The sequence below is a fragment of the Halobacillus sp. ABD4_316 genome, from assembly GCF_056161385.1.
In genome coordinates this window covers 1-113,217 of sequence record NZ_JBSWZA010000006.1, presented here as the reverse complement: position 1 = coordinate 113,217, position 113,217 = coordinate 1, and the positions used below count along the sequence as shown (strand labels likewise).

121 protein-coding genes, 1 tRNA gene, 1 rRNA gene, 1 pseudogene and 2 riboswitches (1 of these 126 only partly in view) are annotated in these 113,217 nt (G+C 48.4%); of the genes and pseudogenes, 46 read left to right on the top strand and 78 right to left on the bottom strand.

Annotated features, from left to right (window positions below):
• Both ACXAJH_RS18415 and ACXAJH_RS18410 read right to left on the bottom strand, forming a co-directional pair.
• A tRNA-Asn gene (locus tag ACXAJH_RS18415) sits at positions 1–49 on the bottom strand (it extends 26 nt beyond the left edge of the window).
• Positions 50–223: 174 nt separating this feature from the next.
• On the bottom strand, positions 224–676 hold the full coding sequence (locus tag ACXAJH_RS18410) for a SprT family protein (RefSeq protein ID WP_474972228.1): 453 nt from the start codon (positions 674–676) through the stop codon (positions 224–226).
• A gap of 74 nt (positions 677–750) precedes the next feature.
• Here ACXAJH_RS18410 and cmpA point away from each other — a divergent pair, with 74 nt between their 5' ends.
• Positions 751–861: a cortex morphogenetic protein CmpA gene (gene cmpA / locus ACXAJH_RS18405; protein WP_474967199.1), complete on the top strand. Its 111-nt coding sequence runs from the start codon at positions 751–753 to the stop codon at positions 859–861.
• A gap of 34 nt (positions 862–895) precedes the next feature.
• Here the strand turns inward: cmpA and ACXAJH_RS18400 are convergent, their stop codons facing one another.
• From ACXAJH_RS18400 to acpS, 15 genes are all read right to left on the bottom strand, one after another.
• Entirely contained in the window at positions 896–3,067 is a 2,172-nt protein-coding gene (locus tag ACXAJH_RS18400; protein ID WP_474994894.1) for a Tex family protein, read from the bottom strand.
• A gap of 129 nt (positions 3,068–3,196) precedes the next feature.
• Complete coding sequence (locus ACXAJH_RS18395) at positions 3,197–3,793, bottom strand: SpoIIE family protein phosphatase (RefSeq protein WP_474972229.1); 597 nt, start codon at positions 3,791–3,793, stop codon at positions 3,197–3,199.
• Positions 3,793–4,572: an RNA polymerase sigma factor SigB gene (sigB, locus tag ACXAJH_RS18390; RefSeq protein WP_027956778.1), complete on the bottom strand. Its 780-nt coding sequence runs from the start codon at positions 4,570–4,572 to the stop codon at positions 3,793–3,795. The genes ACXAJH_RS18395 and sigB overlap by 1 nt, the downstream gene beginning before the upstream one ends.
• Positions 4,544–5,020 (bottom strand): anti-sigma B factor RsbW, encoded by a 477-nt coding sequence (gene rsbW, locus ACXAJH_RS18385; protein ID WP_474970330.1) that lies wholly within the window; start codon positions 5,018–5,020, stop codon positions 4,544–4,546. The genes sigB and rsbW overlap by 29 nt, the downstream gene beginning before the upstream one ends.
• 2 nt (positions 5,021–5,022) lie before the next feature.
• Positions 5,023–5,349, bottom strand: a complete 327-nt coding sequence (locus tag ACXAJH_RS18380; RefSeq protein WP_474972230.1) for an STAS domain-containing protein — start codon at positions 5,347–5,349, stop codon at positions 5,023–5,025.
• Between the two features lie 62 nt (positions 5,350–5,411).
• Complete coding sequence (locus tag ACXAJH_RS18375) at positions 5,412–6,422, bottom strand: SpoIIE family protein phosphatase (RefSeq protein ID WP_474967195.1); 1,011 nt, start codon at positions 6,420–6,422, stop codon at positions 5,412–5,414.
• 14 nt (positions 6,423–6,436) lie between these two features.
• Positions 6,437–6,838, bottom strand: a complete 402-nt coding sequence (locus ACXAJH_RS18370; RefSeq protein WP_474967194.1) for an anti-sigma regulatory factor — start codon at positions 6,836–6,838, stop codon at positions 6,437–6,439.
• Between the two features lie 2 nt (positions 6,839–6,840).
• Entirely contained in the window at positions 6,841–7,197 is a 357-nt protein-coding gene (locus ACXAJH_RS18365; protein ID WP_027956783.1) for an STAS domain-containing protein, read from the bottom strand.
• A 5-nt stretch (positions 7,198–7,202) separates the two neighbouring features.
• Positions 7,203–8,072, bottom strand: coding sequence for an RsbT co-antagonist protein RsbRA (locus ACXAJH_RS18360; protein WP_027956784.1), 870 nt, complete (start codon positions 8,070–8,072; stop codon positions 7,203–7,205).
• A gap of 227 nt (positions 8,073–8,299) precedes the next feature.
• Positions 8,300–8,650: a type II toxin-antitoxin system PemK/MazF family toxin gene (locus tag ACXAJH_RS18355; RefSeq protein WP_027956785.1), complete on the bottom strand. Its 351-nt coding sequence runs from the start codon at positions 8,648–8,650 to the stop codon at positions 8,300–8,302.
• 5 nt (positions 8,651–8,655) lie between these two features.
• Positions 8,656–8,937 (bottom strand): CopG family ribbon-helix-helix protein, encoded by a 282-nt coding sequence (locus ACXAJH_RS18350; protein WP_027956786.1) that lies wholly within the window; start codon positions 8,935–8,937, stop codon positions 8,656–8,658.
• Between the two features lie 160 nt (positions 8,938–9,097).
• Positions 9,098–10,255, bottom strand: coding sequence for an alanine racemase (gene alr, locus ACXAJH_RS18345; protein WP_474994892.1), 1,158 nt, complete (start codon positions 10,253–10,255; stop codon positions 9,098–9,100).
• Positions 10,256–10,417: 162 nt separating this feature from the next.
• Positions 10,418–11,446, bottom strand: coding sequence for a LolA family protein (locus tag ACXAJH_RS18340; RefSeq protein ID WP_474967192.1), 1,029 nt, complete (start codon positions 11,444–11,446; stop codon positions 10,418–10,420).
• Between the two features lie 42 nt (positions 11,447–11,488).
• Positions 11,489–12,982, bottom strand: coding sequence for an NAD(P)H-hydrate dehydratase (locus ACXAJH_RS18335; protein ID WP_474994891.1), 1,494 nt, complete (start codon positions 12,980–12,982; stop codon positions 11,489–11,491).
• A 62-nt stretch (positions 12,983–13,044) separates the two neighbouring features.
• Positions 13,045–13,410: a holo-ACP synthase gene (gene acpS / locus ACXAJH_RS18330; protein ID WP_474967190.1), complete on the bottom strand. Its 366-nt coding sequence runs from the start codon at positions 13,408–13,410 to the stop codon at positions 13,045–13,047.
• A 130-nt stretch (positions 13,411–13,540) separates the two neighbouring features.
• On the opposite strand from acpS, the gene ACXAJH_RS18325 reads away from it, so the two are divergent.
• Positions 13,541–14,311 (top strand): rhomboid family intramembrane serine protease, encoded by a 771-nt coding sequence (locus ACXAJH_RS18325; RefSeq protein WP_474972234.1) that lies wholly within the window; start codon positions 13,541–13,543, stop codon positions 14,309–14,311.
• A gap of 77 nt (positions 14,312–14,388) precedes the next feature.
• Here the strand turns inward: ACXAJH_RS18325 and cshA are convergent, their stop codons facing one another.
• Positions 14,389–15,861, bottom strand: coding sequence for a degradosome RNA helicase CshA (gene cshA / locus ACXAJH_RS18320; RefSeq protein WP_474967188.1), 1,473 nt, complete (start codon positions 15,859–15,861; stop codon positions 14,389–14,391).
• A gap of 217 nt (positions 15,862–16,078) precedes the next feature.
• Between cshA and ACXAJH_RS18315 the strand changes: the two genes are divergently transcribed.
• Both ACXAJH_RS18315 and ACXAJH_RS18310 read left to right on the top strand, forming a co-directional pair.
• Positions 16,079–16,996: a DMT family transporter gene (locus ACXAJH_RS18315; RefSeq protein ID WP_474967187.1), complete on the top strand. Its 918-nt coding sequence runs from the start codon at positions 16,079–16,081 to the stop codon at positions 16,994–16,996.
• Positions 16,997–17,045: 49 nt separating this feature from the next.
• On the top strand, positions 17,046–17,900 hold the full coding sequence (locus ACXAJH_RS18310) for a DegV family protein (protein ID WP_474967186.1): 855 nt from the start codon (positions 17,046–17,048) through the stop codon (positions 17,898–17,900).
• Positions 17,901–18,059: 159 nt separating this feature from the next.
• Here ACXAJH_RS18310 and ACXAJH_RS18305 read toward each other — a convergent pair whose 3' ends face one another.
• The 5 genes from ACXAJH_RS18305 to ACXAJH_RS18285 form a co-directional block, all read right to left on the bottom strand.
• A complete protein-coding gene (locus ACXAJH_RS18305; RefSeq protein WP_474967185.1) occupies positions 18,060–18,245 on the bottom strand; it encodes a hypothetical protein in 186 nt (61 codons plus the stop codon).
• A 188-nt stretch (positions 18,246–18,433) separates the two neighbouring features.
• Positions 18,434–19,699 carry an MFS transporter gene (locus tag ACXAJH_RS18300; RefSeq protein WP_474967184.1) on the bottom strand — a complete coding sequence of 422 codons (1,266 nt, stop codon included), beginning with the start codon at positions 19,697–19,699 and terminating at the stop codon, positions 18,434–18,436.
• A complete protein-coding gene (locus ACXAJH_RS18295; RefSeq protein ID WP_474967183.1) occupies positions 19,696–20,406 on the bottom strand; it encodes an alpha/beta hydrolase in 711 nt (236 codons plus the stop codon). Before ACXAJH_RS18295 ends, ACXAJH_RS18300 begins: the two co-directional genes overlap by 4 nt.
• A 71-nt stretch (positions 20,407–20,477) precedes the next feature.
• Entirely contained in the window at positions 20,478–20,861 is a 384-nt protein-coding gene (locus ACXAJH_RS18290; protein ID WP_474967182.1) for a YppG family protein, read from the bottom strand.
• 123 nt (positions 20,862–20,984) lie between these two features.
• Entirely contained in the window at positions 20,985–21,263 is a 279-nt protein-coding gene (locus tag ACXAJH_RS18285; RefSeq protein WP_027956800.1) for a glutaredoxin family protein, read from the bottom strand.
• Between the two features lie 191 nt (positions 21,264–21,454).
• Between ACXAJH_RS18285 and ACXAJH_RS18280 the strand changes: the two genes are divergently transcribed.
• Positions 21,455–22,549: an SDR family oxidoreductase gene (locus tag ACXAJH_RS18280; protein WP_474994889.1), complete on the top strand. Its 1,095-nt coding sequence runs from the start codon at positions 21,455–21,457 to the stop codon at positions 22,547–22,549.
• 63 nt (positions 22,550–22,612) lie between these two features.
• Here ACXAJH_RS18280 and abc-f read toward each other — a convergent pair whose 3' ends face one another.
• From abc-f to ACXAJH_RS18265, 3 genes are all read right to left on the bottom strand, one after another.
• Positions 22,613–24,448, bottom strand: coding sequence for a ribosomal protection-like ABC-F family protein (abc-f, locus tag ACXAJH_RS18275; RefSeq protein WP_474967180.1), 1,836 nt, complete (start codon positions 24,446–24,448; stop codon positions 22,613–22,615).
• 276 nt (positions 24,449–24,724) lie between these two features.
• On the bottom strand, positions 24,725–25,189 hold the full coding sequence (locus tag ACXAJH_RS18270) for a MarR family winged helix-turn-helix transcriptional regulator (protein ID WP_474967179.1): 465 nt from the start codon (positions 25,187–25,189) through the stop codon (positions 24,725–24,727).
• A 93-nt stretch (positions 25,190–25,282) separates the two neighbouring features.
• Positions 25,283–26,206: a YegS/Rv2252/BmrU family lipid kinase gene (locus ACXAJH_RS18265; RefSeq protein WP_474967178.1), complete on the bottom strand. Its 924-nt coding sequence runs from the start codon at positions 26,204–26,206 to the stop codon at positions 25,283–25,285.
• Positions 26,207–26,599: 393 nt separating this feature from the next.
• Here ACXAJH_RS18265 and ACXAJH_RS18260 point away from each other — a divergent pair, with 393 nt between their 5' ends.
• The 7 genes from ACXAJH_RS18260 to ACXAJH_RS18230 all read left to right on the top strand — a co-directional run bounded on the left by ACXAJH_RS18260 (position 26,600) and on the right by ACXAJH_RS18230 (position 34,599).
• Complete coding sequence (locus ACXAJH_RS18260) at positions 26,600–27,052, top strand: MarR family winged helix-turn-helix transcriptional regulator (RefSeq protein ID WP_474967177.1); 453 nt, start codon at positions 26,600–26,602, stop codon at positions 27,050–27,052.
• The gene (locus tag ACXAJH_RS18255) at positions 27,049–28,425 is read left to right on the top strand and encodes an MATE family efflux transporter (RefSeq protein ID WP_474994887.1); all 1,377 of its coding nucleotides are present in this window, start codon (positions 27,049–27,051) and stop codon (positions 28,423–28,425) included. Before ACXAJH_RS18260 ends, ACXAJH_RS18255 begins: the two co-directional genes overlap by 4 nt.
• A gap of 176 nt (positions 28,426–28,601) precedes the next feature.
• Positions 28,602–29,273 (top strand): hypothetical protein, encoded by a 672-nt coding sequence (locus tag ACXAJH_RS18250; RefSeq protein WP_474990889.1) that lies wholly within the window; start codon positions 28,602–28,604, stop codon positions 29,271–29,273.
• Positions 29,274–29,295: 22 nt separating this feature from the next.
• On the top strand, positions 29,296–30,567 hold the full coding sequence (locus ACXAJH_RS18245) for an efflux RND transporter periplasmic adaptor subunit (protein ID WP_474994886.1): 1,272 nt from the start codon (positions 29,296–29,298) through the stop codon (positions 30,565–30,567).
• 200 nt (positions 30,568–30,767) lie between these two features.
• Positions 30,768–31,778, top strand: coding sequence for an LLM class flavin-dependent oxidoreductase (locus tag ACXAJH_RS18240; protein WP_474967174.1), 1,011 nt, complete (start codon positions 30,768–30,770; stop codon positions 31,776–31,778).
• A 140-nt stretch (positions 31,779–31,918) separates the two neighbouring features.
• The gene (locus ACXAJH_RS18235; protein WP_474994884.1) at positions 31,919–32,866 is read left to right on the top strand and encodes a BMP family lipoprotein; all 948 of its coding nucleotides are present in this window, start codon (positions 31,919–31,921) and stop codon (positions 32,864–32,866) included.
• A gap of 17 nt (positions 32,867–32,883) precedes the next feature.
• On the top strand, positions 32,884–34,599 hold the full coding sequence (locus ACXAJH_RS18230) for a methyl-accepting chemotaxis protein (RefSeq protein ID WP_474994882.1): 1,716 nt from the start codon (positions 32,884–32,886) through the stop codon (positions 34,597–34,599).
• Between the two features lie 12 nt (positions 34,600–34,611).
• On the opposite strand, the gene ACXAJH_RS18225 is transcribed toward ACXAJH_RS18230, so the two are convergent.
• Positions 34,612–34,869 (bottom strand): DUF2164 domain-containing protein, encoded by a 258-nt coding sequence (locus tag ACXAJH_RS18225; RefSeq protein WP_206935767.1) that lies wholly within the window; start codon positions 34,867–34,869, stop codon positions 34,612–34,614.
• 22 nt (positions 34,870–34,891) lie between these two features.
• On the bottom strand, positions 34,892–35,479 hold the full coding sequence (locus ACXAJH_RS18220; RefSeq protein ID WP_474990881.1) for a class I SAM-dependent methyltransferase: 588 nt from the start codon (positions 35,477–35,479) through the stop codon (positions 34,892–34,894).
• Between the two features lie 161 nt (positions 35,480–35,640).
• On the opposite strand from ACXAJH_RS18220, the gene ACXAJH_RS18215 reads away from it, so the two are divergent.
• The 5 genes from ACXAJH_RS18215 to ACXAJH_RS18195 are packed head-to-tail and all read left to right on the top strand — an operon-like array spanning position 35,641 to position 40,110.
• Positions 35,641–36,867 carry an ABC transporter substrate-binding protein gene (locus tag ACXAJH_RS18215; RefSeq protein WP_474967169.1) on the top strand — a complete coding sequence of 409 codons (1,227 nt, stop codon included), beginning with the start codon at positions 35,641–35,643 and terminating at the stop codon, positions 36,865–36,867.
• Positions 36,848–37,708, top strand: a complete 861-nt coding sequence (locus ACXAJH_RS18210) for an ABC transporter permease (RefSeq protein WP_474990879.1) — start codon at positions 36,848–36,850, stop codon at positions 37,706–37,708. Before ACXAJH_RS18215 ends, ACXAJH_RS18210 begins: the two co-directional genes overlap by 20 nt.
• Positions 37,705–38,505: an ABC transporter permease gene (locus ACXAJH_RS18205; protein ID WP_474967167.1), complete on the top strand. Its 801-nt coding sequence runs from the start codon at positions 37,705–37,707 to the stop codon at positions 38,503–38,505. The genes ACXAJH_RS18210 and ACXAJH_RS18205 overlap by 4 nt, the downstream gene beginning before the upstream one ends.
• The gene (locus ACXAJH_RS18200) at positions 38,502–39,473 is read left to right on the top strand and encodes an ABC transporter ATP-binding protein (RefSeq protein WP_474967166.1); all 972 of its coding nucleotides are present in this window, start codon (positions 38,502–38,504) and stop codon (positions 39,471–39,473) included. The genes ACXAJH_RS18205 and ACXAJH_RS18200 overlap by 4 nt, the downstream gene beginning before the upstream one ends.
• Positions 39,466–40,110 (top strand): TVP38/TMEM64 family protein, encoded by a 645-nt coding sequence (locus tag ACXAJH_RS18195; RefSeq protein WP_474967165.1) that lies wholly within the window; start codon positions 39,466–39,468, stop codon positions 40,108–40,110. The genes ACXAJH_RS18200 and ACXAJH_RS18195 overlap by 8 nt, the downstream gene beginning before the upstream one ends.
• A gap of 54 nt (positions 40,111–40,164) precedes the next feature.
• On the opposite strand, the gene ACXAJH_RS18190 is transcribed toward ACXAJH_RS18195, so the two are convergent.
• From ACXAJH_RS18190 to ACXAJH_RS18175, 4 genes are all read right to left on the bottom strand, one after another.
• The gene (locus ACXAJH_RS18190) at positions 40,165–41,247 is read right to left on the bottom strand and encodes an FAD-dependent oxidoreductase (protein ID WP_474994880.1); all 1,083 of its coding nucleotides are present in this window, start codon (positions 41,245–41,247) and stop codon (positions 40,165–40,167) included.
• A gap of 58 nt (positions 41,248–41,305) precedes the next feature.
• Entirely contained in the window at positions 41,306–41,623 is a 318-nt protein-coding gene (locus ACXAJH_RS18185; RefSeq protein ID WP_474967163.1) for a thioredoxin family protein, read from the bottom strand.
• 81 nt (positions 41,624–41,704) lie between these two features.
• Positions 41,705–42,523 carry a DUF368 domain-containing protein gene (locus tag ACXAJH_RS18180; RefSeq protein WP_474967162.1) on the bottom strand — a complete coding sequence of 273 codons (819 nt, stop codon included), beginning with the start codon at positions 42,521–42,523 and terminating at the stop codon, positions 41,705–41,707.
• A gap of 123 nt (positions 42,524–42,646) precedes the next feature.
• Complete coding sequence (locus ACXAJH_RS18175; RefSeq protein ID WP_474994879.1) at positions 42,647–44,164, bottom strand: glycine betaine uptake BCCT transporter; 1,518 nt, start codon at positions 44,162–44,164, stop codon at positions 42,647–42,649.
• A 344-nt stretch (positions 44,165–44,508) separates the two neighbouring features.
• Between ACXAJH_RS18175 and ACXAJH_RS18170 the strand changes: the two genes are divergently transcribed.
• Complete coding sequence (locus tag ACXAJH_RS18170; RefSeq protein ID WP_474967160.1) at positions 44,509–45,060, top strand: GNAT family N-acetyltransferase; 552 nt, start codon at positions 44,509–44,511, stop codon at positions 45,058–45,060.
• 103 nt (positions 45,061–45,163) lie between these two features.
• Positions 45,164–46,696: a BCCT family transporter gene (locus tag ACXAJH_RS18165; protein ID WP_474967159.1), complete on the top strand. Its 1,533-nt coding sequence runs from the start codon at positions 45,164–45,166 to the stop codon at positions 46,694–46,696.
• Positions 46,697–46,740: 44 nt separating this feature from the next.
• Here the strand turns inward: ACXAJH_RS18165 and ACXAJH_RS18160 are convergent, their stop codons facing one another.
• From ACXAJH_RS18160 to ACXAJH_RS18135, 6 genes are all read right to left on the bottom strand, one after another.
• Positions 46,741–46,890, bottom strand: coding sequence for a hypothetical protein (locus ACXAJH_RS18160; RefSeq protein WP_474994877.1), 150 nt, complete (start codon positions 46,888–46,890; stop codon positions 46,741–46,743).
• 12 nt (positions 46,891–46,902) lie between these two features.
• Entirely contained in the window at positions 46,903–47,928 is a 1,026-nt protein-coding gene (locus ACXAJH_RS18155; RefSeq protein ID WP_474994876.1) for an AimR family lysis-lysogeny pheromone receptor, read from the bottom strand.
• Between the two features lie 108 nt (positions 47,929–48,036).
• Positions 48,037–48,648, bottom strand: a complete 612-nt coding sequence (locus tag ACXAJH_RS18150) for a metal-dependent hydrolase (protein WP_474967156.1) — start codon at positions 48,646–48,648, stop codon at positions 48,037–48,039.
• A gap of 69 nt (positions 48,649–48,717) precedes the next feature.
• Positions 48,718–49,002 (bottom strand): iron-sulfur cluster assembly accessory protein, encoded by a 285-nt coding sequence (locus tag ACXAJH_RS18145; protein WP_027956825.1) that lies wholly within the window; start codon positions 49,000–49,002, stop codon positions 48,718–48,720.
• Between the two features lie 118 nt (positions 49,003–49,120).
• Positions 49,121–49,537, bottom strand: coding sequence for an organic hydroperoxide resistance protein (locus tag ACXAJH_RS18140; protein ID WP_027956826.1), 417 nt, complete (start codon positions 49,535–49,537; stop codon positions 49,121–49,123).
• A 71-nt stretch (positions 49,538–49,608) separates the two neighbouring features.
• Positions 49,609–49,890 carry a YkvA family protein gene (locus tag ACXAJH_RS18135; protein ID WP_474967155.1) on the bottom strand — a complete coding sequence of 94 codons (282 nt, stop codon included), beginning with the start codon at positions 49,888–49,890 and terminating at the stop codon, positions 49,609–49,611.
• Between the two features lie 186 nt (positions 49,891–50,076).
• Here ACXAJH_RS18135 and ACXAJH_RS18130 point away from each other — a divergent pair, with 186 nt between their 5' ends.
• Positions 50,077–50,628 (top strand): NADPH-dependent FMN reductase, encoded by a 552-nt coding sequence (locus ACXAJH_RS18130; RefSeq protein WP_027956828.1) that lies wholly within the window; start codon positions 50,077–50,079, stop codon positions 50,626–50,628.
• Between the two features lie 464 nt (positions 50,629–51,092).
• Here the strand turns inward: ACXAJH_RS18130 and ACXAJH_RS18125 are convergent, their stop codons facing one another.
• Complete coding sequence (locus tag ACXAJH_RS18125; RefSeq protein WP_474967154.1) at positions 51,093–51,734, bottom strand: lytic transglycosylase domain-containing protein; 642 nt, start codon at positions 51,732–51,734, stop codon at positions 51,093–51,095.
• A 525-nt stretch (positions 51,735–52,259) separates the two neighbouring features.
• Here ACXAJH_RS18125 and ACXAJH_RS18120 point away from each other — a divergent pair.
• The gene (locus tag ACXAJH_RS18120) at positions 52,260–52,451 is read left to right on the top strand and encodes a hypothetical protein (protein WP_027956831.1); all 192 of its coding nucleotides are present in this window, start codon (positions 52,260–52,262) and stop codon (positions 52,449–52,451) included.
• A 30-nt stretch (positions 52,452–52,481) separates the two neighbouring features.
• Here ACXAJH_RS18120 and ACXAJH_RS18115 read toward each other — a convergent pair whose 3' ends face one another.
• The 7 genes from ACXAJH_RS18115 to ACXAJH_RS18085 form a co-directional block, all read right to left on the bottom strand.
• Positions 52,482–52,910 (bottom strand): YueI family protein, encoded by a 429-nt coding sequence (locus ACXAJH_RS18115; protein WP_474990867.1) that lies wholly within the window; start codon positions 52,908–52,910, stop codon positions 52,482–52,484.
• 94 nt (positions 52,911–53,004) lie between these two features.
• Positions 53,005–53,892 (bottom strand): diacylglycerol/lipid kinase family protein, encoded by an 888-nt coding sequence (locus ACXAJH_RS18110; protein WP_474967152.1) that lies wholly within the window; start codon positions 53,890–53,892, stop codon positions 53,005–53,007.
• 26 nt (positions 53,893–53,918) lie between these two features.
• A complete protein-coding gene (locus ACXAJH_RS18105; RefSeq protein ID WP_474992351.1) occupies positions 53,919–54,401 on the bottom strand; it encodes a GNAT family N-acetyltransferase in 483 nt (160 codons plus the stop codon).
• A gap of 20 nt (positions 54,402–54,421) precedes the next feature.
• Complete coding sequence (locus ACXAJH_RS18100; RefSeq protein WP_474967151.1) at positions 54,422–54,697, bottom strand: GNAT family N-acetyltransferase; 276 nt, start codon at positions 54,695–54,697, stop codon at positions 54,422–54,424.
• 98 nt (positions 54,698–54,795) lie between these two features.
• Positions 54,796–56,238, bottom strand: a complete 1,443-nt coding sequence (locus tag ACXAJH_RS18095) for a carbon starvation CstA family protein (RefSeq protein WP_474967150.1) — start codon at positions 56,236–56,238, stop codon at positions 54,796–54,798.
• Positions 56,239–56,376: 138 nt separating this feature from the next.
• Complete coding sequence (locus tag ACXAJH_RS18090; protein WP_474994875.1) at positions 56,377–57,105, bottom strand: LytR/AlgR family response regulator transcription factor; 729 nt, start codon at positions 57,103–57,105, stop codon at positions 56,377–56,379.
• Positions 57,102–58,847, bottom strand: coding sequence for a LytS/YhcK type 5TM receptor domain-containing protein (locus tag ACXAJH_RS18085; RefSeq protein ID WP_474990866.1), 1,746 nt, complete (start codon positions 58,845–58,847; stop codon positions 57,102–57,104). Before ACXAJH_RS18085 ends, ACXAJH_RS18090 begins: the two co-directional genes overlap by 4 nt.
• 114 nt (positions 58,848–58,961) lie before the next feature.
• On the opposite strand from ACXAJH_RS18085, the gene ACXAJH_RS18080 reads away from it, so the two are divergent.
• The gene (locus tag ACXAJH_RS18080) at positions 58,962–59,744 is read left to right on the top strand and encodes a carbon-nitrogen family hydrolase (protein ID WP_474994874.1); all 783 of its coding nucleotides are present in this window, start codon (positions 58,962–58,964) and stop codon (positions 59,742–59,744) included.
• Positions 59,745–59,867: 123 nt separating this feature from the next.
• Here ACXAJH_RS18080 and ACXAJH_RS18075 read toward each other — a convergent pair whose 3' ends face one another.
• Both ACXAJH_RS18075 and ACXAJH_RS18070 read right to left on the bottom strand, forming a co-directional pair.
• Positions 59,868–60,944: a nitric oxide synthase oxygenase gene (locus tag ACXAJH_RS18075; RefSeq protein WP_474967146.1), complete on the bottom strand. Its 1,077-nt coding sequence runs from the start codon at positions 60,942–60,944 to the stop codon at positions 59,868–59,870.
• Between the two features lie 67 nt (positions 60,945–61,011).
• Entirely contained in the window at positions 61,012–62,343 is a 1,332-nt protein-coding gene (locus ACXAJH_RS18070) for an FAD-dependent oxidoreductase (protein ID WP_474967145.1), read from the bottom strand.
• A 149-nt stretch (positions 62,344–62,492) separates the two neighbouring features.
• Here ACXAJH_RS18070 and ACXAJH_RS18065 point away from each other — a divergent pair, with 149 nt between their 5' ends.
• The gene (locus ACXAJH_RS18065) at positions 62,493–63,665 is read left to right on the top strand and encodes an aminotransferase class I/II-fold pyridoxal phosphate-dependent enzyme (protein ID WP_474994873.1); all 1,173 of its coding nucleotides are present in this window, start codon (positions 62,493–62,495) and stop codon (positions 63,663–63,665) included.
• Positions 63,666–63,823: 158 nt separating this feature from the next.
• Positions 63,824–63,991, top strand: a complete 168-nt coding sequence (locus ACXAJH_RS18060; RefSeq protein ID WP_474967143.1) for a hypothetical protein — start codon at positions 63,824–63,826, stop codon at positions 63,989–63,991.
• A 135-nt stretch (positions 63,992–64,126) separates the two neighbouring features.
• Here ACXAJH_RS18060 and ACXAJH_RS18055 read toward each other — a convergent pair whose 3' ends face one another.
• Together ACXAJH_RS18055 and ACXAJH_RS18050 are read right to left on the bottom strand one after the other, a co-directional pair.
• The gene (locus ACXAJH_RS18055) at positions 64,127–65,581 is read right to left on the bottom strand and encodes an aldehyde dehydrogenase family protein (protein WP_474967142.1); all 1,455 of its coding nucleotides are present in this window, start codon (positions 65,579–65,581) and stop codon (positions 64,127–64,129) included.
• A 75-nt stretch (positions 65,582–65,656) separates the two neighbouring features.
• Complete coding sequence (locus ACXAJH_RS18050) at positions 65,657–66,106, bottom strand: GNAT family N-acetyltransferase (RefSeq protein WP_474990862.1); 450 nt, start codon at positions 66,104–66,106, stop codon at positions 65,657–65,659.
• A gap of 118 nt (positions 66,107–66,224) precedes the next feature.
• On the opposite strand from ACXAJH_RS18050, the gene ACXAJH_RS18045 reads away from it, so the two are divergent.
• The gene (locus ACXAJH_RS18045) at positions 66,225–67,601 is read left to right on the top strand and encodes a DUF2254 domain-containing protein (protein ID WP_474972251.1); all 1,377 of its coding nucleotides are present in this window, start codon (positions 66,225–66,227) and stop codon (positions 67,599–67,601) included.
• 125 nt (positions 67,602–67,726) lie between these two features.
• Positions 67,727–68,611: a cation diffusion facilitator family transporter gene (locus tag ACXAJH_RS18040; protein ID WP_474994871.1), complete on the top strand. Its 885-nt coding sequence runs from the start codon at positions 67,727–67,729 to the stop codon at positions 68,609–68,611.
• A gap of 35 nt (positions 68,612–68,646) precedes the next feature.
• Here the strand turns inward: ACXAJH_RS18040 and ACXAJH_RS18035 are convergent, their stop codons facing one another.
• Positions 68,647–69,072 carry a pyridoxamine 5'-phosphate oxidase family protein gene (locus tag ACXAJH_RS18035; RefSeq protein WP_474970328.1) on the bottom strand — a complete coding sequence of 142 codons (426 nt, stop codon included), beginning with the start codon at positions 69,070–69,072 and terminating at the stop codon, positions 68,647–68,649.
• Between the two features lie 209 nt (positions 69,073–69,281).
• Here ACXAJH_RS18035 and ACXAJH_RS18030 point away from each other — a divergent pair, with 209 nt between their 5' ends.
• On the top strand, positions 69,282–70,172 hold the full coding sequence (locus tag ACXAJH_RS18030; protein WP_474967138.1) for an alpha/beta hydrolase: 891 nt from the start codon (positions 69,282–69,284) through the stop codon (positions 70,170–70,172).
• Between the two features lie 34 nt (positions 70,173–70,206).
• Here the strand turns inward: ACXAJH_RS18030 and ACXAJH_RS18025 are convergent, their stop codons facing one another.
• Positions 70,207–70,890 carry a class I SAM-dependent methyltransferase gene (locus tag ACXAJH_RS18025; RefSeq protein WP_474994869.1) on the bottom strand — a complete coding sequence of 228 codons (684 nt, stop codon included), beginning with the start codon at positions 70,888–70,890 and terminating at the stop codon, positions 70,207–70,209.
• Positions 70,891–71,082: 192 nt separating this feature from the next.
• Positions 71,083–71,256: riboswitch (cobalamin riboswitch) on the top strand.
• 133 nt (positions 71,257–71,389) lie between these two features.
• Between ACXAJH_RS18025 and ACXAJH_RS18020 the strand changes: the two genes are divergently transcribed.
• The 7 genes from ACXAJH_RS18020 (at position 71,390) to ACXAJH_RS17990 (ending at position 78,443) form a co-directional block, all read left to right on the top strand.
• Positions 71,390–73,621: a ribonucleoside-diphosphate reductase subunit alpha gene (locus tag ACXAJH_RS18020; RefSeq protein WP_474994867.1), complete on the top strand. Its 2,232-nt coding sequence runs from the start codon at positions 71,390–71,392 to the stop codon at positions 73,619–73,621.
• A 17-nt stretch (positions 73,622–73,638) separates the two neighbouring features.
• On the top strand, positions 73,639–74,676 hold the full coding sequence (locus tag ACXAJH_RS18015; protein ID WP_474967135.1) for a ribonucleotide-diphosphate reductase subunit beta: 1,038 nt from the start codon (positions 73,639–73,641) through the stop codon (positions 74,674–74,676).
• 187 nt (positions 74,677–74,863) lie between these two features.
• On the top strand, positions 74,864–75,205 hold the full coding sequence (locus tag ACXAJH_RS18010) for a P-II family nitrogen regulator (protein WP_474967134.1): 342 nt from the start codon (positions 74,864–74,866) through the stop codon (positions 75,203–75,205).
• Between the two features lie 24 nt (positions 75,206–75,229).
• Positions 75,230–76,627, top strand: coding sequence for an ammonium transporter (locus tag ACXAJH_RS18005; RefSeq protein WP_474972256.1), 1,398 nt, complete (start codon positions 75,230–75,232; stop codon positions 76,625–76,627).
• A gap of 191 nt (positions 76,628–76,818) precedes the next feature.
• Positions 76,819–76,914 (top strand): putative holin-like toxin, encoded by a 96-nt coding sequence (locus ACXAJH_RS18000; RefSeq protein WP_156896547.1) that lies wholly within the window; start codon positions 76,819–76,821, stop codon positions 76,912–76,914.
• A 340-nt stretch (positions 76,915–77,254) separates the two neighbouring features.
• Entirely contained in the window at positions 77,255–77,821 is a 567-nt protein-coding gene (locus ACXAJH_RS17995; protein WP_474972257.1) for a sigma-70 family RNA polymerase sigma factor, read from the top strand.
• Entirely contained in the window at positions 77,814–78,443 is a 630-nt protein-coding gene (locus ACXAJH_RS17990) for a hypothetical protein (protein ID WP_474994866.1), read from the top strand. The genes ACXAJH_RS17995 and ACXAJH_RS17990 overlap by 8 nt, the downstream gene beginning before the upstream one ends.
• Positions 78,444–78,504: 61 nt before the next feature.
• On the opposite strand, the gene ACXAJH_RS17985 is transcribed toward ACXAJH_RS17990, so the two are convergent.
• On the bottom strand, positions 78,505–79,149 hold the full coding sequence (locus ACXAJH_RS17985; protein ID WP_474994864.1) for a uracil-DNA glycosylase: 645 nt from the start codon (positions 79,147–79,149) through the stop codon (positions 78,505–78,507).
• Between the two features lie 133 nt (positions 79,150–79,282).
• Here ACXAJH_RS17985 and ACXAJH_RS17980 point away from each other — a divergent pair, with 133 nt between their 5' ends.
• Both ACXAJH_RS17980 and ACXAJH_RS17975 read left to right on the top strand, forming a co-directional pair.
• Positions 79,283–79,504 carry a hypothetical protein gene (locus ACXAJH_RS17980; RefSeq protein ID WP_474990851.1) on the top strand — a complete coding sequence of 74 codons (222 nt, stop codon included), beginning with the start codon at positions 79,283–79,285 and terminating at the stop codon, positions 79,502–79,504.
• Positions 79,505–79,522: 18 nt separating this feature from the next.
• Positions 79,523–80,527 carry a DUF3231 family protein gene (locus ACXAJH_RS17975; RefSeq protein ID WP_474994862.1) on the top strand — a complete coding sequence of 335 codons (1,005 nt, stop codon included), beginning with the start codon at positions 79,523–79,525 and terminating at the stop codon, positions 80,525–80,527.
• Between the two features lie 32 nt (positions 80,528–80,559).
• Here ACXAJH_RS17975 and ACXAJH_RS17970 read toward each other — a convergent pair whose 3' ends face one another.
• The 3 genes from ACXAJH_RS17970 to ACXAJH_RS17960 form a co-directional block, all read right to left on the bottom strand.
• Positions 80,560–81,546, bottom strand: a complete 987-nt coding sequence (locus ACXAJH_RS17970; protein ID WP_474967127.1) for a sodium:calcium antiporter — start codon at positions 81,544–81,546, stop codon at positions 80,560–80,562.
• 110 nt (positions 81,547–81,656) lie between these two features.
• Positions 81,657–83,171, bottom strand: coding sequence for a phytoene desaturase family protein (locus tag ACXAJH_RS17965; protein WP_474967126.1), 1,515 nt, complete (start codon positions 83,169–83,171; stop codon positions 81,657–81,659).
• A 12-nt stretch (positions 83,172–83,183) separates the two neighbouring features.
• A complete protein-coding gene (locus tag ACXAJH_RS17960; protein WP_474972262.1) occupies positions 83,184–83,738 on the bottom strand; it encodes a methyltransferase family protein in 555 nt (184 codons plus the stop codon).
• Positions 83,739–83,866: 128 nt separating this feature from the next.
• Here ACXAJH_RS17960 and ACXAJH_RS17955 point away from each other — a divergent pair, with 128 nt between their 5' ends.
• Positions 83,867–84,025, top strand: coding sequence for a hypothetical protein (locus tag ACXAJH_RS17955; protein WP_474972263.1), 159 nt, complete (start codon positions 83,867–83,869; stop codon positions 84,023–84,025).
• Here the strand turns inward: ACXAJH_RS17955 and ACXAJH_RS17950 are convergent.
• The 9 genes from ACXAJH_RS17950 to ACXAJH_RS17910 form a co-directional block, all read right to left on the bottom strand.
• Positions 84,022–84,249, bottom strand: a complete 228-nt coding sequence (locus ACXAJH_RS17950) for a hypothetical protein (protein ID WP_474967123.1) — start codon at positions 84,247–84,249, stop codon at positions 84,022–84,024. The genes ACXAJH_RS17955 and ACXAJH_RS17950 overlap by 4 nt on opposite strands.
• 192 nt (positions 84,250–84,441) lie before the next feature.
• A complete protein-coding gene (locus ACXAJH_RS17945; RefSeq protein WP_474972264.1) occupies positions 84,442–85,683 on the bottom strand; it encodes a dicarboxylate/amino acid:cation symporter in 1,242 nt (413 codons plus the stop codon).
• A 462-nt stretch (positions 85,684–86,145) separates the two neighbouring features.
• Positions 86,146–87,816 (bottom strand): acetate--CoA ligase, encoded by a 1,671-nt coding sequence (gene acsA / locus ACXAJH_RS17940; protein WP_474994860.1) that lies wholly within the window; start codon positions 87,814–87,816, stop codon positions 86,146–86,148.
• 12 nt (positions 87,817–87,828) lie between these two features.
• Entirely contained in the window at positions 87,829–88,542 is a 714-nt protein-coding gene (locus ACXAJH_RS17935) for an ABC transporter ATP-binding protein (protein WP_474967120.1), read from the bottom strand.
• Positions 88,543–88,560: 18 nt separating this feature from the next.
• Entirely contained in the window at positions 88,561–89,397 is an 837-nt protein-coding gene (locus tag ACXAJH_RS17930) for an ABC transporter permease (protein ID WP_474967119.1), read from the bottom strand.
• 12 nt (positions 89,398–89,409) lie between these two features.
• The gene (locus tag ACXAJH_RS17925) at positions 89,410–90,393 is read right to left on the bottom strand and encodes an aliphatic sulfonate ABC transporter substrate-binding protein (RefSeq protein ID WP_474990843.1); all 984 of its coding nucleotides are present in this window, start codon (positions 90,391–90,393) and stop codon (positions 89,410–89,412) included.
• Positions 90,394–90,413: 20 nt separating this feature from the next.
• Complete coding sequence (locus tag ACXAJH_RS17920; RefSeq protein WP_474972267.1) at positions 90,414–92,192, bottom strand: PLP-dependent aspartate aminotransferase family protein; 1,779 nt, start codon at positions 92,190–92,192, stop codon at positions 90,414–90,416.
• A 133-nt stretch (positions 92,193–92,325) separates the two neighbouring features.
• Positions 92,326–92,434: riboswitch (SAM riboswitch) on the bottom strand.
• 76 nt (positions 92,435–92,510) lie between these two features.
• On the bottom strand, positions 92,511–93,656 hold the full coding sequence (locus ACXAJH_RS17915; RefSeq protein ID WP_474972268.1) for a trans-sulfuration enzyme family protein: 1,146 nt from the start codon (positions 93,654–93,656) through the stop codon (positions 92,511–92,513).
• Between the two features lie 58 nt (positions 93,657–93,714).
• Positions 93,715–94,314 carry an NUDIX hydrolase gene (locus tag ACXAJH_RS17910; protein ID WP_474972269.1) on the bottom strand — a complete coding sequence of 200 codons (600 nt, stop codon included), beginning with the start codon at positions 94,312–94,314 and terminating at the stop codon, positions 93,715–93,717.
• A gap of 110 nt (positions 94,315–94,424) precedes the next feature.
• Between ACXAJH_RS17910 and ACXAJH_RS17905 the strand changes: the two genes are divergently transcribed.
• Together ACXAJH_RS17905 and ACXAJH_RS17900 are read left to right on the top strand one after the other, a co-directional pair.
• Positions 94,425–94,607, top strand: a complete 183-nt coding sequence (locus ACXAJH_RS17905; protein WP_474972270.1) for a hypothetical protein — start codon at positions 94,425–94,427, stop codon at positions 94,605–94,607.
• A gap of 103 nt (positions 94,608–94,710) precedes the next feature.
• Positions 94,711–96,156, top strand: a complete 1,446-nt coding sequence (locus tag ACXAJH_RS17900; protein ID WP_474967113.1) for a hypothetical protein — start codon at positions 94,711–94,713, stop codon at positions 96,154–96,156.
• Positions 96,157–96,405: 249 nt separating this feature from the next.
• Here ACXAJH_RS17900 and ACXAJH_RS17895 read toward each other — a convergent pair whose 3' ends face one another.
• Positions 96,406–97,170: an alpha/beta fold hydrolase gene (locus tag ACXAJH_RS17895; protein ID WP_474967112.1), complete on the bottom strand. Its 765-nt coding sequence runs from the start codon at positions 97,168–97,170 to the stop codon at positions 96,406–96,408.
• Positions 97,171–97,340: 170 nt separating this feature from the next.
• On the opposite strand from ACXAJH_RS17895, the gene ACXAJH_RS17890 reads away from it, so the two are divergent.
• On the top strand, positions 97,341–97,922 hold the full coding sequence (locus tag ACXAJH_RS17890) for an SCO family protein (protein ID WP_474967111.1): 582 nt from the start codon (positions 97,341–97,343) through the stop codon (positions 97,920–97,922).
• Between the two features lie 214 nt (positions 97,923–98,136).
• Here the strand turns inward: ACXAJH_RS17890 and ACXAJH_RS17885 are convergent.
• Positions 98,137–98,301, bottom strand: a pseudogene (locus ACXAJH_RS17885) (IS5/IS1182 family transposase); the annotation flags it as partial.
• Between the two features lie 348 nt (positions 98,302–98,649).
• Complete coding sequence (locus ACXAJH_RS17880) at positions 98,650–99,552, bottom strand: DUF1002 domain-containing protein (RefSeq protein WP_474967110.1); 903 nt, start codon at positions 99,550–99,552, stop codon at positions 98,650–98,652.
• A 159-nt stretch (positions 99,553–99,711) separates the two neighbouring features.
• Between ACXAJH_RS17880 and ACXAJH_RS17875 the strand changes: the two genes are divergently transcribed.
• Entirely contained in the window at positions 99,712–100,119 is a 408-nt protein-coding gene (locus ACXAJH_RS17875) for a DoxX family protein (protein ID WP_035532877.1), read from the top strand.
• Between the two features lie 17 nt (positions 100,120–100,136).
• Positions 100,137–100,661 (top strand): type 1 glutamine amidotransferase domain-containing protein, encoded by a 525-nt coding sequence (locus ACXAJH_RS17870; protein WP_474967109.1) that lies wholly within the window; start codon positions 100,137–100,139, stop codon positions 100,659–100,661.
• Between the two features lie 38 nt (positions 100,662–100,699).
• Here the strand turns inward: ACXAJH_RS17870 and ACXAJH_RS17865 are convergent, their stop codons facing one another.
• The 5 genes from ACXAJH_RS17865 to ACXAJH_RS17845 form a co-directional block, all read right to left on the bottom strand.
• Positions 100,700–101,866, bottom strand: coding sequence for an acyl-CoA dehydrogenase family protein (locus tag ACXAJH_RS17865; RefSeq protein WP_474994858.1), 1,167 nt, complete (start codon positions 101,864–101,866; stop codon positions 100,700–100,702).
• Between the two features lie 173 nt (positions 101,867–102,039).
• Entirely contained in the window at positions 102,040–102,339 is a 300-nt protein-coding gene (locus ACXAJH_RS17860) for a putative quinol monooxygenase (RefSeq protein ID WP_474967106.1), read from the bottom strand.
• A gap of 215 nt (positions 102,340–102,554) precedes the next feature.
• Positions 102,555–103,358: a YtvA family blue-light photoreceptor gene (gene ytvA / locus ACXAJH_RS17855; protein WP_474972273.1), complete on the bottom strand. Its 804-nt coding sequence runs from the start codon at positions 103,356–103,358 to the stop codon at positions 102,555–102,557.
• A gap of 88 nt (positions 103,359–103,446) precedes the next feature.
• A complete protein-coding gene (locus ACXAJH_RS17850; protein WP_474967104.1) occupies positions 103,447–104,019 on the bottom strand; it encodes a nucleotidyltransferase family protein in 573 nt (190 codons plus the stop codon).
• Positions 103,949–104,866 carry a LysR family transcriptional regulator gene (locus ACXAJH_RS17845; RefSeq protein ID WP_474970327.1) on the bottom strand — a complete coding sequence of 306 codons (918 nt, stop codon included), beginning with the start codon at positions 104,864–104,866 and terminating at the stop codon, positions 103,949–103,951. The genes ACXAJH_RS17850 and ACXAJH_RS17845 overlap by 71 nt, the downstream gene beginning before the upstream one ends.
• Positions 104,867–104,976: 110 nt before the next feature.
• Between ACXAJH_RS17845 and ACXAJH_RS17840 the strand changes: the two genes are divergently transcribed.
• The gene (locus ACXAJH_RS17840; protein WP_474967103.1) at positions 104,977–106,185 is read left to right on the top strand and encodes an MFS transporter; all 1,209 of its coding nucleotides are present in this window, start codon (positions 104,977–104,979) and stop codon (positions 106,183–106,185) included.
• 278 nt (positions 106,186–106,463) lie between these two features.
• Here ACXAJH_RS17840 and ACXAJH_RS17835 read toward each other — a convergent pair whose 3' ends face one another.
• Positions 106,464–106,931, bottom strand: a complete 468-nt coding sequence (locus ACXAJH_RS17835) for a GNAT family N-acetyltransferase (RefSeq protein WP_474994856.1) — start codon at positions 106,929–106,931, stop codon at positions 106,464–106,466.
• 54 nt (positions 106,932–106,985) lie between these two features.
• Positions 106,986–107,876: a LysR substrate-binding domain-containing protein gene (locus ACXAJH_RS17830; protein ID WP_474967101.1), complete on the bottom strand. Its 891-nt coding sequence runs from the start codon at positions 107,874–107,876 to the stop codon at positions 106,986–106,988.
• Positions 107,877–107,984: 108 nt separating this feature from the next.
• On the opposite strand from ACXAJH_RS17830, the gene ACXAJH_RS17825 reads away from it, so the two are divergent.
• From ACXAJH_RS17825 to ACXAJH_RS17815, 3 genes are all read left to right on the top strand, one after another.
• Positions 107,985–108,989 (top strand): YeiH family protein, encoded by a 1,005-nt coding sequence (locus tag ACXAJH_RS17825; RefSeq protein WP_474994854.1) that lies wholly within the window; start codon positions 107,985–107,987, stop codon positions 108,987–108,989.
• A gap of 166 nt (positions 108,990–109,155) precedes the next feature.
• On the top strand, positions 109,156–110,046 hold the full coding sequence (locus ACXAJH_RS17820; RefSeq protein ID WP_474994853.1) for a DMT family transporter: 891 nt from the start codon (positions 109,156–109,158) through the stop codon (positions 110,044–110,046).
• Between the two features lie 14 nt (positions 110,047–110,060).
• Positions 110,061–110,618 (top strand): cysteine dioxygenase, encoded by a 558-nt coding sequence (locus tag ACXAJH_RS17815; RefSeq protein ID WP_474967098.1) that lies wholly within the window; start codon positions 110,061–110,063, stop codon positions 110,616–110,618.
• Positions 110,619–110,700: 82 nt separating this feature from the next.
• On the opposite strand, the gene ACXAJH_RS17810 is transcribed toward ACXAJH_RS17815, so the two are convergent.
• The 3 genes from ACXAJH_RS17810 to rrf form a co-directional block, all read right to left on the bottom strand.
• The gene (locus ACXAJH_RS17810) at positions 110,701–111,852 is read right to left on the bottom strand and encodes an AI-2E family transporter (protein WP_474967097.1); all 1,152 of its coding nucleotides are present in this window, start codon (positions 111,850–111,852) and stop codon (positions 110,701–110,703) included.
• 63 nt (positions 111,853–111,915) lie between these two features.
• Complete coding sequence (locus tag ACXAJH_RS17805) at positions 111,916–112,824, bottom strand: DMT family transporter (RefSeq protein WP_474994851.1); 909 nt, start codon at positions 112,822–112,824, stop codon at positions 111,916–111,918.
• 148 nt (positions 112,825–112,972) lie between these two features.
• Positions 112,973–113,086 (bottom strand): 5S ribosomal RNA (gene rrf / locus ACXAJH_RS17800).
• Positions 113,087–113,217: the final 131 nt, after the last annotated feature.

The window sequence follows — 113,217 nt, the reverse complement described above, 5'->3', positions numbered from 1 at the left end:
ACGACCGATCGGTTAACAGCCGATTGCTCTACCACTGAGCTACGTTGGAATAATGTATCATTTCGTGCCGCTCGTTTATCGGCGACGTTTAATATCTTATAACATCCTGCCTGCAATGTCAAACCCTTTTTCGTGAAAAATTGTAGTTTCTTACGTTTTTTTGGGTTGTTTTGTTAAGGCTTATTTAATTTAACATGTGAGAAGTCGTTCGTCAACACAATTTTTACTTCTTTTTTAAACGGCCTTTACATTTTCCGCAGTGATACTTTTTCGTATCCACCTTCCTCTTCCGCTGATAAGTCTGACCGCACTGGACACACTCATAATGGTGGAACCCTTTCTTCTTTTCAGAAGGCAGCTGCGCGCAGAATCTCGGAGAGTCTGTTTTATGTAAAAGATCTTTGAATTCAGGATCACCATGTCCAAAGCCTTTCCCTTCTATATGAAGGTGATAGTGGCAGAGTTCATGTTTGATAATCCCTTCTAATTCAGCACCATCCAATTCTACAACATACTTCGGATTGATTTCAATGGTTCTTTTTGAAGGAATGTACCGCCCGCCTGTCGTTCGAAGACGAGAATTGAAGTATACATCATCCACAAATGGTTTGTCAAAATGTTTTTTGGATAATTGGTCCGTCCATGCTTCCAGCTGTTGTTGTGTCAAAGACTGCACAAGCACACCTCCCCTGTTCTGTGCATACTGTATCATACGTATTTAAAAAGAGGAACAGAAAGGAGCTGTCCGTCATGCCTTCCTGGCTGCAAGTACAGATGGAGCGTGCTTTCTTCAATAAAGATAAGTATCAGATCAAGCTGCTTAATCAGTGCTGGTACTATTATCAGCACCTCTATAAATAGAAATACCCGGAAGCCGCAGCTCCCAGGTATCCCTTTACGATTGAGGAATCATGGTCAAAGCAATCCTCTGCTTCTGGACATCCACCTTGTCCACCCATACTGTTACAACATCTCCAACAGAGACCATGTCCATCGGATGTTTGACGAATTTGTCAGCCAGTTTGGATATATGGACAAGCCCGTCCTGTTTTACTCCGATATCGACGAACGCACCGAAATCAACCACGTTACGAACGGTTCCTTCCAGTTCCATTCCCTCTTCCAAATCCTCCATGGAAAGGACGTTCGTCTTGAGCAGTGGCTTAGGAAGATCGTCACGTGGGTCACGGCCCGGCTGGATCAATGCCTTTTGAATATCTGTCAGCGTCAGCGTACCAATGCCGAATTCTTCCGAAGCGGCATTCAAGTCCATCTGCTTCAGCTTTTCACCCAATTGTCTATCCCCGAGGTCCTTACTTGTAAATCCAAGATTCTGAAGCAGCTTCCTTGTCGCCTGATAACTTTCCGGGTGGATCGACGTACGGTCGAGCGGTTCTTCTCCGTCCAGTACCCGGAGAAATCCGATACTCTGTTCGAACGTTTTCGCTCCGAGCCTTGGAATGTCCTTCAATTCTCTGCGTTTCGTAAACTTCCCGAGTTCCTCCCGCTTCTTCACGATGTTATTAGCCACCGTTTTACTCAAGCCGGATACATATTGAAGCAGGGAAGCAGAGGCTGTATTCACGTTTACTCCGACTTGGTTGACGGCCGTTTCTACAACAAACGTCAGGGACTCGTTCAATTTCTTCTGGGTAACATCATGCTGATACTGCCCGACGCCGATAGATTTAGGATCTATTTTCACCAGTTCCGCGAGTGGATCCTGGATTCGGCGGGCAATCGATACCGCGCTTCTTTCTTCGACTTGAAAATCCGGGAACTCTTCCCTGGCCAGCTTGGATGCTGAATACACACTGGCTCCCGCTTCGTTCACAATCATATAGGAAGCTTTCCAACTGTGCTTCTGGATCATATCACTAATGAACTGCTCTGTTTCTCGAGAGGCGGTTCCATTTCCAATGGCGATGAGCTCCATGTTGTACTGTTCCATCAATGACAGGAGTTTCTTTTCTGCGCCTTTGGTATCTTTTTTAGGTGCGGTTGGATAAATGACTCCGATATCGAGCACTTTTCCTGTTTCATCGATAACCGCAAGCTTACAGCCCGTACGGTATGCCGGATCAACTCCAAGTACAACCTTGCCTTTAAGCGGAGGCTGTAGCAGGAGGCTTCGCAGGTTGCTCGAAAACACATCAATCGCCTGCTCCTCAGCCACTTCGGAAAGAGAATTGCGGATCTCTCTTTCCACAGAAGGTTGAATGAGTCGTTTGTAGCTGTCCTGGATCGCGTCTGTCAGGATTCCTCTGAGTTCTCCGCCTGTTCCCCGCTTCACGACTTCTTTTTCCAGATACTGCGTAATACTGTCCTCAGGCGGTTGGACAGAAACCTTGATGATCCCTTCCTTCTCCCCACGGTTCATGGCCAGCACACGGTGGGAGGCGATGGAACGGACGGGCTCCTGGTAGTCGTAGTACATCTCAAAGACACCTTTTTCATCCTTGGCCTTGTCCTTCTCTGAAGAAGCGATGGTGCCTTTCTCATGCGTCTGCTTACGAATTCTTTCCCTGAATGCTGCGTCCTCTGATATCCATTCCGCCAGAATGTCATTCACACCTGCACGCACGTCTTCAACAGCCGGCAGCTCCTGTTCTTCGGAAATGTACGTCTGCGCCTCTGCTTCAAAGCCGAAAGATTCCTGCGCCCATACTTTAAGGGCCAGAGGTTCAAGCCCCTTTTCTTTCGCCACTGTGGCACGCGTCCTCCTTTTCTGCTTGTAAGGACGGTAAAGATCCTCCACCTTTTGGAGTTTTTCTGCTTTTTCTATGTCGGCTTTCAATTCATCCGTTAGTTTCCCCTGCTCATCGATCAAGCGAACGACTTCCTCTTTACGCTCAGCAAGGTTGACGGCATAATTCCACTGATCTTCAATGGTTTTAATTTGGACTTCATCAAGACCACCGGTCATCTCCTTACGATAACGGGCGATGAACGGGACGGTGTTCCCTTCGTTCAGCAGTTGAATCACCTGCTGGATAATTCCTTCTTTCAGCTTCATCTGTCCGGCTACTGACTGAATCAGCTCCGGACTGTTTTTCCAATCACTCAAAAAAAGACCTCCTTCAATGACGTCCCTCTTATTGTAACAAAACAACGAAGCGTTTACCTCGTTGTTCCAGGATGGTTCAACGAAATAAAAAATCCTTATTCCCGGATTCACACCGAAGAATAAGGATTTTTAATGGTAAACTATCGCAATCAGCGTTGTATCATCATCGCGGTTCTGTCCGTACAGATTTTTGTACAAGGACGTAATCTCTTCCGCGTTTCGTACATGTGTGAGCTTTGAAGACAGGCGGCGGTCGTTCACTCCATCAGAGAACATCAAAAAAATCATCCCTTTCTGGATATTTCCGTGAGTAACCCGCAGTGACTTCGAATACCCGGATAAATAACCCGCCAGCGGGATATTCCGGTGGCGTGTACCGTCAGGGTCTACAGTAATGACTCCAATATTCCCGATGGAGGAATACGAATAAGTCATCGCATGGTAATCGATTTTCAAAATACCGAGCACCACCCCGCGTTTGCCGACCAGTACTTCATTGCATTTTTTTACAAGCGCCTCTACAGAAAGAGAAGGATGATCTTCTATGATTTCCATCACAGCTTTCGAAGACTCCCTGGCCATCTCTCCACTGCCGAGGCCATCAGCCAGTGCACAAAGGAACGCATCATCTGTTTCACGGTAAAAATAACTGTCGCCACAGTAATAATTTCCTTTTTTAGCTTTCTGGAAGACAGATAACTCCACCTGTTCGTTCCCCTTTTCCACTAGAACACCTCAACCGATTCCGACTGGAGAGCTTCCCTCAATTTACGCAGCGCCCGCCTTTGCAGCCGGGATACGTGCATCTGGGAAATGCCCAGCCGCTCACCTGTATCTTTCTGACTCATGTTTTCAAAATACGTGCATTGAAGAATCTCCTGTTCCCGTTCACTCAAGATCGGCAGCACCTTTTCGAGCAGCATCCGCTGATCGATATTGGAGTATCCTTCATCCTGATTCCCGATAAGATCGAGAATGGTTACAGTACTTCCATCTGAATCCGCTTCGATTTTACGGTCCACGGACAGGGCTTTGTAGCTTTTACCCATTTCCATCGTTTCCAGTACATCCTCTTCAGAGACTTCCAGGTATTCAGCAATCTCGAGGACAGACGGGGAACGCTGCTGGATATTCGTCAGCTCTTCAGCCGCTTTCTTTATCTTCGGCCCAAGTTCCTTAATCCGGCGTGGTACGTGCACACTCCATGTCTTATCCCGGATGAAGCGTTTAATCTCACCGATGATGGTCGGGATCGCGAACGATTCGAATGATTTTCCGAAATCCTTATCATACCTGCGGATCGCTGCCAGCAGGCCGAGCATTCCGACCTGAACGAGATCTTCATGGATCGTACTGTTCTTCGAATATTTACGGGCGATGGACTCTACAAGGTCCTTATAAACAAGGACCACTTTCTCCTGTACAGCCTCATCTTTTGGATTCTCCTGTAAGTAGGCAATCCATTCGTAAATTTCCTCATTGTGGTGTTGTGATCTGGTCGCCATTATGACCCACCCCGGTTTCATGGAGGTATTTCGTCATTAATACAATCACTCCATATTTACTGTTGATTTCGACTTTATCCATTAAGGCATCAATCAAAAACAGGCCAAATCCGCCTTCGCGGAGCTCTTCAATATCACCGTCCTGCTTATAAGGTCCGATGTCTTCTTTCACTTCACCAAGATTGAAGCTTCCGCCGTGATCGGCCACCATCACCTCGAGTCTGTCCTGATACACGCCGAAACCGATGGTGATTTCTCCTTCACCCGTTTCTTTGTAGGCATGTTTGACGGCGTTGGTGATCGCTTCTGAAATCGCCACTTTCAAATCTTCAATATCTTCATAGGAAAAGCCCATGCGGTTGGCAATCCCGGACGTGCTCAAACGCACGACTCCGATATATTCCGCTTTTGCAGGCACCTTCACTTCAACAAAATCAAATGGTTCCATCATTACATTCCACCTTGCACTGTAGAATCGATGTTCATAATTTCAGTCAGGCCGGTAATCTTGAACAGACGGTAGACACGGTCCTGCATATGAACGAGACGGAGCGTGCTGTCATGTTCTTTCGTCGCTTTCAAGGCACTGATAAAGACACCCAGTCCTGTGGAATCCATATAATTCACGTCTTGAAGGTTCACTTCAACGACATCCTGTTCCTTCGTCAATGGAAGAAGCGTCTCTTTAAGCTGAGGTGCCGTGAATGCATCGACTTCACCGCCGAGCATCACGTTCGCCACGCCGTCATTCTTTGTTACATCTATCGATAAATTCATAAATATCCCTCCCGTGTTGCTGAAAAGTAACCTAAATAGCCAATACCCGGATCGATAAAACGTTAAACATTCCTTCTGAGAATGATCAACGTGAAATCATCACGCAGGTGGAAGTCCTGCAGGCGTTCAAAGTGCTTGTACACCTGGTCGACGATGCCCTGTGCCGGCAGATGAGAATACTGCTTGATAACGTGCAGCACTTCTTCCTGCTCGATAAAACGGTCCCCCGTCCGGCATTCTGTCACACCATCGGTCAAAAGGACGATCATATCGCCTTTTTCCACCTGTTTCTCATACTGGGTGTAGGTGATTTCAGGAGATACACCGAGAACAAGGCCCGGAGCATCGATTTCTTCAAATTCGTCCTTATCCTTATGATAATAAAAGCCCGGCTCATGACCGGCAGAAGCATAAGTAAACGTATGATTGTTGTTATTATACAAGCCATAGAACATCGTAATGAACATGCTTGCATCCACATTGCGTTCCACAACCCGGTTCAAGCTGCCCAGAATGACACTTGGATCAGTCTGCATCTCAGAGAAGCTGTCCATGGAATATTTGATCATGGACATGCATAAAGCGGCCGGCACGCCTTTTCCGATGACGTCAGCCACCGCAATACCCAGGCCGCCTTTGTTGTCGTGGACAAAGTGGTGATAGTCACCGTTCATCTGTTTCGCCGGTACACTGAGCGCCCCGACGTCCAGCTCATCAATGTCCGGCTTCACCGTAGACAACAGTGTTTTCTGCATATTGGCCGCAACCGAAATTTCGGATTTCAGCTCCAGCTGCTTTTCACGCAGCGTTTGATACTCCTGATAGGCGAGACCATAGGAAATCATGGTTTCCAAAAGGAAATTCATCGATGTCTGTATATATTCCGGCATATCCGGGTATATTTCCTGTAATGATTGAATATGCACGTTAATAATTTCTTCTGGTGATATATTCTGCTGCATCGAGTATTTACTGAACTGCTCTGCCTGATACAGAGCCTGCTCATCTTTCGTAGTAATATACTCCTGCAGCAGCTCTTTGTAATTCTCCAAGTCGAGTTTCAATGTACTCATCGTTTATACCTCCTCTAACGGAGCCATTTCACAACCTTGATTTCCGTACCTTCCCCTACGTGGGAGATAATATCGAACTCGTCCATCAGCCGCTTTACACCTGGAAGTCCTGCACCAAGTCCCCCGGAAGTCGTAAAGCCGTCCTCCATGACCTGACTGATGTCCTGAATCCCAGGTCCTTCGTCCATGGCAACGATCCGGATGCCTTTTTTGTTCATATCCTCAACCGTTTCAAAACAGACTTTTCCGGTCCCTGCATATAAATAAATGTTTCTCGCTAATTCCGAGATGGCAGTGGCGATTCTTGCCTGGTCAACGGTGCCGAAGCCGATTTTTCTAGAGATGTCACGGCCCAGCTGCCTTGCTCCGACAATGTCCCACTCCTTTTGTATGTTTACACAGGATTGAAAATCCATACTCACTCCTCCAATTCCTGGCGAAGTTTAATCAATCCTTGTTCTAGATCTAATGCTGTAGGAACATCCTGCATATGAATGCCCAAATCAATCAGCGTCATGGCTACCGCAGGCTGAATTCCCGTCAGCACTACTTTTGCCCCCATCAAATCTGACATCGTCACGACATCGCCGAGTACTTTAGCAATAAACGAATCAATAATGTCGACAGAGGTCAGGTCAATGACGACACCTGTAGCTCCACTTTCATGGATTTTTTTCAACAGGTCTTCCTGGAACTGGATAGCCGTTTGATCATCAAGATCGATCTGGATGGAAATAAGCAGGTAATTATGAAGCTTTAATATAGGTATCCTCATTTGTTTCACTCCCCATCTAGCGAATCAATCAGTTTTTCAATATCCTGGTCATTGGAACGCGTGTCCTCAATCCGGCGGTTTGTCAGCTCAAGAGCTGATTGGAAGCCTTTACGAAGGGAACTCTTCGTCGGGAACTTTCCAAGGTCGATACCGAGGTTGACGATCGTCTGCGCAATTTCGGGACGGATACCGACAAGGATACAGCGTGAACCGATTAGACGAACCGCTTCTGCCGCCTGGATGATGTGATGCGCGACCATTGTATCGACAACCGGCACACCCGTGATATCGATCAGCACGACCTCTGCATTGTGTTTAATCACTCCATCAAGCAGGTTTTCCATGATCAGCTTGGCTCTTTCCGTATCAATCGTACCGATCAGAGGCATGATCGTAATGTTATCCATCACCGGTATCAGCGGTGCTGACAATTCCTGCAGAGCGACCCGCTGCAGGGATACGATGTGCTCCCAGCTGCCCGAGTACTCATTGACGAGGCGGTTGATGATCGGATCCACCCATCCATCCACCTCCCGCAGAATTTCAGAGAAATGGTCAGAATTGACCTTTTCCGACTGCTTGAGTATAAAATCGGTTACAACGCGGCGGAATACCTGCATGCCGTCCGTCAGGTAGCTCAAAGGCCAGCCTAGATTAATGAGGCGTTCAGAGAAATCATCCAGATCCGAGGACAATCCCTGTTTTTCAATGCTTGAGAAAATGACATTCACAAACTCCCGGTTCGTATTCTCAAACATTTCCTCAGAAATCGTTGATGTATAATCATTCTTTTTATGAGCGTCAACTTCCTTCAACCACATATTGACAATATCGTCACTGTGTTCCAGCACTACGTTTTTTAATCGTTCATCCATTATCGAACCCTCCGCCATTGATACCATTTCATATTTTCCAACTGCTGTTTTTGCTATCTGGGTATAATGTTAACAAAAAAGGCCGGGTAATTACACCAATCCGTTTGTAAAAAAAACATGCCAACAACAATACCCTTTGTATTTCTATTATAAACTACATTCGACAAAAAAAATAAAGCCGCCTGCATACGAGGCAACTTTATTTTAACAAAAAGAAAAAAGATAAGTTAGAAGTCGATCAAACCGAGGCTGACCTGCAGGGATTTATTCACCTGCTGCATCATCGGTTCGTCCAATTGGGTGATCTTGTCGGTCAAACGCTGCTTGTCAATCGTTCTGATTTGCTCCAATAGGATCACAGAATTTCGCTCGAACCCATATTTTTCTGCATTGATTTCAACGTGAGTAGGAAGTTTGGCTTTTTGTATTTGCGCTGTAATCGCAGCAATAATTACGGTCGGGCTGAAGCGATTACCAATGTCATTCTGAAGGATGAGTACAGGACGAACGCCGCCTTGTTCGGATCCCACAACCGGGGACAAATCAGCGAAATAAACGTCACCTCGTTTGACTATCACAGGCTTCACACCCCGCTCACTAATTGCTCCAGGGTGTGTTCGGCCTCCTCTTCAGCTTGAAACGCTTCTGAAGCGATGTTTAAATTAATTTTCGCCATTTCCATATAACCTCTTCGCATCGATTCCCGAATATGACGTTGTTTTTTCTCACGCAAATACATTTTAGTAGCTTGACACATGAAATCGCTCCGATCACTGTTATCGAGTTGAATGAAGCCATCCACTTCATTGAGTAGGTTATCCGGAATCCGGATGACAATCTCCTGCATGCTGTCGGACAAAACCATACACCTCCACCATCTTCTCTCAAAAGAAACCAGTCAAATAGTCCACTCTAATCTTATCAAACGGGAGTGTCCATTGCAAAGGCGTGTTGGAATTTTTTTGTGTTTTGTGCAGCTTTCTATCCTTACATCGGGAGATTTGTCTTGCACCTGTTCCTTCCTGTCACAACGTATTTCTTACTTCGATGGTCTTCCCGTCCTTCCGGTATACACGGGGGACCCTGCGGCTGATGATGCAGGGAATTTCGTAATTGATGGTATCCAGATAGTCAGCCACTTCATCTGTCGTTACTTCGCCATTCCCCTGTTTACCAATTAAGGTAACCTTTGTCCCTATAGGATATTCCTGATCCAGCCGAATCATGAATTGATCCATGCAGATTCTTCCGACAATCGGATGACGTTTCCCGTCGACAAGGACTTCCATGCCCTGCAGCCGGCGGATCCAGCCATCGGCATAACCCAATGGAACGGTTCCGATCCATTCCTCTTTATCTGTTGTATACGTCGCTCCGTAGCTGATCGATTCCCCCGGTCCCACCTGCTTCACGTGAACCAGACAGCTGGTCAGGGAAAAGGCAGGTGTCAATTCTATCGGGCGTTCCTCTTTCACATCTGCGGATGGATATAGTCCGTACATGCTGATCCCGAAACGGACAAAGTGGTCCATCCGCTCTGGAAAACGCATGCTTGTCGCACTGTTACTCGTATGTATTTCGACATCTTCCGGCCAAACCCTCTTAAAATGGTCCATCAATCGCTGAAATTCGTCCGCCTGCCGCTGATAATAGCTCGTATCCTCATCATCTGCCGTGGCAAAATGGGTGAAGATTCCTTTCAGCCGGAACATATCTTCTGCTTTAACGGCTTCAAGGACGGCGTCCATTTCTTCCGTGTCACGGACTCCGATCCTTCCCATACCTGTATCCAGCTTCAAATGAATCGACAGCGGCTTCGGGCATGCGTCCGTCTGCACGTGATGCAGCCATTCCTTCTGGAAAACCGTGACGGTAATGTCGTTCGCTGCCGCCAGCGGAGCGTCTTCCGGACGCGTCCATCCCATTACGAGAAGGGGAGCCTCAATGCCCGCGTCCCGAAGTTTGAGCGCTTCATCCATAATCGCAACCGCCAGTCCACCTGCTCCCGCACGCAGGGCCTCGGCAGCGACCTGTACGTCGCCGTGCCCGTAAGCGTCCGCTTTAACGACCGCGTAGATCCCCGTCCCAGGGTGAAGCCTCTGTCTCAACTGCTGAATGTTTGCTTCAATGGCGGATAAATCAATTTCTGCTATCGAATCTCTGTAGTATCTATCCTGCTGCACCTTGCCCGCTCCTCTCCTTTAGCTATCCTATTATTATTGAGCGGAACATTCCTCCCTGTCAAATGGACACCTCCTTTCCCATACCAAACATCCGCAGAGCGCTTTCTGCGGATGTGTAAGAAAGAAAATAAAAGCAGACGAGGACGCCTGCTCCACTTTCAACTATTTCACCATAGCCCCATGGTTGATCGAACTGGCAACGGAGACCATTTCTTCCTGGGTCAGCTCATTACTTGCAAGCTGGTAGGTCGTTCCGTTATGACTCCACTCCAGACGGTTGTGCTCTAGCGCAGCAATGACACCGTCATCCAGCTGCACCGGATCTCCGTTCACGTGGACAGAATACCCGGCACTGGCCGGCTGCACTTCTGCCTTTTCCTGAACGAGTGTGAAGTTTTTCTCTCCGGCATATGTCATGATCATGCGTTTGCCGTCATCTGTCTTTACTTCGCGTTCTTCCGCAAGCTCTGCACCGAAGGTTTCCTGTGGGTACAGCACTTCCTCAAGCTCTTCCTCCGCCCCATCCATATTCGCTACTGGAGCCTCAGCCGGAGACATCGCCATATTCTTGTCTACATCGAAATCTTCTTTTTTCAGCGAGTCATCTTTTGTGAAATTCGCAAAAGAGACCTCGACGAGCGCATTCATATCCTGATCGAAAACTTTGACCATAACCGGCTGGTAGGATTTTTTATCGAAATAAATTTCCTGATAAGGGAGTGTTTTGTTGTTTTGATAGTTGGTTTTCGTCTTGAATTTAAAATAGTTTTCGGTTGCGGTGAATTCGGCTTCCGGGTCGGCCTTGATATCATTTAAAAGAGAAGCGAATAAATAAGGCTGACTTGTATTCTGCGGCCAGTCACTCTGGAATTTGAAACTCTTATTCAAAGCCGGAGTGAGGACATAGACGCCGGTATCGTTTTTCAGAATGACCTGACTTCCCTTTTCGTCCTGATCATTCTGAAGTTTCACGCGGTAGTAATCATCTTTCTTGTGCCATACTTGAATGTGGTACTTCTGCTCTTCCTTGCCTGTGCGCATCTTCATGTTTGCTTCCGTTTTATAACCCGCCATCTCTTCTGTCTGCTTCTCAAGCTTCTTGACTACGTCCTCTTTTGACTGGGAGCCGCACGCGGTCAGAGCCCCCAGGATGAACAGGCTGAATAAAAGGATCAGAAAACGTCTTTGCATCAGACTCCACTCCTTTGTCTCTACTTATGGACAAAGGGAACGTTAAGTTATGGATGAAGAGAGTGTACGAAAGGTTCCGGGCAGGCCTTCTATTACATCGGTGGCCAGCAGATCCACTTTCGACCGTCCCTGCTGCACGAGCTGATCGGCGGTATGGCCGTGCAGGACACAGCCGCTGCTGAGTCCGTCCAACATGGATTGTGACTGCATCAGCATCGCCAGCAGGATACCGGCCAGGGCGTCCCCACTTCCACCCTTGGCAAGGCCCGCATTCCCCGTGGTATCGACACGCTGCCGGCCGTCAGGGGCGGTAATGATCGTTGCCGGCCCTTTCAAGACGAGGTAAACCCCATGCCGGCGGGCGAAAGCTTCAGCCAGGGAGAACGGAGAAAGCAGCACGTCCTTGATCGATCGCCCGGTCAGATGAGCAAACTCTCCCGGATGTGGAGTGAGGATGGTCGGTTCCTGCCTCTTTTCCACTTCCCCAAGAAAGTCTTTCAGCACATACAACCCGTCCGCATCAATCAGCAGCGGCCCTTTAGTATGAGTGACCACACGACGGATCAACGCCTGGGCCTCTGCTCCCCTGCCGATGCCCATACCGGCCGCTACACCATCATAGGTGGAGAGGTCCATTGTCTCCCTTTCCACAAAAGTGGCCTCCTGGACATAAGGGGATATGGACGGAACCGCTCCTTCCTCCGTGGCGATGGCGATCAGCCCGGCCCCACTTCTAAGGGCCGCCCGCGACGTCATCGCTGCAGACCCAGGCATCAACATAGACCCTCCGATGACCAGACCTCTGCCATGGGAACCTTTATGCGAATGATCATCACGGGAAGGGAGCGTCCGTTTCACATCCTCCACCGTCCACATGCTCCGGCGCACGGCAGGAGCAGCCTGTGGCGGAATACCGATTTCAACGACGGACCACTGCCCGTACCAGGGCTGTGTATGCTGGAGAAACGCACTCAGTTTCGGAGCTTCAATCACAGAGGTGTAATCAGCTTTGTATGCTGTGAATTCCTCTACTCCTTCATCCGCAGGAACGCCGGTTGGGAGGTCGACGGCAAGACGAAGTAGAGAAGCTTCGTTACAGTGCTGGACGATTTGTTTATAAGGGTCACGCAGATCACCCTGGACGCCGATGCCGAGCATGGCATCAATGGAAACATCCGCGCGCAGCAGGTATCCTTCCGCGTCTTCCACATCCGTCCATTTTTTCACTGTGTGACCGGAAGCTTGGAAGATCTGCTTGTGCACGGCGGCGTCTCCCTTAATTTTTTCGTCCGGAACGATTTGCACAGCCTCAGCCGTGTACCCAAGGTTCAAAAGGGTACGCGCAATCACAAATCCGTCTCCGCCATTGCTTCCCGCACCGATCCATACGATGATGCGGTCCGATTTCTGAATGTGTTTAACCAGATCATAGGCGGCCGCACGTCCGGCATTCTCCATGAGCATGGATCCTGCCAGTCCGGCTTCCGCTGCAGCCTGATCCCGTTCGTACATCTCTTGTGCGGTTACAATATCCAACTCGTTCCCTCCTACCCGCATTACATGTTATGAGACAAGCGGTTCAATTATGTCTTGCCTGTCTATTCCCGGCCGCTCTCTTCCAAAACCACCTGGGCGACCGCATGAGTCCGGCTGTGGGTGATCGATACCCAGATGTGGAAGGATTCAAAGCCCTTGACGGTCATCTGCGGGGCGCCTTTTTCCGATGGCAGGATTTCCATATCCTGAAAACCGAGAGCTCCGATGCCGGTCCCAGCCGCCTTTGAGAAGGCTTCTTTGGCAGCGAAGCGCCCGGCGGCAAACTCCGCCTGACGCTGTTCTTTAAGGTTATGACAGCGCTGATATTCATTTTCCGTTAATATTCTTTGAACAAAGCGCGGCTGACGCTTTATACTTTGTTTAATACGATCGATTTCAACCATATCGATTCCGATTCCTCTGATCACACAGCATCTCCCTTTTCCTTATTCATCTACCACCAGTATACCCGAACGTACCTTTGTTAAAAAAAGAATACGCAGACGGTGGTGGGACTACACTTTTAGATAACAAGACATCACAAAGGAGACGAATGTCATGTTTTTACGAACAGAAAGCTTCAAAGAGTTTCTGAGATTTTATCCAGTGGTTTCTGCGCTTGTCGGAATCCATTTTGCGTTATGGCTGCTTGCGGATTTCCTTCAGCTTGGTTTTGCTGTCGACTTGAAGCAGTGGGGCATCGGCGTGAACGTACTCGTATTAAATGGAGAGTACTGGAGGCTGATCACCCCCATCTTTCTGCATGCCGGCTTCATGCACGCCGTATTCAATTCCTTCTCCCTCGTCCTGTTCGGACCTGCGCTTGAACAGATGCTCGGCCGCGTCCGGTTTATCGTCATGTACCTGGCCGCCGGTATTGCCGGGAACATCGGGACATTTATCGTAAACCCCGATGCTTACTACGCGCACCTCGGTGCATCCGGAGCCATCTTCGGTATTTTCGGGGTGTATCTGTTTATGGTGCTGTTTCGGAAGCACTTCATCGATCAGGCCAATGCACAGATCATCATCGTCATCTTCGCTCTCGGGCTTTTCATGACGTTCACCCGTCCGAACATCAACGTGCTCGGCCATCTGTTCGGTTTGATCGGCGGCTTCGCCATCGCCCCTGCCATCTTAAAAAACGCCCGTCCCTTTTCCCTATGGCAGATCCGCACCCGTCATTCCCGCCGGGACAGTGATGAGATTTCCTTCGACCCCAACCGGTGGAAAAAACGACGGTTCGGCCGTGGAGGGATCGGAAAATATGTATTGTGGGGCATTATCATTTTCCTCGCCTTGTTTGCGCTTGTGAACCGATCCCTTTAATTCGTGCGCCGGACCGCTCCCTTGAAACAAAAAAAGATCCGCTTCCTGACAGATAGGAAGCGGATCTTTTTTATATATTAGCTGCGGCCTTTGTTTTGGTAGCTGCCGCGCTTACCGCCTTTACCGCTGAAGTTGCGGTTGCGGGATTTGTTTTTGTTGTTGAAGTTACGGCCGCCTCCGCCTTTGCGGTAGCCGCCTTTTTTCTTGCCTTTGTCACGCTGGGCGTTTTTCACGCTGATTGGTGCAACGTAGGACAAGTTAACAGGAACTTCACTGCGTTCTTTAGTCATCAACTTCAGAGCTGCTGCGATAAGGTCTGAAGACTCATAGCGCTCAAGCAGTTCTTCTGCTGCATTTTTGTAGTTGTTCAAGTCATTGTTGTTCACAGTTTCAGCAATCTTTTCGACAGCCACTTTCTGCTGACCGCGTGCAGCTTCTTCAGAAGAAGGCACTTTCAGACGATCCACTTTCTTCTTCGTCAGCTTTTCAATCAAGTTAAGCTGATCTTTTTCACGTGGTGTAACGAAGGAGATGGACTCTCCTTTACGTCCGGCACGACCAGTACGGCCGATACGGTGTACATAGCTTTCCGGGTCCTGTGGAATATCGAAGTTGTACACATGGGACACTTCAGAGATATCCAGTCCACGGGCAGCTACGTCTGTAGCGACAAGGATTTCGATACGGCCACGCTTGAACTTGTTCAACGTAGACATACGCTTTCCTTGAGTCAGGTCTCCGTGAATCCCTTCCGCGCTGAATCCACGGGCTTGAAGACCGTCAGCTACTTCGTCTACACGACGCTTCGTACGACCGAAGACGATCGCCAAGGCTGGATCATGAATATCAAGCAGGCGCGTCAGTGTATCGAACTTGTGTTTTTCCGGAACTTCTACGAAGAACTGCTCGATGTTTTCCACCGTCATTTCCTTCGCTTTCACTTTAACTTCTTCCGGATTGTTCATAAGAGTTGTTGCAATATCGCGGATCTCTTTCGGCATGGTCGCAGAGAACAAGAGTGTCTGACGTTCTTCTGGAAGAGCCTTCAGAATGTCGCGGATATCATCGATGAAGCCCATGTTCAGCATTTCGTCCGCTTCATCAAGGACAGCTGTGTGCACGTTCTCCAATTTGATCGTTTTACGACGAATGTGGTCAAGTAAACGTCCAGGTGTCGCTACCACGATGTGGTTGTTTTTCAACGCACGGATCTGGCGCTCCATATTGGATCCACCGTAAATTGGAAGGACGCGTGCGCCTTTCCCTTTACCAAGACGGTTCATTTCTTCAGCTACCTGAATAGCCAGTTCTCTTGTCGGGGCGATGACAAGACCTTGAACGCCTTTCACCTGTTTGTTGATTTTTTCAAGCATCGGAATACCGAATGCCGCCGTCTTACCCGTACCTGTCTGAGCCTGCCCAATCACGTCTTTCCCTTCTAGTCCTAGAGGGATGGTCTGTTCTTGAATTGGTGTGGTTTCTTCAAAGCCCATTACGTCTAATGATTTTAAAATCGGCTTTGATAATCCTAGTGATTCGAATGTTGTCACTTAATTCCTACTCCTTTATGTTTAAATCTTCTACCTATATCCATGTAAAAAAAGCCTTCTGCCACAGGAAACGGGAGAGGCTTCTCTGGTATCTGCCTGATAGATTTATTCATCATAACATATTTAACATATTATATTCTACACATTTCCGCTATGCTTTTCAAACCCAATAATGATAAAATGAGTAAAAACCGACCTATACCAGAGGAGGGCTAGATTGGAAAAGCCTCCGGTGCATCCTTATTTCATCCTGTTTATCGGAGTGGTTTCCATATCCACCTCGGCCATTTTCGTCAAGCTTGCGGGCGGCGCCCCTGCTTCGATGACCGCGTTCTACCGGCTGCTGCTTGCCGCCGGACTGATGGCCCCTTATGTATTATGGAAACATTCCGGTGAATTCAAACACATTCATAAAAAAGATTGGCTCCTTGCCACGATTTCAGGAATTTTTCTCGCCTTCCATTTTATCTTCTGGTTTCAATCCTTAAAATATACATCCGTGGCAAGCTCCGTTCTTCTCGTTTCCCTCCAGCCCGTCTTTGCCTTTACGGGCGCCTATCTGTTTTTCCGGGAACGATTTACCGTCGGAGCCATTCTCAGCCTTTTCATTACGTTGATCGGCAGTGTCATCATTGGATGGGGAGATCTTCAGCTGAGTGGAACAGCACTGGCCGGTGATATTCTTGCGCTCCTCGGAGCGGTTACCGTAACCGGGTACTTCCTGCTGGGCCAGAGTCTGCGCCAGCGGCTGTCGCTTCTCACCTATACACTGATTGCCTATGGAATGGCAGCTGTCACCCTCGGCCTCTACAACGTGGCCGCCGGGACGGCCTTCACAGGCTACTCTGGAGAGCAGTGGTTTATTTTCCTGGCCCTTGCCGTGATTCCGACGTTCTTCGGACATTCACTGTTCAACTGGACACTGCGCTGGCTGAGCGCGGCCTCCATATCGATGGCGGCCCTCCTGGAGCCGATTGGAGCCTCTCTGTTAGCTTACTGGATCCTTAAGGAATCCATCACTTGGGTGCAGTGGCTTGGCGGGTCCATCGTTTTATTCGGCTTGATGATGTTTATTTTGAGCACCACGAAAAAAGTCGAGCCGAAACTGACCCACGAATTGAAAAAAGATCACTGAAACGAGTCTGGTATACTGGAAAGACGATATTTTGAGAGCAGGTGAACGAATGACTACACAACTAATCATCGACGGCGGCGGAGATGTCGCGCCGGGAATGATGGAGAAGCATAACATCCTCTCCGTCCCGTTAAACATCCATTTCGGGGACGAACATTATAAAACGGAAGAAACCATTGATCTGGATACCTTCTATACGAAGATGAGACAGTCAGAAGAGCTCCCCGGCTCCTCTTCCCCGAGCCCGAATGATTTTTATGAAATGTACAAACGCGTGGACCCGTCTGCGAATATCCTCGTCCTTGCCATCAGTCACGGGTTGAGCAGCACCTACGAAAGTGCTGAAATCGGCAAAAACATGCTGCTTGAAGAAGAGCCCGACCGCCGGATCGCAGTTATGAACACCAAAACGGCCTCCTGTGGTATCGCTCTTCTTGTCGACGAAGCAGGAAAGAAAATGGACGAAGGCGTCTCCTTTGACGAACTTGTCGCCCATATGGAAGACCGTATCGAGAACACGATTACGCTGTTCATTTTGAAAACGCTGGAGAACGTCATTAAAGGCGGACGCCTGGATAAAGTCAAAGGCGCTCTGGCCAAGACCTTGAACATCAAGCTGCTTATGAAAGCAAGTGAAATCGGTGCCGTCGAAGTAACGGAAAAGGTGCGGGGAAACAAAAAATCGATCCGCCGCTTTGTCGATCAAATCGGGGAATACGCTCATTCCTTCGAAGACCGCGTCATTGCTCTGTCCCATTCCAATGATGAGGAACGCGGCAGTCAGGTGCTTGATATGATCAAAGACCGCTATCCATTTAAGGAAAGCCTGTTTATGGAAATGGGTCCTTTGATTGCCACCTATGCGGGGGAAGGCGGCCTCGCCATTGCCTTTTTCAAAGATTAAAAGCTGAAAACTCCGTTTCTTTACAAGCTTTTTTCTTTCTTACCGCCAGGAGCGAAAGCCCCTTCCCTTTCCGCGGACGAGCGCCCGAGCTTCCTCGCAGAACCCACGCTCGGCGATCTCGGACCACTCGTTCTTCCGCAGGAGTGGAAGGGGCGCCGCTCATTGGGAATTCTTTAACATCGACAAAGACTCTCCTTCACCCAGCTCGCCCTTGCTGGATGGAGGAGAGTCTTTTTCATATTCCGGAAGGCAGCCGTCATCGGCGCCTGTGCTTTCCCTTTTTCTTTTCCACGCAAGTGCGCACCAGCGCATCCCATGCTGTTCTTTTGAATCTGCTTCGTGCACAATTTCTCTCCTCTATATTCTAACGTCGGCATGAGGAGCGTTCGGTGGTGATGCCTGCATGCCCGCGGCATTCATCCACCGATAAGCGGAAAGTGACCCTTCCCACGACAAATGGACAACTCTCACTGGTTAACACAGGCTTTTTCTACAGCCAACAAACTCCTTAGGCCTTAGCCTAAGGAGTTTGTTTATCCATGATAGGTTTCATAATCAGGCTGCGGGGAAAGCAGTGCCAGAACTGTCGCGGTGACTGGAAACAAAACGGTAAGCACGATGATTTCCTGATAGCCCCCGAGCCAGTCATAAAAAATACCGAAAGGAAGCGGCCCGAGAGCAGATCCAACGACCATCACCGTTTGGGCAAGCCCCTTAATGCTCCCGAGGTGGGCACGCCCGAAATAATTCGGCCATACGATGTTCAATACAATCCGCTCAAATCCATTCACCACTCCCCATAAACAGCCAAAACCGACAGCGGCAGCCCAGGAATCCGTCACAAGAAGCAGCAGCAGCGTACAGATATGTCCGAAAAATGTAACAGCCAATATGTAATGCACTTGGAAGCGGTCGACAAGCCAGCCACTAATAAAAGTAACCGGAAACCCGACAACGGCCATAAGCGTCAACACCATTGCTGCTACTCCAGCGTCAAGGCTGCGCAGTTCCATAATGGAAACCATATGGAACGTGATCGCTGTGTTGACGAGAGCAGGAACCGTCACACAAAACAAAATGAACCAGAAAGCTCTCGCAGCCATTGCTTCTTTTAATGTCCAGCTTTTTTCATTCACTTCGGCATTCAGATTGTTGATCTCGTGCCCGTCTGCCGGTTTACGGCCCCCATCAGGCACTTCCCCTATATCTTCCGGACGGTTTCTCACGAGGTAAAAAGCAAGCGGCACGAATATCACCAGCAGAGCGGTTCCCCAGATTCCCCAGGTCATTCGCCAGCCGAACGCTTCAATCAGCCACGTGTTCAATGGCGGCAGTAGTGCAGAGCTTGCGAAACCCCCGATGGCCATCACACTGAGCGCCCGCCCCCTTTTCCGGATGAACCACTGCGGAACAAGGGTATTCGGGATCAATGTCATCGACCCCTGTCCAAAGAGGCGGATCAGGAAAAAACCGATGAACATCATGACAGGACCCGCTAAAAAGGCATTCCAGAACAGCGCAAGGGCGAGGCACATTCCGACGGCGACCATCATCGCCCGCTGTCCGAAACGGTCAATCAGCCGCCCCATCATAAACAATAGGAATCCGGCCGCAAGCGTAGCACCGGAATAAATGCCAGAGACAAGCGAGCGGGTATAATCAAAATCATCTATGTAATAATCAATGAAAATAGAAATGGAATACGTCTGCCCGGGCCCGGAGAAAAACACACTCAGACCGGCAATAAAAACGATCACCCATCCATAATAAAAGGGTGATCCGTCTGTTCGGTTATTCAAGTTACCCCCTCCTGCTGAGCGCTGCCGATGAACTCGAGCACTCTGTCAAACAGTTCGTCTTTATCATCTCCGTGGCAGATAAGATGCTTCGACTGCTTCAAAAAGACCACTTCTTTTTCTGTAGACGGAATTTCCTCCTCTAAATAAACCGCTGCGGCTTTGGGAACCATGCCGTCCAGCTCTCCCTGGATAATCAGGACAGGGCACGTCACTTCCCTTAAATAAGGGCGGGTAAATTGAACACATTTCATAAATTCAATGGTTGAAAATACATACGTATCGCGCATTTTTTTCTGATAGCGGCGGAACAGATCATTGTCGGCCAGCGCACCATTCCACGCATCTCCAGCCATCTCCAGAACATCCTTCGCCATCTGCGGAAGGCTCACATATTTGCCGGCGGCTGAGAGAAGCACAAGCCGGTCGATCCGGTATTTGGCCGTCAAATAAGCTGCAATCATGCCACCCATGGAGAATCCGACGATATACACTTCATCGTGACGTTTCATCAAATCCAACAGCGCCAGTTCAGCTGCTGCAATCCACTCCTGATAATAATGCCCTTCAAGATCCAGATCCTCCCCATGGCCGGGCAGGGTCGGGTTGGCGATTTCCCATTCGGTTCTCGCTTCAAGAAAATCCACGAGCGGCTGCACTTCCTCCGGGCTTCCTGTATATCCGTGAATGCACAAACATCCAATACTCATAACTTTTTCCTCCGCATCCTGCAGTTTTTCCAATATGGAAGAAAGAAAACGCGCTGACATCAGCAGCGCGTCTATTTGATCCCTTTCACAAAAGTACCGATGCCTTTGACAATCGGACTGACTTGTTGAACGGTCTTCATCACCTGACCGGTCGTATTCATCATTTTATCAAAGTCAAATTGACCTTCCTCATTTTGAAAATAGCCGATCACACTCTTCCCTGCTGCTGCGGGTTGGAAAGAGGTGGAGCCGCCTTCATTCCCGGTTTCAGTATAACCGGAGTAAGGGGTACTATTCACCTGGTAATAAGGAAAGCCGTAGGATGCACCTCCCTGATATGGGTAGAAGGCGTTCCCCTGATAATAGGTCTGCGGGTAGGTATCCTGGCTGTACACAGGAGGAGCCGGATACCGGTACCAGTTTTCGTAATAAGGGTAGGAATAATATGGGTACATGACTGTGCCACCTTTAACGTATTTACTTCAGCCTATGACAGAGGCAGGAAAAGAGTGAGACGCAATCATCCAGTACCCGACACGATAAAAAAACAAGTGACTCTCATCACTTGTTTCCTTTATTTATGAAAAGTTGAATGAGTCCGTTTGAGCATATAGGTCTTCCCTCAACCCCAGCACCTGCTGGAGCTTGCGTTTCTGAAACCCTAAAACACGGTGATCATCGACAAAGGTGGCCGGGGTCCCGTAGACACCCTTCCCCTGAAGCTCCTTAAAATAGGTGCGGTTTTCCGATACGTTCCGTTCCTCAAAATCTACATTCCACTCATCTAATAAATCCATGACCTGGTTACAAGAGGCACAATCGCGACTGGTGTACACAACAACATTCTGGTTTCCCATGACTCCCCTCCTCATGCCGGTTCAATAAACGTTCTACAGATTTTTCCCTGATCATTTTAGTTTAAACGTCTATTCCTCATCTATGTTTACCACGTATTCCCACTTATTAATCCCCCTTTTTACATAGGAAAAAAGGAATTCACCTCCACCATCCCGAATGGAGGTAAAAACAAGATGGAGGAGGCAGTTTTATGGCTTTTACGTATGTATGTACTGGCTTTCCCGGGTTTCTGGCGGCTGAGCTGCTGAAAGATCTGTTCCGCACACGGAAGGTGGATCATGTTTATCTTCTTCACCTTCCTCATATGGAAAAGGAAGCACGAATGCGGCTGCATGACTGTCTGGAGGACCCTGCTGTGGAGGGCGGCCGTATTACACTGATAACCGGAGACATTACAAAGAAAGATCTCGGGCTCGACATTTCGACAGCCGAGGAGCTGAAACAGAACCTCACCCACTTTTATCATCTGGCTGCCTTATATGATCTGGCCGTTCCGCTGGCGCCTGCCCTTCAAGTAAACGTTCAGGGAACACGCGAAGTGCTCCGTTTTCTGCAAGGCTGCCAGCGATTGAACCGCTGTCTTTATTTCAGTACGGCTTATGTATCCGGAAAAAGGCAGGGAACCGTCTACGAGCATGAGCTGAAGCATGGAGACGGCTTCAAAAACCATTACGAATATACGAAATACGAAGCAGAAAAGCTGGTACAGGAGTATCAGCATCGTCTGCCCCTCACCATTGTCCGGCCCGGCATCGTCGTCGGTCATACGCGGACAGGATCGACAGCGAAATTCGACGGCCCTTACTTTATCTTGAATCTCCTGCATGCACTGAAGTCCCTCCCTGTTGTCCCTTATTTTGGAAAAGGTCAGGCCCGGGTGAACCTCGTCCCCCACGATTATGTGGTCCAGGCAGCCAACGTTCTCACCCACCTGCCGGACGCGGAAGGTAAGACCTACCACCTGACAGATCCCCACCCCTATACAGCAAAGGACATTTATCATCATTTCGCGTATCTGTATGCCGATAAACAGCCTCATCTGACGGTGCCGCTCCCGGCTGCCCGTCCACCGTTAAAACTGAAACACATCCGCCGAAAGCTGGGCATTCAAAAAGAGGCGCTCGACTACTTTGAAACCGCCGCCGATTATGATTCAGCCCAGGCAGAAAACGACCTGGCGTCTTCCGGTCTCTACTGTCCGGACCTCTTCTACTATACACAGCCGCTCATTCATTATTATGAAGAGCATAAAAACAACCCAGCTAAGCATGTCTCCATTCTGTAAGGATGTTTCAATGGAAAATTCCACAAAAAGAAACGGGAGGGGTTATCTGCCCTCCCGTTTTTCTCATTCTCCTGCTTCGGCCAGCCAGCTCTCATACAATGCTTCCAGTCTTTCATCAAGCTCTTGTTTTTCCTGTTCCAGCCTGCGCGACTCTGAAAGCGAAGCCACCGCCCATTCTTCTTCCAAACGAGCGGCCTCTTCTTCGAGATCCGTAATCCGGTCTTCCAGGGATGCGGGTTCTTCCACAGGTTCAAGGGCCGCCTTCTTTTCCGCTTCCTCTTTTCTTTCCTCCGGCCAGTGGTGCTTCGTATCTTCATACGATCCTGAACATCGATACCCTTTTCCATTTGCCAGATACATGGTTTCCGGAAAGCACCGGTTCAGAAAATGGCGGTCATGGGACACACCGATCACCGTTCCGGAGAAGCGGTCCAGCGCTTCTTCCAAAACCTCCTGGGATTCAATATCCAAGTGGTTGGTCGGTTCATCCAGGAGCAGCACGTGCAGGTCCTGCTGCATGAAGATGGCCAGTTTCAGGCGCATTTGTTCCCCGCCGCTCAAATGGCGGATCTTCCGGAAGACATCATAGCCGTAAAAAAGAAACCCTGCCAGCTGACGCCTTGCCTCTCCTTCGGTTACACGAATAGATGCGCGGTAATAATCAATCAGCCTCTGCTCTTGATCAGCCTCCTGCAGCGGATGTTGAGGAAGATAGCCCACCTTCATCCCAGGTGCACGTTTCATCGTACCCTCATCCAGCTGTTCTTCCTCAAGAAGCAGACGAAGAAGTGTCGACTTGCCACTCCCATTCGTCCCGACGAGAGCCAGACGGTCCTGATAACGGACGTGCAAGTTGAAGCCCTGAAGAATCGTGGAATTCCCATAGGACTTCCCGCCGTTTTCCACGATGAAGACATCCTTCCCTGTCCGGTCTTCTGAATCAAGGGAAAGCTTCATCCGTTTTGGATCCATGACCGGTTTATTGATTTTCTCCATACGTTCCAGCGCCCGCTCCATGCTTTTCGCTTTTTTAAATAACTTCTCACTGGGAGGAGAGGCCTCGTTGGCCCACTGCCTCAACCGGCGGATGGCATCCCTCATTTTCTTGATCTTCTTCTGCTGTTCTTCATAATGGTGAAACTCGACCAGCAGCTTTTCTTCCTTCTTCTTTTCAAAGGTTGTGTAATTTCCTTTATAGGCTTCTATATTACCAGCATCAAGGTCATACATATCCGTAACGACCCGGTCGAGAAAAAAGCGGTCGTGAGAAATGATGCAGAGTGTGCCGGGATATTGCTGGAGAAACTCTTCCAGCCACTCGACCCCTTTGACATCCAGGTGGTTGGTCGGCTCATCCAGCAGCAGCACATCCGGCTTTTCCAACAGCAGCTTCGCCAGACCAAGCTTCGTCCTTTCCCCACCGCTCAACGTGGTAAAGGACTGATCGAGCAGGTGGTGGACCTTTAATCCGTGGGCGACCTGACGGATGGATGACTCCATTTCGTAGCCCCCTCGGTCTGCAAACCGCTCCTGCAGGAATCCGTATCGTTCTACAGCTTTCTCCATATGTTGCGGAATCCTCATCTTCTGTTCCAGCTCTTGCATCTCTGCTTCCATGTCCTGAAGCTCTTGAAAGGCCGAGCGTAGATATTCCCGGCCGGTTCCCGTCCAATGGGACGGCATCTGAGTCAAATATCCGATGGTTTTTCTTTTCTGGATAAACACATCGCCTCCATCAATCGGCTCTTCCTTCGTTAAGATCCGGAACAATGTTGACTTCCCGCTTCCGTTCCTTCCGACAAGACCAACACGCTGGTGTTCTTTGATTTCCATGTTCAAGTCTTCGAATAACACTTCGCCGCCCATAATTTTATAGATATGTTTAAGGGTTATGATCAATTTCCGTTCCTCCTAAAGACATTTTAAAAGCACAAAAAAAGCCAGAGGTCCCGTTGCCTCTGACTTTTGTTCATGCATATTCAATCAGGTATGAGACATTACAGATTCCTATTCAGATGTCATTTTTGGACATACGTGTCCCGTTGACAGGTGAAATGTGAATAATTGCACGACGCAGATAGTTCAGTTGATAATCAAGCGCATGCATCTGTAACATCTTTATACCCCCTTTGTCTTTAGTCTTACGTCTATCATAACGGATTGTCTGAAAATTGGCTACTCTTTTTGATGACCGGCATTTTTCCCGAGTTTCTTCAGCAGGTCAATCGCCGTTGTTTTCTCCTCATCTGTCAGGCCGCTCATAATAGATTCAATCTGCTGCCAGTGATCCGGAAAGATGCCGTGAAGCAGTTTCCTGCCCTCTTCCGTAATCGACGCATACGTAATCCGGCGGTCTGTCGGGCATGGGACACGCTTCAAAAACCCTTTCTTTTCAAGCTTGTCTACCACATACGTAATGCTGCCACTGGCAAGAAGGATCTTCTCGCCGATTTTCTGCAGCGGCTGATCCCCCTGATGGTATAGCAGCTCCAGTACACCGAATTCCGTCGGGTTTAATTCATAACGCTGAATATCGTCCTTCACTAAATCACCGATGGCCCGCTGCGCCTTAGATAAGACGACAAACAGCTTCAATGATGGATCTTGTTTCTTTTTCAAGTACAATTCATGTTCGTTCATCCGGTTCGCCCATCCTTTTTAAAAGATAAAGATAGTATAAGTTTAACATTTTCGCACTGTCAATCAGGCACGGACGGATAAGCTTGAAGACTTTTATAGATCAGTTGTCGTTCGAAGGGCGTTCGGGCCGCCTCCTAAAAAAGTGAAATGGGCCGGCAGCACATCGATTTGTGCAGGTGTCTCTGTTTTAATTTCGCCGTCCATATCTACTTCTTCATCCGTTTCCGTCTCAATGGTAATATGCTGTCCCTGACGATAGCTGAGGTCCTGGAACTTTTGATCGACAGAGCGTTCCCTTCCCATTGCCAGCCACTCTCTGAATACAGCCAGGCTGGAATTTTTGACAATCAGCACATCAAACTTCCCGTCCTGCAGGTCGAGCGATGACATCGGAACTTTCCGGGTACCGATGAACTGCCCGTTCATAACAAGGATCATCACCGCTTCCCCCTCCAGTTTTTCCCCATCGACGGTCAATGAAAAACGAAAAGGTTCGGATCGGTTCACTGTTTTCAATGCACTGATGAAATAACTGAGCACCCCTAAACGGTTTTTCTGGTTTTCATCGATGTTGAACGATGTCTGGGCGACGAGGCCGATGCCCCAGAAGTTGATGAAATACGTATCTTCTGTTTTGCCGGCATCCACCTGCAGTGCCTCCCCCTTCATAATGGAGGCAGCCGCCTGATCCAGCCGCTGCGGAATATCAAGGACACGGCTGAAATCATTGCACGTTCCGGCGGGAAGCACCCCGATCACCGGCCGCTTTTCCAGTTCCGCCATGCTGTTGATGCATTCATGAATTGTCCCGTCTCCCCCAAGGATTAGGAAGACATCGGTTTCTGGACCGTACGTCCTGCAGACGTCCCGAAGTTCTTCCAGCGAAGCCGTCTGAATTACACGCAGATCTTTGACCTCTTTACTGACCTCAGGAAGCACCTGGCTGAGTGCAGGTGTGATTTCATTTTCTTCTTTATTTCCGTTATATAGAAGTATCCCGGTTTCAAATCGCGGCATAGTATCCCTTCCTTCCTCCTTACATAATTGACGAAAAGCGGACCTTTGAAACGATTTCCTCTATTTTCATCCTACGACCTCCAAGCAAATCCTTTCGGCATCTAAGTAAATAGGCGGGACATTCTCTATTCGGGAAAACCACTGGGTTCCTCTTTTGGGCAAGGATCAGAAAAAATGATGAAGCTGTTTTTTCCATAGAGGAATTCAGGAAAACCTCATCGGCAACCCTGCTGTGTTACTCTTTATTCCTCCATATCTTCCATTGTACACCACTTCGTCTTGCACCTGGCGGCTTCTCTGTTAGAACAAGCCGCACCCATCCACCAAAGCAGATGGGTTTACGAATAGCCTTCTTTGTTTTATACTATATTTTGTTTAGGGGGCTAAGTAATTATGAAGAAACAATTGGATGAATCACTGGGATATCAGATTCATATGGTTTCCCATTTTCTAAGAAACGTATATAACGAACGGCTCGGGGAATATGGATTGACCCATGCCCAAGGCAAAGTCATCCACATTTTAGCCAGAGAAGGCGAGCAGCCACAGGTGGAACTCCAGAAGCGGCTGCATATCAAGCCTTCCTCTATGAACGGCGTTGTGGAGTCTCTCCTTAAATATGAACGAATATCAAAACGGCCGAGTGAAGAGGATAAGCGCACAAAACTGATCACTCTGACAGAAGCCGGCATGGAACTCCACGAAATGATCGTCACAACCATTAAGGCAATTGAAACAGAAGCTTTCGCTGACCTCTCTCAAGAGGAACAGCAGATCATGACATCCTGGTTGAAAAGAACCCAGGAACGCATAAAGTCACAAACAGCAGGGAGAGAAAACGAATGAAAGAACAAAGTCAGCGTTTAGGTACCCAGCCTATACCAAAGCTGTTGGCCAATTTGTCCATTCCGGCGATGATCGGAATGTTTGTTATGGCGCTGTACAACGTCATTGATACATTGTTCATCGCACGCGGTGTCGGAATTCTCGGAGTATCGGGTGTAAGCATCGGTTTCCCGGTTATGATGATCATTATGGCCATTGCAGCAGCCGTCGGTATTGGTGGTGCTTCCGTTATATCACGAAGGCTCGGAGCAGATAAAAAAGACGAAGCGGATCTTGTTTTCGGAAACGTCCTGATTATGATTGTCTTAATAAGCAGCGTCGGCTTCATCGGCGCTTTCACCTTTTTAGAGCCGCTCCTTACCATTTTCGGAGCTACAGATAACATCATGCCGTATGCGAAGGATTATTTATTCCCGATCATGGTCGGTTCCCTGTTCTTCTCCTTCGCCTTCGCGACAAACAACATCATCCGTTCTGAGGGGAATTCCAGGTTTGCCATGATCACGATGATCATACCTGCGGTTCTGAACATCATTCTTGACCCCATCTTCATCTTCGGACTCGACATGGGCGTACAAGGGGCTTCCATAGCGACGGTCATTTCACAGGCGACGGTATCGATTGTTGTTCTGAACTATTTCCTTAAAGGAAAATCTTCCCTGACAGTCAGGAGAGCCGCCTTGAAGCTTCAGACGAAGATCATCAAGGAAATCATCACCATCGGTATGCCGGCGTTTATCCGTCAGGTGGCTGGGAGCGCAATGATGATCGCTATCAACTTGATGCTTATCAAGTTCGGAGGCGAATTCGAAGTCGGGGTCTTCGGAATCGTCCAGAAGCTGGCCATGTTCACCATCATGCCGATGATCGGTGTCCTCCAAGGTATGCAGCCGATCATCGGCTACAACTACGGGGCCCAGAACTATGAACGTCTAAAGGAAACCGTCAAGCTCGGAATGAAAGTCGTCACCATCATTTCTGCCGGTATTTTCGTTCTCATGATGGCTTTCCCGAATGCATTGATGATGATTTTCACAGGAGATCAGGCAACGATCGAAACCGGGGCTCACGCCATCCGGATTATGTTTGCCTTTGCTGTCCTGATCGGCGCACAAGTCGTCAGCGGTGGTCTTTACCAGGCGCTCGGCATGGCCAAACCGGCGATGATCCTGTCTATGGCCCGCCAGGTGCTGTTCCTGATTCCGCTGGTACTGATCCTCCCGAATTTCTTCGGTGTCACTGGTGTATGGCTTGCCTTCCCGGCGGCCGATCTTCTGGCGTTTATTTTATCCATAATCTTTCTTTACAGAGACCGATCCCTTTTCTTCAAACCGAAACGCGGGGCATCCAATTACGAAACGGCCCCGTCTTGATCAACAGCCCGGCGGCTTGACGCCGGGTTTTTTATTTTTCTGCAGAAAAATTTGAATGAGTACTGCTTTGTTCTCCATCTTTTCCCAAAGATTCTCAGCAATGGATAGCAACCCATGACATTTTCCGTTAAAATGATACAGAGAATGCTATTTTTCACTGGTAAAGGATGAAGTGTATGACTTACTCGGTCCACTTGATCAAACTGTTTATCCGCCGTGATGATCATTTGTTCAAGCTGAATGAAGCAGAAAAATTGAAAAACGTCTGGAATCTATTATTCTTTTTACTCGCTCTCACTTTACTCACCTTTGTCTGGACGGCCTGGCTCGGCCTGGGTACCGATGCGATTTCCGCTAATATGACAGAATTGACCCGGACTGATTATGAACTGAGAAAAGCATGGTTCCTGATCGGCAGAGCTGTTTACGGGCTGCTGTTTTTTTTATTCCTTTTATTTATCTCTTCGTTTTTTTACTGGTTATTCAATCATGTATCCTACAAAAAGCTGATCATTCTACAAATGAACGTCCTGCTCGTTATGCTTCTTGAGCGTGTAACCTGGGTGCCGTTGATGGTCTATGCAGGAATCGACTGGTATGTATCACCTCTTTCCTTTGGTGTTGCAGCCTCCTACTTCACTTCCCTGGAGTGGGTCATTTATTTTTTCGGTTCCATATCCCTTTTCCAGCTGTTTATCATCTGGTACCAGGTCAAATGCCTTTCCCGGCTGTCCAGAACAAAAATCGGCTGGATCTGGACCGGCGTCATTTTCTGGCATCTATTGCTGTGGGCTGGAACCTCCGCCCTTGCCTATTACGATTTGTATCTTCTTTATTTAATAAGGTAGGAAAGCCGCAGGTGGACATATTATGAAGAAAATTAACATTAAAGGAAGAATGACCGGATTGTTGATCATCGCTTTCATTACGACGAATGCCCTGTTGATTTATTTGGACGAAGATGACAGAGTGGACCGGAAATCCTATCTCCATACATGGTCACAGGCGGTTACATATGACCTCTTTGAAAGAGTGGAAACCAAAGGCGTCTTCACATCGCAGGAATCTGTCCCGGTTTACTTTGACGGCGCAGATGGTTCCTTCCAGCAGTTCCTCGTAAGCGAGGGGGACAAGGTGCAGGAAGGCGATGACCTTTATACCTATCAGGTTGAAGACTACGCTGCAGAGGAATCCCGTCTCCAAGGAGAAGTGCAGCGCATTCAGGAAGAAATAACAGCCGTCGAGGACTATATCGATCAACTGGATGCCTATGATATCCCTGATCCCTCATCTCCAACAAACCGTTCCACTTCTTCCTTTTTCGGAGAAGACAGGGATGCCTCCGGGGAAGAAAGCTCTTCTTCCCCGGATTCCTCTATAGAAGCGGAGTATCTCAAAGAGGAGGAACTTGCCAGACAGCAGGCCGAACTTTCCAAACAGCAGGGGCTGCTTGAAATGGCGGAAGACCAGCTGGACCAGCTCCAGGAAACGGGAGAACAGATTACAGTCACCAGCCAGTTTTCAGGAACCGTCACCGATATCGATGAAGAACTCAACGCTCCTATCCTTACGATGAAGTCTGCCAATCTCGTATTGGAAGGCGAAATCCAGGAAGAAGACCGGACACAGGTGGAAGAAAACTTAACCGTTGAGATCTTTGTACCCGAGCTTGAACTGGAAACGACCGGAACGGTAACCCGGGTGGACGAATTCCCGGAACAGACAGACCTCGGCGGGAAGAGCCGGTATCCATTCATCGTGACACTGGAAGATGCGGATGAACAGCTTCTTCCCGGCTACCATGCGGAGATGCAGGTGATCACAGCGGAAGCACCGCAAGCCGTCGCTGCCCTGGACGCTGCCTTGACGACGGAAGAAAATCTGTACGCCTGGATCATGAATGAAGAGGGCATCCTGGAACGCCGGGAAGTGACAACCGGCATGAAGGAGGACGGACTTGTCCAAGTCGTATCCGGCCTCGAGGACGGGGAGTGGATGGCCGTTGCACCGAAGGACGAATTCCGTAACGCCTCTGTTTTTCTGACCTCTATGCAGGCGGAGGACCTTCCTGTCAAAGACCTGATGGAACTGGATCAGTCAACGATGCTCAATTACGGACTTCTCGGACTTTTATCGAGGTAGTCATACAAAGAAGACGGCCGCCCGCGGCCGTCTTCTGCTTGTAGAAAATCCCCGTGTTTTTTACTGCTTCAAGGAACCGGTCAAGACGCTTTGGCAGCCGGTCCATATCCCACACATTCCAAGCCATATGTATTGCATCTTTTACGTGTCCATGGGACGATAAAAGATAAATAAACCGTTGACTTTAAAGGGGGCCCACAATGAAATTAAGTGTATTGGATCAGTCCCCTGTTTTAGCTGGGACAGACCCACAGGAAGCATTAAGACAAACAACCGAATTAGCAAAATGGACCGACCAGCTCGGGTATCACAGGTTCTGGGTATCCGAACATCACAGCACCGGCAGCCTTGCGGGGTCTTCACCGGAAATCCTCGCCGCTCACCTGGCTGCTCATACAGACACCATACGAATCGGCAGCGGAGGCGTGCTTCTGCCGCATTACAGCCCGTTTAAAGTAGCTGAATCCTTCCGTGTTCTTGAGACCCTTCATCCGGACCGGATTGATCTGGGGGTCGGCCGGGCACCCGGAGGCCTGCCGAACATCAACCTTGCCTTGAATAAAGGGAACGTCCCCAATGTGGAAGGCTATCCTGCACAGGTTGAAGAACTGATCGCTTATCTGCATGGGCACGACCCGCACGGAATGGGGATACAGGCGACACCGACAGGCGAAACTGCACCACCGGTATGGATGCTCGGTTCCAGCGGGACGAGCGCGCGGGTGGCCGGAGAGCTGGGAGCTTCGTATTCCTTTGCCCACTTCATTAATGGCCGGGGCGGCACAAGAGCGATGGAGCGTTATTTCAACCATTTCACCCCTTCGCTGCAGCAGACCGAACCGGACGCCAATGTTTCTGTTTTCGTCGTATGTGCAGAAACGGATCAGCGCGCCGAGTATTTAGCATCAAGCCTGGATCTTGCCCTTCTTCAAATTGAAAAAGGCGGAAGGCGCACCCACTTCCCTACACCGGAAGAAGCTCTTTCCCACTCCTACACGGTCTTTGAAGAGGAGCGCATCGCCGATAACCGTAAAAGGATGATTGTCGGATCGATCGAGCGGGTGAAGGAAGAAATTGAGGAACTGGCTTCCCTTTACCAGGTAGATGAAATCATCGTCAATACGATTGTCACTCCATTTGAGGAGCGGCTGAAATCCTACGAACTGCTGGCCGGCGCTTTTGAACTGTCCACGTCCACCACTATGACCTGAGGTCGTAGTGGTTTTTTTTATGCTTTTCTCCAATTCCTATTGATTTCCACTCTGCATGTGCCGATGTATATAGTTGTCAGACATCTCTTTCATAACGAAGGAAATGATGTCAGCGGATTTTATACAGAGGAGTGAAATAGTTGAAGCGTTCGACCTTATTTATCGTCCTATTTCTGTTTAGTTTTCTTATATCCGGCTGCAGCAGTGGTTCTGCTGAAGGAACGGAGGAGTCTGGAATCAGTGCAGGTCTGCTTGTCACTGAAAGCGGTCTCGGAGATGATTCTTTCAGTGACTCCGCTTTTCAGGGCCTTGAGCAGGCCCGCGATGAGTTGAATATAACGTTTGATTACCGTGAACCTTTTGACCAGAATTATGAAGCTCATGCCCGCGATCTGATTGAACAGGGGCACGATGTCATTATCGGTCTCGGGTATAACTCACAGCCGGCCGTCGATCAGCTGGCCGCCGAATTCCCTGACCAGGATTTCGTTTTGATTGATGCCATTTCTGATCAGCCCAATGTATCATCCATCACTTTTAAGGAAGATGAAGGAAGCTACCTGATCGGTTTCATTGCCGGCATGAAATCCAAAAGTGGTGTCGTAGGATTCATTGGTGGAGAAAACATTCCTGTCGTAAACCGGTTTGAAGAGGGATTCACAAAAGGAGTTCTGGAAGCCGCTCCCGACGCCGAAATATTGGTCAGCTATGCGGATACCTTTGATGATGACCACAAAGGCGCTTCTCTTGCGGCGGAGATGATCGATCAGGACGCCGATTATATTTTTCCAGCTGCCGGCTTTACAGGTATTGGTGTGCTGAAGGAAGCTGAAAAACAGGACATCTACGCTTTCGGAGTGGATAGTGATCAATTTTATACGGCGGAAGAATCCGTCGTGACGTCCATGCTTAAAAACGTCAATGTCGCCTTATATGGTGTGATGGAACAGTTGTCTGAAGGAGAAAAGCTGGACGGCAGCGCCCGTACACTCGGGCTTGAGGAAAACGGTGTGGGACTTGCCCCTATCCGCCTGATCGATTTAAACGATCAGGAAGAGAAAACGCTCCAAAAAGCTATGGGGCAGTAGAACGAGGAGGAAAACAAATGAGTATCAGCCGCAGACTATTTGTCATGACTTTGCTGCCTCTGGTGTTGTGTATTATTTTAATCGGTGTGATTGTGTTTCAAATGATCGGATTGCAGCGCTCTACGAATGAAGATATTCAGGTGCTCCTTGATGGTAAGGAGCTTCACGGACAGCTCGTTCGTGTAGAACAGGCCTTGACGACATATGGCTACAACCCTTCCGAAGCTTCCAAGCAGGAAGCCTTCACCCAGGTGGAGCAGACGAGGCAGCTGTTTCAGACGGTGGAGCCGCTCATTGTCACCGATACACAGCGGCAGTGGTTTGACAAGGCCCAGGCGAAATTCAACGATTGGGAGAGCCTGGCCACGGAAGCATTGAATACCGATGACACGAATGAGATTCAGCGGCAGGCATCACGGACAGCCGGGTTAATCAATGATGTGTACATGCTTCAGCGGGAATCACAGGCATGGTATGAAAACAAAATGGAGGCACAGCAACAGACGATCGGTCAGTTGATTCTGTTCACCATCATTGCGGCCGTTATCTTAATTATCGGCACCTTGTACTCCACCTTCCGCCTGACCGCACATATCGCCCGCCCCGTCCGCCAGCTGGCCGCCCAGGCTGCTGATGTGGCCGGAGGGAACTTGACAGTGAACATCGAAGACGATCCGAAGAAAAACGATGAAATCGGACAACTGACCCAATCCTTCCGTGTCATGGTGGAGAATCTTCAGGAAACGGTTCAGTCCGTAGACGAAATCGGACAGAGCGTCAAAACGTTCAGTTCCAGGTTGAATCAGGAAATGAACGGCCTTTCGGAAATATCCAGCCAGGTGGCTCATTCAACGGATGAACTGGCTCAGGGTAGCCAGTCGATCTCCAACGACGTTCAGGATGCCGCTGTATTGATGGAGGATCTGGACGACCGCTTTGCGAAGAACCGTCATGACGGACAAGAATCCAGGGAAATCAGTACACAAGCCCTTCATTCTGTTGAGGAAGGACAGAACAGTCTGATGAATCAGCGGACCTTGATGGATCAAAATACGGCTTCTTTAGCAAAAGTCGAAACATCGGTGCACCAATTCATCCAGTACACTGATCAAATTGAATCGACCGTACACCTTGTGAACGATATCGCCAGCCAGACCAACCTGCTTGCCCTGAATGCAGCCATTGAAGCTGCACGTGCAGGAGAGCATGGAAAAGGATTTGCCGTTGTCGCAGAGGAAGTGCGCAAATTGGCCGATCAATCCACCGCTGCAACAGCAGACATCTCCGATATGGTGTCACAAATCCGGAGCGGCGTGGATACGATCCGCCGGGAAATGACAGAAACTGTCCAGGTGACAGAGCAGCAGAACACGTCTGTGTCTGCATCAAAAGCCGCCTTTGACCAGATCAGTACGTATGTCCATACGATCGACCAGCACCTCGAAGCCCTCGTACAGGGACTCGATCAGTCCCGTCACCAGAGCACAGATGTTCATGCGGCTTTTGAAAACGTAAGCAGTGTCATCCAGCAGACCGCAGCAGGAACCGAGGAAATCTCGGCTTCTACGGTGGAGCAGCAGTCCGCCTTCCAGCAGCTGCTATTGGAAAGTGAACAGTTGGAAACGATGATCGGCCAATTGAATGAACAAATCCAGCAGTTTCAATGGCAGAAGGAACCGGAAACGACTCCCCCACATGCCGATGAGGAAAACATCACCGCTTCAGCTTCCTGAAGCGGTGTTTTTTTACCGCCGCTTCGGACGGCCGGCAGGACGCTCAAGGGAGCGCAGGTCTTCATCTACATTCATGACCTTCTGTTCCACCATCCGTCGGGCATCCTCCACTCCTTTGTTATAAAAGAAAGGCCCCATTTCCTCTGCCATCTGATGAACCCATTGATCGGCCGCCAAATCGCCAATGACCTCCCCACGTTCAAGCTCAAACCACTCTTTAATACGTTCAGCCATGTATTCCTGTTGTTCTTTCTTCAACTTCACAACCATCCCCCCTTTTCCCTCTATCCTATCACACCATCCCGGTGACACAGACCGCTTTATTCGGCTTCTCAGGACGGATATGGATGCAGACGTCCCGGAACCCTGCCTGCACCAGCATCGCCTTCATCTGGCCTCCGAGGATATGTGTGGTATCATCTCCCGCCCCCTCTTCGTGAGGACGGAGCGTTAAGGCTATTCTTCCGTTTTGGTTCATGTTTGTATACAAATGGGCGAGTATCTCTTCCGGATCTTCCCAGAAGGTGACATTGTTAACGGCATAGACTTTATCCATCGCACGGTGGAAATGGACCAGGTCTTCAGCCTGCCCGTGAATGACACCCACCTGCGCAGCATTATTGAAGCTCCGCCATTTATGCAGCACCGTTTCGACCATCACCTCGGATGGATCCAAGGCGTAAAGGTGGAGTCCCTGGATTCTGGATGCCTGCTCTAACGCTTCTCCTGCTCCACATCCGATTTCAAGAACTTCCTCTCCTTTCTGCAGATCCAGAAACGATAGTGTCCACGCGTTCAGCTTTTCATTTTCTTTTTCCATAAAACGTCCGGCAAGCTTCCCCATCCAGCCGGAAGGCCTTGCGAAATGTTGATACAGCATCGGTTCCCTCTCCTTCCTTTCCCGCTTCTTGTACCCGTCTTCAAGAACAGGTATGCCTATTGGTGAAAAGGGTTTAGTTTCCTTCCCGGGCGTTTGTTTGTATGATAGATGACAGAGACCTGTACTTATTTTTTTATAAAATGATCCTAAGGGGGAAAATCATGAAAAAGTGGAGCATTCTTATGCTGCTGATCACACTAGTACTGGCTGCCTGCAGTGGCGGCGGGTCCCAGGAAGAAGCATGGAAGGATATGTCCTGGGAAACCATTGAAGAAGAGGCCGACGGCACGGAGGTGCGTCTCTATATGTGGGGCGGCGATGAAGGGATCAACCGCTACATTGATGAATGGGCGGCTCCCCGCCTGAAAGAAGCACACAACATAACTCTGGAGCGTGTTCCTATGGATGCGGCGGAAATACTCCAAAAACTTCAGACAGAGAAACAGGCCGGAAAACAAGACGGCCCGATCGATGTGATCTGGATCAATGGGGAGAACTTTAAAAATGCCAAAGAAAACGAACTGCTGGCAGGATCGTTTACAGACAAGCTGCCTGCTTTCAATGAATATTACGACACAGATGATCCAGCTTTCCAGACCGATTTCGGAACATCTGTAGAAGGCATGGAAGCCCCGTGGGGCAAAGTCCAGTTCGTCTTTCACTATGACGCCGACCGGATCAGTGAGCCTCCTTCCTCTTTTGAGGAACTGCAGAACTGGATTCATGACAATCCAGGAAAGTTCACTTATCCGCGAGCGGAGGACTTTTCCGGGAATGCTTTCTTACGCCACGTCTTATATGCCAAGGCGGAAGAGCCATCAGATATTTATGAGAATCCCTTGAATGAAGCTGATATTCAGCCGGCGGCGGATCGCACATGGGCTTATCTCAAGGATATTCAGCCGGATTTATGGCGTTCCGGTGATCACTACCCGAATGACTTAACAGAGCTGGATCGTTTATATAGTCAAGGAGAAGTCTTGATGACGATGGGCTACAATGAGTCCCGTGCGGAATCCTTGGTCGCTGATGGGGTGTTCCCGGAATCCACCCGTTCGTTCGTCCTGGAACCAGGTTCTATTGGAAATACACACTTTTTGAGCATTCCCTTCAATAGTTCCAATCCGCCCGGAGCGCTGGCTGCCATTAACTTCCTGCTTTCACCGGAAGCCCAGCTGGCCAAATTCAAGCCGGATTACTGGGGGGAAAACACCACGATCAGCATAGATCAACTACCCGAAGATATGAAACAGCAATTTGAAGCGGTGGATAGAGGAGACAGCGTTCTTTCCACAGAAAAGCTGGAGGAAAGCTTTCTTCCTGAATCAGAAGCCGCCTACGTCGAATGGATGAAAGAGCAGTGGTTTGATGAAGTCGTTCAACCTTAAACATTCTCTCCTTTTCCTGCCGGCTGTCCTGTTTATGCTCCTTCCTCTTTACGGGCTCCTGACAGCTGTCTTGAACAGCTTTGGCCGGCACAGAGGATGGACACTGGACTATTACCGGCAGATCTTTGAATCCAACCGTTTTGTCACGTCTCTTGTTTTCAGCCTGCAGACAGCCTTGATCGCCACCCTGTTGTCCATTCTTATCGGGATCGCTTTCACACGCAGTTTTTATCCCATCCTGGAAAAAATGGCACCAAGGGTGAGTGTATGGATTCCGATGCTGTTCCCGCACTTTGTCTGGGGCTACATGGTCATTCTCCTTCTTTCAGAAACCGGAGTGGCCGCTCAGCTGTTCACGGCTGCCGGATGGATTTCTGACCCGCAGCAATTTCCGATACTCACAAGGGACCCGAACGGAATCGGCATCATCTTAACCTATGTATGGAAAGAGGTTCCCCTTGTCATCTTGATGCTGCTGCCGGTCTATGCCTCGATCCGGCCGGAATACTATGCACTCATCGATACACTTGGGGGGTCGGTTTGGAACAGAATCACAGCGGTTGAACTGCCTCACCTGCTTCCGGTTCTGATGGAGACAAGCCTGATCATTTTCTCATTCACCTTATCGGCTTATGAAGTACCTGCTCTGTTGGGAACCACGTTTCCGGAGATGGTCTCCGTACTCAGCTATGACTGGTTTTACGGAAGCTCCTGGCAGAAACGTCCACTGGCGTTTGCCGCTATGGTCAGCATCAGCCTCGTCCTGCTGGTTCTGTCCTTTATCGGATACGGGTACTTAAACAAAGCCAGATGGAGAGCTATGAGAGGAAGTCGTTCATGAAGCAGAATTCACGTTTATTTTTAGTGCTTACGCTCCTGTTTTTCCTTATACCGCTCCTCATACTGGCCGCTCAGAGCTTCAGTGCGCCGTGGCGGTTTCAAACAGGCGCCGGACTGGACTGGGAGCTTCGCAGCTATGAACAGCTGCTGCAGAACCCGATGCTCTGGAAAGCTACATTCACATCGATATGGATCGGATTCATCGTCCTGCTCCTGAATGTATTGATCGGTGTGTCCACCGGCAAAGCGCTCGCCACCGTCCCATTGAAAGGAAAACCCTGGGTGGAGGCTTTACTGCTGTCACCGATTCTTATCCCGGTCCTTGCGATCGCCATGGGGCTCCACATCTTTATGATCCGTGCCGGATTGGCGGATACAGCACTTGGTGTCATCATCATCCACCTTGTACCGACCGTCCCTTACAGCATTAAAGTATTTCACAACAGTTACCAGCAGATTGGACGGGCGATGCTTGAGCAGCCTCACATCCTCGGTGCCGGATTTTTCAGGCAGCTGTTCACGGTTGAGCTGCCTCTCTTGAAACCGGCGCTTCGAAGTGTCACTTTTTTAACCATTGTCATCAGTCTGAGCCAGTACGCAATCACAGCCGTTATTGGCGGAGGACGTGTGCTGACGCTGCCTCTCGTATTCTTTCCATTCCTGGAAAATGCGGATGCTTCCGTCATGTCTGCGTTTTCCCTCTGGTTTGCTGTCATACCCGTTGGGATGTATTTCCTGGTGGAAGCTGTCATCCTTCTGCTTCCCTACTCTCGCCTGCCTTGGAGGAATAAAAGATGAGCCCGACTACATTAGAAGTGAAGCAATTGAAAAAAAGCTTTCAAGAAGACCTGATTTTGAACGGTCTTTCCTTTCAATTAAAGAAAGGGGAAATCCTCAGCGTTGTCGGTCCTTCTGGAAGCGGAAAAACAACGCTTCTTCGTGTCCTTGCCGGCCTCGAAACCCCTACACACGGGTCCCTCTGGATGAACGGTAAGGACATTACAGCTACAAAAGCCAACCGGCGGGATATCAGTCTCGTATTCCAGCAGCCGCTTCTGTTTCCCCATATGACAGTAGAAGAAAATATTGTCTATGGAGCGAAAGTATCTAAGAAATATGACAAACAGAAAGTAGAGAGACTGCTTGAAGCGATTGGAATGAGCCGGTATAGAAATTATTTCCCTTCGGAAATCTCCGGCGGTCAGCAGCAGCGGACAGCGCTTGCCCGCGCCATGGCGACTGAACCGGAAGTGATACTTTTTGATGAACCGTTCAGCAGCCTGGATCCATCGCTTAGGCAGGACCTGCGCTACTGGGTCAGAGATTTCCTCGTGGAACAGAAAACGACAGCCTTGTTCGTCACTCATGATATGGAAGAAGCTATGATCATGGGAGACCAGATTGCCGTCTTTCAGGATGGAGAGTTTCAACAGATTGGAGAAGCATCTGTCCTTCATCATCATCCTGCCAATCAAAAAGTCGCTTCCTTCATGGGCGGCCACCTGATCCTGAATGAAAACGAATTTGTCCCACTGGGGGACATACAGCTTTCCCCGGGCTATGAAGACGGAGAGACACGCACCTTCCAAGGGCGGATGGAGCACCTGACCTACCAGCACGGACGTCCAGTGGCTCATATCAACGTTCCCGCCCTGGGCTCCAGAGTGGCGTTACCCGTTCAACAGGTTACAGCGGATACAGAAGAAGTCACTCTGCACATCCCGAATTCCCGCATTCAACGATTTGAGGTGAACCATCATGAATAAAAAAACTCTGCTCCGTTCGCTTTTGTTCCTGACGATTTTCATTGCGGCGGCCTGGTTTGCCCGAAGCCGGTTTAACGTCGATCCACAAAACATCCGTGCCTACATCCTGTCGTTCGGCAGTATCGGCCCGCTCATTTTTATGGGATTGTATGCCATCGGCCCCATTGTCGTCTTTCCAACCTCCGTGCTTTCCTTGGCAGCAGCCTTTGCCTACGGCCTGTGGCCGGGTATGCTGTACATTGTCATCGGAGCGACCGGGGCAGGAATCACCGGATGGGTGATGGGGCGCTTCTTCGGGGATTCCGTGTTGAAGTTCCATCAGTCCAAGTGGGCTTCTTCCATCTATGAGCGTATGAAAGGACAAGGATTTTTATATGTATTTGTCCTCAGGCTCATCCCGCTTGTCGGATTTGATATCCTCAGTTATTTATCAGGGATGACGCGGGTGAAACTGCCATCCTTTATCCTGGCCACAGTCCTCGGCATGCTGCCCGGCACATTCGCCTACAGTCTTGTCGGTACCAGTCTTGCCAGCGGGGACAGGACATTGATTTTCGCCGCGCTGAGCGTTTTTGCCCTTATTCTAGTAACGACATACCTTTTCCGGAATAAAGTACGTTCCTGGTTGAAGATTTAACCATAAGAAAAGCCTTTGAACCATCCCTCCTCGGCATACGGTTCAAAGGCTTTTTTATTTGTATTTCGCCATAAATTCACGATCGATCTTCTGCTTCAACTGCCATGCTTTGTGATTATGTGCATGCACAAGTCCATAAATCAAAAAACCTTTCCGATCTCCAGTGGAAAGAATATACAAAGCTTTCTTTTGAGGCACGAAGGCTTCCAACGGCTCGTGATGGAAGAAATTCTTTACGTTTTCCCATAAAACCGGTCCCTGGCGCACGGCATAAACGCCGCTTTTCGGGAGGTCAGGATCGGTTTCCAGCGTGACACAATCTCCCGCCCCGAACAAATAGTCATAGTTCTTGAACTGCAGTGTTCGTGACACAAAAGCAAAACCACGATCATCCACATCCAGCCCTGCCCGCGTAAATATGGCATCCCCGACAGCTCCGCCCAGCCAGAGGACACCGGTGTGACGGATCTTGTTCCCTCTGCTCGTCTCAATGCTGGAATCCGTGACGGCTTCCACCTCTTCATTTTCCCACACCCGGACACCTTTTTTCTTCAGGATATGCTTCATCCGCGCCCGGACCCATTTAGGAGTATCCGGCAGAAGAGGTCCTGAAGTAACGAGACGTACCTGCCCCGGCCGCTGATGCATATTTTTATAAGACTGGATGGAAAGGGCCAGTTCCGTTCCGGCCGCTCCCCCTCCGACAATCAAAGGCTGAGGGGTTCCCCGTAAATCCTTCATGCGTTCAGTGAAAAGGTAGTTCGGTTTAATGGACTGGGCGGCCGTATGCTCGACGGACTCCGGCAGGCTGCGTGAGCCGATATCAAAACTGGCGGCATCAAAAGGGTACACGCTCCCATCATGGCAGATGATCTTCTTTTGTTCCGGTCTGATCATCACAGCTGTCTTCTGAATCAGCTGCACTCGAGCTCTTTTCGTGAGTGGACGAAGGTCGACTCTCGTGTCTTCTTCTGTATAGATCCCTTCGGTAAAGCCGGAAAACATACCGGAATAATATTGATAGGGGGATGGTGTGATGAGGCACACATCCACATCAGGCAGGCCGTGTTCAGCCATCTGCTTGAGCACTTCCAAATGCGCATGACCGGCGCCGACAAGCAGCAATCGTTTGGACATCCTTCCACCTCCTTATAAAAAACGCCCACATGGAACCAGCCATGTGGACGCTCACCCATTATAGGCTTGCCTGTAGGAATTCCTGCACTTCTTCCGGCGTTTTAGCATCCGCACTGTGCAGATGAGCGGTCTTTTGACCATTTTGGAAAACCAACAGACTAGGAATGCCCATAACTTCGTACTTTTCAGCCAGTTCAGGAAGCTGGTCACGGTTCACATCGTACCAGTGGTAACCATTATATTCCTCGATAATCCCTCCGATAAACATGTCCATGCGGCGGCAGTCCGGACACCAGTCCGCCTGGAATTTCACGATGACCGGCTGTTCACTGGCAATCGTTTCGTTAAATTGATCCACGCTTTGAATAGATTCCATTCCTATCAATCTCCTTTAAGCAAGCTCTACCCTCATGATAATCAAATCACGCTCATTTGTCTTACTTTCCGCTCACGGCTGCTAGTCCTTGTATTCCACACGACCGAGCAGCCAGGCAGCAAGCAGTCCTGCAAGGAAAGTGACGATACTGACGATGAGAAGTCCTGTCGATTCAGGAACCCCGGGAAAGATGACAAACACGGAACCGATCACAAGCCCGATAATGACAGCAAAGGTTCCGGACGTGTAATTTTCCAGGAAAAACTTCACGATTTTACTCATAGAAACCAAGCCAATCAGAATACCTAATCCGACCACGGCGATGATATCGATGCGGAAATCCGAAATGCCTGAAGTCACGGTTGTGTACACACCGATAATCAGAAGGATGAACGATCCACTGATGCCGGGAAGAATCATGGCACTGCTGGCAATCCATCCGGAAAAGAACAGCAGCAGGTATCCCGACAGTGTGATTTCCTCCATTGCCGTCGTTTCCGATGTCTGGAAGATGGCCATGGAAGCCACCACAGCGGCGCCCATCAACAGCAGAATATAGTGCTTCGCTTGAAATTTATTTTTCATGTCTGCTTTATGGGTCAAATAGGGAAGCACCCCGATAATCAATCCAAGAAAGAAAAACTGCGTCGGACCCGGGTAATGTTCAAACAGCCATTCAATGACGCTGGCCAGCAGCGCGATGGAAGTGACGATCCCAATACCGAGCGGCAGCAGAAACTTCAAATGTTTTTTCCATTCCTTACTGAAAAATCCGTTGATGGCCTCAATCAAACGATCATAAATCCCCAGAACTACAGCAATCGTGCCTCCACTGACGCCGGGAACAACATCGCTGGCTCCCATGAGAAGACCACGGTAAATATTTCTCCATTCCCACATGTTTCTTTACTCCTTTTTCACAGGCAGATATTTTATAGTCATTCTTTAAGCTTCCATCATACCTTGTCTTGAAGAAAAATACAAAAAGCAAAAGGCCCGGTTTCCCGGACCTTTTTTCATGCATCAGGCAGATGTTTTTTCCTTCTCTCTCTTCCCTTTTTCAAGAGCGGCCTTATCAGCACGCAGTGCCTTGTAAAGGGAAACAACCATGAGAATCATGATGAAGGAAAACGGGAAGGCGGCAGAAATCAGAGCATTCTGGAGCGCCTGCAATCCTCCGGAATACAACAGCACAGCCGCCATGGAAGACTGGACGATCCCCCATGCGAACTTCACCATTGTCGGGGGAGTGAGCGACCCGTTCGTCGTCTGCATGCCCAGCACAAAGGTTGCAGAGTCTGCAGATGTAATAAAGAACGTTCCAATCAGTGTCATAGCAATAATAGAAAGAATCAAACCTAATGGATAGTTATCAAACATTCCAAACATCGCCTGTTCGGTAGCCAGTCCGGCCAGGTCGGCATCGCCTGACTGCTGCACTTTAATCGCCGAGGAACCGAAGGTGGAAAACCAAAGGAATCCGACAACCGACGGGACCAGAAGGACACCGGACAAGAATTCCCGGATGGTACGTCCTTTGGACACACGGGCAATAAAAATTCCGACAAACGGAGACCAGGCGATCCACCAGGCCCAGTAGAAGACGGTCCAGTCGTTGATCCATGCACGGTTTTCCTCATTATTCGGAGCCAGACGGAAACTCATCGTCGGCAGATTCTGCAAGTACGCCCCGATCGTATCCGTAAACATGTTCATAATGAAGAGCGTCGGCCCGACAATCAGCATAATGACAAGAAGAGCCAGCGCAAGGAACATGTTCGTATTACTTAAGTATTTAATCCCTTTGCTCAACCCTGTATAGGCTGACATCATGAACAGAACGGTAACAATCCCGATAATGATCAGCTGCACTCCAAAGGAATCCTCAATGGAAGTCAGGTAGGTCAGGCCGCCATTAATCTGAGCGGCACCGAAACCAAGGGTTGTCGCTACACCTACAATAGTGGCGAAGACGGCAATGATGTCGACCAGCTTGCCGAGCGGCCCCTTCATTTTATCTCCAAATATCGGCTCGAGTGTGGAGCTGATCAAAGCGGGAGCTCCGCGTCTGAATTTAAAATACGCAAGGACCAAGGCGACGATCGCGTAAATGCCCCACGCATGCACGCCCCAGTGGAAATAGACAAAACGCATGGATTCATTCAACGCCGCTGCTGTACCGGTTTCCGCTGTGGGTGCATTGTTAGCGTAGAAAAATATCGGTTCCGCAGCCCCCCAGAAGACAAGACCGATCCCCATGCCTGCACTGAAAAGCATGGCAAACCAAGTAGCATAATTATAATCCGGGGTGTCGCTTTCCTTTCCGAGCTTCATTTTACCGTACGGGCTGAATATCATATAAAGACAAAAAACGACGAATCCTGTAACGATTAATAAGTAATACCATCCAAAGTGAACAGAGATGTAAGACTGGATTTCACCTGTAATGGATTCCAGACTTCCCGGGGCCCATGCCCCCCAGATGACGGAAAATAATGCGATGGCCAGTGTAACCCAGAATACCGAGGTAACTTTTTGCATAATTTGCTCCTTTCTTCCTAAATAATGGTCATAGAGGATATGAAATGCGGGGAAAAAGTTGGGTCCTGCATAATTATCGAATACCCAAACCTAGAAAAAATAAACAATTGTCGTCATTTCCTGCATAAAAAAACAGCCCTTAAGATGAATAAGGACTCCTCGGATCAAAGTGTACCAGATTTTCCCGTAAACTCAAAAAAACGTCAAAAGCCGACAAATCCATACGGTCCAGGTCAACCTTCAAAGTTGGGTTCTTGAAGAACTATGCACATGTGAGCCCTTATGACTACCCTTATTTTTCCATTAATCATCTGCTACAATGAACAAAAATAAGGAGGTGGATGATGTTAAAAGGACAGTTAGTCGAACTGCGTCCAGTCGGAAGACATGACTTGGACCATTTATACAGATGGGCGAATGACGAACAGCTGGCCGACCTGGGTCACGGCAGCTCTTCCGCCTATCAAAACAACAACCCGAAGGAAGATATCGAAGCGTTTTACGAAAAAAACCTGACCCATCAGGCGTTATGGGAAAAAGGCCGTGTCTTTATTGTGTACACCATCGGCACGAACGTTCCGATTGGAAAATGCGATTACAGAGAACTAAACCCGGTCACACGTGCAGCGGAGGTGGGGATCAGCATCGGCGAGCGTGCCTACTGGGGACAGGGCTATGGACAGGATGTCTTATCCACCCTTTTAAAGCACCTGTTCTATACGTTGAACCTCGAGCGTGTGCAGATGGATACGTGGAGCGGCAACACCCAGGCCCTGCGGCTTTATGAGAAAGCGGGCTTCGTCGAAGAAGGACGTTTGAGGAAGAATGAATTCGTCCAGGGCTCTTATTATGATACGGTCCTTCTCGGTATGCTTAGAAATGAATTTGAAGCATAAAGAGAGACAAAGGTTTCCCAAGGAAAATGTAGGGAATTATATACACAACACCTCAGACCCTGCCCCTTTTTTTCTCACGTCATTCTTATGAAAGGAGACGACGATGAAAGATCACCTGAAAAACCCTGTATTCCTCATTTCCGCTTCTGTCATTCTCGTTCTTGTCGTAATTGGAGCGGTCAACCCGGAAGGTTTTGGTGCTGTAGCCGGAACCTTATTCGAATTCACAACCATCAATTTTGGCTGGTTTTACTTAATTTCTGTATTCGGCTTCGTCATTTTCCTTGTTGGACTTGGCTTAAGCAAATACGGAAAAATTAAAATCGGTCCGCCCGATTCCAAGCCGGAATTCCCATTCTTTACTTGGATCGGCATGCTTTTTTCCGCCGGTTTTGGTGTAGGCCTCGTTTTCTGGGGCGTTGCTGAACCGATGAGCCATTTCTTTGAAACACCGTTTTCTGAAATGGAAGCTCAGACAGAGGAAGCGGCGCGTGTCGCAATGGGCTACTCCTTCTTCCACTGGGGAGTCAACCAATGGTCCGTATTCACTATCGTCGGGCTGCTGATTGCTTTCCTGCAGTTCCGTAAAGAAAAAGACGGTTTGGTATCTACAGCCCTTGAACCTGTTCTCGGGAAGTCAAAGCCTGTCAAATACACCATCGACTCCCTTGCCGTGATTGCTACAGTCATGGGCATAGCGACTTCCCTCGGACTCGGCATCCTGCAGATGAATGGAGGATTGAATGCCGTCTTCGGCGTACCTAATAACACCACGATACAGCTTGTCATCACAGGCGTGCTTTTGATCTTATACTTAACCTCCTCCAGTACAGGGCTTGATAAAGGAATCAAGTGGCTCAGTAATTTGAATCTCGGCCTCTGTCTGCTGCTGCTTTTGTTCGTTTTCATTGCCGGTCCTACGGTTTTCATTTTAAACAGCTTCACCCTTGGTCTCGGAGATTATATTACGAACTTTGTGACCTACAGCCTGCGTCTCACCCCTTATGAGGGAGGAACATGGCTGAGAGAGTGGACGATCTTCTACTGGGCTTGGGTCATTGCCTGGTCCCCCTTCGTCGGTGCCTTTGTAGCCCGTGTTTCGCGTGGGAGAACGATCCGGGAATTCATCTTCGGTGTTCTCGTTGTCCCTCCACTCATTGCCTGTTTGTGGATTGCAACCTTCGGAGGAACCGCTTTAAACAGCGATCTGAATAATGGAACACAAATTGCACAGGCCGTCAGCAATGACGTCACCGTGGCTCTTTTTGAAACCTATGAGTTTCTTCCGCTGACCGGAATCCTGTCGCTGCTGTCCATCTTCCTGATTGCTACGTTTCTAATAACATCGGCAGACTCAGCAACCTACATCCTTGCCAGCATGACGACGAACGGCAGTCTCACTCCTGCCCTTTTCATTAAGATTGTCTGGGGAGTACTGATGGCGGCCATCGCTGGTGTTCTATTGGTAGCTGGAGGTCTCGATGCGCTGCAGACAGCCTCTCTCGTATCGGCCCTGCCGTTCACGGTGATTATTATTCTCTTTATCTACGCCTTCCTGAAGATCATACGAAAGGAACCGCTCCCGCAGCGGAAGTATGATTCCAACGAAGACAACAGTCATAAAAAGAATGCATAGATCAAAAAAACAGCTGCCCTGCAAAGGACAGCTGTTTTTCTTATTCAACCGATTCCTGGATCACCAGGATCATACATCACTTCTGCGTTTCCAGCTCTGCTGTCCTGAATTTCATTCATAAGGGCGGACGAGGATGAAAAAAGAGAAAACTTGAGAACGAAACCAACCATTGACGTTTGAAATGCTTTTTTCATTTTCAAAGCCTCCTAACAGGTTTTTAAACGTTTCATATACTCCAACGGGACACGAGCGAAAAAGTGATCGCCCCTTTCCTTAATAAAGCGCGTATAGGAACGATAAAGCATGTCCATATCCTCGTTCACATAACCGAGGTAGCTTTCCTGAAAAGGCGTAGGGGATGGGAGGGATTCCAATGCCTGACGGGCCTTTTCCAAGCGGCCTTCCGCCAGATCCAGGTGAGCCTGTTCCACGACATCCGTCGTTGATACGCCGGCTGTACGATGATGAAAGGCGGAAATGAACGGGATGGTGTGAACACGGATCATATCCGCAAAAGAAGATAATTCGTACTGATCAGCAATCGCCAGTGCTTTCGTCAGTGGATCCATAGCCGAATCGTAGCCGTTGAACAGCTGACAAAGAGCAAGAATGAAATACATACGGCTTTTCCGGCGCGGCGAAAGCTCCGTATTGATCATTTTGTAGGCATGCCGGCTGGCTAGAATCGGGTTGTCTGTTTTCCAATAATGGTGAAATAAAAGCTCCTGATACCGCTGATTGAGATAGTAGTACATCAATGGCTCATCCACGCTGGCCAAAGCACGGTCACAATCGTCGATGTATTTGTCCAGGGCTGTAAAAACTTTCAGATCATAATAAGCATAAATCATGAGAAAGAGATGAAGGCAGTGCAGGGAAGGATGACTGCATTGATACTGCTGCAGCAGGGTCAACTGCTCCCTTGACACGGGGGTTTCCACGCGTTGGAGCAGAAGGTTGAAAAGCGGAAGGACTTCCTGATGTATGTAAGGAGAATGGAGCACGACAGCTAAGTCCTCGAAGAAATCATTCATATAAAAGAATTCAAGGCAGGCCAGCTGATCATCGATGTGAGTCGGAAAATCACCAAGAATAACATCTCTTGTACGAAGCAGCGCTTCTTTTTGAGAGTGGATTTTAAGATTTTCCAGGTAAATCATGTACAACGAGGATGTATGCCGCATATGCAGGCTGGCCAACGGTCTCGGCTCTATTAATTGGTGATCCTTCATCAGTCCAAGGACTCCTCTCCTATATCTATTACCATTTTATTGAAAATTCTGCCATTTGTCTATATAAAGTTGAAGCACTGTTCAATCTTTAACCATCGATGATGCAGATTAAAAAATGGTTGAGGTAAGGAACCAGACGTTCCATAGAACAAGACTGTAGACAATCATTTTCTCACTGGGCGATCCCGTACGGAATGTAAGGAGGAACTGCTGATGCTTCTTAGAAAACGGATAAAAAAGCGGAATGCCTTTTTTCGTCAAGTAGTCACCGAACAAGTGAGAAATGACGCCGACCACCAGCCCGGCAGCAAGAACACGTGGAACTTGGAAGGCCTGTTCAAGAATTGCACTGTAGACAATCAACAGACCTACAAACAACAGGGAGTGTGTCATTTTTCTGTGCCCACGGATCATAATAAGAACCGGAAGGAGCATCATGACAAAAATCTTCAATTCGTCTCGATATGTATTCAAATAGGATGGGAAAAACAAGTAACACAAAAATGCGAGCGTAAAAATCGTCAGTAAGCCGCGCCAGAATTTCTGTCCGAACGTAGAGGTCGGCGTATCAATGTCTGGAAGCAGCGAACCAATTAAAACAAAAACTAAAAATAAAACCATTTGAAACGGCCGCTCGGAAACAACTTCAAAAGCAGGAATCAACGTCAACGCGCCTACCCCGAAGGTGAAGCCGACAACCTGGTGTCCTGGTGCCATCATGGAGTATGCCGCTCCCCTTTCTTCTTTTTCAAACTAAAAAAATAAACCCACACTAAAGTGGGCTTTCGGTTAACAGTCTTTCTCAGGAAGACCGGTCATTTGAAACTTCGGCCCTTCCATCGTCTGTTTTCCTTCTATAGTCAACGGTTCAATTAAATGAGCAATTCTCTGGTCAACGGCGACCGGAATCGAATTGATATAATGCAGTTCGTCGTCGGCTTCAGGTTCGCCGAGTGTCATACCGATATCAGGCTCACCGCAGCCATATCCGGCAAAAAACAACCGGAGGCCCGGTGCCTCTTCCTCTTCTAATATCTGCTGCAGTAAGTCGCGCGCTTCATCGGTGATTTGCACAGCTCTTCACCCCTTCCATTATAAAATACCACACGCCTGATGGAAATAGAAATCATCCGCCTAAACGCCCATAAAAAAATCCCGGGGGAAAACCCCGGGATTTTTTCCTTCTTATCGATTATACCGCCTGAGCATTGATCTCTACATCAATGTTGCCGCGTGTAGCTTTGGAATAAGGGCATACTTTATGAGCTTCTTCTGCAAGCTCTTCCGCTTCTTCCTGAGATACACCTTTAATTTTTACATTAAGGACAACACCGACTTTAAAGCCATTGTCTGCTTCATCTTTCATGAGACTTACGTCAGCAGTGATTTCAGAATCGATATCCTTTTTCTGATTGCTTGCCACGAGGTTCAGGGCACCATCATAGCAGGCAGAATATCCTGCAGCAAACAGCTGTTCAGGGTTTGAACCTTTTTCTGAACCTTCACCCGGCATGGTCAGGTTCAGATCAATAAGACCGTCATCAGATTTTACGTGTCCATTACGTCCACCTTGGGCTGTTGCGTGCGCTGTAAACATAACTTTACTCATCATTATCACTCCTTGACTAGTATAGAGACTCCATCCATTACATACCTCATCTTTCCTGATGGTAAACCTTTCTATTCCTTGTACACCCGAAATTCGTCCTGCAGCGATTCTGGTGCCATCTTGACCATCCACTGGAGAATGTACGTAAAAACAGCCAGATCATCGACAATGCCAAAGAAAACGAGCACGTCCGGAATCAGGTCCCATGGAAAAACAAGATAAGCGGCCAGAAGAAGAACGGAAATCCATTTCTTTTTCATACTTACCTGCCTGGACTGAAAAAAGCGGATGATAAACGGGACAGACTTCCGCACATTAAAAAGAAACTTGATTCTTCTCCAGAAACGTATCATTCCTCATCCCTCCCCTTTTATTCATTCCCTGTTTGAGCGCTGGTACAGCCACTGCTTTCCATTGCTTTCACTGTGCGTATACTTTACCATAAAAAGGAGAACAACCCGGAATCACAGAGAGAGAATAGCCCAGACAACACCATTGGCATATACTATAAACAAAGACCAAAAGGGGAGAAGGATGTCATGAAGATCTTGCTGCTCAACGGAACAATTGTCGGAAAAAAAACACGGACCCTGCTAAATGAAATAGATAAATACATTCAACTGCTGCCAGATGATCACGAAACGAAAATCATCGACCTGGAAAATTACGAACTTCAATTCGTCGACGGACGTCCGGCCGAGGAATACAACCAGGATATGCAGCGCCTGATCCAGGAAATTGAGGAAGCCGATGCCTATGTGATCGCGACCCCTATTTTCCAGGGCTCCATTCCAGGAACATTGAAAAACGTATTTGATGCCGTATCACCACTGGCTATGCGCTATAAACCCGTCACCATCATCGCCAACGGCGGAACACTTCAGCACCACCTGGTTATCGAAAATCAACTGAAACCCATTCTGAACTACTTCCGCTGCATGGTCACACCGAACTACGTCTATACCCATACCAATCATTTCTCCACCGACGGCGAGCTCATCGACGAAGACGTCCGCAGCCGCCTCAAAGAAATGACCATCGTCTTCAACCAATACCTGCAAATGAGCCGCCATTTAGAACCCGATAAGTAAAATAGGGTGTGGAGAGGAGCGGGGAGGCCTGACACGTATAAGCCGGGCATTGCAGTGAAGGGAACTTTCTTCACGAAAATGAACGGCTTATATCGCGAAGGACTGCTCCTCGGAACCGGATTACAAAAAAAGAAATGCGGAGGCGCCCTGTTCAGCCCCGACAAGCTTAAGCAGATCTTTTTCCGGCGGGTTGTGCCGGTAAAAAGATCTGCTTAAGACCTCGAGGGGCTGGGCGCTGGAGCTGGACATGATCAGGGTGTGGAGAGGAGCGGGGAGGCCTGACACGTATAAGCCGAGCATTGCAGTGAAGGGAACTTTCTTCACGGAAATGAACGGCTTATATCGCGAAGGACTGCTCCTCGGAACCGGATTACAAAAAAAGAAATGCGGAGGCGCCCTGTTCAGCGCATGGAATATAGGCATCAATGAAAAAATCCCTGACAGTAACCTGTCAGGGATTTTTTTCATACGCGTCCGAGAACCTTGCTCACATAATTTTCTGTTTCACGGAAAGGAGGAATACCTCCGTACTTATCAACATTACCCGGCCCGGCATTATACGCGGCAAGAGCCAGGGACGGATCATCATTGTAGCGGTCAAGCATTTGTTTCAGATACTTGGTCCCTCCCATAATGTTCTGTTCCGGATCCAAAGGGTTCTCCACTCCCAGACCCCTTGCTGTCGCGGGCATCAACTGCATAAGTCCCTGGGCTCCGGCATGACTCACAACATCTGCATCAAAATTGGATTCGGTCTGAATGACAGAACGAATCAGACTTTCATCCACCCCGTATTGGGAAGATGCCTTCAATATCCAATCATCCAGGCTTCCTGATTCTTTTGTTTGTCCAGCAGGAGCCGGCTGCTGCTTCGGTGCTGTTGTCACCGGAGAAGCCAAAGGTCGATCTGCCCCGTTTAAATAAAGGGACTCTGTATTCATCGACACGGGAGAAACCCCTGCCGCAAACGCCTGACTGACTGCCGCTTGAAACAAATCCTGAAAGGACAAACCCTGCAGATCCTGTCCACCATTCCCCTGCTGAGCGCTGCCCAAAAAAGAAAAGCTCTGCATCTGCATCATCCATTGAAGCTTGTTGACATCCATTGCTTCCACCTCGTCTCATTGATATGTAAAGTGTACAGGATGCGTCAACTTCCGACAATCACTTGTTGGATCATTTTTACAAGTTTCCAGACTTAGACAAAACTTGAGAAAAAACTTTCCTGAATCACTCATTTAAGTACCGTTTCACGCTCTCTTTTTCCCAAAGCAGAACCCACCGGAGCAGTGGTACAATAAAAGAAGCAAAAGAGTTTCCTCATCACCGTAAGTGGGATGGCGTGCAGGTTGTCCACGTCTTCAGCGATTGTTACATCGTAACTGTTCTTACATAGGTACACTCTTTTGTCTCTTACGTCGAATGACCCTATTATTTTTCCCCGCCAGGAAAAATAACCTGTAGATTTCATGGTACGTCTTCCCTCATCGAAAGACGAGCACCATCTCCCTTTTGTTTTCAAAAGGGAGTTTTTTTTTTGTTTTTCATGAAGGACAAAATATTTTCCAAAAGATAAATATTGCCTGCCTGCTCCTCATATATTGAAAGTACAAAGGAGGTGGGAAACCATCATGGAATTCAACAACAATGCATTTTATTTCCTGGCTGCTCTGCTCGCTGGTTACGCCCTGTTCAGCTTAGGTGATACGGGTGGAAATTTCTTTGATCAGTTCTTGTACTATGCAGGCTACATTGCGATGATTCTGTTCTCATTTGTACTTATATTTACTGGCTTAGCACGGTTCCTCAAACAATATCAATAATAAAAAAAGGACTGCTCCCGGCAGTCCTTTTCATATTCCAAACCATCGTTTTAAGAAACTTTTACGCTCGGGAGCTTCTTCCTTTACTGCGGGGGGATGATAATGAATCTCTTCTTTTTCCACAGCATAATCGAGCGTTAACACTGCCCCGTACTCCGTTTCGGTATCCTGGTTGGAGATGGTTGTATGATGAATGTTATGCTTTTCCGCTGTATCCTTTAACGGCGATAAAAAGCGGTAGCTGATCTCCCCGTTCAATAACAGCGTCGCGTCGGGGTTGCGGCTCATTTCCTTTTCCAGCTCCCCAAAACCTTCCTCCTGCATCACTTGTCCGTTTGTCAGCGCAAGGAGAATCCGTTCCCGCAGCGTACCTAAAAATTGTCTGCGTTCACCCGGGTTGGTTTCTCTGCTTCCGTATATCCCTTCCTGCAGGTAATCCTCCAGATCCGGTTTTTTCATTTTTCCATCACCTCACCCTTCTATTATGAACGTTCAAACAACGGACATCCATTCAAAAAGCCCAGGAAAAAAGGACGGGTCCTGCGACACCGTCCTAAGGTACAGAGATTACTTCTATATGAGAAGGAAGAACATCAAGAACGACCGGAAGAGGATCTCCCTCCTCCCCATCCACATTGGTTTTCACCGTTTCCCCGGAAGAGATCTCCACCCGGCGGGATTTGAAATACTCAACCGAGGAATCTTCCTGCAATTCGCCTCTTAAAATGGATGTAACGATAGAGGCAAGGCGCATCATGTTCATACGCGGAAGAATGAAACAGTGCAGCATCCCGTCATCCACTTCTGCGTCAGGCGCAAGGCGCTCAAATCCACCTGTAGAATTTGTTAGAGCGGCCAGAAAAAGGAACGCGTCCCCTTCCCACGTTTTATGGTCATCGAACTGAATGGTCAGCGGACTTGTTCCGTCTGAAGAGAGCGTTTTGATTCCTTCCATCACATAGGCAAGCGGACCGAAACGCGTCTTCTGCTCCGGACTGACTTCATACGTCGCTTCTGCGAGAGCTCCGACAGCTGTAATATTCACAAAATACCGGTCGTTCACTTTTCCTATATCCACTTTCCGGGAATGGTCATTACGCAGCAGCTGGACCGCTTCATCTGGATGAAGCGGTATATTCAAAGCTCTGGCGAAATCATTGACGGTACCCAGTGGAATAACAGCCAGAAGAGGCCGGTGTTCCTGGTCGACCATGCCGTTAATGGTTTCATGAAGTGTTCCATCTCCTCCAAGAGAAACGACCAGATCATACGCTTCTTTACAGGCATTCCGGCAGTATTTGGTAGCATCCAATTCTTTTTCGGTCTGCACCTCTTTCACAGCATATCCCTTATCTTCAAGTATCTCCTGAATTTCAGCCACATACGTAAGGGCTTCCTCTTTACCAGAAGAAGGATTGACGATCAGCATTGCGCTTTTCATGATTCAGCCTCCCTGCAGCCGGGGCCTTATTCTTCCGAACCCCTGCCGAGTAAATGTTCAGGATATTGATACACCGTCCGCACAGGAATGAATCCGAACGATTGGAAGAACTCCTGTCCTCCATGTCCCGCTCCCTGCCATTCCACTTGGATGTCTTCGACGTCCTGCGCTTGCATCCAATCCAGTAAGGAGCGGCACAACTGTGTACCGATGCCTTCCCTGCGGTAAAATTCATCGACATACAGTTCTTCGATCCGTCCCTTTCTTTCCTCAGCGGCAATCGAATTGATCACAGCAAGTCCGTAGCCGATCAGCCGGCCTTCCACTTCGGCGGCGATCAGTTTCTGTTCCGGCGCGGTATTCGTAAACTGATCAGCAGCCCAGAATTTCCGCTCCCGGAGTACATCTCCTGAGAGTTGTCCTTCCTGTTCATCTTTCACGGCATGGAGAAAATCCACGGCATATCTTGTAAAGTGCATTAAATCCCTGTCCTCTACTTCCCTGATCACTGCCAAATCAAACGCCTCCTCTACTTCTTGCGAACCACCTGATATTCCGGGGTTTCTTCTATTACATTATGCGCAAAAGAGCACACAGGGTCGATCATTAATTTATGTTTTCTCGCATAATTCACAGCTTCATCTACGAGCTCCCTGCCAAGCCCTTGTTCACGCTCGGCCGGATCCACATGAGTGCTCAGAATGATCATTGTATCATCTTCCACATCAAAAACCAGTTCGGCGGCTGGATCCTGTTTTTCTCCCATATAAAGTCTTCCTTTTTCTTCATGAATCATTCGTTCCATGTTCAACTCCCCTTTCATATAAAAAGCATTCCCTCCTTCCGATAAGAAAAACATCCATGGAAGACCCATGGATGTTAAGAAATATAAAGGAAGATGCTTCAGGCTGTCGGCTTCAAATCTTCTTCCAGCGGGATGTTCCGCTGCAGGCCGCGCTTGGCCGCTATAAAGAAAGCTGTTACAACCCCCACTGTAATGACCGCAGCCAGCCCATAAGCTACATTCAACGGAAGGCCGAATCCGATTGGCGCATTGATGATATACGTGAATGTAGCCATCGTCATGAATGCGGCCGGAACAGCGGCGATCCAATAGTTTTTTCGGGCGAGGAACAGATACATCGCACCCACCCACAGCGCAATGACAGCCGTGGATTGGTTCGCCCAGGAGAAGTATCTCCAAAGCAGAGTGAAGTCAATGCGTGTCAAAGCAAAAGAAATGACAAACAACGGCAGCGCAATCCAGATACGGCTGGTCAGCTTTTTCTGGGAGATGTTCAAGTAGTCGGCGATAATCATCCGGGCACTACGGAAAGCTGTGTCCCCCGAAGTGATCGGCAGAATAATGACACCAAGAACAGCAAGCGTCCCGCCAAACGCTCCAAGCATAGCAATCGATACTTCACTGACGACCGCAGCAGGGCCGCCACTGGCAAGGACTTCATTCAAGCCTCCGGATCCGCCGAACAGGCTCATCGCAGCAGCTGCCCAGATCATGGCAATAATCCCTTCCGCAATCATCATGCCGTAAAAAATGCGGCGTCCCTGCTTCTCTTTCTGAGTCGTTCTTGAAATAATCGGCGTCTGGGTGGCATGAAATCCGGACAACGCCCCACAGGATATCGTTAGAAATAACAGCGGGAAGATCGGTGCGTTGTCAGGGTGCATGTTCGTCATGGACAACTCTGGAATCGGTGCGCCTGTAGCTACAAGAGATACGCCGACTCCAATGGCACTGATTAATAACAACGCTCCGAAGACCGGATAGAAACGGCCGATTATTTTATCGATTGGAAGCATCGTAGCAAGTAGATAATAAACAAATATTGCTGCCAGAATAACAGGAAGGGACAGCCAGCTGTTCGTCATATTGTGCAGAAGATCAGCTGGAGCTGTTACAAACACAGTTCCGACGAGAACGAGAAGCAGGATAGCAAAGGCGTTTACTACATGCTTCATCACTTTTCCAAGAAACCTGCCCGCCAGTTCAGGCAGATGAGCCCCACGGTTTCGAATCGATATCATTCCAGTTAAATAATCATGCACAGCACCAGCGAAGATGCAGCCAAATACGATCCACAAAAACGCGACAGGACCATAAAGTGCCCCAAGAATAGGACCAAAAATCGGTCCGACTCCGGCAATGTTCAAAAGCTGGATCAACGAGTTCCGTTTTTCCCCCATCGGCAGATAATCCACGCCGTCCCCATGTGTATATGCAGGAGTCTCACGGCCCGTTTGAACTCCGAACTGCTTTTCTACATATTTCCCATAAGTAAAGTATCCGACGATTAAAAGTGCAATACTGACTAGAAATGTAATCATCAGCTGTTCTCCCCTCTTCTTTGTAATCGGTTGCATAAAGTTTATCATGGTAACGCTTACAAAAGAGGGGGTTCTGTTTATCATGTCGTTACTCGTGTTCAACATGCAGAAAAGACGCATCGAAAAAGAATGCGTCTTTTAAAGCTCCAGCTTTTTCCGTAAATCCTTTACATAGTTCCTGCTCACCGAAAGCTTTTCTTCCGCTCCCCGGAGTTCGAGCTGCCAGGCTCCATTAAACCATGGAGTGAGCCGGTAGATATAATCAAGGTTGACGAGATAGCTCTTATGGATCCTGAAAAAGGAGAACGGCTGAAGCCGCTCCTCCACATCTTTCAATGCATCATTTGTCTCATAGACAGCTGTCCGGCCGACGATTTTCGTTGCCCTGTCCTCTCTGTACACGTACATAATATCTGAAGGGTTGAGGTATTCAATGGTGTCGTCCACCTCAACTGCAAACTTGGTTGGAACCGAACCCGGACTGTGATCTGTCTGAGGCTGCAGCTTCTTTTCAATCCGTCTGATCGTTTCAGCCAGCTGTTTCTCATCAAACGGCTTAAGCAGATAATCGAGCGCCTGATGGCGGAACGCTTCTACGGCAAAATCCGGATACGCTGTAGCGAACACGATTTCGGGCACCTTCTTCAAGTCCTTCACGGCAGAGGCTGCAGCCAGTCCATCCATTTTCGGCATCTCAACATCCAGAAACATAACGTCCGGCTGGTATTTTAAAGCTGCCACAATGGCTTCATCACCGGAAGCCGCTTCTCCAACAACCTTGATCTGTTCAAAATCTTGAAGCAGGAATTTCAATTCTTCACGGCTGAAGCGTTCATCATCGACAATCAGTACTTTCATGTCAGTCATGCCGTTTCCTCCTGTTCCACCAGAGGAAGAGTGAAGCTGATCCGCGTTCCCTTTCCGGGCCTGCTTTCGATGTGCAGTTTCGCTTCTTCCCCATGCATATATTCCAAGCGTTTATTGACATTATACAAACCAAATCCCGCCCCTTTATCTGAATCTACGACTCCGTCCCCAAGCTGTTCAAGACGGTCCGGGTCTATCCCTCTGCCGTTATCAGCAATCGATACGTGCACACGGGCCCCCTCCTTCTGTATGGCCAGAGTAATCCGTGCTTCTTCATCCTGATCCTTAACCCCATGTTTCATACTGTTCTCCACGAGAGGCTGCAGCGTAAGCGGGGCTATTTCAGCGGATAAAGCGGACTCATCGATGTCATAATCAATCTTCAATCGGTCTACAAATCGTGTTTCTTCTATTAAGAGGTAGGCACGCACATGCTTCAACTCCTCCGCCAGGCTGACCCGGGTCTTCGTTGTCGCCCCCAGATTCTGACGGAAAAATTTAGAGAGTGCGATGAGCAGGGAACGGGCTTTATCCGGCTCTGTACGTGTCAAAGAAACGATAACGTTCAACGAATTGAACAAAAAGTGGGGATTCACCTGTGCCTGCAGCGCCTTCACTTCGGCTTTTCTTGCCATCTCTTCCGCCTGGTCGGCATCTGCCAGTTCAAGCTGCTGGCTGAGGAGGGCGCTCAGCCCCTGAATCAGTTCCAGAAGGACCGTTGATATTTCTTTCTCTGTTCTTACATAAAATTTCAATGTCCCCACCACTTCCTCCCGTTTTTTCAGAGGTACGATGACAGCCGCTCCCAGCGGGCAGTCTTTGTGCTGACACTGAATGTCCTCATGTCCGGCAATCACGCGGCGGCCGGAGCGGATAACCTCCCTTGTCGCATCGGTTTGAATCGCTTCCCCGTAATGATGATGATCATCAGCCAGGCCGACATGAGCCAGTATCGTCTGCTTATCCGTCATGGATATAGCGCTTACATCAACTTTATCATAAATGATCCGGCATGCTCTTGCTGCCGATTCCTTCGTCAAGCCTTTACGCAGGTGGGCAACCGTCAATTCAGCCAGTTTCAGGGCCTTTTGCGCCTGAACAGCACCAGCCTTCTCCTCCTCATTTAACACATTACGGATAATGAGCAGAAAAAGGGCAGACCCGACACCATTGGCAGCAATCATCGGAAGACCGATTTCCTGAACCAGCTCCCACGCTCTTGTAAACGGCTGTGCCATCAGGAGGATGATTCCCATTTGGATCGTCTCTGCCAGGGCACCGACGAACAACGCCGTTTTCAGTTTCAAAGGCTTCCCTTTTTTATGAAAAAATCCGGCAATCAAACCAGCAACGACAGCGGAAACACCACAGGCCAGACCTGTAAATCCTCCGAGGAAATACCGGTGAAACCCTGCAATCAATCCTGCTCCCAGGCCGATACGCCAACCACCGAACAGACCAGCGGCCACGATACCGATAACCCTGGAGTTCGCCAGTGCTTCTGTATCCACCAGTTGATACGCCCAACGACCGAATTCCAGGGAACTTGTATCATACGTAATGCCTGTATATGTGCCGATCATTCCGAACAGGCCGAAAAATCCGATCGCAGTCATCTGCTGTTTCCCTGTTAATATCTTCTGGTCGGCCAGTTCACGGAAAAAGTGGAACCGGGTAAAGATAAAGGCAGCCGTGACGATGATTCCAAGCCGTTCCAGCATAGGAAGAAAAAGTTCAAACATCGCACATTCCTCTTTCTATCTTTTTTTCTATTGTAGCACGCTTCCTAAAAAGACACGGAATGCAGGAAAACGTCAGAATTATTTGATACACTAGGAAAAAATGAGGTGATGATAATGAAAACGAAGATCGCTATGATTCAAATGGATATTGCCTTCGGTGATCCGTCTGCCAACCGGAATACGGCGCAGGCCAAAATAAAAGAAGCGGCCGACCAGGGAAGTACTTTGATCCTGCTTCCAGAGCTTTGGACAACCGGGTATGACCTGACACGCCTTGAAGAAATCGCTGAAGACCTGGAAGGGCCGACCCACCAGCTGCTGAAGAAGCTTGCCCGCGACCACAGGGTAACCATTGCAGGTTCCATTGCTGAACGGGACAAGGAGGCCTTTTATAATACGATGGTCGCTTACAATGAAAACGGAGAACGTGTGCTGAACTATCGTAAAGTCCACTTATTCCGTCTGATGGACGAAGAAAAATATCTGGAGTCCGGAGACTCGCAGGGAAACTTCCACTTACATAACATCCCGCTGGCAGGGGCCATCTGCTACGACATCCGCTTCCCTGAATGGATGCGTACGAAAATGCTCGGCGGAGCCCGCGGCCTGTTGGTTGTCGCAGAATGGCCGAAGCCCCGCGTCGATCACTGGCGCAGTTTGTTGATCAGCCGCGCAATTGAAAACCAATGCTTCGTCATGGCCTGCAACCGCTCCGGTTCCGACCCGAATAATACATTCGGAGGTCACTCGCTCATCATTGATCCATGGGGGACGATTGCAGCCGAAGGAGGGCTGGACGAAGAAATCGTATACGGAGAAGTCGATTTTTCCGAGGTGGAGGCGATCCGGAAGCAGATTCCGATTTTCCAGGACCGACGTCCTGACCTCTATCAATGATTTCGTTGATATCTACCAAAAAAAATGGTGACCGGCATAAAATCATGGATATACGGAAAATTAAATCGATATCCACCTGATCCATTAAAAAACCGCCGGGCCTTCATAGGTCCGACGGTTTTCTTATTCATAGGCTGGCGTTTGATAGAAATAATTCGGTGAATCCATCCGGTTTTCATAGGAAGAATGGAAAATGTGCGTCGCGGCGGGCGATACAGGCGGAATCAACCATGTCCAATCACCTGTCGCCTGACGTCCACATTTATTTTCTTTCTGTTCAAACCGTTGAAACTGCTTGGCAGCTGTATGATGATCGACGATATTCACACCATCCATCTGGTAGGAATGAAGAACGGCCTGATTCAATTCGATCAAGGCCCGGTCCTTCCATAACGATGTATTGCGGCGCGTATTCAGCCCCATCGCTTCAGCGACTGCCGGGAGCAGATTATAACGGAATTCATCAGCCAGGTTACGGGCTCCGATTTCCGTTTCCATATACCACCCGTTGAACGGGGCTGCAGTATAATTCAACCCGCCGATTTCAAGACGCATATCGGAAATAATGGGGACAGCATACCATTTCAACTCCAAATCCTTAAACCAGTCAAAATCCGGATGTCTCAGCGGGACTTCTAAAATTTTCTCCTTAGGAATTTCAAACCACTGCGGCTGCCCATGATCCGCTTCAATGACTAAAGGAAGAACATCATAAGCCGTTCCTTCCCCCTGCCATCCAAGTTCCTGACAGCGTTTAGTGAATTCCACGGAAGCTGGATCCCCGGTCACCTTCCCATTTTCTTCATAGCCGGCGTACCGGATCAGCTGGTGATTCCAAAGCCGGATCTGGTGCTCTTCCGTTTCCGGTTTGAAAATGGTGATTGTTGAACGGATGCGTCCTCCATTTGTAGCGTAATCGATATGGTCATACAAGGCATCCCGCATAGCTTCGGCTGTATCAAGATGGCGGGCATCAAAGACGCGCAGCGTATCCCAGAACAGGCGGCCGATACAACGGTTGCTGTTCCGCCATGCCACCTTGGCACCGAATTCCAATTCCGTAGAGGTATGGGTATAAGTACCTTCCTCGTCGATGGACTGCCGGACTTCATCCAGTCGGTCCTCCACTCCGGAAAGTTGTTGCTCATAGTAGAACAGGCGGATGAATTCCTCCGCCTTTGTATAGAGATCTGTATTCACAGCATGACATCCTCCTGTAGGTTGCTCATCCCCCATCCTACCATATTCCCATAGAATCCCCTATCAATCAGTCTGCTTTACGTGCCGCCTGCTGGATCGGATCCCATACGCTGTTATAAGGAGGCGCATAGCTGAGATCCAGATCCTGCAGATCATCCACCTTCATTTTGTGGAACAAGGCGGTGGCAAGGACGTCGATCCGTTTATCCACCCCGTCCTTTCCAATGATTTGACCACCCAGAAGCTGGCGGGTTTCCGCATCGTAAATCACTTTTACAGTCATCGGGTTATCCTTGGAGTAGTAACCCGCTTCATGTGTGGATTGGACAGTCTTCGTCTTCACTGAAAATTGCTCCTGTTCGGCTTCCCTTACGGACAGGCCGGTGCGCCCGAGCGTCAAGTCGAAAAATTTCAAAATGGATGTGCCTGTAATTCCACGGAAAGGTGTACGGACGCCTGCCATATTCAATCCTGCGATCTGCCCCTGTTTGTTGGCATGGGTCCCCAGCGGGATGTAATCCATCTTTTCCTTGACCCGGTGATATTGAACGGCACAGTCACCCGCGGCATAAATGTCCAGAATGCTGGTTTCCATAAAAGCATTCACGGCTACAGCGTCTTTGATCCCTTTGTATATGCCTGTCCCTTCAAGAAATGATGTATTGGGTGTCACACCAGCAGCCACAAGAACGAGATCCGTTGCATACGTTCCTTTGTCCGTGACAACGGTTTCCACCTGTTCATCCCCCCTGAATCCTTCGACAGATTCATTGAGATGGAGTTCCAGACCATTTGTGCGGGCCTCCTCATGCACCAGTTCTCCCATGTCTTCATCAAAAATTTTCGCAAGCTGAGCACCACGGTCAATGATTCTCACCTGTTTTCCAAGGGCGCGGTAGCTTTCCGCCATTTCAAGACCGATATACCCTCCCCCGATAATCGTTACATGTTCTGTCTCTTCCGTCGTTCCTGCCATGATTTCCTCAATATCAGGAATGGTCTTCAACGTATAAATCCCGTCCAGATGCCGTCCATTCCACGGTGGGACGATGGGGGATGCACCGGAAGCAATCAAGAGCTTATCGTACGTGATTTCCACCTGCTCGTCACCGTCAAGGTTTCTGGCGTAGATTTTTTTCCGGTCACAATCCACCTGTTCCACTTCGTGACGGATGCGTACATCAATGCCGTATTTCTCACGGAAGGTTTCCGGTTTTCTTGCAATGAGGTCTTCCGTTGAATCCACCACACCTTTCAGTACATAGGGCAGACCACACTGGCCGTATGAAGTAATCTCCCCTTTCTCCAGTACTGTAATGGTACTGCCTTCTGTGTTACGGACGATCTGCATCGCCGCACTCATACCGGCCGCATCGCCGCCAATGATCACATAATCCATTCTTCCCACTCCTTTTCCTGTTTGCAGACGTTCCTTCTATCTTTACTTCTTTACCATTAATGTTCCCACTCAAACTTCCGTCATGTTACACTGTCTATATTATCTTTTTGTTCGACTTTTCCAAAAACATATGTCTGAGGTGACCATCCATGAAAGAATTCCAAACATCCAAAGCCATCCAGCGTCTGCCGGATCAATTTTTCGCAACGCTGATTGATAAATTAAATGCCTATGAAAATAAAGGCTGGGACACTATTAACCTCGGTCAGGGGAACCCGGATCAGCCGACTCCTGATCACATTGTTGAATCCTTGAAGGAAGCTGCCGACAACCCTGAATTTCATCAGTACCCTCCTTTCCACGGATATCCGTTCTTTAAGGAAGCGATCGCTGAGTTTTACAAGCGCGAGTATGATGTAGACCTGGACCCTGAAACAGAGATCGCCATCATGCCCGGCAGTAAAACCGGCCTGGTGGAGTTAAGCCAGTGCTTCCTTGATCCTGGAGATGTCGCGCTCGTGCCTGATCCCGGGTACCCGGATTATTGGTCAGGAATCGAAATGGTCGGAGCGGAAATGAAGCCGATGCCGCTGCTGGCTGAAAACCACTTCCTCCCGGACTATGAAGCCATTGATGCCGAAAGCTGGGAAAAAGCCAGGCTTATGTTCCTCAATTATCCGAACAATCCGACCGGGGCAACAGCGGACAAGGCTTTTTACGAAGAAACGATCAAAGAAGCCGAAAATCATGATGTCTGCGTGATTCATGATTTCGCCTATGGAGCCATCGGTTTTGACGGCGTCAAACCGCTTAGTTTCATGCAGGTGGAAGGTGCCAAAAATGTGGGTGTAGAAGTTTACACGATGTCCAAAACCTTTAACATGGCCGGTTGGCGCGTGGCCTTCGCCGTTGGGAACCCCAGCGTTATTAAAGCCATCGAAACCATCCAGGACCACTATTTCTGCAGTATTTTCGGCGGCCTCCAGAAAGCGTCTGCTACAGCCCTCCTAAGTTCCCAGACTGGTGTAGAAGAACTGGCAGCTACGTATGAGCAGCGCCGCGATCTCCTTTTATCCGGCCTGGAAGAGGCTGGATACCATGTAGAGCCGTGCAAAGGTTCATTTTTCGCCTGGCTGCGCGTGCCGGAAGGCTATACCTCCCAGTCCTTTGCGGATGCCCTGCTTGAGGAAACCGGATTGTTTGTGGCCCCCGGCATCGGGTTTGGAGCGAGTGGAGAAGGATATGTGCGTATCGGCTTGAATAATTCAGAAGAAACACTGAAGGAAGCTGTTGTACGCTTCAAAAAATTCGCGGAAAAATAAACCTCAAAAACGCCTGTTCTACAAGGAACAGGCGTTTTTTGTTGAAATTCTTCTTAATCATTTCGATTTTATCGTAAAATAAAAGTTGCACTTTCACTGTAAATCGATTTAAATATATATTATACAAAGATTACACATATCTTATAGGAGGGGTTTGAATGTACGCGCTCATACGAAAAGACAGCAGTGTAATTGAAATCCTCAGGGATCCCATCGACCGGAGAGAGCGGATATTTACTCGCAAAGAAGATGCAAAAGAATATGCCGATAAACTCAACGTGTTAATTGCCCATGGCCCTAAATGGGAAATAGAGAAGTATTTGTAACATCACTCCTCCCTTTCCACTACTATTTATCCTTTTGCAGCCTTCCTGACGGCAGAAGAGTTCTGGAGAACCCACAACGATATCATTCCAAAAAAAGCCCGGACCTTGTTAAAAAGGTCCGGGCTTTTCATTTGATTAAAATGGATATTCACGATAGCCATTCATGACTCCGATCCATTTTACGGTTGTAAATTTGTCGAGGGCCCACTCGCCACCGAAACGACCAAGGCCTGACTCTTTTTCTCCTCCGAAAGCGACATGCGCTTCATCGTTCACAGACTGGTCATTGATGTGAATCATACCCGTTTCCACACGCTTCGCTACTTCAACGCCGCGATGGACGTCACGGGTGAAAACAGACCCACTTAAACCGTAAGGAGAACCATTCGCGACTGTAATCGCTTCTTCCTCCGAAGACACTTTGATGACAGAAGCTACAGGGCCGAACACTTCATTATTGGCAATCGGCATATCGTTGGTGACACCGGTCAGCACCGTCGGCTGCAGAACATTTCCGTCTGCTTCTCCACCTGTAAGTACTTCCGCCCCTTGATCAAGGGTCTTTTGCAGATCTTCCTGTATACGCTCGACAGCATCGCGGTTGATCAATGGTCCGACCGCCGTATCTTTTTCAGAAGGGTCACCGACTTTCAGGCTTTCCACTTTTTGTTTGAACTGCTCGACGAACGCATCATGAACACTTTCATGAACGATGATTCTGTTCAGAGACATGCAGATCTGGCCCTGGTGCAGGAATTTACCGAAAGCAGCGGCCTGCACGGCTTTCTCCACATCTGCATCATCAAGGACGATCATGGCGTTGTTCCCGCCAAGTTCAAGCGCTGTGTCTTTAATGTGTTTACCGGCCAGCTCTCCAATATGGCTGCCCACTTCTGTTGAACCGGTAAAGGAAATCAGCTTAGCGGCTGGGTGAGTAACAAAAGCGTCGCCGATTTCAGATCCACGGCCGACAACAACGTTGATCACACCTTCCGGAAAGCCGGCTTCTTCAAATAAATCAGCAATGAGCAGGCCGGACGTTACCGGTGCATCAGAAGCTGGTTTAACGACGACCGTATTTCCTGTCGCAACAGCCGGCGCAATGGATCTCAAAGCAAGGTGGAATGGGAAGTTCCATGGGCCGATAATGCCGATTACCCCTTTAGGAGAACGGTAGACCCGGTTTTCCTTACCCGGCGTGTTGGACGGAAGAATTGAGCCGGACATTCTCGTCGGGAAACTGGCGGATTCACGGATGATGGACACAGCCGCCTGATATTCTACTTCAGCTTTGACGATCGTACTTCCGGATTCCTTCACAAGCCAGTCGACGATTTCTTCTTTCCGCTCCTGCACGACGTGAAGCAGCTGATCAAAATACGTCTGCTTCTCGGCAGGCAGCGTTGTCATCCAGCCTTCCTGCGCCTGGACAGCCGCGTCATATGCCTCATTCAAATCGTCTTGGTTGGCGGACGGGATCGATGCGATGGACTGCTCTGTATATGGATTGACATTCTCTACAAATTTCTCACTGGAGCCATTTTTCCATTGGCCATTGATATATTGTTTCGTAAATGTTTGTGGACTCATTTCTCAATTACCTCCATTCAGGAACTATACAGGGCTATCATTCCCGCCTGGATGCCTTTCAAACATTTGGACACTTTACAAATTCTTCTTCATATCCACGTGGGGAATGCCGTCTTCAAGATAGACGCCGGTCATTTCCTCAAATCCGAAAGAAGCGTAAAACCCTCTTAAATGTTCCTGTCCTGAAAGCCAGATGTGATCGGTATGGTAATTCGTTTCGACAGCTTGAATGGCCTTATCCATCAACTTCCGTGCCGTTCCTTTTCCACGATAATCCTTATGTACAATGACACGGCCGATGCTGTAGGAGTTATTACCCTCAACCGGGGGGACGATCCGGCAGTAAGCAGCCACTCTTCCTTCATCCTCCATCCAGATGTGCAGGCATTCGGGGTCACGTCCGTCAATTTCCGGATACGGACATTCCTGCTCTACGACGAATACCTCGACGCGTAATTTCAAGATGCTGTACAGTTCCTCCTTTGTCAGCTGCTCATACGTTTTTTCCATCCAGTTCAAGTCCATTCCTGATCACTCTCCCTCTATTTTCCTACAATTATGACGGTTTTAACAAAAGAAGGAAAGGGAATTATAAAATGGTCTCTTTCATAACGATTCCACTCAAAAAAAGGAGGGAACACCCATGCTTTTGAAGATACTCCCGATATCTTTACGTAAATATTTTGAGATGTCGAAGCGTCAGCGGAAACATGAAATCCAAATGACCATTTGGTATATGCCGCTCATTTATATTGCCGCTTCGATTCTTTTCGTCATAGCCACCCTGTATCTGGACTTGTCTTTTCAGCTGGAACAATATACACATGAGTTCTTCCGGATTAATGCCGACATCACACGAATGCTCGTCAGTACTCTGATCGGCGGAATTCTTACATTGAGTGCCTTTACATTGAACTCCCTGCTTGTTGTGCTTACAACTTTCAGCGGACAATTCTCTCCAAGGATGCTTATTAACTTTGTTTCTGATAAACGGACCCAGCATGCTCTGGGTATTTTTAATGGGAACTTTGTTTACGTGCTTCTTGTATTCCTTTTCATCGGGAATACCGAATATGAGTATTTTGTGGCCGTCCCGACCATTACGATTCTCATGGCCTTTACTTCATCTGTGACGTTTATTTACTTCATCAACCATGCGACAACATGGATGCAGGTACATAACATCACGGACTCCATGAAGCAGTCATCGGAGAAAATCATCAATCAGACACTCCGAAAAGACCTTGAAGCTCACCGCTGTGAAAACCCGGACAATCTGCTGGAGGATTATCAGGAAAAGACGTTCCCTATCAGTGCTGTTCAATCCGGATATGTCCAGCTTGTCGATTACCAGACGATGATCGAAGAAGCTCGGAAAGATAACATTATCGTTCAATTCAAAGCACAGGTCGGTGATTATATCCTGCGGGGAAATGAACTGATCAGCTACTGGGGGCCTGGAGCTGATCATATCGAAAAGGAGAAATACATCCGGATGATCAGCATCGGCTATAAGGAGACGGAGCTGCAGGACCTGCAGATGGGGATGCATAAGCTTGCCGAAATTGCGATCAAATCCATCAGCAATGATGATCCCAAAACGGCTTCCAATACCATTTACCGCATGTCAGAACTGATGCTCACCGTCGAAGATTATATTACCTTCACCCCTTACTTGATGGATAAGGACGGGCAGGTTCGTGTCATCCTGCTTTCCGAATCCTTTGAGTACTACATCTACCGGGGTTTCGGCTATATCCGGCATTATGCCCGGGACAACCATCTGATTATTACCGACCTTGTCGGTTCAATCGCATCTATTGCTGAATCCATTGATGAATCCAAACACGAAATGCTTTGGGAATTTGCCTGCAATACCATTGATCACATTGAAGAGAAAGTCATTTATGAACTCGACAAAACCTTCCTGCTTCAAGAGATGGAGAGGCTCGCCATGACGACAGGGCATAAGCTTGACTATTACCATATCTACCGACGTTTTTACCCAGTCGATGGCTGAAAGGCATGGCAGGAGAAGAGGAGTCTCCCCCCTCAGGGGGAACGATGGAAAATCGTTTGACAACCTCTTCTTCTTTGCTTATTTTTAATATATGAACATATATTCATATAAAGGGAGGTTTAAGGATGGGTCATCACCATCATCATCACGCAGACTCGACAACCGGAAAAATCAAAACCGCTTTTTTTCTGAATTTCGCTTTTACCATAATTGAAATCATCGGCGGATTGTTAACGAATAGTATGGCGATATTATCCGATGCGCTGCATGACCTCGGAGACTCGCTCTCTCTAGGCCTTGCATGGTTTTTACAGAAGTTCTCCAAAAAAAGAACATCCGAAAGCTTTTCCTTCGGCTACCGTCGCTTCTCCCTTCTGGCCGCTCTTATCAATAGTATCGTCCTGATCGTAGGATCCATTTTCATATTCGTCGAAGCCGTTCCCCGGCTTTTTGATCCCCCTGAACCCCATGCCGGGGGGATGCTGGCCGTGGCCATTCTCGGCATCGTCATTAACGGAGCTGCCGTTTTCCGTCTGCGCGGCGGGGATTCCATGAACCAGAAAGTTCTGACATGGCACCTTCTTGAGGATGTCCTCGGGTGGATCGCTGTTCTCATCGCCAGTGTTATCATGATGTTCTTTGACGTACCGATCCTGGACCCTGTGGCTTCCATTGGAATCACTCTGTTTATTTTGTATAATGTCGTCAAAAATCTTGTCCAAACGATGAAGCTGTTTCTGGAAGCTGTTCCATCTGATGTGGACCTTAAACAAATCATCAAAAAAATCGATGACCTTCCAGGGGTGTTATCCAGCCATCATACCCACCTGTGGTCTCTTGATGGGGAAAACCATGCTTTTTCCACCCACGTAGTCGTGGCAGGAAATGCGGGGAAACAGGAGATCTGTTCCATTAAGGAAGGGGTAAAAAACACACTGACATCCATCCAGCTGGAGCACATAACAATTGAAGTTGAATACGAAGACGATCCATGTGGGCTGGAAACCTAAAAACAGCAGGCTCGACAGCCTGCTGTTTGTTGTTCTTATAATTCCAGGGTTTCCGGTGTATGGGAACCTTTGTTCATGTAACGGATTGTTTCCGGGAGGATTTCAAGAACGACAAATTCAGGATCATCCTTGCCATCGAACCATCGTGTCATCTCATCATTCCAAATCCACTCTTTAATCTCCTGATCACTGCGGATTTTCGCCTGCCCTTGTACTTCCAGGTAGGTATCGCCGTAGCCTTCTCCTTCATATCCCAGAAGGATATGAACGTGTGGATTTCCCTCGATCTCCTCCGCTTTATGTGTTTCTTTGCTCGTCGGGGTGAAAAACGTGAAATTCTCGTCGTTGAAAAAAGTCATGTAACGGGTGTGCGGTTTGCTGTCCTTTACCGTAGCCAGTGTTCCAACTTTATGATTATCCATCAGTTGATGGATCTGCTGCTTCAATTCTTCCTGATTCAATGTCATGCTCCTTTCCACTTTTCATTTCTTTGATTTCACAGTCAGTTTTCCCCGAAATATTGGAAGTAAACCAAAAAGTGTGCCGGGATAAATCATTGACATGAAGTTCACACCACCGGGGTATAGTACATCTATGCGCAGCGCCCACCCGGGTCTGTGCTAAAATAAAAAGAAACGATCATCTAACAGAAGGAACAGGAGGAAGTGTGTTGAATCGGCAGCTGTTTACAAAAAAATGGAGCCTCATTTTCATAGGCTCGGTTTTTATCGGTCTTCTCATATTTTTTATAAGCGCAAAATCAAGCAGCTCTGAACCGGTGGAACGCTCTGAGCTGACACCGACATTGTTTGTACATGGATATAAAGGCGGCCCGCGCAGCTTTCAGTCGATGATAGACCGGATGGAAAACCTTCAATGGGGGAAAAAACATATGACCATTTATGTTTCTGCATCCGGTATGGTATCGATTCAAGGAAACTTCTCCAGTACACCCCGCCCATTTGTCCAGGTACTTTTCGAAAACAACCGGGCAAGCATCCAGGACCAGACGTACTGGCTTCAGCAGGTGATGAAGAAGCTGCGGACGGAACATAAGATCCAGCAGGTGAATCTAGTCGGTCATTCGATGGGCGGCCTGGCTTCTGCCGGGTACCTCATGTCAGAGTCCGACCTGCCGGCGCCTAAGGTCGAAAAACTGGCCGTCATTGCAAGTCCGTTCAATGGCATTAAAAAGGAAGGCTACTTTGCGTCCAACTACGGGGAGGCGACCACAGATCTCCAGCCCGGGTCAGAAGCTCTCCGACAGATGGAAGAAAACAAGGAAAACTTCCCGCCCGAAATTGAAGTGCTTGCCATTGCGGGCGTCATCAACGGAACGGAACCGGAAGAAGACCATTGGGATGGACTCGTCCACTCTTCCAGTGTCAGCAGACTGGAGAAGATTGTTCCCTTCGGTCAGTACAAAGAGGAGCTGATTTTCAACAATCTGGCCACACATTCCGGTCTGCATGAGCTTGCAGAAGTGGACCGGATGCTTGCCGTTTTCCTTTGGGATGAAACGGACGAAGATAACCTTAACTCTTTTGACGAGCATTTATAGTCCACACTCCCGGCACCTGTTCATAGGTGCCGGTTTATTTTTTCTCCAAAATGAACAGCCACATAAATGTCAGCGCCTGCTTCAAATCCTCATCAAGATCGGCAAGCAGGTGAGGTTCCACCCCTCTTTTATAAACGCCTTCTCCATCGATTACTTCCCAGCCATTTTCAACAGCCAGCTGCTGTAATTCCCATGGCATCATCGTATTGCAGATCACCTTTTCCCCATACAGCCTCCGGTAGCTGTTCACTCTCGGCATTGCTGTCGGGCCAAGAAGCCCTATACAGAGGCGTCCACCCGGCTTCAGCACCCGCTTCATTTCCTCCAGCCCCGCTGCAGGTACTTCTGTCCATTCCAGTGAATTAACAGCCATTCCGCCATCGAACTGTTCATCTTCAAAAGGCAGATCCGCCAAATCGCCCTGCACAAACCTCAGCTGCGCATGATCGTCCACCCGTTGATTGGCCTTGTTCACCATATCTTTGGAAAGGTCCACGCCTGTCACGTCATACCCTTCCTTGGATAACATATAGGAACCGTATCCATCTCCACAGCCAAGGTCCGCAATTGTGCCGGCCGGCAGATATTTTTTCACAAAAGGGACAATGCTCTTCCTGCTTCCCTCTTCCCACATGGTGCGGCTCTTTTCTCCCCACATATCTGAACGGCTGTCCCATTGGCGTTCTGCTTCCTTATGCCAGTTAAATGTTTCACTCATTCTGAACCCTCCTGAAAAATTTTTCTCCCACTTTCATTATAGTATATAAAACCGCGCCACTCACTGGTTTCCCTTATCGAAAAAAGGGGAATCCTACCAACCATCCAAAAGAAAAGAGTTGCATGATTCATCCACCCACGTTATGATAAAAACACTAGATAAGCTATTAAATAACAACAAAAACACTATATATAGTATGAACGAATCGAAGATGCCACAAGGCTTAATAGGGAATCCGGTGAAAAACCGGAGCTGCCCCCGCAACTGTCAGCACTCGCGAAACGGTAAAACCACTGTGCCACGCACGGGAAGGACCGGAGTAAGAACGAGTGTCAGCCAGGAGACCTGTCTTCATTCGTCGCAGTTTCAACTTCTTCGGGGATTGAGAAGATGAAGCGATGAAATGAAAGAGCCTTGTCTCTTCCTTTTTTTCGTTTCATGGTTTCATCCGCTCACCCCCAAAGAGCGGTTTTTTTTATGAAAAAAAAGGAGTGACACTATGGCTGCCACATTAACGACGACAAGCTGGACGAACAAGATTCAACAATGGAAGGACGACTTTCCTCAGCTTCCCCTGGACGATTTTTTAGAAAAGCAGTCTTCACAGATCGCAGACAAACCCTATGATGAACAGGCAGATGCCCTTATCCTCGAGTGCCTCGCCGAAATAGATGAAGCGGCACCGGACTGGACTTATGCGGCCAGCCGGATCCTGCTCACCCGTATGTACGAATCATCTGCAGGGAACCGCAGCACAACGAAGGCCTATCAAAATTTTCATGGCTTGATTGAGACGTTGATCGAGAAACAGATTTACACACACAAGCTGCTCACTTATTACAAAAAAGAAGAACTGGATGAACTGGAACAGGTTATCACGCCGGAACGGGATCACTTATTTACGTATATCGGTCTGAAAACGCTGTCGGACCGTTATTTGGCAAAAAGTAAGTCCGGGGAGATTTTCGAGCTCCCTCAAGAGCGTTTTATGATTATTGCCATGGTTTTAATGGCTCAGGAAGATGAAAACAAGCGTCTCTCTCTTGTGAAGGAAGCGTACTGGGCTCTCAGTCACCTGTACATGACCGTTGCTACCCCGACCCTTTCCAACGCCGGAAAGAGATATGGACAGTTAAGCTCCTGTTTCATTGATACCATCGATGATTCTCTCCAGTCCATCTATGACAGCAACACAGACATTGCCAATTTGAGCAAGCATGGCGGGGGCATCGGTGTGTACTTAGGTAAAATCCGCAGCCGCGGCAGCGATATCCGTGGATTCAAAGGCGTTTCCTCAGGGGTCCTTCCATGGATGAAACAGTTGAACAACACCGCGGTCAGCGTGGATCAGCTCGGCCAGCGTCAGGGAGCGGTCGCCGTGTATCTGGACGTATGGCATAAGGATATCTTCCCGTTTCTGGACAGCCGGCTGAACAACGGAGATGAACGTCAGCGCACCCACGATTTGTTTACAGGGGTATCCATCCCCGACTTATTTATGGAAGCGGTGGAAAACCGGGAGGACTGGTATTTATTCGATCCTCACGAAGTTCGTACGGTTATGGGCTTTTCTCTGGAAGACCACTTTGATGAACATAAAGGAGCCGGTTCTTTCCGGGAAAAATACCAGGCCTGTATCGAAAACCCTGATTTGTCCAGGGAAAAAGTACCCGCCATTGAAATTATGAAGCGGATCATGATCGGTCAGCTGGAAACCGGGACCCCTTACATGTTCTATCGGGATGAAGTGAACCGTATGAACCCCAACAGCCATCAGGGCATGGTTTACTGCAGTAACCTCTGTACAGAAATTGCCCAGAATCAAAAAGCGACTGTGCAGGAGGAACAGTATGTCGAGGACGGAAAAATCATTTCGGTAAAAACCCCGGGGGATTTTGTCGTCTGTAACCTGTCCAGTGTCAACTTAGGCCGTGCCGTTCCTGCGGGCGTTATGAAGCGCCTCGTAAGCATCCAGGTTCGTATGCTGGATAATGTCATTGAACAAAATACGATTCCTGTCCTTCAAGCGCAGTTAACAAACCATTCCTACCGCGGCGTCGGTCTCGGTACCTTCGGCTGGGCACACCTTCTCGCCAAGAAGCAGCTGGACTGGGAATCAGATGAGGCTCTCGGATATACATCGGAGGTATATGAAGCGCTTGCCTATCACGCCATTGAAGCAAGCAGTGAGCTGGCCGCTGAAAAAGGAAGCTATCCATATTTCGAGGGATCCGACTGGGAAACCGGAGAATTTTTTGTTAAACGGTCGTTTGACCAGGAAGGCACGTGGAACTGGAAAGCCCTGCAGAAGAAAGTCTCCCAGCAAGGCATGAGAAACGGTTATTTGATGGCTGTGGCGCCAAACTCCAGTACCTCCTTAATTGCCGGCAGTACAGCAAGTATTGATCCGGTATTCAAGAAATTCTACTCCGAAGAAAAGAAAAATTATAAAATCCCGGTGACAGCTCCCGAACTGAACCATGAAACCTACGGGTACTATCCATCCGCTTATGATGTGGATCAGCACGCAAGCATCCGCCAGAACGGCATCCGCCAGAAATATATCGATCAGTCCATTTCCTTCAACCTGTATGTCAGAAATACTATTCAGGCCAAGGAACTGCTTGCGCTGCATATGGATGCATGGAAAAACGGTCTGAAAACCACTTACTATACCCGCTCCACTTCAAGTTCCGGAGACTTTGATGCTTGTGAAAGCTGCTCATCGTAAAAAGGAGACCAAGACTTATGGAAACATTAAACAAACGAAAGTTAGTCGACCACGAAGCACCTAATGCGTCCACCGGAATCGTCAACGGACGCAGCTCCAATATATTGAACTGGGATGACACCCGCTATCCGTGGGCCTACCCGATGTATAAAACGATGCTCGCCAACTTCTGGATTCCGAGTGAAATCAACATGAGCAACGACCTGAAGCAGTGGCCGGAGCTGAGCGCCCAGGAACAGGAATCGTTCAAGAAGATTATCGGCCTGCTCGCTTTTCTGGATTCGGTCCAGACTGATTACTCAGGAAAAATCTCGGATTATCTAACCGATTCCAGTTTGTCCGCTCTCATGCAGGTGCTGGCGTTCCAGGAAGTTGTCCATAACCAGTCCTACTCTTATGTCCTGTCCTCCCTCGTAGACCAGCAGGAACAGGAAAAGATTTTTGAATACTGGAAGCACGATGACGTCCTGATGGAGCGCAATCAGTTCATTACCGACGGCTATCAGGATTTCATTGATGACCCCTCCCTGGATTCCTTTTTGAAATCCATCGTCTATGACGTCGTCCTGGAAGGACTGTTTTTCTATGCCGGGTTCGCCTTTTTCTATAACCTTGCCCGTAATCAGAAAATGGTCTCCACCAGTACGATGATCAACTACATTAATCGCGATGAACAGATTCACGTGAGCTTGTTCACGCGGATATTCAATGAGACGTTGAATGAAAACCCTCAGCTTGATGCCGATGCTTACCGTGAATTCGCGAAAGAAACGTTCAAAACTGCGACAGAGCTTGAGATCAAATGGGGACGCCACCTTATCGGAGATCAGTTTCCGGGCATACCGATGGATGATCTTGAAGATTATATCCGCTATATCGCAAACAAACGGTGCCGGATGCTTGGCACGGATAAGCCTTACCCTGAACAGGATACAAATCCATTCAAGTGGATCCGTGCCTATCAGGACGTGGATGAAGGAAAATCGGATTTCTTCGAACAGAAATCCAGGCAATATACAAAAGTATCCGATACGAACGGATTTGATGACTTATAAGCCTGCCGAAAAGCCTGCCGGGGACCCTTGCGTTCCGGCAGGCTTTTTTCTCCCCTCACGAACATGTCAACTTTCCTTACATATTTACAATAAAGGTGTTGATTTTTCAGAATATTTCTTATATAGTAAATAACAACTACTACGCATGTCATATTTCCTGACATGAATATGAGGAGGAAATGAGCTTATGAAAAAGGTCGAAGCCATCATCCGTCCCGAAGCTTTCCAAGAGCTCCGGCAGCAGCTGGACGCCCTCGGAGTCAAGGGGCTTACCGTTTCAGAAGTAGCTGGATGCGGTCAACAGAAAGGTCAGGAAGGAATCTTCCGTGGGAACCGTTTTGAAATTAAATTGTACCCGAAGGTCAAGGTTGAAATGGTCATTGAGAACCACGAGCTCGGCTCTGTCGTTGATGTCATCCTGGAAGCCTGCGCTACTGATGAAGTCGGGGATGGGAAAATATTCGTATCCACCATCGATGAGGTCTTCCGGATCCGGACAGGGGAAACTGGCAAACAGGCACTTATTTAATTTATAGGAGAGGACGATCCATTTATGAAGAAAGTTATTCCTTTATCACTGCTGGCTCTTTTCAGCTTTCCTGTCGCCGCCAGCGCTCAGACGACCGTAACCGCTGAATCTGTACTTCAATCCGTTGATATGGCCTGGGTAATGATTGCCGCCTTTTTAGTATTCTTTATGCACGCAGGCTTTGCGATGGTCGAATCCGGATTCACACGCTCGAAGAACGCCTTGAATATCCTCATGAAAAATTTCATGACGATGTCGATCGCCGCTGTTCTCTATTTCATTGTTGGTTACGGCATCATGTTCGGATCATCCGGAGGCGGCCTCATCGGTCTAGACGGCTTCCTATTATCCGGACAGGAAGATCAAATCGGATTCTTCGTCTTCCAGGCTGTCTTTGCCGCTACCTGTGCAACCATCATTTCAGGTGCTGTAGCGGAACGTATTAAACTGGGATCCTACCTTTTACTTACGATTGTCATGACTGGTTTCATATATCCTGTTGTCGGCCACTGGGTATGGGGTGGAGGCTGGCTCGCTGAACTTGGGTTCGTAGACTTTGCCGGGTCCACCGTCGTCCACCTCACGGGTGCCCTGGGTGCCGTCACGGCCGTTCTATTCCTCGGACCGCGTATCGGAAAGTACAGTGGAAAAACCGTGAATGTCATTCCTGGACATAACATTCCTCTCGGCGCTCTCGGTGTTTTCATTCTATGGTTCGGCTGGTTCGGGTTCAACGGCGGAAGCACACTGGCTGCCGACCCTTCCCTCGTCCCTTCTGTCATTGCAACTACACTGCTGTCCGCTTCTGCCGGTGTACTCGGGTCAGGTTTCTACTCGTATGCGAAGTTCAAACGTATCGACGCCTCCCTGACATTAAACGGCGCCCTTGCCGGCCTTGTCGGGATCACAGCCGGCACAGCAAACGTTTCCCTGGCCGGAGCCATTGTGATCGGGTTGATTGCCGGTGTCATTCTCGTGGAGGCCGTACAGTTCCTGGACCGCGTCGTACGTATCGATGACCCTGTAGGTGCGATCGCAGTGCACGGCATCTGTGGAATCTGGGGGACATTGGCCGTCGGATTGTTCGCTGTCGAAGGCGGTTTACTATACGGAGACGGAGCATCCCTTCTTGGCATCCAGGCCGTCGGCATACTTGCTGTCATTGCCTGGACAATGGTAACAACTGCTGCTACGGTGGCTGTCATTAAAGCAGTTGTGGGCATCCGCGTTTCCCGTCAGGAAGAAATTGCCGGACTGGACTTCGCCGAACATGGTTCTCAGGCGTATGAAAGCTCCAGAGGAATCTTCAACGAAAACCTTGATTACGGTTCTAAAGATTTCGGAGTCGGATTGCTGCACCGTTTAAATGACCTGCAGTCTGAACAGGCCCCGGAAAAACCGAAGGAAAAAACCGCACAATAAGAGAAAAAGCAGTACCCTGCCCCTGCTATAAGGGATAGATTCACTTCACCGTGAATCTATCCCTTTTTAGTTCCTTTCGTCTATTTTACGAACACACGTTCTTATTTTTCGAAAATTATGGTATCCTTGTAGATAGATACCGTTCCCTATCATAAACAGAACTTTGTACTAGAAAGGGTGTGAGGCCTGAAATGAGCACATATGAAGCCCTCATGATCATGTTTGCGTTTGGAACATTCATCATTACCCTCCTTGCGCTCATCATAAAAATGAACAATAAAAAATAGACCTTCACGAACGTGAAGGTCTATCCTGTCTTCCTGTGCGAACGGTATCGCGGCGGCAGCTGCATCTGCCGCCGATTCTCTTTTATTATAGCATAAATAGGAGAGAACATAAGAAAAAAGTTTACCGCTCACACGCCGTTATTCCTCCATCAGCTTCCTTATTTCTACACGGTCTGCACCTATCATTCTTTATCATCCGCCAGGTTTCACGTGGAACAGCTTTTATGATCCTGATAACAGACAAGGATAAAACAGTCATTACGACGAATATAAGAGTAAAAGACAACGGATGAAAACTTTTTTCCGGGGAGTGTCGTCTAAACAGATGAGGTGGGACAAATTGATACGCAGACAGCGGCCGCAGCCTGCTTATGAACCCGATGAACTGGATGAACAACGGATTGAAGAATGGATACGTCAATACGGCCATGATCTCAAGTGGCTCGCTTACTCTTATGTAAAAGATTATGCAGCAGCCGAGGACATTACACAGGAAACCTTCATCAAAGCCTACCAAAGCTACCATGCCTTCAAACAAGAATCTTCTATTAAAACATGGCTGTACAAAATTAACGTCAACTTATGTAAAGACCATTTAAAAAGCTCCTATATGAAGCGTGTCGTTAAAAAAGGAACCGAACTGTTCAGGTCGATTCCTTCCCCGAGAGAAAACCCGGAGGAATTGGTGATTCGCCGGGATGAAGACGAAGCACTTCTTGCCCACGTATTAACTCTAGAGGATAAATACCGGGAAATCATCATCTTATACTACTTTGAAGAATTTGATATCAAAAGCATGGCAGACGTCTTGAATACCAGTCCGAATACAGTTAAGACAAGGTTGAGACGGGCCCGCCAGCTTCTTCAGGAACGGATGACAACGGAAGGGAGTTCACAGAGTGAATGATTTGACGGACAGAAAATTAAAGAAAATGAACCACCGCGTCAAGTACGGCCATGTTCCATTTGATGAGCGTTATATGAAGAAAAACGTGATTCACACGATGAAGCAGAGAAAGACCCGGCACAAGTCCAGCTTCTTGATGAAAACAAGGGTGTGGGTCCCGGCTTTCGTTACAGCTGCTGCTTTTACAGTCACGTGGAATACAAACGGCCCCTCTACAGAAGAAGCTGGTTCAATGGCCTACCAATCCACTCCAATCCATGTGAAAGCACCCGCCCCCCCAGCAGGAGCCGATATTGCTCATACCTCTTCAACGATGGTTCGGGAAACATATATCATTTATGAAGATGAGGAATTTTACCAGACCAACACTCTTGTTTCCAAAGAACAGCTTGGTGAAGTCGTAGGCGTGATCGGCCACCAGTCTCCCGGCGAAGAAGCCGAACCTTTGGCCCAGGTGAACAGCTTCCAGCCGGAAGCGAAGATTTATACAATCAAAGGAGAAAAACAAACAGACAAAGTAGCCATCCAAAGCTGGCGCAGCACAGGAATCGGATCGCCCATAGTCAGCACACAAGGGTATTTTGTATTTGAAAAACTCCCTTCAAACAGTTCGGACAGCTGAATAAATGATTAGCATCAAATTCGAAACCTCTTCCTGACCTGAATCTTCCACACAAGAACAGTCACCCTTCCCCGCGGCTGTTCTTTTCTATCTCGTTCTTCAGATGATCCAAAGACTCCCAGATGGTATCTTTAATCCCCGGATTGTAAAAAACCGCAGCCGGGTGATACAACGGAATGATTGTGTATGTTTTTTGAGTCAGCTCGTAGCCAGTGTCCCCTTTTTTCTGAACAGGAACCTGAAAGGATTGCCCAATCACGTCTGTCATCTTATCTTTTCTCCCGGTCAGCCGTTGATAAGCCACACCTCCGAGGGCAATAATGATTTTCGGATCCATTTCGGCAATCTGGTAGTCCAGCAGGTGGGCGTGGGCATCGATTTCTTTTTGATTGGGCTTCCGGTTCGCCTTCCGCCTCCCTCCACTCCCTTTTTTATTTGTATCCACCCACTTGTAAGGACGGCTCCTCACAACGCTTGTAATATAAACCTCTTCCCGTGAGAGGCCCGCATAATCCAGGTGCTTGTTCAGCTCGTCTCCGGCACGGCCGATGAACGGCCGGCCTTTAACCGCTTCATTCTCCCCCGGTGCCTCTCCGACAATCATAATGTCCGCTTTCTCATCCCCGGACCCAAGAACAAATCCCTCCACATCGTAAGGTTCCATATTCTTTTCCGCCTCATTAACCAGCTCTTCGGGCCATTTCACAGCCATCTCCCCCTTTTCTTTTTTATTTATGTTCCACCAGGACCCCGCTGTTACACGCGGACCTCCGGATTTCCTTCTTCTGTCGTATAATTCAGCAGGAGGATGACACGCTATAAAAAAGGAGGCGGTATTTGTGACAGAGCAGGATATGGCTGACATTTTCAGCGATTACGGGTATAGCAGTGTCTACCATCGATTTAAAACACCCCTGTATGTAACAGGACTGCTGGATGACATGGAACCAGCGCTCTTGGAGGACTTTTTCGAGCATATGGAGCTCTCTCCTGAGTTGTTTTTTGATGAATTCCGCTTTTGGATTCAGTATTATGCAGCCTCTCAAAATAATCATTCATAAAACAGGAAGGTGTGTCATATGAGCCAGGATGGACGTATTGTTCCATTAACTTCAGGCGAAATCGGAGTGCTATGGTCCGGGTATCTAGGAGAAACAATGATCAACTGCGTGATGGACAGCTTCCTCCAAAACGTCAAAGACAGAGATGCCCATAGACTTCTGGAACTCAATGCCTCTTTAGTAAAGAAGCGGATCAAGCACTATCGGCAGATTTTCGATCAGGAAGGCATGAAAACGCCGGAGGGCTTCGGTGAACAGGATGTGTTTCTCGATGCTCCACGAATGTTTTCGGATAAGTTTTATATTTTCTATCTAAAAGAAATGAGCCGCTCATCGATTCTGAATTATTCCAACGCGATGTTCGCCTCTCACCGCCGTGATATCCGGATGTTTTTCCTTAAAAGTCTACAGGAATATGCCGACATTTTTAATGCAGCCATCGAAGCTCTCCTTGAAAAGGGGATTGTCATCCGCACACCAGCCATTCCTATACCTACCGACGTCAAAATGGTGGAGGACCGGTCGTTTCTGGGCCACATCAAAGGGTCACAGCGGGCGATTTCTGCTTTGGAAATCAAAGAATTGTACATCAACCTTGATACGAATATGCTTGGGAAGTCATTGATGATCGCCTTCAGTCAATCCGCTGACTCCGATGAATTGCGAAAGTATATGGTGAAGGGACGAAAAACCGCCCATAAGCATATCCATTTTTTCATCAATCAATTGATGGCGGAAGACCTGCCCGCTCCCCAGCTGTGGGACCCTGAAGTGACGGAATCTGATGTTCCTTTGTTTTCTGACAAACTGATGTTTTACCACGCTGGACTTGCTGCATCGAACGGAATGGCCAACTACGGAACGGCCCTGGCTCAAACAGCACGCAAAGATCTGTCTCTGGCCACCGCCCGGCTCCTTTTGGAAAGCGCCCGCTTTTCCGCAGAAGGTTTTCATATCGGAATTAAAAAAGGCTGGATCGAGCAGCCTCCGCTTGCTCCGGACCGCCCACGCCTATCTGAATAAAAAAAGCAGGAGGAAAGCTCCCCCCTGCTTTATTATTTGATCTGAAAAACGAGATACGTCGTCACAAAATAACTGATGATGATTAAAACGGAAGGAAGCATGTAGCTCCAAGGCTGCACCTTTTTCCTGGTAATGCTGTAAATAATCAGCAGGATAAATAAAATCGAAGCCGCTCCTGTAAAAAGGTTCGCAGGAGAGGACTGCTGAAGCAGATTCCCTTTGATGTAAATCAAATCGGTAATTGCCAGGATCATCAAATTGAAGGCGTTACTGCCCAGGAGCGAACTGATGCCGAGGTTGAAATTCCTCAGCTTCAAAGCCGTTCCTACACTGACGGCATCAGGAAGCGATGTACTGATCGCTACTAGGAAGGCTCCGATAAACGAAGCTCCGATACCAGTAATTACAGATATCCGTTCGGCTGTAATCGTCAGCACACTCCCTATCACCATAATCAACAAAGCATACATAATAAACCTGAACAATACCTGCTTGTACGTAAAGTCCTTATACCGCTCATTCTGCTTCTTAACTTTCCTCCCTTGATAGGACGTCCGGTTATTGATGAATTTAGACCCGATGAAATACAGCATAATGACAGCGATGGATGTATAACTGATATGGAATATATGCGTCGGCAGCGTCAGACTCAATCCAGCTATGACGATGATCGTCATATAAATAACCAGCCAGCCGTACATCTTGCTTTCCGCCGTGGCATGGGTAAGGATTTGGTACCTTCGATAAACGATGTCAAAAATAGCCAGACCCATAATATTAAACAAGTTACTCCCAATTAAATTACCAACAGCCAGATCAGGACTGTCAATGATGATTGCCGTAACACTTGATGTCAACTCCGGCAGGGATATGGCGATTCCGATGATCGCTCCCATAAATGCAGAGGACGCTTTCGTTTTTTCTTTTACCGCATCTCCATATATCGATAATCGGGAAGCCACAAAAAAGGTGCTGACTCCTGATAATATAAAGAGCGCAAAAATGATCCAGCTGCTCATATAATCACTCCAGACTCAATTCTCGCAACTCCTACCCCATACCCCCGGTAAACCGTGTATAAACGAAAAGACCAGCGCTTTTTGCTGGTCTTTTCTGGATATAGACGTATTCAGGATTGAGGTACGGCTTCATTTTCATACTCTTTAATCAAATCAGCGGTCAGCTGGCCGGAAAGTGTCACCATAGGGACACCGCCTCCCGGGTGGGTGGACCCGCCGACAAAGTACAAGCCTTCAAACACCTGACTCTTGGAAGGAATTTTAAATCCACCGTTGGATTTCTTATCCGCTGCAATGCCATAAATAGAACCGCCGTTCGGACCATAGAGAGCTTCCAAGTCTTCCGGGGTGAACCGGTATTCAAACTCGATGGAATCACGCAGTCCTTCAATTCCCATACGTTCCAGCTTATCCAGAACTACTTCCCTGTAGGCGTCCCAGTCCACAGGTTTCTGTTTTTTACCTGTCATCGGCGGCACGTGGGTCAGGACAAACAAGTTGTCCTTGCCTTCCGGCGCCTGGGTTTCGTCCGAACGAGCAGAAATACCGATGTAGATGGTCGGGTCGTCCGCAGGCTTTCCTTCTTCAAAAATCTGCTTGAATTCTTTTTCAGGATCTTCAGAGAACAGGAAGTTATGGTGCTTCAAGTGATCGAACTTGCGGTCTGTACCAAGAAGCAGAACAAGACCGGAAACCGTCGGATCGAACTTCTTCTCCAGAGATTTCGTTTCCTTCTTCACTTTGGAAGTCTTCGGTGCCAGCTTTCTGTAAGCTGGAATCGCTTCGAGGTTGGAAACGACAATATCAGCCTCGTGCAGCGTGCCATCTTCCGTTTCCACACCTGTCACGCGGTCATTTTCGACAACAAGGCGCTGCACAGGTGTATTCAGATGAACATCGACGCGGAGTTCGTCCATCAACCGGCCCATCCCCTCCGCAATCTTATACATGCCGCCTTTGACATAATGAATGCCAAGACCCAGCTGGACGTAAACGAGCTGATTCAAGATGGCAGGGGCTGAATATGGGTTGGATCCCACATACATGACGAAATAGTTGAAAAGCTGCTCTAAATAAGGATTGTTGAATTGTTTATGCGTGGACTTCGCAACCGTACTGAGCGGATCCATCTGCATCAATTCGTTCAGCTTATGATGTTTCTTCAAGTCTTTCAAGTCCTGGATGCTGTACTTATAAAAGCTCTTCATGCACAATTCATACATATCCTGGCTGTAGGAAAGGAAATCCGTCAGCTTTCGGTTCGGACGGTTCGTCACTTTGGACATTTCCTCCAACATATTCGGAAGGTCACTCGTTACATCCACCTGTGTACCGTCTTCAAAGAAGGTGCGCCACTGCGGCTCCACCCGCTCCACTGTAATATAGTCTTCCAGACGTCGGTGAACACTGGCGAAGAGCTGCTCCAGCACCCACGGCATCGTCAATATGGATGGTCCTGTATCAAACGTAAAGCCTTTTCCCTCGCGGCGGTTCAACTTTCCGCCGATGTTGCTGTTCTTTTCAATGACCTTTACATTATATCCATCTGCGGACAACCGGATTGCAGCGGACATCCCGCCCAGTCCTGCACCTACAACAATCGCTGTTTTCTTATTCAAACCCATCCACCTCCAAAATTAATAAACAAAAGGAATGAAGCGGTACCTTTTTCCACACCATTCCCTGTACATCTCGCCGTGTTCTTTCGTCAACATCGCTTCTTCGAGCCGGATTCTATGTAGTAAAGCGATCGTTATCAGTATGCCAAATAGAACAGCGGGATAGACATTGCCGGTTCCGAGACAAAAGCCGACAACAATGAAAAACAACCCTGTATACAAAGGATGACGCAGCAGCCGATAAGGTCCTGAACTCACGAGTCTGTCCCCTTTCCGTACCGCCACATTCCTTGTAAACTGCTCCTTCAAATGGAGAATCCCCCAATACCGGAGAGCCGTCCCTGAAGCATACAAGATCAGTCCTGTCCACCATACCCATTGGGCAGTGGTGATTCCCACCGCGCCTTCTCTTAATCCAAGAGAAGAACCGACGGTCAGGACAACAATGATAAAAATCAGCGGAAAGGAGCGGCGTTCCTGGTCACCACCGTCAGATCTGTCGTTTCGGAAAATAAAAAACTCCGCAATCCAGAAAACGGTCACCACCATAAAAAGCAGTTCAAAGACAGACAAAGCAGCCCCTCCTTTCCACATGCATAGCTGCTACTAAACTCCTTTTTCCCCTGTTCCTTCATCCGTAAACAGGTCTTGCCCATCCCAAAGAAGGGCTTTAGTATATAAAGAAAGAAAGGAGCATCAAGATGGAAGCATTTTATTGGATCTTCATCCTCTCCGCTGTAACCGCTACTTTTTTCGTGATTTTCAAAAAGTTATCAAGAGGAACCTACTGGACAGTCGCAATTCTCGCTCTCATCTATCTGGTCGTCCTTTCCTACAGCCTGCTTAACGGCCCTCGTTAACGCCGGTCTTCTCTGCGCTGTTTATTGATAGCCTCCCTGATGTGATAGAGCTCTGCATACATAGCCGTTACATAAACGAGCAGAATACTCAGAAACATGGAAAGGATAAAGGATGTTCCACCGAGATCGAACCCGAGAACAGCGGAAAAACCGACAACTGCCCCGATAATCACCCCGATGGCGGTTAAGTAGATAATTTTTTGAAATGTTACAGAATAAAACATGGGAACACTCACCTCTTCCTACTTTTATATCTATCTTCTACTATACCCCTGCAGGACTTTCCTTACACGTCGAGACGTGGATGATCCCCAGCGCTCCCTCCTTCCATTTGAAACAGAATGAAGCCCGGCACAGCAGACTTTTAGAAAATAAAAAAAGCGCAACCAAAAGGTTGCACTTTTTCAGTGTTCCGTTTATGCTTGCATACGTTGTGTTTCCTCATCCAATCCACCGTGCTTTTTCTCGGATTCAGCGACAACAACTGCACACGCAGCATCTCCAGTAATGTTAAGAGCTGTTCTTGTCATATCAAGAAGACGGTCAATACCGATAATCAACGCAATACCTTCGACCGGCAGGGATACCTGATTCAGTACCATGGCAAGCATGATCAGACCGACACCCGGCACTCCGGCCGTACCGATACTCGCAAGTACGGCAGTTAACACGACCATAATTAATGAAGTGAAAGATAAATCAGATCCATAAACCTGGGCGATGAAAATCGTCGCCACACCCTGCATAATTGCTGTCCCGTCCATGTTGATGGTGGCCCCGAGAGGCTGAACGAAACTACTGACAGGTTTAGGGACATTTAAGTTTTCCTGTGCCGTTTTCATAGAGATCGGCAGCGTGGAACTTGAACTGGATGTACTGAATCCAACCGTCATAGCAGGGAAAAACCCTTTGAAGAACGTAATCGGATTCATCTTACCCAGGAAGGATACAGCAGAACCGTACGTGACAATGGCATGGATGAACAGCCCGAGAAGGACGACAAACATATACATACCCATCGCACGCATACCGTCAATGCCCATTGTTCCGATAGCGGAAGCAAGAAGACCAAAAGCACCATACGGCGCAAAACGCATAATCAGATTAACGAGGAACATCATAATTTCGTTCCCCTGCTCCACCAGTTTATAGATCCCTTCTGTTTTCTTGCCGAGCATAGCAAGAGCAAAACCGATAAAGATCGCAAAGGCAATGATTTGCAGCATATTTCCATCCGTCATAGACTGGATCGGGTTGGTCGGAATAATGTTCGTAAAGGTTTCTACAACACCAGGTGCCTCCTGGGCTTCATACTCCGCATTAGCCGTACTGATATTAATGTCGCCCGGCTGGAAGAGGTAGGCAAGCCCGATCGCAATGGAAATGGCGATCGTTGTTGTAGCTAGAAAGAAGCCGATGGTTTTCCCGCCGATTCTCCCCAGTTTCTTCGGATCACCCAGGGAAGCCGTTCCCAAAGTGATGGAGAAGAAGACAATCGGGACGACGAGCATCTTAATAAGATTTAAGAAGACGGTCCCCAATGGACTGAAAATATAGGCATCCAAAGTTGTAAATAGATCGGGTGCAGCTAAATGGAGACCCAGACCTACCGCAGCACCAAGGATTAAACCAATAAAAATCTTGGTTGTTAACTTCATGACGTAACCTCCTGAAAACAGATATGATAGCGCTTTCTTATTATTTCCTTCAAGCTTGATTTCTTAAAAAAAGTGAAAAAAACAGTCTTGAACCATTAAAAAAAGACGTACGCAATGGGGCGTTTGTACCTCTTTGGGTGTGAGTGTGTAGGCGTAGTTTCGGACATTAACTATTGGCTGCAACCATGTGGATGGATCGTGCTTTATAGATTATAGCACAGAATGACTAAATTTTGAATAGAATTTGCTGGCAGTTTTTTATGCATCCGCATACTGGAGAGATTGCTGCGATTCACCGGCCGGAAGAACCGCTGTAGGACAGTCTTTACAGGATTATGAGAAATTTTAGAATATATTACAATTTTATAAAAATATAAAAGGCGTTGTATATTATATACAATCCATGCATAAAAAAACAGCCGCCTCTCAAGCGGCCGTTCTTATTAAAGAACCCCTTCACTTTTACCACTTCTTAAGTTCCCTCCGCAGAACCTTACCACTAATCTGTGTTTTAGGAAGCTCTTCTATAAATGCTATTTCCCTTGGCGCAGCGTGTGCCGCGAGCCCACTCTTCACGAAGATCCGGATTTCTTGCGCTAACTCTTCCGTTCCTTCATACTTCTCATTTAAAACGATATAGGCTTTGACGATTTCTCCGCGTACATCATCCGGTTTTCCGATGACTCCGGACTCTTTTACAGCAGGATGCTCCATCAGCTTGCTTTCAATTTCAAAAGGTCCGATCCTCTCTCCAGAAGAGTTGATCATATCATCACTCCGGCCCTGGAAGAAAATATAGCCGTCTTCATCCATATACGCAAGGTCACCAGCGAGATACCAGTCTCCTCCGAACGGGAAATACGTCTGATACTTTTCGGGATTTTTCCAAACTTCCTTCATCATGGACGGCCAGGATGCCTGTATGGCAAGATGGCCTGTTTTATTGGAGGGAAGCTCATTTCCATCATCATCCAGCACCGCTGCCTTTATTCCCGGTATCGGCCGGCCCATGGATCCAGGTTTGATGGTTCTCGTCGGCAGATTGGCTACAAGCTGGGCGCCTGTTTCCGTCATCCACCAAGTATCGTGGATTCTCAGGCTCCACGTTTCGTAAGCCCAGTGAATAACTTCCGGGTTCAACGGCTCTCCGACACTCAGGACATGTCGTAGTTTAGATAAGTCATAGTCTTTATGCAGACGTTCCGGCTGGGATTTCAGCATACGGAAAGCGGTCGGTGCGCTGTACCAGACGGTTACACCCGCGCGTTCCAGCACCTCATACCACGCTTCAGCAGAAAAGCGCCCTCCGTGAATGACTGTGGTCACCCCGTTCAACAGAGGAGCAAACACGCCGTATACCGTACCTGTCACCCAGCCAGGGTGGGCGGTACACCAATATATATCCGATTCATGGAGGTCCAGTACCCAGCGTCCTGTCTGGTACTGCTGGATCATATTACGGTGGGCATGGATGATGCCTTTCGGCTTCCCGGTAGAGCCGCTTGTGTAATGAATGTTTAAACCGTCTTCCAGATCGACCCATACCGTTTCGAGCTCCGGATCTTCCTTTTCCGCTTCTTTTATAATGGAAATGTAGTCCCCGCCCTGCCTGTCGGTAACAAAAATACTTTTCAGGCTTGGGATGTCCTCCCGAAGGACACGATCCAGAAAAGAGTGGTCGGTTATTAAATATTCCCCTTCACAGTCGTTGATCCTATCCTTTACGGCTTCTTCCATAAAGGCTTCAAACAATGGCCCGACGACAGCTCCCAGCTTGATGGCGGCCAGCATGGCAATATGACAGGAAGGATGCTTTGGGAGGAAAACAAAAACAAAATCCCCCTTCTTCACCCCATGCCTCTGAAGCACACGCGCCCATCGGTTCACTTCACGCTGAAGCTCGGCATACGTATAGGTGATTTCTTCTTCATCCGACAAATAATGCAGCGCGGTTTTGTTCCCTCTGCCTTCCGCCACGTGCCGGTCGACACACTCATAGGCCATATTCACCTTTCCGGTCTCGTGCCAGGTAAAGTTGGAATGAATATCCTTCCAATGAAATGGAGCGCCTTCCCTCCATTCGCGTCCGACTTGGTAGTCTCCCTTCTCCGGAGGGATTGTCGCGTTTGTCATAGATGTACCTCCTTATCGTTTCGTAAAGTCCAGTTCCTTGAGGATCTGCTCTTTCAATTCACCTAGAACGGCATCGCCACGCTTTCTCGGCTTCGGCCTCTGGATGAACAGTTCCGACTCGATCTGTCCCGGCTGCCCTCTCATGATGACAATGCGGTCACACAGATATAGAGCTTCATCAATATCGTGAGTCACAAGGAGTGTTGTCGTATGGTGTTTCTCCCATATAGAAAGCAGAAGGTCCTGCAGCTGCATTTTCGTAAAAGCATCCAGGGCACTGAAGGGTTCATCAAGGAGAAGGATGTCAGGCTGGCTGAGCAGCGACCTTGCGATAGCAGCCCGCTGTGCCATACCACCGGATAAGTCCTTTGGATAATGATGCTCAAACCCCTTTAATCCTACAGTTTCTATCAGTTCCAAGGCGGGCTCCTTTTTGGACGGCCTGGAAAAACCGAACGTGACGTTGTCAAGGACATCCAGCCACGGCATCAGACGCGGTTCTTGAAACATCATCCCAAAGGCACTCTCACGGTTTTCAGACTTTGTCTGGATGCTCCCTTCGTACTCCTGATCCAGACCGGAAAGAACACGAAGAAGCGTACTCTTCCCACATCCACTCGTGCCGAGCACTCCGACAACTTCTCCTCTTTTTACCTGTAAATCTATATTTTCAAATCCTGTCGTTCCGGATTGGAACGTTCGTGACACTTGATTGACTGCCAGCACATGGATCGTTCCTTTCTGTCAGGCATTTTCTAAATTATCCTGCCACTTCAATGCTCTCGTCTGTATTCTCTTCAATATTTCATCCGTAACCTTGCCGAAAACAGCAAAGAGCAGGATGCTTCCTATAACAAGGGCAGGGGCAGACGTATTCTGACCGTACACCATCAAATAACCAAGTCCCTGGCTGGCACCCAGCAGCTCAGCGGCCACTACGAACATCCAGCCGAGGCTGAGACCGCTCCTGAGACCAACGATGAAAGATGGAAGCGCGGCAGGAAGAATGATTTTTTTAATCTGCTGCAGACTCGTAAAGTGATAGATACGCCCGACTTCGATCAGTTTACGATCGACTCCCTGAATGCCTGACGTTAAATTTAAATACACAGGGAAAAATACCCCTACAGCAACAAGCGTAATTTTCGACGCTTCACCGATGCCGATCCAAAGGACGAACAAAGGCACCCAGGCAAGCGATGGGATCGCTCTAAGGGCCTGGAGCATCGGATCAAGCAGCTGACGGGCGATCCGGCTGTACCCTGTAGCCGCTCCCAGTACAACAGCCGCGGCCAGACCAGCAAGAAATCCTGCAAAAACACGGTAGAGGGTGATGCTGATGTGCCCCCACAATTCCCCTTCCTGTGCCATGCCGGTCATTTCTTCAACGACAGCTGTTGGAGAAGGAAGCAGGTAAGGAGCCACCCATCCCGCCCGGGAAGCTGTTTCCCACAGAATAAGGATGAGCACCGGGAGGACCAGCCCTAACAACGCCCCTCCCCACTTCCTTTTAGGAGCCGGTTTGATTTTCGTTCGCTGCACAGCTGGTGATGAAACAGCAGCTTCTGTACGACTGGACATCGTTGGACCTCCTTATTCAATCACTTCTTCTGCAAATTCCGGCCGGACAAGATCTTCCGTCAACTGATCAATATCCACATCCGGTTTGATCACTTCTTCTTCCTGAAGGACCGTGCCGGCTCCTTGAATCGTTTCTTTTAAAGCAGCTCCCGGAACAGGATCCGACAGGTCGTTGCGATCCAGGCTTTTCTTCGCTACCTCAAGATCGAGATTGGCTTCCTCGGCCAGAATTTCAGCGGCTTCATCCGGGTGTTCTATCGTCCACTCCCGCGCTTTTTCGTAGGCTTTAATCACATCTTTGACGACGTCAGGATGGTCATCCGCAAACGCAGAGCGGACGTTCAACGTTCCGTACGTATTGAATTCAGGCTTACGGTAAAACAACTCTGCCCCTGCTTCCAGTTCATTACGTGCCATGTGGGGATCAAGCCCTGCCCATGCATCGACATTGCCGGAGTTCAAGGCAGAAGCCCCTTCGGGATGCTGCAGATTGACAAGCTCAATATCATCCACACTCAGTCCGTGGTCCTTTAAAGCACGAACAAGAAAAATATAAGGGTCGGTTCCAAGCGTGGCGGCGACTTTCTTCCCTTTTAAATCCTCTACAGTAGATATGCCAGAATCCGGATTCGTGACTAAAGCCGTCCATTCCGGCTTGGAATAGAGATAGACGGATTCTACAGGAGCATTATTCGCTTTAGCCATCAACGCGGCTGCTCCGGCTGTAGAACCAAAATCAACGCTGCTTGAATTCAAAAACTCAAGCGCCTTGTTGCTTCCCTGGCTGAGCACCCATTCCACTTCGATGCCCTGTTCTTCAAACGCTTCCTCGGCCCATCCCTTTTCTTTCAAGACCAGACTGGTTGGAGAGTAGTAGGCATAATCAAGGGTTACCTTATCCGGCTGATCCTCCTGACCTTCGGCATTACTTGAACAACCGGCAAGCCCGATGGCGGCCGCTGCACTGAGGACAGCTATGGCTTTTTTCCAATTCATCTTTTTACCCCTTCCCCTATTTAAATTTCGCATGCGTACGTATCTATGCTTCCGCGCAGCCGCTGTGCTTCTTTGTAGGTACAACGGTTATGGACAACTTCCAGACCTGCTTCACTGGCAATTTCCGCTGCTTTTGGAGAAATGACACCTTCCTGGAGCCAGAACACACCAGGCTGGATGTCCGCTGCTTCCCGGGCAATCTCAATGGCGGCCTCAGGGCTGCGGAACACCTGGACGACGTCGATGCTGAATGGGATCGATCTCAAATCCGGGTAAGCTTTCTCGCCAAGCACCTCCTCCTCCCGAGGGTTCACCGGGACGATCTGATACCCGAGCCGCTGCATTTTTCTTGCGAGTCGGTGACTCGGACGGGAAGGCTTTCCACTGAGACCGACGACAGCCAGGCGTTTCGGACGTGTTTCTCCTCCTTCTGTAATCTTCGCAGAGCTGAGCGCCCACTTGATGACACCTTCATCATTCTCTGTGATTGCCCGCTTTCCGGAATCATTGCCTGTTGCCTTGGCAATGGCCCGATCCAGGTCATTGATTAAATCCTTGCTGGATTCGAGTCCGATGGAAAGACGAATCAGCTCTTCCGTCACTCCGGTCGCCGCAAGCTCTTCAACAGAAAGCTGCTGGTGGGTCGTAGACGCCGGGTGGATGATCAGAGATTTCGCATCGCCGACATTGGCGACATGGGACCACAACGAGATGTTGTTGATCACCTGACTCCCAGCTTCTCTGCCTCCTTTGATTCCAAATACGACAATGGAACCGTAGCCGCCCTCTAAATATTGATTGGCCAGTTCATGGGCCGGATGGTTTTTCAAGCCGGGGTAGGAAACCCACTCCACATCGGGGTGTTCCGCCAAGTATTCAGCCACTTCCCGGGCATTATCTGAATGACGTTCCACCCGCAAATGTAGCGTTTCAAGTCCCTGGAGCAGAAGGAAAGCGTTCTGCGGACTGAGGCAGGAGCCAAAGTCACGAAGCAGCTGAACCCTGAGTTTTGTAATGTAGGCGAGCGTGCCGAAATCGGCTGTATAAACGATCCCGTTGTAGCTCGGATCCGGCTCTGTGAAAACAGGGAACTTTCCATTGCCCCAGTCAAACTGCCCGCCGTCGACAACGACGCCGCCGATAGCTGTTCCATGGCCACCAATCCATTTCGTGGCCGAATGGACGACAATGTCAGCTCCGTGTTCAATCGGACGGCACGTGTAAGGTGTGGCAAACGTGTTATCGACGATCAATGGAACCTGATGTTCATGGGCAATGGCGGACACCTTCTCAAAATCAAGCACGTGAAGACTCGGGTTGCCGATGGTCTCAGCGAAGACGGCCTTCGTATTCTCATTGATGGCCTGTCTGAAATTGTCCGGATCGACCGGGTCAACAAAATGAACATTAATGCCATACCGCGGTAAAGTGTTGGCGAATAAATTATAAGTTCCGCCGTATAAATTGGATGCTGCCACGACTTCATCTCCTGCACCAGCTACATTCAAAATGGCCAGTGCAATGGCGGACATGCCTGAAGCCGTCGCTACCGAGGCTACTCCGCCTTCCAGAAGAGCCATGCGTTTTTCGAATACGTCCACCGTCGGATTTCCGAGCCGGGAGTAAATATTCCCCGGTTCATCGAGGGCAAAAAGGCTCTGGGCGTGATCGGTATCATGAAACACATAGGATGTGGTCTGGTAAATCGGAACGGCCCTTGAACCGGTCGTAGGATCTGGTGACTGTCCACCGTGCAGAGAAATGGTATCAATATCGTAGCCTTCAAAAGAGTTGGTCATTGTATGGCCTCCTAAAGTTTATTATTCTCATCATTTTAATCAGTTTTAAAAAGAAACTGGTCCTTACAGCGTCTTTATCCATGCAAAAAGCCCTCTTCCATATAAGAAGAGGGCTGAACGTGCTGATATCCTCCTCTTATCTACCAGATCCATGATCTGTAGGACTTGGCACCTTTTCAAACCGATGTTTGAAGGTTGCCGGGCTTCACAGGGCCTATTCCCTCAGCCGCTCTTAATAAGAGTACTAGTTATTTAATTTTGATTATGTTGTGAATTATAGCTGACCATCTGCATCAATGTCAATAACATTCTGAATTTTTATTTTATTGAAGCGTCAATGGTTCTTTTCAGCTGATGAATGATATCTTCATCGCTCTCAATTCCTATGGATAAGCGGATGACGTAATCGTTCACTCCGATTTTTTCACGTTCAGTTTCTGACAGAGCCCTGTGCGACGTACGGACAGGGTAGGACACAGTTGTCTGGACACCAGCGAGTGTCGGTGCAATTTTGATCCATCCAAGAGATTTGAAAAAGGCTTCCACATCCACGCTCTCATTGAGCTCGATGGTAACAATCGCTCCATGACCACGTTCAGATACGTATTCAGGATAAAACACCTTTTTAACCCCAATATGCTCCCGAAGTGCCTCTGCAACACTTTTTGCATTCGCAGACTGTTGTTTCATCCGGAGTGCAAGGGTTTTGGCTCCTCTCTGGGTCAACCAAGCTTCAAACGGACTTAAATTTGCTCCAAGAGTCACGATTTTCTGGGCTGCTTTGGAAATCAATGCTTCCGAACCGGCAAGGACGCCGCACGTGACATCACTATGACCGCCTATGTATTTCGTTGCACTGTGCACAACAAGGTCCACTCCATACTGATAGGGCTGGACAAGATAGGGGGTGGCGAATGTATTATCCACCATCGTCTTTATGCCGTGTTTTTGAGCGAGACTGCTCAGACCTTTCAAGTCTTCCACGCGTAGGAACGGGTTGGAAATCGATTCCGTATAAAGCAGATGGGTATGAGGCTGGATGGATTTCTCCACCTCGTCCAAATTGTTAAAGGATACCATGGTGACGTCGATTCCGAAGGATGGCAGTTCTTTAGTCAGGAGTTTGTGCGTACCTCCATACACATCTTCTGCGGCTACAATATGGCCTCCGGGTTCAACAGCCGCCAGAATGCCTGCAAGGATGGCTGACATTCCTGAGGAGGAAGCGACTCCAGATGGAGCACCTTCGAGCTCAGCAACCGTTCCCGCAAGTTCATCGGTATTCGGATTTTTTTCTCTTGTATATAAGTATGGACTTTCCCCTTCATAGTAACTTTCCAGATGGTCCAGGTCCTTGAAGGTAAAGGCGGATGTCTGATAAATCGGTGTCGTCTTGCTGTTATGCACCTGTGATTGATCCTGTTTATGGTGGACAATTTTTGTTTCAAAGCTTGGGTGTGTCATTCGTCGACTCCTTTCTGATCACTTAATCAAAAATTATATCGATGGAGAGGTGTTATTGTCAAAGTTTTTCGACATATTCAGACAAAGCCTTCAGCAACTGGCTTTGATAGGCAGGGGTATGAGGAACAAATGATTCCGCCTTCATAGTTTCTGATTCCCCGGTGCAAATCGAAACACCTGCAGCCACTTCCCTCTCTCCCGTCATTAAGAAGGATAACTGATCCAGAGGGATGGCAAGAACGTCAGCCACTTCAACTCCCACCGGCATATCCCCGCCAGGCCAATGATAGAAAAACAACCGGCAGATTTCCCGGTCCACCTTGTCTTTCCCAATCAATTCCTCCTTCACATATCCTGCCGGTGTTAAAGCAGAACGTTCCAGTGACAGCCCCAATTCTTCCTGAATTTCGCGCAGTCCCCCTTTCATCAATCCCTCTCCTGCTTCGATGTGTCCGGCGGCCGTTATATCATATAAGCCGGGATAATCTTCTTTATCAAAGGCCCTTTTCTGCATCAGCACATGCCACTTTGTATCGATTTTATTTACAAACCAGCAGTGAAACGTTTCGTGCCAGTCTCCATCTCTGTGAACCTCCCCGCGTGCCTTAACACCCGTTTTTTCTTCCTTTTCATTAAAAATATCCAGCATTTCCTCCATCTCTTAAGCCCCTCTCCCTATATACGGATCTTTCTGTGATTACGATCTATGATATCCAGAAGTTTAATTTAACAGCAAGGAGGAAACCTTAAACAAAAGGAGGTGGAACGATGAGCGAAAAGAAAACACGCCGCGGCCGTGTCGAACGATCGAATGAGGCGGCAGAAGCTTTTAACCGGTCAGCAAAATTCAATCAGGCTTTCTCCCACGAGCCCCCGCAAGCCTTACAGGAAGATCATAACCATTCGGAAGGAGACTCCCTGCTCCATCATTACTCCGATGACGAAAAATGACCTGCGTTTATCCGCGGGTTATTTTTATGACCTCTCAAAAATATAGAAAATTCTGTTAGTATAGAAGGGAGCGTGACAAGCATGATGAAAGGGTGAATTCACCATGGGGGAAAACATAGGAAAATGGAAGTGGCTCATCATTGGCGCTGTCCTGACCCTTTTTGCAGGAGGTACATACATTTATACAGGTTCTCAAGACTCCTCCAAATTGGTTCACGAAGAAGACGGTTCCTTACATAGAAAAGCCAAGCCTGTCGATATGGAAGACGTTCCTGGCAGCTGGAAGGAAATCGAGTCAGAGGAGCGTCTTCACGAGTTTTTTGAAGAGCGCATTCCGGGCCTGGCCCTTGCACGGGAAGAAGGGCTGACCACAACAACCGAAGCTTCGGCTTCGCTGCCGGGACGCGACGGCAGGGCTCAGATTTACGAAGTGTGGCATGGGGAACAATTCATCCACTTCTTGTACCGTATTGATTTATCTGCCCTCGTTTCTGAGACGGAGGAAACGGAGGGGATCGGGAATATGCCGTCGCTGCATTCCATCCATATGAAAGCGACAGAGGATAACGGTGCCCAGACATTGGACCTCAGGCAGGATGGGGTTGGTAACCAGGAAGCTGTGATCTACGAAAACCGCCTGTATGGAGCAGTCTCCACCCCTCCGGTCAATGACCCTTGGGAACTAAATGATTTTGAGACGAAGGTTGAAGAGGTTAACCGGACGGTTCCCACATCCCTGACCTTTCAAATGGACGGCGAGACCTATGAAACAGAAGCCGCACCTGTTTCTTATGTATACAATGAGGAAGCGAATATCTTGAAAACATTCACCACCACCGGGACCTACGAAAAAGATGGTCTTGTCATTGAACCCGAAGAAGTCCAAGTCCGAGCATCCTATGGAAAAGTGAGAATGGCCATTGAAGATGAAGATGATGTGTTCAATCATACGATGAATTCCTACTTTAAGATGGACACAGGCGAGAAGATCCCGGTATTTCTCGGTTATGATCAGGAAGAGAACGCCGGCACTTATGAAGGGCGGTTTCAACCATTAGGAGAGATTCCTGAAGAGCTTACGCTTGTTGTAGAAGATATCCACCTTAAGGAAGATGCCTCTTATTCGTTTACTGTAGATATAGACCATATGGACTTGAACGCGTCTACTTCTAAACGGATCAGCGAAAAAATCGGAGAAGCGCGCCAAACGGATATTTACCTGGACAGCGTGGAAACAACAAGTGACCAGCACATGAGCTTGGAATTGAGCTACAGCCCGCACGACTACCACCAAAACGAAAAGCTGGTCGGAGAATCCTTTCATCCCCTTCCTGCATCAGAACAAGGACAAGAAGAACCTTCTTCTTTCGTTTCTGTTCTGGGAGATAACGGCCAGGAAGTCCAGGCCGATTATGCAGGTACCGATGGGATGGCCACGATATCTTTCCCGACCAACAACTTTCAGGAAGCCTCGACGCTCACTATTACCGTCAACCAGATGGTGTATGGAAAAGAAGTCGACACGACATTTGATTTGAAACCCCAATAAGAAAGCAGAGGCACAGCTTTACAGGAACTCTGAACCTTCTCTTTGCGCACTAACGTCCATAAGAAGAAAGTACTTTGTTCCCATGATTGAGATGATGAAAGAGGTGACGTAGAGCTTATCGGTGGTGACGCCTGCGGCAGGCACCCACCGATAAGCGGAACGTGACCACCTACACGCTGTAGGAGCATGACCCCGGGATGAAAAAAGTATCTTTCCAGCAAGCTGAAAGCAGAGGCACAGCCTCTGCTTTTATAATGCGTCTATGAATTGAGATGCGGCTTCATTGAAACGGTCATAGTGAGTCGCAGGTGTCTGATGATAGGCGTCCTCGATGACGACCATCTTCGCCTGCGGACACGCCTGATAAAAATGACTGTGTTCACTGATCCAGAACTCCTTGCTCCCATAAACCAGAAGCAGCGGCTGCCTTAAGTTCTCCAGCCGGTGGCTGCAGTCATAATGAAGTGCCCGGTCATAAAAGGCATGCCATGCTTCCGGATCCGACTTCGCCATATGTTCATTCAGCTCCCGCTTCAGTTTTTCATCCCTGAAATGAGAATGACTTAACAGCTTAGCGAGGGTTTCAGGGCTCTTCTCCACCCAGTACATCCCCCCGTGGAACTCAAAACGGAGCCCGCCGGTTTCAACTTTTGGAAATCCTCCTGCAAGAATGACTGCTCTGGCTCGTTCAGGGTAGGTCAAAGCCGTCTCCTGAGCCACCATCCCTCCGCATGAATAGCCGGCGATGACAGCAGATTCCAGCTGGAGATGATCCAGCAGACTGATCACTTCCCTTGCATACCAGGTAATGTCAGGGGAGTGTGTTACCACATCAGAATCTCCGTTCCCACTCAAATCCGGTAGAAGGATGCGGTACTTTGCTGCCAGCTCGTGCTGCATTTTAAACACCATCCGTCCCATTCCCGGCGGATGGATGAAAACGACCGGCTGCCCTTCCCCTGAATCCTCATAAAACAATGCTTTTCCGGAATGGCTGTCCGTATAATAAGGCATACCCTGTCACTCCCTGATCGAATATCATGGACCCTTAGGATTCCCTGGACTGAAAGGGTTATACAAGCAGGTATATTTGTCCAATTTAAGAACAGTCCCTCAGCCGATTGACACGTTGTTTAAGGCGGTCGTAAACTAGAAGAGACTTTATAACCTGGAAGGAGAAACCTATGAAGCGCTTGTTACTCTTAGGCGGATTGCTCAGCCTCGCCCTTATACTAGCGGCCTGTGGATCCAGCGAACTGGAAGATACATTGGACTGGGAGATCCAATCATTCGAAGGGACCACCCAGAATGGGGAATCTTTTTCCACTGATGAACTGGAAGGCGAAGTATGGCTGGCGGACTTCATTTTCACCAACTGCAACACGGTCTGCCCGCCTATGACAAGAAACATGGTGAAAGTGAAAGAAATGTTGAAAGAAGAAGGCGTGGATGTACATAGTGTCTCATTCAGTGTAGACCCGACCGTCGACACACCAGACAAGCTGAAGGAGTTCGGAAGCAAATACGGCATGGATGAATCCAACTGGACATTTTTGACGGAATATACACAGGAAGAGATTCAAGACTTTGCACGGGAAAGCTTCAAAGCCTCTGTTTTAAAAACGGAGGGCAATGACCAGGTCACCCACGGCACATCCTTTTACTTAGTAGGAGAAGACGGGAAAGTCCTGAAAAAATATAGAGGGGACACCGACGTTCCTTTCGAACAGATTGTCGAAGATACGAAAACCGCCGTGGATTCATAAACAAGAAGCCGCTCTCCTCATAGAGAGCGGCTTCAGCTTGTAGAGAAACCTCTGTTTCTTTACAAGCTTTTTTTGTTTCTTACCGCCAGGAGCGAAAGCCCCTTCCCCTTTCCGCGGACGAGCGCCCGAGCTTCCTCGCAAAACCCACGCTCGGTGATCTCGGACCACTCGTTCTTCCGCAGGAGTGGAAGGGGCACCGCTCCTTGGAAGTTCTTTAAAATTGAAAAAGACTCTCCTCCACCCCGCTCACCCTTGCTGGATGGAGGACAATCTTTTTCATATTCCGGCAGGCAGCCGTCATCAGCGCCTGTTCTTTCCCTTTTTCTTTTCCACGCAAGCGGCCATAGCGCAGCTCGTGCCGTTCTTTTGAATCCGCGAACCTGCTTCGTGCACAATCTCTCTCCTCTATATTCTACCGTCGATGAGGAGCGTTCGGTGGTGATGCCTGCGGGAACAGCACAGGCCGAAGATCCACTTGGGCAGGCGGCCTTCCTGACCAAGTTAGCTGAGGGCGTGCCCGCGGCATTCATCCACCAATAAGCGGAATGTGACCCTTTACACGACTAATGGACAACTCTAACTGGTTAACACAGTCTTTTTCTACAGCCAAAAGCCGCTCTCCTTATAGGGAGAGCGGCTTTTCTTTCGGCAGGCGTCCTTCCTGACCAAGTCAGTTGAATACCTGCCCACGGCAGACATCCACCGATATAAAAGCCGGAGAACCGGCTTAATTGAACAAGGAGCTTATGAAGTTTTTCAAAGACTGGAAGAAGCTTTGAACGGCATTACGGAAGCTGTTCCAGAACCCATCATCATTGATGATATCCTGGATGCTGCCTGTCAGATCATCCAGTTGGTTTTTCACTTGATCGAAATTGATATTCAAATTTCTCATTTGATCAAACAAATCCGTCAATCGCTGGCGGTCTTCTTCACTGAGTTCGATGTTCAGCGTCTGCAGCTGCTCCTGAACAATCTGCTCGACCTCTTCCTTCGTTGCTGGATCCTGCTCAGCGATGGCTTTCTTGATTTCCGTCAGCAGTTCGCTGACTTTATCCTGGTCGATCCCTTCTTCTTCTGCAATATCTGTCGCAATATCCAGTTCATCGCTCGCGACTTTCATACGGCTCTCATCCAGTTTCACCCCTTTGGCATCATACGCTTTGTAGATCCCGGTAAGAGCGGAATGTCCACTCACTTTCACAGAGGAAGCCACCAGCACTTCAGCGTTTTCGACGCCGGCAGTAAGGAGAGCATTCGTATACATTTCTTTAGTCACCTGTGTTATGTTATCTGGTGTAACGATTTCAATGGACAGTCCTTCTCCGTTGTCTTTATGAAGAATTTTCACAGAAGAATACATATTCGAATTTGGATTACCACCGATGTACTCATTCAGATCCTGTCCGTTGACCGAAAACTCGTCGACCTGTTCATGCTGGTCCACCTTGAGTAAGTCCGCCACCTCAGATTTCTGCGCTTCTGAAAGGGCTTCACCGTAGACAACAATCGGCAGTCCCAGCTTTTCATTGATGCCCTGGTCTCCTGTAGAGGCGTAACTTTCCAGAGGCACCGCCCAAACAGAAAAGAGAAGCAGAGCCATCATCCAGATACTTGTCAGTTTTTTCATAACGTCGACCCCTTAATCGTGGTTGATTCCTTCTCATACAACGAGGCGGAATCACCTTACTAGTATACCCGCATTCTCAAACGGGTCTTTTACATAGACGTCCGGGAGGGAAAAAAGGTTTCAAAAGCACTGATATTTTTAAAGGAGCGTGACCATGACATGATACGAAAAATCGGCCTTTATATTTTTGCTGCCGCTTTGTTCTACGCAGGAATCACTCATTTCATCTACGACCACGGATTTGCCAGGATGCTTCCGCAATGGGTGCCGCTGAAGCTTGAAATTGTTTACATGTCCGGCATCACCGAATGGCTGCTGTCGCTGCTCTTGGTTTTCCCGCAGACGAGAAAAGCCGCCGGCCTCGCTACAGCCGTCTTCTTGATTGCTGTGCTCCCTGCCAATATCTACGCAGCCATCTATTCTATACCGGCTCCATGGTCGGAGGAAGCAAGTCCGGCTGCTCTCTGGATCCGCCCGCTTTTCCAGCCTGTGCTCATCTGGTGGGTACTGGCCTGTTCGCAGGATTCGAAACCAGCGCAGCGGTTTGATAAAATGAAGAGGAATTAAATCGGAGGAGGTAGTCTATGCGTTTAGCAGATAAGAAAATCATCGCTCTTGTGAGCAAGGATTTTGAAGACTTGGAATTATGGTACCCGCTTCTCCGTCTGCAGGAGGAAGGAGCTGAGGTTCATCTTGTCGGTGAAAAAGCCGGCGAGGAGTACCCAGGGAAATACGGTGTTCCTGCCGTATCTGATTTCGCTTTTGATGAAATCGATCCTTCTGACTATGACGGAATTCTCGTCCCCGGCGGCTGGTCTCCAGACAAGCTCCGCAGATATGACAAAGTTCTCGATATGGTCCGGCATATGAATGAACATGAAAAGCCGATCGGTCAGATCTGCCACGCCGGCTGGGTACTGATTTCTGCAGGTATTCTGGAAGGACGAACGGTAACCAGTACACCAGGTATTAAAGATGACATGACAAATGCAGGAGCCACCTGGGTGGACGAAGCGGTCGTCCAGGACGCCCACATCGTGTCCGCAAGACGTCCGCCGGATCTTCCCCCTTATGCGAAAGCTTTCGCCGACCTGCTCGCTGAACAATAAGAGAAAAATCCCAAAGCGGCGAACCGCTTTGGGATTTTTTATTGATCATCGGAAATGGCGTGCTTGGCAAGCATGGACACAACCGCATCATCCATCGGCGGATTATGCAGCCCGGCACGTACATCACGGTAGTATTTCTCAAACGGATAAGTCTTTGACAGTCCGCGGCCGCCTGCAATCCGCATGGCAAGATCCACCACTTCATTCGCTGTGTTGGTAACCGCAAGCTTCACAGCGCCCAAGTCAGGACCCATATGTTTCCTCTTTTCCGGTTCTTCATCCCATTTACGTGCCACACTGTAAAGGTAGGCATGCGCCTGCATCAGCTTCCATTCCATTTCCCCGATTTTATCCTGGATGTGAGGGACTTCTGCGATCGGTTGATCGAGACTGTTCGGCTGAAATTCCTTCGCAAAAGCCACGGCATCATTGCGTGCAGCGACAGCAATGCCTAAGTAACACGCAGGGATATGAAGCAGCCATCCTTTTGGAGACGGCTTTCCCTCCTGCTTTAATTCGACGAGGTCCTCTTCGTCAAACTCCACATCGTTCATAACCAAATCATGACTGGCCGTCCCTCTCATTCCGAGGGTATCCCACGTCTGTTCCACCGAAAGTCCGGGCTGGTGGCGGTCGATCATAAACCATCCGACACTGTCTTTATCTTCCACATAGGCGGATACAATATAATAATCCAGATGCTCAGCCATTGACGTGAAAGACTTTCGTCCGCTGAGGACATAGCGGTCGTCCCTTTTCACTGCGGTCGTCTCAGGGATTCCTCCGCGGGTCGGGCTCCCGGTTGCCGGTTCTGTAGCTGCACGGTTGACGACTTTCTGGCTGGAGACGACTTCCTGGACGAGTCTGTTGTAGGAAGCGGGTTCCCATAACTTCTCCTGCGATAGTTCCATCATTGTGCCCATATGCCAACCGATGGACAAAGCGACGGAACCATCACCTTCTGCAATTTTTTCCTGAAGCAGCAGCAGCTCATACAGGGAAAGGCCTTCTCCGCCGTCTTGAGGGGGGAGAGCGAGGGATGGGTACCCCACTTCCTTCATGACCTGCAGCGTTTGCGGAGAAAAGGCTGCGTGCTGATCGGTTTCCTGGATGTGTTTTTTTGCTTCATCCGCAATCGCTCCGGCTTTTTGAAAAAGACGTTCCTGACGTTCGTTTTTAATCCACGTTTCAATCATACCTGTCATTCCTATCCACTCCCGGTTCGTAATCTATAATTAAATCATACCTGACAACTCGGAATGAAGCCAACGCGGTGCTTCTTTTGATTCTCTTTTCAACATACCCTGCCTCTTCATAAATCATTCCCGTCTCCTCTTTGTATGTAAAAAACCCGGCTGCCTTCAGCCGGGTTCCTGTTTTATCCTTGTTTTACTTCTTCACCTTCGTATATCTTAATAGAAAGAGGAGCAGCTAGAAATTCAGAAGCTTTTCCGACAAACGCCTGGAAATGCTCACTTTGATTATGCTTCTCTACGGCTTCCCCGTTCTGCCACACTTCCACCATTTTGTAGGTGTATGCTTTGTCCATATCCTTGACCAGATCATAAGAGACATTTCCCTCTTCCTCTCTGGATGCCTGGATCAGTGGACGGATTTCCTCCAGAAAGCCATGTTCCTTATCAGGAGCCACTTCAAATACAGCATGAATAATATACATACCATCTTCCCTCTCTTCGTATCGCATTTGTGAATTCGTACTCCAATAGAGTCACCCGGAATCGTGCTCTTTATCAGCAGACATCCAGGTACCTCGAGCCGGATTCTCCTCTACATCGTAATGGATAAACCGCCGGGCAGGAAGTGATTCGCTCACCAAGCGCTCTTCCTCCACCTAAAAAAGCACCGTCTGAATGCATCAGATCGGTGCTTTGATCATTTCCTTCTGGGAATTTGTTTCAACGCCTGTTTTACAGAGGCATACGTCTGCAGCGAAAGTTCACTGAAGTCCGCGTATGGAGCACTTTGAATCGCAAAGGTCGGCTTAATGCCCGTAATGACCAGCGTCGTCCCCATCAAGTCCAACAGCTGATTCATTTGATAAATCCCCATATGTACCGCTTCATTGTAGGAATGAACCGCTGACATATCCATGATAAGATAATCTTCCTTTGTTTCTTTAACGTGATGACTGACCGCTTCCAACATCTGCTGCAGCCGTTCATCATCCACTGTTCCAACAAGTGGCAGTACAGAAATGTTGTCTTCCACAGGTACAATCGGCGTGGAAAGCCGCTTCACTTCAGAAAGGTAATGGCCAATCAATTCCTCCTGCTCCCTGCGCTGGGTCACGTCTTTCTGAACCCCTACAAAATAAGTCTGATCCATCTGCGAGATATAGACCGGGAAGATTTGCAGCTCATTCCAGAACGGTGTCCCGTCCTTCCGGTAGTTCTTAATCTCCAGCAGAACCGGCTCTTTGCTCTTCAATCCTTCTCTGATGCGTTCAACCTGACTTTCGCTCGTGTCTTCCCCTTGAAGAAAACGGCAGTTGCGTCCGAGAATTTCCTCAGCTTTATAACCAGTCAGTTCCTCAAATCCTTTATTACAGTAAATCATCGGATTATCTTCCTGCTCCGGATCTGAAATTACGACACCTGCACCCACGCGGTCGATCGCAGCTTTTATGAATTCATTTTGTTGAATTTCTTCTAATCTAGCAAACGAAAGTTCATTCACGGTCATCCAGCTCCCTTTAAAATGGAATGAATACTATTATAATAAAATGAATGACAAACCCCTTGCAAGTTAATCCATCCACTTCCATCTATTCCCAAGGTAAAATAGTAAGTTTCGGCCAGCGTTTTTTCCATTTCGCTGCCTTTTTCAAATAGACTTCCTCCGGAATCAGCCGCTTGTTCGGCCGGACAATTAAGCTGAATAAATCCTCCAGACCGAAAGGGGCATACATATCGAAGGTGCCTGGTGCTCTTCTTTGGACAGCGAGTGAGGAGGCTGTCGTCGGCCATGTATCCACGGCTGCTTCGAGGGACGGATAGGGATCAAGCGGAATGTCGAAATTTTCTTCATACCATAAGTGAACGAGCGCCTCGTTCGTTACATCCACTTCAAAAGGGTGGCGGGAAAGCTGCTTTCTCATGTCCCTTTCCAACTGCCGCTCCTCTTCCAATGTTCCTTCTGGATCAAAATAGATCAAATCCGCATCTCCTATCCCATACGCGGGGTCAAACCCATGCTTCTCATTCCATACACTCTGCACAAGTGCCCCCGCTCCTATGTAATAACTCGAAAAATAATGATCGGCTTGGTCAAAGATCGGAAGGAGGTGAGGGGTTTTCTCCTGGATGATTTCGATCAGCTCGCTTTCCAGAGCATTCATGATTTCCACTCCTTTTTTTCAGGTGTTGAAGAAAGGCCTCTACCTGTGGAAGGGAACGGACATCCGGCTTCACGCATGCCCATGTCTCCCTGGTTACAGCATTCCCCTCTTGATCTACAAGAGGCAGGCAGGCATACTCTTCCTTTTCCTCGTACGCAATACTTCCTGGAAGGACCGTCATTCCGAGTCCGTGTTTCATCATTTGTTTAGCGGTCTCGAAATGATCGACCTTCATCGTCGGCCTGTAAGTGAGTTCCTTCTGATTTTCCCGCCACTCCTCAAGAAGACGTGTAAAGTCCGGATCTGTTCTGAATTCGATGAACGGCCTCTCCGTTACAGGGGGGAGAGGTAACAAATCGAATAAATAAAGCGGGTCATTCAATAAATGGGTCGAGTTGAATCCGGAAATCGGCTCCCCTCTCACGATGGATAGATGATTATCGAGCGCTGATGAGCGGACTTCACTGCTGATACCTGTGATAAGATCAACCGTTACCTCAGGATACATCTTTGTAAATGACTGGAGTATTTCCGGAAGAAAATACTGGCTGTACAGCGACGACGCTCCTATGGAAAGGGTGCCCGACACCCTCCCTCCTGCCATCGCCAGTTTATCTTTGAGCTCTTTTTCCTTTTGCAGGATTTCCCTGGCTGAAGCAAGCGTCAGCTCACCGAAAGGAGTGATCCAAAGCTTTTTCGAGGTGCGGACGAAAATGGCTCCTCCCAGTTCTTCTTCTATGTATTTCAATCTCTGAGTGATCGCCGGCTGGGAAAGAAGAATTTTTTTTGCTGTCGAACGGATGGTACCACATTCATGAAGCTGGATTAACAGATCATAATCTTCCATTCTCACCGAACGTTCCCCCTATCCATTTTTCTTATCACCCTTTATTATAATTAAATATTATTCAAATCTCTATCCTTCCAGTAAGATAAAAGGGAAAAAGGAGGGATCACATGCTTCATTTGAAAACCGGACGTCTGCTCGGAAGTTACTTTCTATACGAATGCGGGCGGGCCATGTATTTTGTGCTGACCACCTGGATCTTGTTCCAATGGACGAACGACCCTTTGTATACAGGGTTATTTGTCAGCTTCGGCTTTCTGCCCGGGATGGTCTCCAACCTGTTCTTCGGAGTACTTGTAGACCGGTACAGCCGGAAGAAACTCGCTGTAGCTGCCGGAGCATCCAGTGTGCTCATCCTCTTATTTTTATGGACGACATCTGCCGTGGATACAGAAGCCCCCTGGCTGATTATTCTCGTCCATATGCTCCTTCAGACAGCCGGCTCCTTATTCCGTCCTGCCCTGCAGGCTCTGACAGCGGCGATCATTCCGAAAGACGAGCTTCCGAAAATCTTCTCCTGGTCCAATTCCTCGACGATCACAGGCAGCCTGATCGGTGCAGGCACAGGCGGGGTTCTGGCAGGGACCCTTCCTGCGGAAATCCCCTTAGCAGTCGTTCTTCTCCTGTTTACAGCAGCTACCCTGTCCGTGATGCAGCTGAATGAAGCTCCCTTTAGAAAAGAAAAGCGGAAACGCCTTTCATTTTTTCTGGATATGAAGGAAGGCTTCCGTTATGTCCATCACCACCCGCTGTTTTACGGTTTGTTCTTTCTCTTGATGATCGGGCAGCTGACCTTTCATACTTCTCTCGGCTTTTTAAGCGTTTATACCAGTGCCCACCTGCTGCAGGGGGCTTTCCTCTACGGACTGCTCGATGCGGTGTTTTCGATTGGAGGCATGGCAGCCGGGCTGCTGGGGACGTGGTGGTGGAAACTATTCAAAAACAGCCTGGCGGTATGGGCCTTTGCCGTTACTTCATGTGGTCTGCTCCTCGTCAGCCTGACTACCAACGTATGGCCCGCTTTTATAGGTTTTTTCTTTATCGGTTTCGGCACATCATCCATTCGCGCTTTACTTCAATCGGTTCAGCAGATGGCGTCGGATCCGGCTTTCCACGGAAGACTCTCCAGTCTGCGTATGCTCGCCAATCAGTCTTCTGTCGTCATCAGTGGGCCGGTATTTGGAGCCATTGCTTCTACTTCCGGTGTCTCCTTTGTCTTCCTATGGCTGCTTCTTCCAGCTGGTGCCGGTATTTTGTGGGCACATATCCAGTCCCGCCATCCAGATTTTCAAGCGGTAACAAACCGGAGAACCGCCTGATCATAAAAAAAGGCATGCTTTTCAAAAGCATACCTTTGGTCATGTATAAGTTAAGTACGGTTATCTTGTCTCTTCCTTCGGTGTACGGTACACTTTTTCAACCTCGATCCCCAGTGTCTTCAAGTAATCGACGATCTGGTCCAGTCTCTGCATGTTTTCACCTCAGTATGAAATAGAATTGGCAGGAAATCTGACGACAATCTACTTATTACTCTATATACGTCTCCCATCGCAAAACGTTTCACTTGACTTACAATGAACCATACCCTTGTCTTAAATCAGTTATGCACCTTTTTACACATTCGAACATTTTTTATAACCGTTCCGTTCAGTGTCTTCTCTTGATGACGGATCTTCTCATACCCGTGCTTCATGAAGAAAGGGACAGCAGCAAAACTGGCTTCCGTATGGAGGCGCACCGCTCCCATGGATTCAGCCTTTCTTTCCAACTGTTCCAAAAGGATGGATGCTGTTCCTGTCCGCTGGTAATCCGAGCTTACATATAGGAAATCGATACATTCCTCATCGGTTAAGGAGGCCATTCCAATAACCTGATCCTGTTCCAAGGCAAGCAGGGTGAACCCGTTCAGCAGCCTTCCAGACAAGCTTTCATTCAATGAAACAGCCCCGGCCCATGCTTTTTTCTGTTCATCCGTATACACGTCCAGCGGAATGTCCATAATCGCACCAACCATCAAGCGGATGACTTCATCTGTATCGTTGTTCCCCATCTTTCTTATCTGCACCAAATCTCTCTCCCTTCCATCATAACAAAATGGTCATGCTGTGACGTTAAGGTTTTATGACAATTGAAATAACTCCTTCACCTTTCCGATAAATGCCTGCACCTGTTCTGTGATTTCCTCTTCACTCATCGGGGTGACGACTGAAAAATAACGGGTGGTCGGCTGAATATAAGGAAGGGGCATAATCAGGTGTTCGGCAGCTGTGTGGGTCACCACCGTTTCTGAAATAAAGGATAGCCCCAGCCCTTCTTTTACACCTTGGACGACTCCATGATTGCTCCCGATCGTAATCGTCTTTCGCGGTCGTATATTGTACGACTCCAGCATCGATTCCATCATCGCCCTTGTACCGGAGCCTTCCTCCCTGATCATCCACGTGTGATCCTGCAGATCCTCGAACGTCAGCGTTTCACATGTGCGGATCGGGTGGTCATCCGGCACGATGACCACCATCTTATCCTTCATAAAAGGGAAGGAAGACAACCCCTGATCAGCCACACGGCCTTCAACAAGCCCTATGTCCAGGGAATGAAGCTGAACCTCTCTGTTGATTCTCTCAGAATTGGCAATGGTCACCTGAAGATCCACTTCAGGAAACTCCTGGTCATACGCCCGGAGAAGGGAAGGAAGAATGTATTCCCCTACTGTATAACTCGCTCCTATTTTCACCGTCCCTTTCATCTGGTCATGGTACTGCAGCACTTCTTTTCTGGCTTTATCCATAACGCCGAGAACCTGTCTGGCTCTCTTATACACCATCTCGCCTGTCGGTGTGACATCAAAGCGTTTCGGTGATCGGTTAATCAGCACGGTATTGAATTCTTCTTCCAGGTGCCGGATATGGGAGCTTACTGTGGGCTGTGAAAGCCGGAGCAGGTGAGAAGCTTTTGTAAAGCTTTTCTCATCAATCACCGTAATGAGCGTTTTCAATGATTCAAAATCCATGATGACCCTCCTATTATTATTAAATCCTATTATAACTATTATAAAGTTTTATTTTACTAATAATCAATGGGCGCTTATGATAAGGAAGGAATAGAAAGGAGAACCATCATGAACATCATTACATCAACGATATATAAACAGCCTCTTCTTTCTGGTATTGCATTTACATCCTTACTATCAGCGGTCGGTTTTCTGGCTGCCCAGCTTCCTGGAGTCAGTCAGATCGGACCTCTTGCTGCCGCCATTCTGCTGGCTGTCCTCTACCGCCATTATTTTGGTTATCCCGAACAAATGAAAAGCGGAATCCAATTCGCAGCGAAAAAACTGCTTCGGCTGGCCATCATCTTATTCGGCCTCCGTCTGAATATGAACATGATCGTCAATGAAGGACTTCCCCTCTTGTGGAAGAGTGTCCTCGTCATCATTTTTGCTGTCGGACTCATGGTCCTTGCAGCTAAGATGTTTAAAGCCGACCTCTCACTTATGACCCTGCTCGGAATCGGCACCGGTATCTGTGGGGCCTCAGCAATCGCCGCCGTGTCGCCGATCATTCATGCTAAGGAAGAGGACACAGCCGTAAGTGCCGGAATTATATCGATTGTCGGTACGCTCTTTGCGATCGGCTTCACCATTATCCGGCCGATCCTTCCTCTGGATGCAGACGCCTATGGCATGTGGGCCGGCCTCAGCCTGCATGAAATCGCCAATGTTGCCCTGGCCGGTGAGCCTGCAGGAGCTGATGGGCTGGGCATGGCCTTTCTCGCAAAGCTCGCACGCGTGTTTCTCCTTGTCCCTGTTAGTCTTCTGCTTCTCTGGGTCATGAAGATCCGGAGCAAAGGAGAAAACCAGGGATCCATCACGTTCCCCTGGTTTCTGCTGGGCTTTATCGTTATGAGTCTGTTCGGAAGCTATGTCGAAGGGACATATATCACCATTCCCGACCCTGTCATGAACAACCTGCTCACCCTTACATCCTTCCTGCTGACGATGTCGATGGTCGGCTTAGGGCTGAGTGTCAGTCTCAGAGATGTTCGGGACAGAGCATTAAAACCGACGGTGATATTGATTTTCGTCTCCATCCTGCTGGCTTTTTTCACCTACTGGATCTTTTAACTCCTCGCTCACGAGGAGTTTTTTTGTCTTTTTCCTGCACTCTTTGTCGAAGGACTTAAGCTCCCAGAGTCTTTTGGTAAAATAAAGGAGGATCAGGGTGTCTGACATGCCTGTCCTTTCTATGCATATAGTAAAAGCAGCGGACTTATAGAAAGGATTCAGGTATATGAATGCTCCAGTTAAAATGAGTGCATCCCTGTATGCCCTGTTGTCCATCACTTTCTGGGGAATATCTTTTGTTTCGACCAAGGCGGTGCTCGAAAAAATAGACCCGTATTCCCTGCTTGTTCTACGCTTTGGAATCGGGGCTCTATTTTTATTTTGTATGATTATCGTTTTCCGCTATCCCTTAAAAGTACGCATAACCCATCTGCCCCACCTCCTCGTTCTCGGCATTCTAGGGGTTTACATCCACCAGGTGATCCAGGCGACCGCCCTTTTATCCATCCAGGCCTCCGATGCCGGATGGCTCATTTCTTTTTCACCCATTTTCACCATTGCTTTATCATTCATCTTTCTACACGAACCTCTAAGTCTGAAAAAAACAGCCGGCATCATTACAGCTGTGCTCGGTGTGCTTCTCATCACCTCCGGAGGGGAAGGATCTTTTATTAAGCTTTCTTTAAGCATGGGCTATCTGCTTATGATTTTAAGCACTCTGAACTGGGCGGTCTATTCGGTACTTTTGAAGAAGCTGGCTGTCCCTCTCCCTTCCATCGTCCTAACCTTTTATATGAGCATCATCGGCTGTCTGCTGACCCTGCCTTTTTTCATTAGAAATCAAGGGCTCACTCAGCTGGCTGCACTGGAATTGAGTCATTGGGCCCACCTGTTGTTTTTAGGTATTTTCGTTTCCGCTGTGGCTTACTGGTACTGGGCGAAAGCACATGAAATTCTGCCCGCCTCCCAAGTGTCCGTGTTTATGTACTTGGAACCCTTGGCCACATTGTCCGCCGCCATGCTTCTCCTTCATGAAAAACTGGCAGCCACATCAGTTATTGGCGACCTATTCATTCTAATGGGGGTTCTGCTTGCTCAGCATCAAAAAAGAAAATAAAGGAGGAAACCGTGATGCGCATGGAAGAACGGGTGCAAAACGCTTTTCGTACGCTGACAGATCACTCTCCGGCATCCTTAAAAAAAAGACTGCTTGAATGTGACATTACACTTGAGGAGTTGGATCCCTACCTGAAGGATCCTGAGGGTAAACCGTACTACCGCCAGATGATATATGAGGATGAACATGTGGAGATGATTGTGATGAATTGGGCAGACATCGAATGTGCCCCTCACGATCATGGAGAATCATCCGGCTGGATACTCATTATGAACGGGGAAACGAAACAAACCGTCTATAAAGGAGGAAGTGAAAAGCTCCCTGAACCCCTTTTTACAGAATACAAGGAAAAAGGGCGGACAATGTTCGCTCCCAAAAAGGGGATTCATAAAATGGGACGCAGCGGAGAAAATGCTCTTGTCACCCTTCATTTATACTCCCCGCCGATTCGGGGGATGAAAGTCTATGACCTGGACACCTGCGCTGCTTGTGTCGTTTCCGCAGACTGTGGTGCCTGGTGGCCGGAAGAACAGCGGCAGCGGCTTAAGGAAATACAATTGAAGAAGAGTTGAGCCGGTACCGGGAACTCCTGCAGGCACCGGAAGACCACGGACGATCAGCAAAAAAAGAGGAAGCGGTGCACCGCTTCCTCTTTTAATCCATTTCGTATTGATCTTTTTCTTCAACAAAACGGTTGTACCGGCGCTGAAACCAGTGGAAAAAGTGAGAAACAAACACCTTTAAAATGGCATAGCCTGGGATGGCCAGGATGATTCCAATGATTCCAAAAAGGTGACCGGCCGTAAGCAGGACGAAGATAATCGTGACTGGATGGATGTGCAGGCTTTTCCCCATGATCTGGGGAGAAATGAATTTTCCTTCCAACAGCTGCACAACCGTCCAGACGAAGACAAGCTTCAGCACCATGAACGGGGAAGTCACAATAGATATGATCAGCGCCGGCGTGATGGCGATCACCGGCCCTAAATAAGGGACGACACTCGTGACACTGGCGATTGCTGCCAACAGCAGGGCGTAATCCAGTCCGATGATCAAAAACCCGATATACATCATGACACCGATACAGAAACTTACAATGATCTGTCCTTGAATATAGGCGCTTAACTGGTGATCAATGCCTTTGAAAACACTCGATACCTCCGGGCGCGCTTTAGGAGGAAACAGACGGATTATGACCCCGGGCAGCTTATGACCGTCTTTTAATAAGTAAAACAAGATGAAGGGAAGAGTGACAATGGCTACAACGACACTGGTGACAGTAGAAATGATACTCGTGATCCCTTCCACTGTCTGTGTGGCATAGGACGATATGTAATCCGGTACTTGATTGATCATCCCATCTACATCCTGAAACATATTAGTGTAGTAAGCGGAGAAATAAGAATTCTTCAGCCACTCATCCATCGATAATATTAAGTCGACGACATAGCGTGGCAGTTCTTCCGAAAGACTGATCAACTGCTTTTCCAGGAAAGGTATGATCAAAACGATCACCATCGTAATTAACCCGATGAGCACGAGCAGCGTTAAGACAATGCCCCAAATGCGTTTGATTTTCCACTTCTCCAGTAAGTTAATCACCGGCCGCAGCAGATAATAGACCACAACAGATAAGATAAGCGGGAGCGCTACGGTTTTCACAAATACGGCAACAGGTTCGAATATAAACCATACATTTGAAAAGACCAGGATATTCAATCCGGTCATTAGTAGAATACCTAGTAGAAATAATGTTTTACGGCCTCCAAAAAAACGGATGACCGGTGTGGAGTCCCAGCGATTCATAAACATTTCTCCTCAGCACAGCATGATTGATTTTATTCTATCACACAGAAAGCTCTTTCCACCTTATCCAGCTTTTACAGATGGAAGCTGATGGCTGTGACTTTTTCTTTTCGTAGACAGGTAGACGCCTGCAAAGATTGTCAACAGACCGTATATAAGGTTGGGCGTAACAGCTTCTCCCAAAAGTACACGACCCCAAATCAAGGCGGTGACAGGGACAAGATAGGTGACCATACTCGCAAACTCGGCCCCAGCCTGATCAATCATATAATAATAGAGAAGGTGAGCTGCCCCTGATCCGAGACATCCAAGACCGATGACAGCCAATATGGATTGAAGGTCCAGATTGACGACATTTCCCCAGCTGCCCGGCTCGAGCCAGAACAACCCGAGCGCACCGGAAGCGGCTCCGACCAACAGACCGGCTAAAGCCAGCAGGACGACGTCTGTCCCTTGAAGATATCTTTTGGTGAAATGGGATACAAACCCGTAACAGGAAGCCGCTAAAAGCATCGTACCGACTCCGATGAAACCCTCCCCTGTCATTTCCCCGGGGCGGAATCCGGTTAACAGGATGATACCTGCAAAGCCGATCACTATGCCTCCCCACTGTCTCCAGTGCAGACGCACAGAAAACAACAGAAATCCTGCCACTCCTGTCAGAATGGGTGTAGAGGCATTCAATACAGCAGCCATATTGCTTGTCAGTGATGTCTGACTTAAAGCAATCAGTCCCCACGGAAGCCCCGCATTGAACAAACCGACAACGATAAGACGCTTCCACGGAAGAACAGCCGGCCGCTTCCCTTTCCACCAGCGATAAAGAAACAGCGGAAGAAGGACAGCGGCGCCTGCCATACATCTCAGAAACACAGTCCCCCATACTCCTGCAGCAGGTATAAGGACCTCAATAAAGACAAAGGATAACCCCCATATCAGGCTGAGTGCCATTAATGCCCCGTACAGCTTCACGCCCTTCCTCCTCCTTCCTCTCATCGACTTGGAAATAACAACCAATATTTTTATACTCTATCAAATCTAAACGTTCCAATCAATAGAAATGAAACATACATTTTTCTATACGAAAAAACCTCCAGGACAATCCTGAAGGTTTTGTGTGACGTGGCAGCGTCCTACTCTCACGGGGGTAAACCCGACTACCATCGGCGCTGAAGAGCTTAACTGCTGTGTTCGGCATGGGAACAGGTGTGACCTCTTCGCCTTCACCACCACATCAATATAAAGTTTGAGGTGAACCCTCAAAACTGGATAAGGAAACAACTATTGATGAAACATCATTCACGAAGTATATATAGATAAGTCATCGATCCATTAGTATCCGTCAGCTCCACGTGTCACCACGCT

Bases quoted from the DNA above. Each gene is read 5' to 3' on its own strand.
- cmpA (WP_474967199.1), top strand. From the start codon at position 751: ATGCCTTCCTGGCTGCAAGTACAGATGGAGCGTGCTTTCTTCAATAAA.
- sigB (WP_027956778.1), bottom strand. From the start codon at position 4,572: ATGGCGACCAGATCACAACACCACAATGAGGAAATTTACGAATGGATT.
- rsbW (WP_474970330.1), bottom strand. From the start codon at position 5,020: ATGGAACCATTTGATTTTGTTGAAGTGAAGGTGCCTGCAAAAGCGGAA.
- ACXAJH_RS18380 (WP_474972230.1), bottom strand. From the start codon at position 5,349: ATGAATTTATCGATAGATGTAACAAAGAATGACGGCGTGGCGAACGTG.
- ACXAJH_RS18375 (WP_474967195.1), bottom strand. From the start codon at position 6,422: ATGAGTACATTGAAACTCGACTTGGAGAATTACAAAGAGCTGCTGCAG.
- ACXAJH_RS18370 (WP_474967194.1), bottom strand. From the start codon at position 6,838: ATGGATTTTCAATCCTGTGTAAACATACAAAAGGAGTGGGACATTGTC.
- ACXAJH_RS18365 (WP_027956783.1), bottom strand. From the start codon at position 7,197: ATGAGGATACCTATATTAAAGCTTCATAATTACCTGCTTATTTCCATC.
- ACXAJH_RS18360 (WP_027956784.1), bottom strand. From the start codon at position 8,072: ATGGATGAACGATTAAAAAACGTAGTGCTGGAACACAGTGACGATATT.
- ACXAJH_RS18350 (WP_027956786.1), bottom strand. From the start codon at position 8,937: ATGGTTTTGTCCGACAGCATGCAGGAGATTGTCATCCGGATTCCGGAT.
- ACXAJH_RS18340 (WP_474967192.1), bottom strand. From the start codon at position 11,446: ATGCAAAGACGTTTTCTGATCCTTTTATTCAGCCTGTTCATCCTGGGG.
- ACXAJH_RS18325 (WP_474972234.1), top strand. From the start codon at position 13,541: ATGTTTTTACGAACAGAAAGCTTCAAAGAGTTTCTGAGATTTTATCCA.
- ACXAJH_RS18310 (WP_474967186.1), top strand. From the start codon at position 17,046: ATGACTACACAACTAATCATCGACGGCGGCGGAGATGTCGCGCCGGGA.
- ACXAJH_RS18295 (WP_474967183.1), bottom strand. From the start codon at position 20,406: ATGAGTATTGGATGTTTGTGCATTCACGGATATACAGGAAGCCCGGAG.
- ACXAJH_RS18290 (WP_474967182.1), bottom strand. From the start codon at position 20,861: ATGTACCCATATTATTCCTACCCTTATTACGAAAACTGGTACCGGTAT.
- ACXAJH_RS18285 (WP_027956800.1), bottom strand. From the start codon at position 21,263: ATGGGAAACCAGAATGTTGTTGTGTACACCAGTCGCGATTGTGCCTCT.
- ACXAJH_RS18280 (WP_474994889.1), top strand. From the start codon at position 21,455: ATGGCTTTTACGTATGTATGTACTGGCTTTCCCGGGTTTCTGGCGGCT.
- ACXAJH_RS18270 (WP_474967179.1), bottom strand. From the start codon at position 25,189: ATGAACGAACATGAATTGTACTTGAAAAAGAAACAAGATCCATCATTG.
- ACXAJH_RS18265 (WP_474967178.1), bottom strand. From the start codon at position 26,206: ATGCCGCGATTTGAAACCGGGATACTTCTATATAACGGAAATAAAGAA.
- ACXAJH_RS18260 (WP_474967177.1), top strand. From the start codon at position 26,600: ATGAAGAAACAATTGGATGAATCACTGGGATATCAGATTCATATGGTT.
- ACXAJH_RS18255 (WP_474994887.1), top strand. From the start codon at position 27,049: ATGAAAGAACAAAGTCAGCGTTTAGGTACCCAGCCTATACCAAAGCTG.
- ACXAJH_RS18250 (WP_474990889.1), top strand. From the start codon at position 28,602: ATGACTTACTCGGTCCACTTGATCAAACTGTTTATCCGCCGTGATGAT.
- ACXAJH_RS18245 (WP_474994886.1), top strand. From the start codon at position 29,296: ATGAAGAAAATTAACATTAAAGGAAGAATGACCGGATTGTTGATCATC.
- ACXAJH_RS18240 (WP_474967174.1), top strand. From the start codon at position 30,768: ATGAAATTAAGTGTATTGGATCAGTCCCCTGTTTTAGCTGGGACAGAC.
- ACXAJH_RS18230 (WP_474994882.1), top strand. From the start codon at position 32,884: ATGAGTATCAGCCGCAGACTATTTGTCATGACTTTGCTGCCTCTGGTG.
- ACXAJH_RS18225 (WP_206935767.1), bottom strand. From the start codon at position 34,869: ATGGTTGTGAAGTTGAAGAAAGAACAACAGGAATACATGGCTGAACGT.
- ACXAJH_RS18220 (WP_474990881.1), bottom strand. From the start codon at position 35,479: ATGCTGTATCAACATTTCGCAAGGCCTTCCGGCTGGATGGGGAAGCTT.
- ACXAJH_RS18215 (WP_474967169.1), top strand. From the start codon at position 35,641: ATGAAAAAGTGGAGCATTCTTATGCTGCTGATCACACTAGTACTGGCT.
- ACXAJH_RS18210 (WP_474990879.1), top strand. From the start codon at position 36,848: ATGAAGTCGTTCAACCTTAAACATTCTCTCCTTTTCCTGCCGGCTGTC.
- ACXAJH_RS18205 (WP_474967167.1), top strand. From the start codon at position 37,705: ATGAAGCAGAATTCACGTTTATTTTTAGTGCTTACGCTCCTGTTTTTC.
- ACXAJH_RS18200 (WP_474967166.1), top strand. From the start codon at position 38,502: ATGAGCCCGACTACATTAGAAGTGAAGCAATTGAAAAAAAGCTTTCAA.
- ACXAJH_RS18195 (WP_474967165.1), top strand. From the start codon at position 39,466: ATGAATAAAAAAACTCTGCTCCGTTCGCTTTTGTTCCTGACGATTTTC.
- ACXAJH_RS18190 (WP_474994880.1), bottom strand. From the start codon at position 41,247: ATGTCCAAACGATTGCTGCTTGTCGGCGCCGGTCATGCGCATTTGGAA.
- ACXAJH_RS18185 (WP_474967163.1), bottom strand. From the start codon at position 41,623: ATGGAATCTATTCAAAGCGTGGATCAATTTAACGAAACGATTGCCAGT.
- ACXAJH_RS18180 (WP_474967162.1), bottom strand. From the start codon at position 42,523: ATGTGGGAATGGAGAAATATTTACCGTGGTCTTCTCATGGGAGCCAGC.
- ACXAJH_RS18175 (WP_474994879.1), bottom strand. From the start codon at position 44,164: ATGCAAAAAGTTACCTCGGTATTCTGGGTTACACTGGCCATCGCATTA.
- ACXAJH_RS18170 (WP_474967160.1), top strand. From the start codon at position 44,509: ATGTTAAAAGGACAGTTAGTCGAACTGCGTCCAGTCGGAAGACATGAC.
- ACXAJH_RS18165 (WP_474967159.1), top strand. From the start codon at position 45,164: ATGAAAGATCACCTGAAAAACCCTGTATTCCTCATTTCCGCTTCTGTC.
- ACXAJH_RS18160 (WP_474994877.1), bottom strand. From the start codon at position 46,890: ATGAAAAAAGCATTTCAAACGTCAATGGTTGGTTTCGTTCTCAAGTTT.
- ACXAJH_RS18155 (WP_474994876.1), bottom strand. From the start codon at position 47,928: ATGAAGGATCACCAATTAATAGAGCCGAGACCGTTGGCCAGCCTGCAT.
- ACXAJH_RS18150 (WP_474967156.1), bottom strand. From the start codon at position 48,648: ATGATGGCACCAGGACACCAGGTTGTCGGCTTCACCTTCGGGGTAGGC.
- ACXAJH_RS18140 (WP_027956826.1), bottom strand. From the start codon at position 49,537: ATGAGTAAAGTTATGTTTACAGCGCACGCAACAGCCCAAGGTGGACGT.
- ACXAJH_RS18135 (WP_474967155.1), bottom strand. From the start codon at position 49,890: ATGATACGTTTCTGGAGAAGAATCAAGTTTCTTTTTAATGTGCGGAAG.
- ACXAJH_RS18130 (WP_027956828.1), top strand. From the start codon at position 50,077: ATGAAGATCTTGCTGCTCAACGGAACAATTGTCGGAAAAAAAACACGG.
- ACXAJH_RS18125 (WP_474967154.1), bottom strand. From the start codon at position 51,734: ATGGATGTCAACAAGCTTCAATGGATGATGCAGATGCAGAGCTTTTCT.
- ACXAJH_RS18120 (WP_027956831.1), top strand. From the start codon at position 52,260: ATGGAATTCAACAACAATGCATTTTATTTCCTGGCTGCTCTGCTCGCT.
- ACXAJH_RS18115 (WP_474990867.1), bottom strand. From the start codon at position 52,910: ATGAAAAAACCGGATCTGGAGGATTACCTGCAGGAAGGGATATACGGA.
- ACXAJH_RS18110 (WP_474967152.1), bottom strand. From the start codon at position 53,892: ATGAAAAGCGCAATGCTGATCGTCAATCCTTCTTCTGGTAAAGAGGAA.
- ACXAJH_RS18100 (WP_474967151.1), bottom strand. From the start codon at position 54,697: ATGGAACGAATGATTCATGAAGAAAAAGGAAGACTTTATATGGGAGAA.
- ACXAJH_RS18095 (WP_474967150.1), bottom strand. From the start codon at position 56,238: ATGATTACATTTCTAGTCAGTATTGCACTTTTAATCGTCGGATACTTT.
- ACXAJH_RS18090 (WP_474994875.1), bottom strand. From the start codon at position 57,105: ATGACTGACATGAAAGTACTGATTGTCGATGATGAACGCTTCAGCCGT.
- ACXAJH_RS18085 (WP_474990866.1), bottom strand. From the start codon at position 58,847: ATGTTTGAACTTTTTCTTCCTATGCTGGAACGGCTTGGAATCATCGTC.
- ACXAJH_RS18080 (WP_474994874.1), top strand. From the start codon at position 58,962: ATGAAAACGAAGATCGCTATGATTCAAATGGATATTGCCTTCGGTGAT.
- ACXAJH_RS18070 (WP_474967145.1), bottom strand. From the start codon at position 62,343: ATGGATTATGTGATCATTGGCGGCGATGCGGCCGGTATGAGTGCGGCG.
- ACXAJH_RS18065 (WP_474994873.1), top strand. From the start codon at position 62,493: ATGAAAGAATTCCAAACATCCAAAGCCATCCAGCGTCTGCCGGATCAA.
- ACXAJH_RS18060 (WP_474967143.1), top strand. From the start codon at position 63,824: ATGTACGCGCTCATACGAAAAGACAGCAGTGTAATTGAAATCCTCAGG.
- ACXAJH_RS18055 (WP_474967142.1), bottom strand. From the start codon at position 65,581: ATGAGTCCACAAACATTTACGAAACAATATATCAATGGCCAATGGAAA.
- ACXAJH_RS18050 (WP_474990862.1), bottom strand. From the start codon at position 66,106: ATGGACTTGAACTGGATGGAAAAAACGTATGAGCAGCTGACAAAGGAG.
- ACXAJH_RS18045 (WP_474972251.1), top strand. From the start codon at position 66,225: ATGCTTTTGAAGATACTCCCGATATCTTTACGTAAATATTTTGAGATG.
- ACXAJH_RS18040 (WP_474994871.1), top strand. From the start codon at position 67,727: ATGGGTCATCACCATCATCATCACGCAGACTCGACAACCGGAAAAATC.
- ACXAJH_RS18025 (WP_474994869.1), bottom strand. From the start codon at position 70,890: ATGAGTGAAACATTTAACTGGCATAAGGAAGCAGAACGCCAATGGGAC.
- ACXAJH_RS18020 (WP_474994867.1), top strand. From the start codon at position 71,390: ATGGCTGCCACATTAACGACGACAAGCTGGACGAACAAGATTCAACAA.
- ACXAJH_RS18015 (WP_474967135.1), top strand. From the start codon at position 73,639: ATGGAAACATTAAACAAACGAAAGTTAGTCGACCACGAAGCACCTAAT.
- ACXAJH_RS18010 (WP_474967134.1), top strand. From the start codon at position 74,864: ATGAAAAAGGTCGAAGCCATCATCCGTCCCGAAGCTTTCCAAGAGCTC.
- ACXAJH_RS18005 (WP_474972256.1), top strand. From the start codon at position 75,230: ATGAAGAAAGTTATTCCTTTATCACTGCTGGCTCTTTTCAGCTTTCCT.
- ACXAJH_RS18000 (WP_156896547.1), top strand. From the start codon at position 76,819: ATGAGCACATATGAAGCCCTCATGATCATGTTTGCGTTTGGAACATTC.
- ACXAJH_RS17975 (WP_474994862.1), top strand. From the start codon at position 79,523: ATGAGCCAGGATGGACGTATTGTTCCATTAACTTCAGGCGAAATCGGA.
- ACXAJH_RS17970 (WP_474967127.1), bottom strand. From the start codon at position 81,546: ATGAGCAGCTGGATCATTTTTGCGCTCTTTATATTATCAGGAGTCAGC.
- ACXAJH_RS17965 (WP_474967126.1), bottom strand. From the start codon at position 83,171: ATGGGTTTGAATAAGAAAACAGCGATTGTTGTAGGTGCAGGACTGGGC.
- ACXAJH_RS17955 (WP_474972263.1), top strand. From the start codon at position 83,867: ATGGAAGCATTTTATTGGATCTTCATCCTCTCCGCTGTAACCGCTACT.
- ACXAJH_RS17950 (WP_474967123.1), bottom strand. From the start codon at position 84,249: ATGTTTTATTCTGTAACATTTCAAAAAATTATCTACTTAACCGCCATC.
- ACXAJH_RS17945 (WP_474972264.1), bottom strand. From the start codon at position 85,683: ATGAAGTTAACAACCAAGATTTTTATTGGTTTAATCCTTGGTGCTGCG.
- acsA (WP_474994860.1), bottom strand. From the start codon at position 87,816: ATGACAAACGCGACAATCCCTCCGGAGAAGGGAGACTACCAAGTCGGA.
- ACXAJH_RS17930 (WP_474967119.1), bottom strand. From the start codon at position 89,397: ATGTCCAGTCGTACAGAAGCTGCTGTTTCATCACCAGCTGTGCAGCGA.
- ACXAJH_RS17925 (WP_474990843.1), bottom strand. From the start codon at position 90,393: ATGAATTGGAAAAAAGCCATAGCTGTCCTCAGTGCAGCGGCCGCCATC.
- ACXAJH_RS17920 (WP_474972267.1), bottom strand. From the start codon at position 92,192: ATGACCAACTCTTTTGAAGGCTACGATATTGATACCATTTCTCTGCAC.
- ACXAJH_RS17915 (WP_474972268.1), bottom strand. From the start codon at position 93,656: ATGACACACCCAAGCTTTGAAACAAAAATTGTCCACCATAAACAGGAT.
- ACXAJH_RS17910 (WP_474972269.1), bottom strand. From the start codon at position 94,314: ATGGAGGAAATGCTGGATATTTTTAATGAAAAGGAAGAAAAAACGGGT.
- ACXAJH_RS17905 (WP_474972270.1), top strand. From the start codon at position 94,425: ATGAGCGAAAAGAAAACACGCCGCGGCCGTGTCGAACGATCGAATGAG.
- ACXAJH_RS17900 (WP_474967113.1), top strand. From the start codon at position 94,711: ATGGGGGAAAACATAGGAAAATGGAAGTGGCTCATCATTGGCGCTGTC.
- ACXAJH_RS17895 (WP_474967112.1), bottom strand. From the start codon at position 97,170: ATGCCTTATTATACGGACAGCCATTCCGGAAAAGCATTGTTTTATGAG.
- ACXAJH_RS17890 (WP_474967111.1), top strand. From the start codon at position 97,341: ATGAAGCGCTTGTTACTCTTAGGCGGATTGCTCAGCCTCGCCCTTATA.
- ACXAJH_RS17880 (WP_474967110.1), bottom strand. From the start codon at position 99,552: ATGAAAAAACTGACAAGTATCTGGATGATGGCTCTGCTTCTCTTTTCT.
- ACXAJH_RS17875 (WP_035532877.1), top strand. From the start codon at position 99,712: ATGATACGAAAAATCGGCCTTTATATTTTTGCTGCCGCTTTGTTCTAC.
- ACXAJH_RS17870 (WP_474967109.1), top strand. From the start codon at position 100,137: ATGCGTTTAGCAGATAAGAAAATCATCGCTCTTGTGAGCAAGGATTTT.
- ACXAJH_RS17865 (WP_474994858.1), bottom strand. From the start codon at position 101,866: ATGACAGGTATGATTGAAACGTGGATTAAAAACGAACGTCAGGAACGT.
- ACXAJH_RS17860 (WP_474967106.1), bottom strand. From the start codon at position 102,339: ATGTATATTATTCATGCTGTATTTGAAGTGGCTCCTGATAAGGAACAT.
- ACXAJH_RS17850 (WP_474967104.1), bottom strand. From the start codon at position 104,019: ATGAATGCTCTGGAAAGCGAGCTGATCGAAATCATCCAGGAGAAAACC.
- ACXAJH_RS17845 (WP_474970327.1), bottom strand. From the start codon at position 104,866: ATGGAAGATTATGATCTGTTAATCCAGCTTCATGAATGTGGTACCATC.
- ACXAJH_RS17840 (WP_474967103.1), top strand. From the start codon at position 104,977: ATGCTTCATTTGAAAACCGGACGTCTGCTCGGAAGTTACTTTCTATAC.
- ACXAJH_RS17830 (WP_474967101.1), bottom strand. From the start codon at position 107,876: ATGGATTTTGAATCATTGAAAACGCTCATTACGGTGATTGATGAGAAA.
- ACXAJH_RS17825 (WP_474994854.1), top strand. From the start codon at position 107,985: ATGAACATCATTACATCAACGATATATAAACAGCCTCTTCTTTCTGGT.
- ACXAJH_RS17820 (WP_474994853.1), top strand. From the start codon at position 109,156: ATGAATGCTCCAGTTAAAATGAGTGCATCCCTGTATGCCCTGTTGTCC.
- ACXAJH_RS17815 (WP_474967098.1), top strand. From the start codon at position 110,061: ATGCGCATGGAAGAACGGGTGCAAAACGCTTTTCGTACGCTGACAGAT.
- ACXAJH_RS17810 (WP_474967097.1), bottom strand. From the start codon at position 111,852: ATGAATCGCTGGGACTCCACACCGGTCATCCGTTTTTTTGGAGGCCGT.